The organism is Bradyrhizobium sp. LeoB3, from assembly GCF_055456055.1.
In genome coordinates, this window is record NZ_JBVBEF010000009.1 from 55865 (window position 1) to 144134 (window position 88270).

Here is an 88270-nt window from a genome sequence, read left to right on the forward strand (position 1 = left end):
TGCCCTGCTTATGCAGCGCAAACAGCAGCGCGGCCTGAAAGCTGTCGCCTGCGCCGATCGTGTCCACGACGGTGATCGCGGGTGACCCGACTTCGATGGCACCGGCCGCCGAATGCCAGGCCTGGGCTCCCTTCGTTCCGCGGGTGACGACAAACAGGCTGCCGCCTCCAGCCAGGAACTCTTCCGCCTTCGCCGCGTAAGCCTCTTTCCCGTAGAGATAGTCAAAGTCAACGTCCGACATGCGAACGATGTCCGCGCTGTCGACAAACCCGTCCATGCGCGCGAGATAGGCTGTCTTGTCCTTGACCAGATTGGGCCTGCAGTTAGGGTCGAACGAAATCGTCGCCGATGATTTGGCATCGGCGACCATCGCGGCGGTTTCCGCGGCTCCCCTCTCGTTGACCAGCGTCGTTGAGCCGATGTGGACGGCCTCGATCGTCTCGAATGGAATTTTGCCGTGCGAATAGGTCCATTCCCGGGTGGCCGTCTCCGCGTCATAAAACGCATATTGCGACTCGCCCGCGACCATTCGGACGAAAGCAAGCGTGGTCTGGCGATCGCTGCGGGTGGCATAGCGAAGGTCGACGCCGGATGCGGCGGCGTGGTCGGCGATCATGCGGCCGAACAGATCGGTCGAGACGCCACCGACAAAGCCGGTCGGCGCGCCAAGCCGCGCCAGTCCGACCGCGACGTTGAGGCAAGACCCGCCGACTGCCGGTCGTACCGCTTCGTGACCGTCTGCGGTCGTAACCGGCACAAAATCGATCAGCGCATCGCCACAGCTCAGCAGCATCGTTCGCGACCTTTCGAGATGATCTCAAAACCGCGCATCGCCTCACGGCTTCCGCGATCAAGCTCGCGCAACAACCTGTAGACCTCGCGCTTTCGCCGGTGGAATTCTTCCATGCCCGGCGCGGCCGGCTCGGTCAGGCGACCGAGCGCCGACATCGCGGCCATGGTCTCGCCGAGCGAGGCATATGCGCCGGCAGCGACGGCGCCGAGCATGGCCGCGCCGAGCAGGACCGGCTCCGCCGTTTGCGGCAGTGCCACCGTGAGGCCGGTCGTATCGGCCATGATCTGCCGCACCAGCGGGCTCCTTCCTGCGCCGCCGCCCATGACGATGAGCTTGCTGTTGACCCCCTGCGCCTTGAAGGCATCGATGACGTCGGCGAGGCCATAGGCGAGCCCGCACAACCCCGCCGCGAACAGACGCTCCATCGCGCAGATATCCGTATCGAGATCGAGGCCGGCAATGACGGCGCGCGTATCGGGATCGGCATAAGGCGAGCGGTTGCCGAGGAAATCCGGCAGCACATGAAGGTCGCGCGCCAGCAGTGCGGCCCTGCTCGCCTGCCCAGCACGGGCCATGATCCGCTCCTCGAGGATCTGGATGATCTCCACGCCGTTCCGCCTTGCCGCGTCGCTTGCCTCAGTGTAGGCGGGATGGGAGCGGATCAAATAATCGATCGCAGCACCCGCCGCCGATTGTCCGCCTTCGTTGAGCCAGAAGCCGGGCACCATGCCCGAGTAATACGGTCCCCACACGCCGGGTACAAAACAGGGATCGACCGTTGTCGCCATGATGCAGGCGGAGGTCCCCATGATGTAGGCGAGGCGATCGCAGACATCGACTTCAGCACCCGATGCGTCCCGGCCGCCGATCGCGCCGAGCCCGCCGGCGTGCGCATCGATCAACGAGGCGCCGACCGGCGTCCCCGGTCTCAGCCCGAAATCTCGCGCCGCCTGTTCCGTTAGGCCCAACCCCAGCGGCGTTCCCGGAGCGACGATCTCGGTGCCGATCCTGCGATATTCGTCCTCGACGAATTCCTGCAAGCCTACCCGCTGAAAATATGTCGCGCTCCAACGCCCTTCATGCGCGAGGTAGTTCCACTTGCAGGTCACCGTGCAGGTCGAGCGCGCGAGCGACCCTGTCGCGCGCCACGAGAGGAAGTCGGCTAGGTCGAAGAAATGCCCGGCGCGATCAAAACTGTCGCGCAAGTGCCGCTTCAGCCAGAGCAGCTTCGGCATCTCCATCTCGGGCGAGATGGAGCCGCCGACATAGCGCAGCACCTCATCCTGCGTGTCGTTGATCAGCCGCGCTTCCTCGATCGCGCGATGATCCATCCAGACGATGACATTGCGCTGCTTGTCGCCGGATGTACTCACCGTCAGCGGTCCGCCATGCCGATCGAGCACGACCAGCGAGCAGGTCGCGTCGAAGCCAACGCCCTTCACGAGCTCCGGCGATATCGCGGCTTCTGCCATCGCGCTGCGGACGGCCGAGACGCTGGCCGCCCAGATGTCTGACGACGACTGCTCGACAATGTCGCCTGCCTCGTGCCAGACCGCGATCGGGTGTTTTGCAGTTGCGAGCAGGACTCCGTTTTCGTCGAAGATGCCCGCGCGCGTGCTGGAGGTTCCGACGTCGATGCCGATGAAGGCTTGCCGCATGTTCGCTCCCGTCAGTTTTGACGCAAGCTTACCAGCAAGTATAGCCACCATCGACAAGAACGATGCTTCCCGTCATGAGGCTGGCCGCTTCCGATGACAGGAACAGGACCACCGAGGCGATCTCCTCCACCTGCCCCATCCGCGCCATCGGGGTGCCGCCGATCCAGGCGTCGTACATGCGGGGGTTGTCCTTCACGAATGCGTTCAGGGGCGTCTCGATGTAGGTCGGCGCCACCGCGTTGACGCGCACGCCGCGCGCGCCCCATTCGGCTGCGAGCGATTTGGTCAGATGGTGCACCGCAGCCTTGGAGGCGTTGTAGTAGCACTGCTCCTGCGGCTTATTGACGATGAAACCGGACATCGAGCCGATATTGACGATATTGCCCGTCCGCGCCTGAAGCATGTGCTTGCCGAAGGCGCGGCAGCACCAGAAGGTGCCGTTGAGATTGACGTCGATGACATTCAGCCAGTGCTCGTCGGTCACGGTTTCGGCCGGAGTCTCGCTGCGCGCGATGCCGGCATTGTTGACGAGGACATCGACCCGGCCGTAGCGAGCGACGAGTTCGTCGGCAATCTCGGTAACGCGCCGTGAATCCGTCACGTCCACGACCGCGACCTCGGCCTGATAGCTCTTCCCGCTCAAATAGGCACCCGCTTCGCCGGCTACCGCCGCATCGCGATCGGCAATCACAACCCTCGCGCCGGCCTCGGCCAGCGCCTCGGCACAGGCGAGGCCGATCCCCTGCCCGCCCCCGGTTACGACTGCGGTCTTGCCGGGTAGTTTGAATTTTTCCAGATACATCTTGGTCTTCCTGTTAAGCCCGCAGCGATTTTCCGCTTTCATCGAACCGATGCAGGCGGCCGGGATCCGGCGACAGCAGGACGCGGTCGCCGGCGCTCAAATTGAGCTCGCCGACGTGGCGCGCGGTGAGTGTTCCGATTGCGCCAGCGTCGACATAAAGAAAGGTGTCGCTGCCGAGATGTTCGGCGACCATGATGTTTCCCGGCCATCCCTCGCCGTCGCGCGCGATTTTCAGGTGCTCGGGGCGAACGCCAATGGTGGCCGCGTCATGGCGGCCTGCGACCTCGCCGGAGATGAAGTTCATTTTCGGCGAGCCGATGAAGCCGGCGACGAACAGATTGGCCGGCTTTTCGTAGAGTTCGAGCGGCGTCCCGTATTGCTCGATCTTGCCGCCATTGAGCACCACAATCTTGTCCGCCATTGTCATCGCCTCCACCTGGTCGTGCGTGACATAGATGGCCGTCGTGCCAAGCTGCTTCTGCAGCCGCGTGACCTCCAGGCGCATCTGCACGCGCAGCGCGGCGTCGAGGTTGGACAGCGGTTCGTCGAACAGAAACGCCTTCGGCTCACGGACGATGGCGCGCCCGATCGCGACGCGCTGGCGCTGGCCGCCCGACAATTCGCGCGGCTTTCTATCGAGGTACGGCGTCAGATTAAGGGTTGCTGCCGCGGCCTCCACCTTCCGGTTGATCTCGGCTTTCGGCAGACCCGCCATCTTCAGGCCGAAGGCGATGTTGCCGCGCACGCTCATATGCGGATAGAGCGCATAGGATTGGAAGACCATCGACAAGCCGCGCTTAGCGGGTGGAACGTCGACGACGTTCTTGCCGTCGATCAGGATATTGCCGCCGCTGACGTCCTCGAGCCCGGCGATCAGGCGGAGAAGAGTGGTCTTGCCGCAGCCGGAGGGGCCGACGAAAACGACAAAGGAACCATCCGAGATATCCAGATCGGCGCCCTTGATGATGTGAACGGGCCCGAACGATTTCTGGACATTCTGAAGCGTGATCTGACCCATGGCTCCAGCCTTTCCGTTTTACTTGACCGCGCCAAAAGTCAGGCCGCGGACGAGCTGGCGCTGGCTGAACCAGCCGAGCACCAGGATCGGCGCGATCGCGAGCGTGGAAGCGGCCGAGAGCTTGGCCCAGAACAGCCCCTCGGGACTCGAATAGGACGCGATGAACACGGTCAGCGGCGCGGCCTGCAGCGTCGAGAGGTTCAACGTCCAGAACGCCTCGTTCCAGGCGAGGATCAAATTCAAGAGCAACGTTGATGCAAGCCCCGGTACGGCCATCGGCGTCAGCACATAGACGAGTTCGCGGCTGATCGTTGCTCCGTCCATGCGTGCGGCTTCGAGGATGTCCTTCGGGATTTCCTTGAAATAGGTAAACAGCATCCAGATCACGATCGGCAGATTGCCGAGGCAGAGGATGAAGACGAGACCAGTCAAAGTATCGAGCAAGCCGAAATCGCGGTAGATCAGGTAGATCGGCACCAGCACGCCGACCGGCGGCATCATCTTTGTCGATAGCATCCAGAGCAGCACATCCTTGGTGCGTTTGGTCGGCGAGAACGCCATCGACCACGCGGCGGGAATCGCAATCAGCAGCGCAATCAGCGTCGAGCCGCCTGCCACAATGATGGAGTTGAGCGCATGATGGACATAGTCGCTGCGCTCCTGCACGGCGGCATAATTTTCCGTGGTCCAGTGAAAGAACAGGAATTTTGGCGGTATGGCGAAGGCATCGAGTTCGGTCTTGAAGCTCGCCAGCACCATCCACAGGATCGGGAAGAAGATCAGGAAGCCGACCAGCCACGCCGCAATGGTCGAGACCGCCACATGCCTGCTTGTTGCCATCCGCGCCATGCGTCAGGCCTCCAAATTCCGGCCGACGATCCTGACCAGGAAGAAAGCCACGATGTTGGCGATTACCACTGCCACCAACCCGCCCGCGGAGGCACCGCCGACATCATACTGGATCAGCGCCTGCGAATAGATCAGGAAGGCGATGTTGGTGGTCTGCAATCCCGGTCCTCCGCCGGTGGTGACGAAGATCTCGGCGAACACGGTCAGAAGGAAAATCGTCTCGATCAGGATCACGACAGTGATCGGTCGGGCCAGATGCGGCAGCGTGATGTGGATGAAGGTCGACAGCGCGCCGGCGCCGTCCATCTCAGCCGCCTCCTTCTGCTCCTCATCGAGAGATTGCAGCGCCGTCAGAAGGATCAGCGTTGCAAACGGCAGCCATTGCCAGGAGACGATCAGGATGATTGCGAATAGCGGCACGTCGTTGAACCAGTCGATCGGTGGCGCGCCGAACAGCTTTGCGATCCAGGCGAACAGGCCAGACACCGGATGCATCAGAAGGTTCTTCCAGATCAGGGCGCTGACCGTCGGCATCACGAAGAATGGCGCGATCACCATCAGCCGCACGATGTTGCGGCCGATGACCGGCTGGTCGAGCAACAGCGCGAGCGGAATTCCAAGCAGGATGGTCAGTCCAAGCACGGACCCGACCAGAACCAGTGTGTTCTGCAGCGAAGCGAGGAAAGCCGGATCGGTCAGGAAATAGCGAAAATTCTCAAAGCCGACGAACTGAGCGGATTCGGAGTCGAGCAGATTGTAATGCAGCAGCGAGAAATAGATCGTCAACGCCAAGGGGACGATCATCCAGATGAACAGCAGCGCGACCGCTGGCGTCAGCAGCATCCGTGCGAGCAGTTGCGTTTGTCGGGTCCCGGTTCCCGTTTCCGTCGACTGCAAAGCCGGTGCAGCCATCCGGTGCAAGCTGCCGGATGGCTGCGAGGGGCTTAGCTCGGGAGTCTGAGCCAAGGGAGCCACCTATTTGATGTAGCCGGCGCGCTTCATTTCCCGCTCCGTCGACGCCTGCGCCGCCGACAACGCCGCGTCCACGCTGGTCGAGCCCGACAGCGCCGCGGAGAACTGCTGGCCGACCGAGGTGCCGATACCCTGGAATTCCGGGATCGCCGCATACTGCACGCCAACGTAAGGCGCCGGTTGCACCGTCGGCTTGTTCGGATCGGCGGCATCGATCGACGCCAGCGTCAATCTGGCGAACGGCGCGACTTTCAGGTAGTCAGGGTTCTGGTACAGCGACGTTCGCGTACCCGGTGGCACGTTGGCCCAGCCCTCCTTCGACGCAACCAGTTTTGCGTAGTCCTTGCCGGTCGCCCAGGCGATGAACTTTTCTGCGGCCTCGACCTTCTTGGAGCCGGCGGGAATCGCGAGGTTCCAGGCCCACAGCCAGTTCGCGTTCTTGCCAAGCCCGGCGTTCGGCGCGAGCGCAAAGCCGACCTTGTCGGCGACCGTGGAGTCCTTTGGATTGGTCACAAACGACGCCGCAACCGTTGCATCGATCCACATCGCGCATTTGCCGGCATTGAACAGCGCCAGGTTTTCGTTGAAGCCGTTCGAACTGGCGCCGGGAGGCCCCGCCTCCTTCATCAGATCGACATAGGTCGCCAGTGTCTTCTTCCATTCGGGCTTGTCGAACTGCGGCACCCACTTCTCGTCGAACCAGCGTGCACCGTAGGAATTGGCCATGGCGGTGAGAAACGCCATGTTCTCACCCCAGCCGGCCTTGCCACGCAGGCAGATGCCGTAAACGCCGGCCTCCTTATCGGTCAGCTTCTTGGCCGCACTGATCACGAAATCCCAGCTCGGATTTTCGGGCATGGTAAGCCCGGCCTTCTGGAACAGGTCGGTGCGATACATGGTCATCGAGCTTTCGCCATAGAACGGCGCCGCATAAAGCTTGCCGGAGACGGACACCGCGTCCTTGATCCTCGGCAAGAGATCGGCGACGTCGTAGTCGGCGCCGAGCTTGTCGAGCGGCACCAGCCAGTTCTTCTTGGCCCAGATCGGCACCTCATAGGTGCCGATGGTCAGGACGTCGAACTGGCCGCCCTTGGTCGCGATATCGGTGGTGACGCGCTGGCGCAGCACGTTCTCCTCGAGCGTCACCCATTTGACCGTGATGTCCGGATTTTTGCTGGTGAAGTCGCTCGTCAATCCCTGCATGCGGATCATGTCGCCGTTGTTGACGGTGGCAATCGTCAGGGCGGTCTGGGCGAGTGAGGGAGTTGAGAGCAAGAGCGCAGCCGCGCCCAGAAGGGCGCCATGGACGTTTTTCACGGTAACCTCCCATCATCGCGTTTGAGCATATGCCCACGCGTTGGGCGTATGTTCACATCAACGTTTCAGCTTGTCAAGCTGACGCACGCGATCCGGCTGCCCGCAGCGCCAGAGAGAAAATCCGTTTTGTTCAGGAAGGCACGACGATCGTGCCGCCGCTATCGATCGAGGATAGCCCGGGCCGTTGCTTCGTCGGTGATGAGACCGTTGACGAGGCGTCCAATCAGCGCGGCGCTAATCGCCGGAACCTTGGCCTGCCCGATCGCCGCGGCGATCGTAGTGGTCCGCGCCGGCACTTGCGGGGGGATACTGGTCAACCGCTTGTTCGTGCCCCCCTTGATGAGCCGGCCCTTGGCGTCATAGGCCCAACCCGTGACTTCGCCGATGGCGCCAAGCCGCATCATCTCGAACAGCTCTTCGCGGCTGACGAAGCCGTCAACATGCACCTGGGCCTTCTGGTCCATCTGACCGATGCCGATGAGACGCAGGTCGGCTCTCGCGGCAATCGCCTGGATCTTGGCGATTGGCTCGATCCGGTTCATGCGGTTGCGCTCGTCTTCCGTCGACATCAGGAATGGCAGAGGCATCGGATAGTGGCGGGCACCGGTGCGATCGGCAAGGCGTCCCACCGTATCGAAGAAACTCGCCGAGCCGTCCGCCGAGATGTTTCCGACCAGCGAGACGATCTGGTGATTCGGCCGCTCGATCGGCGTGACTCGCTCCACTGCAGCGCGCACCGCGCGCCCGGTGCCCAATGCGACAATGACCGGGGTTTCCAGGCGCAGGGTTGAGTCCAGCAGGTTGGCGCAACGTTCCGCGATGCCGGCAGTGGAATGCGGCGATGCCGGGTCCGACGGCACCACCTCGCAGTGAACGAGATCGAAGCGATCCTTGAGCTTCGACGCCAGTTCCATGCATGCGGCAATAGGATGTTCGAGGCGGAAGGTGATCAGGCGTTCTGCGAGGCAAAGCGATACCAGACGCTGCGCGGACGCGCGCGAGACCTGCAGCATCTTCGCGATCTCATCCTGCGTATGGCCGGCGATGAAATAGAGCCAGCCGGCGCGCGCGGCGTCGTCAAGACGGGATTTCTCGTTCTCCAGTGCTGCCATGAAAGCCCGCTATCTTTCGTCCCAGAAGTCCGCCATCCGGTCAAAGACACGATCTGCGCCGGCATCGCGCAGCTTGCTATGCCGATCACTAGACTGGTAGTGACTGCCACCGATAAAGCCCCATACGGTCATGCCGGCGGCCTTTGCTGCGGTCACGCCGCTGACACTGTCTTCGATGACAAGCGTGCGCTGCGGCGCGGCGCGCATCTGCCCAGCCGCATAGAGAAAAAGGTCGGGGGCCGGCTTGCCGCGCGCCACCATCTGCGCCGTGTACACCCTGTCGCCGAAATGCGGCGCCAGACCGGTCAATGCCAGCGAAAGCGATACCCGGTCGAGATCGCTGGACGATGCAACACAAAACGGCATTTGCAGGCCGGAGATCAATGACCCCACTCCAAGGACAGGCCGCAGCGAACGCCTGAACCGTTGCAGCACCCGCGCCTTCAACGCGACCAGAAAGTTCTCGGGAACGAGGCGTTGGTCCGCCTGGTAGTGTTGCAGGATGGCCGTCGTGCTGCGGCCAAGAAACAGTTCGAGGGCATCATCCCTGCTGAGCTCGATGCCGAACTCGCCAAGGACCTCTGACAGGCACTGACAGCTCAATATCTCGCTATCCACGAGGACGCCATCGCAGTCGAAGATGACCAGATCAGGCTGCAGGAGGCTGGGTTCCATCCCACAATAGGATCATATGCTCATCAGTTGAGCAATAGCCCAACGATCCATCTGAGGCGGCACAGCAATGTGTCCGCTCCGGGATAGAGTTCAAGCAGCCGGATCCTTTTCGCAAACCCTGCTCGACTTGCCCTGTTACCCCAAAGCGCACGTGACTCGCTTATCGCGCCGTTGACTGGGAAGCACAACGCCAGGAGCGCGGCGACCGCCAGATCGGCGGGCGCAACCACGCGTGGCAGATCGTAAGCAGGATGCCCCGAGGCCGAGCTCTAGAATCCGAATAGTTTTGCCGGATTGTGAACAAGGATCTTTTCCAAGGTCGTCTCGTCAGGCGCATACTTGTACATGAGTTCGAGAAGATCGGCGTCGTTGGGCGGCTGCACGACCGAAACCGGATGCGGCCAGTCGGTGGCCCAGATGCAGCGGTCCGGCGCGGCCTCGATATAGGTGCGCGCGATGGGGATGACATCTTCCCAGGGCGGACCGGCCTTCGAGGTCTTTTCCCCGAGCGACAGCATGACCCAGAAATTGCCCTTCGACAGCAGCTCAAGCATCTTCTGTAGATTCGGATCGTTCTTGCCGCGGGTCGGGTCGGGACGCGCCATGTGATCGATCAGCACCGGCACGTCGAGGGATTGGTACTTCTCGACGCTGGAGATGATGCCGTCCTTCTCCGGCTGGATCTTGACGTACCAGCCGAGCTCGCGGATGCGCGCGATCGCCCGCGCAAAATCCTTGTCCGACAGCACAGCCCCAAGTTCCTGACGGAAACTGAAGCGCGCGCCGCGGACCCCTGCCTCATGCAGCTTGGCGAGGTAGGCATCATCGGCCTCGGCAAACACCAGCGCGTTGGCACAGCCGCGATAGTTCGGGCCCATTGCCGCGAGACCATCGAGCACGACCGTGTGGTCCGCGCCATAGGTCGTGGTCTGCACGATCACGCCGCGCTCGATCCCGAGCGCCTTATGCATCCGCAGCGCCGCCTCCCAGGTTGCGGTCGGCATCTGATAGGCAGCGCCCGGACGTACCGGATATTTCTCCAGCGGCCCAAGCACGTGAAACTGGCTGTCGACAGTCTTTGGCGGCGGCAGCTTCGAAGGCCGGCGCGGATTCGGATCGAAGGGCAAGTAGGTCGGCACGGCAAACTCCTTAGTCAATCACGGCGGTGAAATCGCACTGCACCAGCGCACCGCCTTCCATGTCCATCGGCAGCGCATGACGCGCGGGGCGTGAGTGCTCGTCGGGAAACATCTTCAGCCATTCGGCGTTGACAGGCCCGCGCTGCGAACGGTCCTTGAGCCAGACCGTCATCTTGATGATGTCGTCGGTGCTGCCACCGGCGGCCTCGACGGTCGCCTTCATATGCGCGAACATGTTGGCGCATTGCGCCTCCAGGCTCTCCGGCATCGCTCCGGTCGCGGGATCGCGGCCGAGGATAACGCCGGACATCACGAGATTGCCGATGCGAGAGGCGTTCGGGATCGGATTGGCGTGCTTAAAGCCGCCGATGTGGACGCTTCTGCGCCGTGCTTGACCGGTCATCGCTTTCCCTCTGCTGGTCTGGTTCAGACAAATTGGCAGGACACCGAGCCGAATGGTCCGTAATCGGCGTGGAAGGTATCTCCGCGGCGGATATCGACCGGTCGCGTGAACGATCCGGCGAGCACGACTTCGCCGGCCCCCAATTGCTCGTCATGCGGTGCCAGGCGATTGGCGAGCCAGGCGATGCCGTTGGCCGGATGGTTGAGCACGCCGGCGGCAAGTCCGGTCTCCTCGACCTGTCCATTTCTGAACAGCAGCGCGCCGATCCAGCGTAGATCCGCCTCGAGCGGCCGGAACGGACGGCCGCCGAGCACGAGAGCGGCATTGGCGGCATTGTCCGAAATCGTGTCCATGACCTTACGGGTCTGGCCGGTCTCGGGATCGACGCGATGTATGCGGGTCTCGAGGATTTCGAGCGCGGGCGTCACGTAATCGGTGGCGTTGAGTACGTCGAAGATGGAGCAGTCCGGGCCACGCAGCGGCGCCTTCAGCACGAAGGCAAGCTCGACCTCGATCCGCGGCGCATGGAAGCGATCGAACGGGATCGCGCTCGCATCCGGATAGAACATGTCGGCGAACAGAACGCCATAATCGGGCTCGGCGATGCCGACCGCGTTCTGCATCGCTTTCGAGGTCAGGCCGATCTTGTGGCCCTTGATGACGCGGCCACGATCGAGCTGCAGACGCGTCCAGGCGCGCTGGATCGCATAGGCATCCTCGATCGTGAGATCGGGATGCTCGCGCGTGAACATGGTGATGAGTGTCTTGGCCCGTTCGGCCTCGTCAAGCCGCTCTGCGAGGTGCCGGATGATGGAGGGATCGAGCATGGCGCTATTGCTCCGCAACCACCGCGTTGCGCAGCACGCCGATCCGCGACGACTCCACCTCGACCACATCACCGGGTTTGAGCCAACGCGGCGGATCGAACCGGGCGCCGGCGCCGGTCGGCGTACCGGTCGCGATCATGTCGCCGGGCTTCAGGGTCGCAAATGTGGAGAGATAGGCGATGAGGAAATCGAACGGGAACATCAGCCGCTCGGTACTGTCCTGCTGCCTGACCTCGCCATTGACGCGGGTGATAATGTCGTGCGGTCCTCGCGGATCGCATTCATCCGACGTCACAATCCAGGGGCCGATGCTGCCGGAGCGATCGAAATTCTTGCCCTGCGTGACGTTGAACTTGCCATGATGCAGCCAGTCTCGCACACTGCCCTCGTTGCACAGCGTCATGCCGAAGATATGCGAGAAGGCGTCTTCACGCGCGATGTGCCGACCCTGCTTGCCGATCACGATGACCAGTTCGCCCTCATAGTCGAGTTGGTCGGAGACTTTCGGCTTCTCGATCCCCTGCCCCGATCCGACCATCGACGAGGAATTGCGTACGAACAGGCTCGGATATTTCGGCAGGTCCGAGTTGTCCTTGTATTCGGCGTTGCGGTCCTTGTAGTTCACGCCAATGCACCAGAACTTTTCCGGCGCCAATACTGGCGGCAGCAGCGTCAATTCGTCCAGCGCATGATCGGGACGCTGGCCGGCCGAAGCCTGCCGGGCCGACGAAAGGCCATCGCGTGCGATCAGCGTCTTCAGATCGGGAAATTCTGCGCCGATCCGTACCGTCAGATCGACGACCCCATCGTCATCAGCCACACCATAATGTGGCTGGCCATTCACGAGATAGCTCAATAGTCGCATCGCATGCTTTCCTTCGGCGAGAGTTTCACGCGGTCTGGCCGCTACGCTGGGCACCGGCGGCCGCCAGTTCGCGCCCGCGCGTCTCGGGCAAGGACAGGGTCATCGCCAGGAAGATGACGATGGCGGGCACGGCGATCATCATGCCGAGCGCAAGCTGGCCACCGAACCAACCGGCCGCCAGCGGAACGACGATCGGCGCAAAGCTGCCGATGCCGCGGCCCGCCATGTAGATGAAGGATACCGCGGTCGAGCGCACTTCGATCGGATAGATTTCCGACAGCCAGGTGCCGACCACGCCGAGCGCCGAGTTGCCGATCACGAAGGCGATGTAAACCCAGAACATCGGGAAGCCAAACAGACTGCCGGCGAACCTGTCATGCGCAAAGACATAGAGGCCGCAGGCCATCGCGCCCCACGCAAGACCCGGCAACAGCGCGCCGAACCGCCGGCCGAAGGCGTCGTTGAGCAGGCCCATGCTGATATACGAGCAGCCGCCGACGACGGAGGCGATCACGGAGATGTTGCGCACGACTTCAGGCGGCGCACCGAGCGACTTCTGCATCAGTGTCGGCATGAAGACGACGATCCCGTAATAGCAGAACATGTAGGCCATCATCCACGCCAGGCACATCAGCGAGATCGGCAGCAACCGGCCCTGGAACATCAGCAGCATCGTATTGGTGGTCTTGACCTTTCGCTCGACCAAGCCGCTCTTGCGCGCGCGATCGAACTGCAGCCACGCCTTGGATTCCGGCATGAAGAAGCGGATGAAGATCATCAGCAGGATCGGCGAGCCACCGGTCAGGAGCGCAATACGCCATCCCCATTCCACGCTGAACGACGTGGTGGCCCAGACCCCGATGATCGAGGCGCCGGCGCTCGCGACGACCGCGCTGCGCTGGATGAAGGCGCTGCCGATACCGCGCCGATCCTTGTTCCAGGCCTCATTGAACAGCACCATGCCGGCGCCCCATTCGCCGCCGAGCCCGATGCCGGTGATGAAGCGGAGCAATGCCAGGCTCCAATAGTCCCAGGCGAACGCCGATGCGATCGACCCGGCGGCGAACACGCCGAGCGTGAGCTGCAGTGCCTGCTTGCGACCAATGCGGTCGCCGAGCCAGCCGAATAGCGCGCCGCCGATCACCGACCCGATCAAGGTCAGGCTCGTCACGCTCGCGACCTGGGTCAGCGAAATGCCTAGCGACGACTGTATCGAGCTCATCAGGAACGGCATGATGAGCACGTCGTAGAGATCGAGCGCAAAGCCCAGCATGCAGGAGAAGATGATCGCGGCGCGCTCGCCGGTCGTGTAGCTGCCGATTGCGGAAAGCGAGGATTGTTCGGTCATATCTGTCTTACTGGTATACGATCTCAATCGGTCGACTTCGGTGCCTGGAACACAGCGCGCAGGGTGACGATCTCTCCGAGCCGGGCATAACGTGGCCCTGCAATACGCGCGATCGGATCAAGCGCCTCGGTTTCCACCTTGCCGTCGTTCACGAGCCCATCCCGGAGATGAAACATCAGGACCTCGCCGACAATCAGCCGGCTGCGAGCCTCGCCGAATTCGAGACATTGGTGAAACCGGCATTCCATGGCGACCGGCGGCGCGGCGGGCCGCGGCACCTTGATGCGTTCGCTCGGCACGGTCTCGAGCTTGAGCAATTCGACTTCGCTCACCTCGGGCGGATGCTCGACCGAACTCTCATGCAATGCCGTCATCAGCGGCGTGTCGGCGATGTGAATGACGTATTCTTCGGTATCGAGAATATTATGCGCGGTGTCCTTGTAGACGCCGGCCTTGCGGCCGATGCTGATGGCGAGCATCGGCGGCTTCTGCGAGACAAAGGTGAAGGCGCTGAAGGGGGCGAGATTGAGCACACCTTTGCGCGACATGCTGGTCACCCAGGCGATCGGCCGCGGCACGACGATGCCGGTCATCAGCCGGTAGATGCGTTCCGCGCCGAGTTCTGAGGGGTCAATCTGCATGCTGCCTCGAAGCTTGACTGGCGTATGCGCGCCGGCCTCAATCGGCCCGGATGTTCGCCTTGCGGACGATGGGAATCCACTTGGCGTCTTCGCGTGTCAAATAGGCCGTGAACTCCACAGGTGACATCGCGACGGCCTCGGCGCCGAGCTTGTCGAATTTCTCGACGACCGCGGGATCCTTCAGGATCTCCGCCATGGTGTCGTGCAGCTTCGTTACGATCGCATCAGGCGTACCGGCCGGCGCGAACAGGCCGGTGAAGGTCTGCGCATCGAAATCCTTGTAGCCGAGTTCGGCGAAGGTCTGCACGTCGGGCATCGAGGCGAGGCGATGCGCGCTGGTGACTGCAAGCACACGGACCGCGCCGCTCTTGACGAAGGGCAGCGCGACGGAAACCTGGTCGAACGCAAACTGCACCTGCCCGCCGATCAAGTCATTGGTCGCCGGCGCGTTGCCACGGTAATGCACTGTGACCCATTGCAGGCCGAGTTCCGATTGCGCCAGTTCGCTGAGCAAATGATTGGTCGTCCCCGCTCCCGGGGACGCCATCGTGAGCTTGCCCGGCTCGCGGCGCGCCAGGTCCAGAAACTCCTTCAACGTCTTTGCCTGAACGGAGGGATGAACCTCGAGCACCAAGGGCGTCATCGAGATGGTCGTGATCGGGAGGAAATCCCGTTTCCAGACATAGGCCTCGCGCTTGTTGATCTCGGGGGCGAACAGCACCGGGCCGTTGGCACCAATGAACAGCGTGTAGCCATCCTTCGCCGATTTCGCGAACGTCTCGCCCGCGATCAGGCCACCGGCGCCGGACTTGTTCTCGACGATGAAAGCCTGCCCGAGCCGTTGCTGCAGCTTGTCAGCCACGATGCGGGCAGCGCTGTCGACATTGCCGCCGGCGGGATATGGCACGATCAAGCGGACATTGCGATCCGGCCATGTCTGGGCTGCGACGGGTCCAGCTGCTATCGCCGCGATGGCAGCGACCGCAACAGCGAGAAACCTCATGTGACATCCTCCCAAAGCCGCGGCGGATGAGGTCTCCACCCTGTTCTCGTTGAGTGTCCGATCGGGATCGTCTAGCCGACGCCTCGATGCGATGCGAGATCATTCGGCGAGCGGGCTTTACTTGTCGACGGCTTTGCGCCAATTCTGTCCACATTATGGACAGCAAGCCATGACCACGGAACCGAGGCAAGGTGCCCAGGCGATCCGGCGAGCGCTGATGGTGCTGCGCATCCTCGCCGCTGGCAGGGAGAGCGGAGTACCGCTTACCGAAGTGGTGCAGGCGACCGGGCTGACGCGGCCGACGGTGCACCGGATCGTTCACGTGCTGATCGAGGAAGGCATCGTCGAACGGCACGAGAAGACCGGCCGCTATGCGATCGGCGGACAGGTGCCGGAATTGGCGCTGGCGCGCCCCTCGCGTTCACCCCTGCTTGCCGCAGCGGACGATATCCTGGCGCGAACCTCGCAGCGGGTCGGCGACACATTGTTCCTGACGGTACGTACCGGCAATGATACGCTATGCGTCGATCGCAGGATCGGCTTCTATCCGATCCAGGTGCTGTCGATCGAAGTCGGCGCCAGACGTCCGCTCGGCGTCAGCAGTGCAGGTGTTGCGATTCTTGCCGCGATGCCGACGCCCGACGCACGCAAGATCGTGACTGCCAATGAAGTGCGGTTTGCCGGGTATCGCACCAGCGTGGCGACGGTGCTTTCACAAATCGCCTTGGCCAAGCGCAGAGGCTACAATCTGCGCGAGGCCGGTCTGGTGCAGGGAACGAAATCGCTGTCCACCTGGATCAAGACCCCCGATCGCCAGCCGGCCGCGGCGATCACCGTATCAGCCGTTCGCACGAGACTCGGACCGCGCCGAGAGCAAGAGGTCGCCGAGATTTTGCTGGAGGCGGCACTCGCGATCGAGAAGAAGATTGAGTCTCTCCCTTAGAGGAACTTGACCAGACTCATCTGGTAAAGCATCGATGTCGTTTGATAAGACGCCTGCAGTGCAGTCTGCAGTGCCAGGATTTTGGTCGCGACTTCGTCGTCATTGATGCCTTCGATCGAATCCAGCATCGTTTGGGCCATCGCCTTGGTCTGAACCTGCCGATCGGTAGCCGCTTTGATCGAGCCCTGCGCGCCGGCGAAGTCGGCCTGGATATTTTCAATCGTCTGGGTCCCCGGCACCGTCGCCAAACTGTTTGCGACGCGCTGGTTGAGCGCAGTAACCTGGGCATTCGCATAGGGATCCGTTGCCGACGTGGTTACGGCCGCAAACACTGCCACTGTCTGCAGTTGCGACCGCAATGCCGGTTCGTCGGCTCTGGCGCCATACTGCACCGTGATGGATGTATCGATCTGGGCTACCGCCGATCCGCGCGCCGGTCCGTTCGCCGCAGTATTCTGTTCGCCGTTGTACCAGATCACGGTGTTATCGGGAGTGCCGGCCACAAGCGTGGTGGCCGACGCAAGCGGCGTCGTCCCGACGCGCAGCGGAGGTTGATCGAAAAAGTTCTCACCGGCTTCCATCGCCGACGCCGCCACCATCGGACCGTTCGCCAGATTCTTCATCGAGGTCCCGAGCGCCGTGTTCAGATTGGCCGCGGTCGCGGTGGTATCGGCACCAATCAGGAAGCTGTTGGCGGCAAGCGGCGTGGTGTTCGATGCCGTCATGACGATATCTTCCTTGGTGCCATCAGGCATGGTGAAGGTGAACTTGACCTGGTCACCCGGCTTCGGATTGGTCGCGCCAAGATCGACCGACATGGACTTCTGCACCGGTGTCGCCGGTGGCGCCGGCGGAACAGTCGCGGGCAGGTCGACGGGCTGGGTGACAGTAGCGCCCGTTATATTTGTGGATACGCCGGTGAGCTTGATCCCGAACGGCTGCGCCTGCTGCGGAGGCGCCGGTGTTGCATCCTCCTCGGTGAGAACAACTGAAGTTGCCGGCGTACCGACGGCACTGCCGACGCGACCGTTCTGATTGACACCGAGATCAGCGATCTTTCGCTCGGCGATGACCTGCTTCAGTCCGGCGACCTGCGCGCCATGACCGTTCATGATCTCATCGGCCGATGCCACAGGGGCGGTATCCGTAGCACGGCCGGAAAACAGATAGCGATCGCCTGACTTCGCGTTGAGCATGTCGACTGAATCGGTGAAGTCGAGCAATGCGGTCTTCTGCCCCGAGGTATGACCCGCATCGTCGAGATCCGAGCTTGCGCTGACGGCGGCGCCCTTTACTTCCGACCCGATCTTCACCAACTGCTGCAGTGAAAGGTTAGTGACACCAATGCGCGTGTTCAGATTGGTCGCAGTATCGGAATAGGCTCCTATCCCTGTGATCTGCGCGCGTAGCGCGATCGCAAGACTGCGACCACTACCCTGCCCCGCGTAAGTATTGGAGATCTTGCCGGACGCGAGTTGCTGCGTCAGCGTATCAAGCTGACTGCGCAAATCGAGAATGCCCGAGCCGATGTAGGATGTGCGTTGACTAACCCCGGATATCGTCATGGCTGCCTCACAATACCTGCATCAGGGTTTTGTACATGTCGTTGACCGCCGACATCACGCGCGCGTTTGCCGAATAAGCATTCTGTAACGACAAGAGATGCGCCATCTCTTCATCCATGTTCACGCCCGAGGACGTCGACATCTTCTGCTGGAGCGTGCTGAGCACGACGTTCTGACCATCGGCAAGCTGCTTCGCCGCGTCGGCATCCGCCCCCTGCTGACTGGTGAATTGCCGCATGAAACTGAGCAGCGTGCCCTTGAACGGTGCGCTCGCACTACCAACCCCACTCTGCGCACCGAACGTGTAACTCGCGTTGCTTAGCTGATTGAGGATGAACGAGGGCCGTGTGGTGTCTCCTGCGGGCGTCGAACTCCCGTACGTCACGAGCTTGGCAGGATCATTGATCAGCGCGCTGTTGACGGTCAGGCGTCCCGCAAGACCCGTTATCTGAGATCCGGACGCGCTGATCGCACCGCTGTAAGGTGCCCCGCTGTCAATGAAGAGGGCGATCTGCGGACTGCCATCGTTCAACGCATTCGGGTTCTTGGTGACCGTAACCGAAGCGCTATCGATCCGGGCGAAAGCGGGATTGCTCAGAACGCTCAGCGATGTGCTTGTTCCGCTGAATGTGACGCTGCCGCCCAGTGCAGCATTGAGCTGATCGAGCACCGACGAGAACGATCCGGAGAAATCGATCCCGATCACCTGATCATTCGGATTCGCGGTCGTATCGTTCGACAACGGCAGCACGCGGGGGTCATCGACGCGCACGAAGGAGATTTCGCGCTGCTGATTGGTCGCCGCATCAGTGTAAGTGAGATGGATGACGTTGCCGGATTTCATGCCCGAGATATCGAGCGCAAACCCCGAAGGCGTTCCGGCCGGGACTGGCGAGCCCGTTATCGGCGTGCCCGCTGTTGTCTGATCGGACAACGCGCTCGACAGCGACGCAGCAAACTGGTCGAGCTGGTTCTGTGCCGTGACTAACGTCTTGTCTCGTAGTTCGGTATAAGCCGCGATCTTGCCCGATTTGATCGCACCGGTAGCCGTGAGATCGATCGATGCGCCGCTACCCGGAAACTCAAGTACGACGGAGCCAAGCTGGCTCTGATTGGGATCGCTGCTCCACGTCGTATTTGCACCAACGGTGGCCTGAGCATTGAACGACAGGGTCGCGGCTTCGTTACCCACGAGCTGGATGCCGGAGCCGGTAAAAACCGTGACCTGGTTGACGCTATTGGTCGTGACACGGATGTCCATCAGCTCTGAAAGCTGATTCACATATTGATCGCGTTGATCGAGCAATGCGGCGGTCGACGCATCGGTAGACGTGCCGCCGGATGGATTAGCCATCAATTTGTTGTTGATTGACGCTATCTGCTTGAGCAGATTGTTCGCCGTCGTGACCGAGTCCTTGATGCCGGTCTCTGCGGTCCCGCGCAAGGTTTGAATACCTTGCGTCATCGAGTTCAGTTGTTGCGTCAGCGTCGACGCCGCGTTGAGAACGCCTATTCGGGCCGACTGGCTGTCAGCGCTGGTATTGAGCGCCTGCAGCGCCGTCGTGAGATTGTTAAACGCGCTCTCCAGCGTTCCGATTGAACCCGGATCTCCATAGAGGCTTTGCAGTTGCTGCAGAACGTTCGAGCGAAGCGAGGCGTACGACGCGCCCGACGTTTCCGTGCGCAACTGCGCCTGGATATATTGATCGAGTTCACGATTGATCCCGGCGACGACAACGTTGCTGCCATGCGCACCGGCATAGGACGTGACCTGGTCAACCGTCTTGCGAACGTAGCCGGGCGTTTCCGCATTGGCGACGTTCGACGAGACCAGCGAAATCGCCGCCTGATTGGCGCGAAGGCCGGACATGGCGATGGCGAGGGCGTCGTTCAGACTCATGACAAGACTACTCTCAAGCGGTTACGTGCGCGCCCGGTGTCAATTACCGCATCACGTTGAGGAGATCCTGGACCATCGTGTTCGTTGTCGTGATCACCTTGGTGTTTGCGGAATAGGCCTGCTGCGTCACGATCAATTTCGTGAATTCGTCGGCGATATCCGTGTTCGAAGATTCAAGCGACGAGCCCGAAATGCTCCCGCCTTTTCCATAGAGCGCGTCTCCGGATTCGTTGGTCACTTCAAAGGCGCCGCCGTCGACGCGCTTCAGGAAGTTGGCGCCGTTGAAGGTGGCTATGGAGACCTCCGCAAGATCGATGGTGCGGCCGTTCGAGTAGGTGCCGACGACACGTCCCTCGTCGCTGACCGACACGCTTTGCAGTTGACCAGCGGCGTAACCGTCCTGCTGCAGTTGGTTCACCTGCACGTTGCCATTGGTATCCGCAAACGACGTTAGTCCGCCGGTGCCAAATGCCATTGTGACGTTACCGAGGCTGGTCCCATCCACGGTAAGCCCGGCCAGCGTGATCTGACTGACCACCGGCTGCATCTGCCCGTTCGGACCAAACTTGAAGTCCGTTCCGACGTTCTGCCAGGCAACGGTGTTTCCGGTCGCGTTGGAATTGACCTGGTAGAATAGATTCCAGGTGTCCGTCCCACCCATCGTGGACGATTCGACTTTGGCCCATCGGAACTGCAGGTTCACCGGAGCGCCGTTGCCGTCATACACGGTCCTCGCGCCCCCGCTTATCGACTCATCCAGAAAGGCTTGCTTGTCGCTGCCAATGACGACGCCGGTGCCGGCTGTCCCGCCGCCGGCGCGCATCCCTACAACGGTGCCCGAGAAGCCCAGCGCTTGAAACGCTGCGACAGCCGATGCGGATGAACCTGCGGCCAGGCTGAAGTCATTTGCCGTACCCGTATTCAAGGTGATTGCGCCGGTGCTCGACACGCTGGACGCCGGTGACGGCGAAACATTGCCTGTAAGACCATCAATGGTGGTTAAAAGGCTTCCAACCGTCGCGGTGGAGAGATCGACAAAGGTAGTGCCGGCGACAGGCGCGGGCGCGGCTCCAGTATAAAATGAGATGGTGTTGGTTGTCGTGACACCGCCCGTGGTGGTCTTCAGCACCAGAGTGTCACCGCTGGCAAAGCCCGCCGTGAGCGAATCCGTGCCCGCCGCACTCACGAGGGACGTTGCTGCGGAAATGGGTTTCGCGATCGTCTCGAGGTTGTTCCGCGCATTACCGGTCACGGGTGTATTGGCAAACGGCGTCGCGGCCGTTCCAAGGGTTCGTGGATTGGATATGAAATCGGCAGGCCTCAGCAATTCCGAGCCTGGCACTGAGGCTTGGCGCTTGGCTGTCAGCGGGGTGCTGGCGAGATTGGCGCGATAGTCGATCTTGGTGGTTGCTTGCGACGGCAGGAAATCGTTCTGGAACCTCAGGACTTCCGGCGTACTTCCGGCGGGATTTCCGGTCGTCGGATCAATCTTCACGCCCTCGAGATAATAGCCGGCACCGTTAACGAGGTATCCGTTTTGGTCCAGCGTAAAGTCGCCGCGTCTTGTGTACCGGTTGACGCCGTCGAATATCGGCTGGTTGTCGGACATGCTGCCCGGCTTCTGTACGGCAAAGAAGCCGTCGCCGTTGATCGCCATGTAGGTGGAGACCGAAGCCGACTGAACGGAGCCGGCAATCGTGTTGGTGCTGCGCGAGTTCGCAACCACGCTTCCGGCGAGCTGTGCGTTCGTGCCAGTGTCTGGAATGAGATCAAGGAAGCTGGTGTCAATCCGCTTGAAGCCGGTCGTCTGCGAGTTCGCGATGTTACCGGAAATGTTTTCCAGCGCGTACGAGTTTGCCCGCAGTCCGGCGACGGACGTGGTCAGGGCGCCGAAGATACCCATTACATCATCTCCAATTGGATCCGGGCGGCCGCCGGGATGTTTTGGGTGTCATGGCCGCAACCGCTGCGATCGTTGCAAGCCGCCTGCCAACGAAAAAGCACAATGAAGTCAAATAGATAAATCTCCGAGATACCGGCGAAGCCGGATCAAAATTGCCGGACCGAGCAACTTTTGCCGACCTGTTCGCGTGTCGTGAATGCGACGTCCCTTGCCGGGATGTCGTATTCCCGAGGTCAATTGACTGTAGCGAAGCCGAGCGAGTCGCGGACGGCCGGCTCAATGCGTTCTGGCGTCCACGGCGGATCGAACGTCATCTCGACATCGGCCGAGCCGACGCCCGGCACCTCCGCGACACAGCTCGTCACGCCTTCTTGCAGGAAACCGGTCGCGGGGCATCCCGGGGTGGTCGCCGTCATTGTGATGCGGACGGCGTCTCCGACGACCGAGATGTCATAGACGAAGCCGAGATCGACGATGTTGTGACCGAGCTCGGGATCGATCACGACACGCAGCGCGTCCCGAATCCGGCTGGCGAGTTCGCTTGTCATGACGGAGCCCTCACCGTCAGTTCGTAGGTCGCGCCGTCAGGCGTGAACCCGCCGAGCCAGCGATATCCACGCTTCTCGAGCTGCGGGAACAGAAAGACGGGCTCGCGGCGCAGCAGCGCGGAAAGAGTCTCGCCGGGACCCAGTTTCTCGGCGGCCGCAAGGATCCGGACCATAGGCTCAGGAGGATCGAGATCGCGATTGTCGAGCTTCACGGCGGGCTCCGGCCAATTGTCGAAGCTCGGCGTTCCACTCGGGGCGGCCGTGTTCTCCGCCGCCTCCGCCGGCGTGAACAGAACTTCACATTCGCCGCCGTCGAGCGCGCGCTCGGAATGCATGAACCCTCTGTCTGCCATGACGGCAAATAGCGGGATCGGCTTGAACATGGCGTAGAGGCGGAGCCCCTGCCCTGGCTCCAGGCGTTCGAGTGCGGCCATGATGACCGAGAACGGCTCGCCGCCGGCGCGCAGGATCGGACGGACATCTACGTCGATGTATTCGGTCATGCTTCTTCCCTCCGTTTCGTTTTAGTTCCTTGCAAACAGCAGATGGGGCGCGCGGGCGCCGCCCGGAAAGCGCAGCGGGTTCGCGACATCAGCGAGCTGCCGTGTCCGGATCACTTCGCGAACGATGCCGATAACTCCGGCCGTCATCGCCATCGCAGCCGCTTGGAATCCCGACGGTTGGCCGACCAGCAGCATCAGCGTTCCGGTCCAGACGGCCGCGTAGTAGATCACGAACCACTTCGATGCCCTTCGCTCTGCGACGAGGTCCTGAACGCGGGGAGTCGGAGTTCGTCCCATCACCGGACCATAGGTCTCGAGCCAGGTCAGGAAAGCTACGATCTTATAGAGTTTGGCGAGGACCAAGCCAGACAACCAGCCGAAGACAGCGAGGAAGACGAACGCTCCGACATGCGCGGTAAAGTCGCCGGTCACGACAAGCGCTGCACCCAGAAGCGCAGTCCCCGCCAGGCTCGCGAAGGACAGCGTCGCCATCCGCGTATTGAGCTCGAGCTGGCGCCGCTTGCGAGCGCGGAAGATTGCGAACACGTCGCGCCCGTATAGGGCGGCAGTCGCGAGGCCAAGGACGGCAGCTATCGATAGCGCAACATTCAGTCCGGCAAAGACCTCGATCGCGAGCACACCACCGACCACTGTGACGGCGATCGCGAGCCCACCGGCCATCAGCGTCGTTCCGCTTTTCCGGTCGTCGACGTCAGGCGAAAGCATGAACATGGACAACAGCCGGTAGCTGACGCCCATTGCCGTCAACGTCAGCCAGCCGCCAAGACCGGCGATCGCGTGCAGCGGCACGCCACCAGCCAGAATCGATTGCCCGGCCGATCCCGCCCACCCCGCCAGCGCGAACGCGAACATCGCGCCGAAGGCGACGGTGACACAGAGCGAGGCCAAGCCAACGAGGACAAAGCGAGCCGGCCCCACCGGCCGCAGCCATGCGGTCAGCCCGAGATCGACGATGATCAGCCCGAATCCAGCGATCAGCAGGACTGCGCCGAACGGAAGCAGCCACAGCCAGGCCGGCAGCCGACCACCCAATGCCAGGAAGCCCGCGAGCAGCGAGGCGAGACCGGCGGTCAGAAGACCCAGAGCAGGCAAAGCCCACTTCTCCGAGAACAGCGGCTTCGCCACGAGCACAGGCACGAACTGGAACAGCGCGCCACACATTGCGAGGCTCAGCCATCCGATGCAGACCACGTGCACGAGGACGAGCGTGTCCGGCGATGCCAGATCGGCCGCGGGAAAACCGACGCCCGCAACCGTCAGCGCCAGCGCGACGAACAGCCAGGCGATCGCCATCGCGAAGTAGCTCATCGTCCATCGTGATATGCTGGCGCCGATCATCGTGATCTCAGAACTTTCTCTGCATCGTCGCTTGATGGCGGTAACCGTAGGTCGCCGCGATCACAGGCTCTTTGTCGGAGCACAAATTGCAGTGTCCTTCACGTAGGTGTTTGATCCCCGACAAAGATCGCAACGCCCCTGATCTGCAATATTGGAAGCGTCATCAACGGAGGACACGATGCGGATTTTCGAAAGATTGCGACGACGCAGCCGAAGAGATCGCGTGATCGAACGCAAACTTTTCGAGGCCATCACCGACGATATTCTACGGAAGCTCGAGGACCGAACGTCGATCCTGATTTTTCCCGAGAGCAAGGCTGCCTGCTGTCCGGTCGAAGAGAAGGTGCGTCAGTAGGTCCGGCTTTGCGCTATATCAATGCGCCTGTCGCCTTTCGCAATGAGGATTGCGATCTTGAACCCGACCGTGCACGCACGGACGGGTTTCTGGCGCTGCGCTTCTCGTGCCGGCGAGTCCGGCGTCTGTTACGACGTTTGGATGGACGAGGCGGTACTCGTCCATCCGGCTCAGAAGCGAAGCTGGGGCCGGTCAACCGTCACTTGGACGCGGTCTTGCCGGCTTCGAGTTTGTCGAAGAGCGTCGCAAACACCTGCTTTGCCTTGCCGCTCTGTGGGACCGCCTTGGCCTGATCGACGTTGCCGGGCGTTCCGACCACGATCATGGCGACCATGCCCATGCCGTAGTGAGGCAGACATTTCACGCCGTAGACACCCTCCTTGTCGAACTTGACGGCGATATCTTCGCTGTTCTTGCCGACGAAGGGCGTTGCGCCGTCGGGAAGCATGCCCTTGATGGACTCGGCGTTGTGACCCTTGTCGGTGGACAGGAACTTCACGGTGTCGCCGGGTGCGATCTTCACGAAGGACGGCTCGAATACCATCACACCTTCGGCCCCCCTGTTCAGGAGCTTGACTTCCACGTCCGCCGCCTGGGCGCTTCCGGCCAGGATTAGAACCGCCGCAGCGCCCGCCAATATCGCAATTTGTCTCATGCTTTCCATTTCCTGAAACTTGCGCCCGAACTCCACCGGGCTCCCGCGTGTCAGATATCCCCGCCTCGCCCGGCCCAGGTTGCGCCAGCTCAACTTCGTCGTAGAATCTCGGGCTAAGAACCTGACGAGCCGTTGAGGCTTGCATCGGCCGCGGACAGTCCCCGCGGCATATTGGAACGAGGATATCCATGGCCGCAGTCGACCGCTCGCTGGTCGCGAACCTGTCGATGTTCGCCGGGCTTACGCCGACCGAACAGGACGAACTGCTGCGCGAGGCGCGCTCGATTCGATACCCGAAGGGAGCCGCGGTGTTCGACCAGGGCGCGGAAGCGGATCGCTTCTTCGTTTTACTTCATGGACATCTTCGCGTCGAGAAGACCACATCGCAGGGGCAGCAGTCCGTGGCCCGCTACGTCTCGGCCGGCGAGCTCTTCGGCGTCGCGCAGGCCATGAACCTGACGCACTATCCGGCAACGGCCGTCGCCGCCGTGGACAGCATCGCGCTCGCCTGGCCCTCATCGTCCTGGCACCGGCTGATCGTCAAATATCCAAGCCTCGCGAGCACCGTGCTTCAGACCGTGGGGAGCCGTCTTCAAGATACGCAGGCACGCGTCATGGAGATGTCGAGCGAGCAGGTCGAGCAGCGCGTCGCCCATGCGCTGCTGCGCCTCGCCAAACAGGCCGGCAAGAAAGTCGATGCCGGTGTCGAGATCGACTTCCCGATCAGCCGGCAGGACGTCGCCGAGATGACCGGAACGACGCTGCATACCGTTAGCCGGATTCTCAGCGCGTGGGAGCAGCAGGGCCTGGTCGAGGGTGGCAGGCAGCGCATCGTTCTGCGCGACACACATCGGCTGCATAGTCTCGCCGAAGGCGAAGAAGCCGTTCGGGCAAACAAGCGCGCGCCTTAAGCCGCTCTCGCCGTAAGCTTCGACACGAAGACGTCGGTGTCTACGCCGTGTTCGCCGCATGCTTCTTCGATCGAGTGGAAAGCGCCGATCGGACAGCCGACACAGAGCATCCTGAAGTCGAGAAAGACACCTATCGCGAGCGGCCATCGACGCATCACGTCGTCGACCATCATATCCGCGGTAGGCACTGCGTTCGATTTCATGTCGCTACCTTAACGTGTCAGCCCTCAGTTCTCTTTGATCATCCGCAAATTCTCAAGCAGATCGCTTCGTCGAACAAATCGACATCTCCTTGTTCCAGCGCAACGTGCTTGGCGACCAGATCGCACATGATGCACGCATCGAATTAGGACGAATGAAGCGATGGAGTGCATCATGCTGACGAGAAGGACCGCCCTGATGGGAGCCGCGATCGCGGCGCTGATGATAAGCGCGCCGGCGCTCGCCGCCGACGATATCAAGCTGCCGCGCGAACGAGTCGAGCTGGTCGCGCCGCCCTTCGTGCATCCGCACGAACAGGCGACCAAGGCCGGACCGAAGATCGTGGAGTTCAAGCTTACGGTCCAGGAGAAGGAAGTCGTGGTCGACGACGCCGGCACCAAGTTTCATGCGATGACCTTCAATGGCTCGATGCCGGGCCCGATGATGGTGGTGCACGAAGGCGACTACATGGAGCTGACGCTGGTCAATCCCGCAACCAATTCCATGCCGCACAACATCGACCTTCACTCGTCGACCGGAGCGTTGGGCGGCGGCGCGCTGACCAAGGTCAATCCGGGCGAACAGGCGGTACTGCGCTGGAAGGCGACCCGTCCGGGCGTCTTCGTCTACCACTGCGCGCCCGAGGGCATGGTCCCATGGCACGTGGTCTCCGGCATGCATGGCACAGTGATGGTGCTGCCGCGTGATGGATTGAAGGACCGTGACGGCAAGCCGCTGCACTACGACAAGATCTTCTACATCGGCGAAAACGACCTCTACATACCGAAGGACGCAAACGGCAAGTACAAGACCTACGACACGGTCGGCGAGTCCTATGCTGATACCACGGAGGTGATGCGCAAGCTGATCCCGACGCACGTGGTCTTCAACGGGCGGGTCGGTGCGCTGACCGGCAAGAATGCATTGACCGCGAAGGTCGGCGAAACCGTGATGATCGTGCATTCGCAGGCCAACCGCGACACTCGTCCGCACCTGATCGGCGGGCACGGCGACTATGTCTGGGAGACCGGCAAGTTCAACAACCCGCCGGAGAAGGATCTCGAGACCTGGCTGGTGCGCGGCGGTTCGGCAGCAGCCGCGCTGTATACCTTCCGTCAGCCCGGCGTGTACGCCTATCTCAACCACAACTTGATCGAGGCCTTCGAACTCGGAGCCGCGGCGCACATCAAGGTGGAAGGCAAATGGAGCGATGACCTCATGAAGCAGGTCTCTCCTCCCGGCCCGATTCCGGCCGACAAGCTCGGCGCCGCCGACCCGGTAACCCTAAGCCGGTAGGTGGAGCTGAAGGAACGGCCCGCGGTCCCTACCCGCGGGCCGTTTCACCAATCGGAGGCGACATCATGCTCATCCTGATGAAAATGAAGACGGCCATGCTCGCCGGCGCGCTGACCGCGCCGATCCTGGCGACCGCGTTCTCGCCCGCGCCTCCGCATGATGACAACGGTGCTGTACGCCTCTCTCCCGCTTCCTTCAGCTATCGGGCTGCCGGCGATTTCTCGCGGGATGACAGACCGGTCGAAGGACCCCTGCGCAAACTCCGCCTGTCTGCTGATCTCATCGTCATGAAGCGGCAGGTCACGGTCGCCGAGTACGTGCGCTGCGTCGACGACGGAGCCTGTCCAAAGGTGTCGGTCCCCAACGGCTCCCTGGACGTGCCCGTCGTCGGCGTCAGTTGGCATGACGCCTCGGCCTATGCCGCATGGCTGTCGCGCAGGACCGGTGTTACCCATCGTCTGCCGACCGACGAGGAGTGGACATTCGCGGCCGCCGAGAAGGCGCGCGACGAAGCGTTGCCGCTGGTCGACCCCGCGGATCCGGCGCAGGCCTGGATCGCCCGATATGAAGCCGAATCCGCCCGCTCCAAGCCCGCCGAAAAGGCCGCGCAGCCCGGGGGCACGTTCGGCACGAACAGCAACGGACTGGACGACCTAGCCGGCAATGTTTGGGAGTGGACGGATAGCTGCTTCGTCCGCGCCTCGCTCGACGACAGAGGCGAGCGGATCACCAACACGAATTGTGGGGTCCGCGTCGTGGAGGGAGCCCACCGCGCCTACATGACCGACTTCATCCGTGATCCCAAGTCCGGCGGATGCGCCGTCGGCATTCCGCCGACTAATCTCGGCTTCAGGCTGGTCGTCGAGCCTTCCAGCTCGGTCACTGCTGCGATCTCCCGGAATGTGGCGAAGCTGCTGCCGCGAACCTGAGCGGCCGAATCTTCGCCTCTCCCGCTGGCGGGAGAGGGAGCGCAGCCTCACCGGGGCTACCTCTCAACCTGATATGCGATTGAGCTAGAACAAAGTCATTCCCCCACGGGTCCGATAGATCATGCGGAGACGAAGGAGGAAGGCAGATGCGATCCGACTTGGCGCAATCCTACGGGCAGGACCGGCTGCCACGCTACACCAGCTATCCGACGGCCCCGCATTTTTCACCTGCGATCGGCGAAGTCGATTATCGGCAGTGGCTCAAATCGATACCCATTCGCCAGCCGGCGTCACTCTATCTCCACGTCCCGTTCTGCCGAGCCATGTGCTGGTACTGCGGATGTCATACATCCGTAAGCAAGCGTGACGAGCCGATTGCGATCTACGCGTCGGGCCTGCGCACGGAGGCACTCCTTGTCGCCGAGACGATTGGACAAAGGCTGCCGCTCTCCCATATCCACTTCGGCGGCGGCACTCCGACAATCATGTCGCCGGAGACCTTCGCGGACCTCATCGGTGCCTTGCGCTATTCGTTCTTCGTGCTGCCGGAAGCCGAGATCGCCGTCGAGATCGATCCGCGCACGCTGACCGAGCCGATGGCGGAGGCGCTGAGCTATTGCGGCGTCAACCGCGCGAGCCTTGGCGTCCAAAGCTTCGATCCAGCCGTGCAGCGCGCCATCAATCGGCACCAGAGTTTCGAACAGACGGCAGCATCCGTCGAGCGGCTGCGCCGGGCCGGCGTCCGCGGGCTCAATTTCGACCTGCTCTATGGCCTGCCCCTGCAGACCGTGGATTCGTGCCTGGACACGGTTGCAAAATGCGTCGAGCTGCGTCCGGATCGCTTCTCGGTGTTCGGCTACGCGCACATTCCCTCCTTCAAGAAGCACCAGCGCAAGATTGCCGAGGAGTCCTTGCCTGACAGCATCGAGCGGCATCTTCAGTCGGAGACGATCGCGCACGCGTTGCTCGATGCGGGCTACATGCGCATCGGCCTCGATCACTTCGCCCTTCCCACCGACAATCTTGCCGTGGCGAGACAAGAAGGCAGGTTGCGGCGGAATTTCCAGGGCTACACCGACGATTCGGCCGACACCCTCATTGGCCTCGGCGCGAGCGCCATCGGCCGCATGCCGCAAGGTTTCGTGCAGAACGCCGTGCCGACGCGTGACTACCTTGCGCGCATCGTCGAGGACCGGGTCGCCACAGTCAAGGGCTACGCCTTCACCGAGGAAGACCGCTTCCGCGCCGACATCATCGAGCGGATCATGTGCGATCTTGCGGTTGACCTCCCCAAGGTATCGCGGCTGCACGGCCGTGATCCACAGTCAGCTATCGTCGATCGGTCGCGGATCGAGAGCCTCATCGCCGATGGCGCTGTGACGATGTTCGGTGACCGCCTCGCGGTCAATGATGGCGCCGAATTCCTGGTCCGCAGCGTCGCCTCGGCATTCGATGCGCATCTTCCACGCTTCGTGGCCACACACAGTCGCGCGGTTTAGAATTGCCAAGGCAAGAGCGTGTTGAGATCAGGTCGCGTTGGCGCCACGTCGGAAGTGCTTCACCTCTCCCATAGGGAGAGGTCGGCGCGCAGCGCCGGGTGAGGGGTTACGGTTCCTCGATGGAGTTCATCCCCCTCACCCGGATCGCATCTCACGATGACCTCTCCCCGATGGGGAGAGGTAAGCACTGGGTCACGCCGATTCGAACAAATCATCACGCTCCGGTTATTGCGTCAGCTGCCGGTAGAGCGCCGGCAAGGCGGCTGGCAGGCGTCGGATGTTGCCGACGATCGCATAGCCGCTGCGCCCGAACAGCGTCGGAAAATAGCTCTGGGCGGTCGCATCGATCGTGACGCCGAAGACTGCGGCGCCGAGCTGGCGCGCCTCCTGGACGGCCTTGCGGGTGTCTTCGATGGCGAAACGCCCCTCATAATGGTCGACGTCGTTCGGCTTGCCGTCGGTGAGAACGATCAGCAATTTCTTTCGCTGCGGCTGCGCCGCAAGTTCCAACGCGGCGTGGCGCACCGCCGCGCCGATGCGAGTGTAGTATCCGGGCTTGAGTGCCCCGATGCGCCGCTCGACCTGCGCACTCATCGGCTCTCCGAACGCTTTGGCGGTCTCGAGCCGCACCCAGGAGCGACGGCGCGAGGTGAAGGTCAGGATGCTGTGGTGATCGCCGCAGGCCGACAGTCCGTGAGCCAGGACAAGCAACGCTTCCTTCTCCACGTCCAGGACGCGGTACCCATCGACCCAGGCGTCGGTCGAGAGCGACACGTCGACGAGCAGCGTCACCGCCAGATCGTGACCTTGCGGCCGCATCGCGAGGTGAACGCGATCGAGCGTGCCGCTGCCGGCGCGGAGATCGCAACGCGCACGGACCAGCGCGTCGATGTCGAGATCGTGCCCGTCGGGCTGTGCCCGCGCGAGCTCGTGGCGAGGCCGCAGCGCCTCGAACTGGCGCCGCACCTGGCGGATGCGGCGGCGCGTGGCCTGGTCTGCCGCCCAGCTTTCGCCGGTCTGGCTCGCATGCGCCGTCAACACGCGGCAGTGGTCCTGCAGATAGATGCGGCCGCGATAATTCCATTCCGGGTACAGCCGCTCGCCGTCGAGCCGCGAGGGGTCGACCGCTTCCGGCGGCAGGTCGAGATCGAACTTCAGCTTCGTCGCAGGTTTTCCGCTGCGCCGCCCGATCGACAGTTCTTCCAGATCGTCGGCCGCCTTGCGCGCGTTCTCGTCCTCGGTGTTGTCGGAGGGACGATCAACGTTCACCATCTCCGCCATCGCCAGGATCTTCTCGAACCGGTTGAGGATGAACGGATCTCTCCTGTCAGCTCCGTTCTCCCGCTCGCGTGTCGCAAAGCGCTTTCGCGAGTCCGGCGCGTCCGCCTGGGCGTCGTGCGAGACATCATCCTGATCCTGAGATATCTGGGCGAGGTCGCGGGTCCAGCAATCGCCCCACAACGGGCATGGCAGCACCGGACGATATCCGGGCGGCGCCCGTTCCGGCAGCGCGTTCTCGCCGATCAGCGAAAACCACAGATCCCCTCGTGGCGGCGCCGCGGCGCCCAGCAGCGCGAGCACGATCTGTTCGACCTCGCGCTCCACGCGAGGCAATGGCCGCTGCGGCCGACCGGATGCCACCGCCGCCGCAAGTCTTGTGTAGGAGCCGGCCAGTCCCGGAAAACGGGCGGCGATCATGGCGGCCGTGGCACGGGCGCGACGTAGGATGAGGAGATCGCGCCGCAGCGGATCGGTCTCGTCTATCGGCGCCAGCGGCACGGTGGCAAACCAGGCAGCGAGCCAACGATACAGTGCCGCGTTCAGGTCGCGATCCGGAAACAGAGCGATGCGCTCGGGCAGAAACACGGTCGCCGCGTCCCGTCCGGGATGGATTCGTCACCGAGGCCAATTCGCTGCCTCCAGGCGAGCCGGTGCCCGGATTTGCGGGCGCCCGCGCCGGCGAGCGCGACGCCCGCCTCGCCGCCGAGCGCGCGGAACATGACGGCGATCTGTCCCTGCATCTCGGAGAGTGCGACCGCGTGATCGGCGTGAACCGGATAGGACGCGGTCGCGCCGACCAGGCGATGCCACGCACGGCCGACGGTCTCCTCCAGCTCGAGAAAATCCAGCATCGACGCTCACCTATCCAATGACGGCCCGTGCGACCTCCACCAGCGCGGCCTTGACGTCGCTATCATCAGTCAACGGCTCAATCATGCCGGCGAGGACGGCCTCGGTGACGGAAAGACCGGCCGCGACGAGGGCGGCGGAGTAGACGATGAGGCGCGTCGAGACACCCTCCTCCAGGTCATGTCCCTTGAGCGCGCGCAGACGTCCGGCGAGCTGCACCAGCGGCCGCACGCGATCCGGCGGAAGCCCGCTTTCCGCCGATACGACGGCGATTTCCTGCTCCGGCGGCAGAAAGTCGAACTCGATGGCAACGAAGCGTTGCCGTGTCGACGGCTTCAATGCCTTCAGCAGACTCTGGTAGCCGGGATTGTAGGAGACGACCAGCATGAAGCCTGGCGGCGCGACAAGCTCCTCGCCGGTGCGCTCCAGCGGAAGGATCCGGCGGTCGTCCGTCAATGGATGCAGCACCACCGTCACGTCCTTGCGGGCTTCCACCACTTCGTCGAGATAACAGATGCCGCCTTCGCGCACCGCCCGGGTCAGGGGACCGTCCGTCCAGACCGTGTCGCCGCCCTTGAGCAGGTAGCGGCCGGTGAGATCGGCCGCGGTGAGGTCATCGTGGCAGGCGACGGTATGCAAGGGGATGCCGAGGCGTGCGGCCATGTGGGCCACGAAGCGGGTCTTGCCGCAGCCGGTCGGGCCTTTCAGCAGCACCGGCAGGCGGTGACGCCACGCGTGCTCGAACAGAGCGCACTCGTTTCCGCTTGGCACATAAGCCGGAATCTCCGAAGCGGGGCCTGCCACAGCCTGAAAGACGGATTTCATGATGGTTCTCCGGGACATCGAGGGAATGGCGGCCGCGACGCGCGCGGCCGCCGCGTTGCTCTACTCGGCCAGCTGCAGCGCTCCGCCGGCGAAGGACCGCTTCTCACGTCCGGGCACCAGCACGGCCCAGACGAACATCAGCGTGGAGATCGCGACGAACACACCGGAGCCGAGACGGACCCAGTAGAACATTGCGAGCTGGTCCTGCACTTCCATGTAGCCTTGGCCGAGGACGCGCTGCAGATGGACCTGGACGATGCCGGCGAAGGTCAGCGCGAAGGTCATCGTCAGCATCGCCGTGCACATGATCCAGAAGCTTGCCATGCTGAGCCACTGGTTGTAGGGCGCGCGGCCGCGGATCTCCGGGATCGCGTAGGCCATCACCGCGAGGTTCAGCATCACATAGGCGCCGAAGAACGCGAGATGCCCGTGTGCGGCGGTCACCTGGGTGCCGTGCGTGTAATAGTTCACCGAGGACAGGGTGTGCAGGAATCCCCACACGCCTGCGCCGAGGAACGCCATCACGGAGCAACCGACGGACCACAACAGCGCGGCACGGTTCGGATGCTTGCGTCCGGCCTTCCAGGTCATCTGCACGGTGAAGATCACCATGGTGAAGAAGGGCGCGACCTCCAGCGTCGAGAACAGCGAGCCGATCCACTGCCAGTATCCCGGCGCGCCGATCCAGTAGAAGTGGTGGCCGGTGCCGAGGATGCCCGAGAACAGCGCCAGGCCGATGATGACGTAGAGCCACTTCTCGACCACCTCGCGGTCGATGCCGTTGAGCTTGATCATCAGGAAGGCGAGCACGGAGGCCATGATCAGCTCCCAGACGCCCTCGACCCACAGGTGCACGATGTACCACCAGTACATCTTGTCGACCGCGAGATTCGCCGGATTGTAGAACGCGAACAGGAAGAAGATCGCAACGCCCCACAGGCCGAACAACAGGATGTTCGTCACCGTGGTCTTGCGCCCCTTCAACGCCGTCATCGTCACGTTGAACAGGAACATCAGGCAGACGACGACGATGCCGACCTTGATGATGAAGGGCTGCTCGAGGAATTCACGCCCCTCATGGTAGTGGAAGAGATAGCCGACGACCGCGGCGCCCGCGGCGCCGAAGAACATCCAGAACTGGATCTTGGCGAGCAGCGGACTGAAGAGCTCGGTCTCGGTCTCCTCCGGCAGCAGGTAGTAGGTCGCGCCCATGAACCCGATCAGCGACCACACCGATCAAGGCGTTGGTGTGTATCATCCTGACGATATTGAAGGGCAGGAGGACCGAAAGCGTGTTCGGCAGGACGTAGATCGTGCCTGCAAGCAGGCCGAAGATGACCTGGGCAAGGAAAAGCGTCAGCGCGCCGTAGAAATACAGCATCGCGACTTTCTGGGTCTGGTACTTCATCGAAAAGCTCTCTTGTTGAAGGGCTGTCGGGACGCGGTGCTCATCCGGCCTTGTTGGGCGGCCAGTCCTGGCGCTTGATGGTGCTGGTCCATTGCAGGAAGTCGGCGAGATCGTTGAGTTCCTGGTCGGTCAGGTTGAATTGCGGCATCTGCCGCCGGCCGGGCGCGCCTGATGGCTGCGACTGCATCCACGACTTCAGGATGTCCCTTGCCGCGGCCGGATCTTCCTTGCCGCCCCAGCGATCCCACACGTTGCCGACCTCAGGCGCGAAATAGGCGCCCTCGCCGAGCAGCGTGTGGCAGTTGATGCAAGAGTTCTTCTCCCAGACATGTTTGCCGCGCGCGACCGAATCCGTCAGCGTCGAGGCGTTGGTCGAGGTGTTCACCATGTAGTAGTGGCTGTGGGCCGTCAGGCCGAGAAAGATCGCAAAGAAGAAGGCGGATCCCCCGTAGAAGACGTTCCGGGCAGCCGTTTTCGTGAGGCGTTCAGCCATCACCTATCCTTTCCCGTTCTTGTTGATGGTGCGAGCGCCCGGCCAATCTACGCAGCAGTCCCGTCGGTTCTTTGTGCTGGAGCAACCAGCGCCACATTCGACGCCTCAGATCAGCAATCTGGCGACGGAGGCCGCCCAGGCGAACGATGCGACGGCGAGCACCCAAGCGGTGATCAGTCCGCGCCAGATCGCGGGCACGGAGCGAAGTCCGAGGAAGTCGAGCAGGATCCATCGCCCCTTCAGGGCCGTGAGCCCGAGCACGACGATATTGCCGAGCCATGCAATCGGCACGCTTCGGGAAGCGATCAGCGTCGCGATCGCGAGGCCAATCAGGAGGATCAGGGTCGTTTCGAGCGGATGACGGGCCATCATTTCAGCGCACCAGATAGATGATCGGAAACATCAGGATCCAGACCAGGTCGACCATGTGCCAGAACGACGTTCCGGTCTCGACCGCGCCCCCTTCCGCACCGCGCTGAACCACTGCCAGGATCACCATGCCGAGCACGACGTGCAGCAGGTGGAAACCGGTCAGCAGGAAGTACAGCGTGAAAAACGTGCTGGTCTCCAGGCCCGCACCGGTCGCGATCTCGCCTGCATATTCGAGCAGCTTGATCGCAACGAATGCGCCTCCGAGCACGATCGCAAGCCCCAGCCAGCGACGGCACTCCGCCGCTGCACATGCGCGAGCAGCTGCCGCTCCACGTGCGGCGGCCCACCCGCTGGTCACCAGAACCAAGGTGTTGAGCGCCGCGAGGCCCGGATCAAGGACGGCCTGGCCGGAGGCGAAGATGGCAGGATTGACGGCGCGGGCGACGGCGAATGCGCCGAGCAGCAGGCCGAAGACCGCAAGCTCGCTGAAGATCAGCACCCAGATCATGGGGTCGCCGGGGAGTTCAGCCAGCAGGCCGCTTTCCTGCACTTCGCAATCTTGAGCCGACATGGATCCTCCAGGCGGGTCGTGCATCGGATCGCTATCGGGGATGACAGCCCCGATCTTTGTTGCCGGACAAAGACGGGTGCAGCCCGCCGCATAGGGTCCGGTCAGCACGGTCGCACAAGGCGGGCGGCATCGAGTTGCTAGAGCACGATGCGGAAAAGTGGAAACCGGTTTTCCGAAAAGATCATGCCCAAACAAAGAGACGAGATCGGAGTTGGAACCATGAGCGACGCGCAGGTCGGCCTTATCACCGCGACGCCTCTGATCATGATCTTCGCCGGCGCGCTGCGAGCCATGGGCGTCCTGTCGACCACCGCAACGGTCTCAGCGATTGCACTGTCGGCCGCAATCGCCGCGTTGCTTTTCTTGACCCAGTAGCCGGTCTCCGAACGGTCATCCAATCGGCGGCCGCAGGGTATGCCAGTCAGTCGTCGACTGGAACGCATGGGCTGCGCGAGCAAGCACATCCTCAGAAAGATGCGGGCCGACCAGTTGCATGCTGAGCGGCATCCGATCCGACGCCATACCCATGGGGAGCGTGATCGTCGGACTCCCGCTGAAGTCGAACACCGCGGTGAAGCGCAGGATGCTCAAGAGCACGTTCGGATCGGCGCCGTATTCACTCATCTTCGCAAGGCTCGGAATCGGCACCGGCATCGTCGGGATGAGCAAAAGATCGATATCCCCGAGCAATGCTGCCAGGCTGCCGCAGAACTTGAGGCGCTCATGATGAATGGCGGCGATTTCGACACCGCTGACCGACCTGCCCTGCTCGATCAACTGCGCAAGGTCCGGACCGTATTCCGATCTGCGTGATGGATAGGTCTCCAGGTGCGCTTCCGCCGTCTCGACCGAGCACATCGGGATCCACAGGCTGACGAGTTTCTCGTAGGAGGGAAATCGAACCTCACGGATTTCGGCACCGAGCTCCACCAGCGTGCGCTCGGCCTCCAGCAAGGCCGCCACGACCTGCGGGTCGATTCCATCCTGCGTGTATTTGCGATCCACACCAATCCTGAGGCCGCGTACGCCATCGCCGATTCGGGCCAGATAATTCGGAACGGGAGCCTGCAGAGCCGTCGGGTCGTTGACATCAGCGCCTGCGATGACGCCCAGCATCGCTGCGGCGTCCGCAGCACTTCGGCACATCGGTCCGATATGATCGAGCGAGTCCGCCAATGGGAAAATCCCGTATCGGCTCACCCGGCCCCATGTCGGCTTGATCCCCGTTAATCCGCAGGTCGCCGAAGGAAATCTGATCGAACCGCCGGTGTCGCTTCCGATCGATCCGTAGCAGAGACCGGCGGAGGTGGCGACGCCCGATCCGGTCGATGAGGAGCCGACCCAATAGTCCGCATTCCAGGGATTGAGCGGGGCCTGATCATCAGGATGATGGCTCGTATAGGCGCCTTCCGTCATCTTGAGCTTTCCGAGCGTGACCGCGCCGGCGCGCTCGAGCCGATCAACGATCGTCGCATTGAAGGACGGCACGAACGTCGCATGAACCTTGGTGCCTCCCGCCGTCGGCGCAAATGTCGTGTAGCACAGGTCCTTCAGACCGATCGGAACGCCATGAAGCGGGCCGCGCCAAATGCCCTTGGCGATCTCGCTGTCATGCTTCCTTGCCTGCGCCATGGCTCGCTCCGCGAGGACGACGGCATATCCGTGCAAGCCTCCATCGAGCTTGTCGATACGGTTCAACGTTGCTTCAGTAACCTCTGAAGGCAACAGCTCCTTGCGGCGAAACAGTTCGGACAGTTCAGATATGGACTTGTAGTGCAGTTGATCCGCAGACATGTCGAGTTCCTGTTGTCATCGGGAATGCGCTCGCGCCGGCGCTATATGCTTCGTCATCGAGCGCAAGGATGTCGCGTTCAAACTCCGCCTAGAACTGGACACCTCGTGTCAAGGCACCGTCCACGACAAGGTTCGTTCCCGTGATGAAGCTGGCGGCCCGACTCGCAAGGAACACGGCGGCATTCGCCATCTCCTGCGGCGTGCCCATCCGTCCTGTCGGATTGAGCGCCAGCGCACTCTTGTACAGTTCGGGATTGCTGTCCTTGATCATGTTCCAGACACCGCCCTCGAAATAGGTGTTGCCCGGAGACACAGAATTGGCCCGTATGCCCTTCCCGGCAAGTTGGTAGGCCAAGCCCTGCGTATAGTGGATGATCGCCGCCTTGAAAGTGCCGTAGGGGCCGCTCGCAAAATCGACCTCGCGTCCCGACACGCTGGAGATCGTCACGATCGCAGGAGCGCCGCTCTTTTCCAGATATGGCATCGCGGCATTCACCAGGCGGACCGTTCCCATCATGTCGGTGGAGAATTCCTTCTCCCAGCTTTCCTCGTCCTGCCCTATGGACAGGGCGCTGACATTGGCGACGACGACATCAATGCCGCCGAGCTTCGATGCCATGTTGCTCACCCAGGCCTTGAGTGCCGCACCATTGGATACATCGACCGAACCGCCAAACGCCGCAACGCCCTTTGCCTTGAGCGCGGCGACCGTGCTGTCCACGTCCGCCTGATTGCGCGCGCAAATTCCGACATTGGCGCCCTCAGCGGCGAAGGTCTCGGCGATCGCCCTGCCGATGCCCTTGGTGCTGCCCGTGACGAGAACGTTGGCTCCTTTAAGACCTAAATCCATGTTCGTCTCCCTCCTGATCATTTTGATTTCAAACGACCCGTTCATGAACAACAAGGCGTGTTGCTGGAAGAAAGCGGCCAGCCTCATAACAGCAGTTGCGCGCGGACATTGTCTGCGTTGACGTCCTCGCCGGCCAGCGATCGCGTGATCTTGCCTTTTTCCATGATGTAGCAGCGCTCGGCGATCTCCAGGATCGTATCCAGGTTCTGCTCGACGAAAACGATCGTCGTTCCCAGCTCAGCCCGGAACGATTTCAGCGCGTCGCAAATGTGCTGCACGATCGACGGCTGGATACCCTCGGACGGCTCGTCGAGGATCATCAAGGTCGGATTTCCGATCAGAGCCCGGCCGATCGCAAGTTGCTGTTGCTCGCCACCCGACATGGTCCCCGCAACCTGCCGTCGCCGCTCCTTCAATCGTGGAAAATACTCGTAGACGAGCTCCGGCAGCTTCTTGCCCTCTGGTCCGCCGATCAGTTCGCCGACCTGCAGGTTTTCCTCGACGCTCATCTGCGGAAACACATCCCGTCCCTGCGGGATGTAACCGAAGCCGGCGCGCGCCCGGGCGTCGGCCTGCAACTGGGTCACATCCTCACCTAAGAAGGTGATCGTGCCGCGCCACGTCTCCAGAAGCCCGATCAGGCACCGCATCAGCGTCGACTTGCCGACGCCGTTCCGGCCGATCACGCCGACGATGTCGCCGCGGGACACCGACATGCTCACGCCCTGCAGGATCGGCGTGGCGCCGTAGCCCGCCCAGAGTTCCCATACGTCCAGAATCCGATCAGTGGGCATGCGTCTTACCAAGGTAGATTTCAGCGACCTTCTCGTCCTGAATGATCGTCTCGAGACCGCCTCGCGCGAAGATCTTGCCGAGATGCAGCACGGTCACACGTTGTGCAATCTGGCGCACAAATGCCATGTCGTGCTCGACGACGAGAATCGTCATGCCTTCGGCATTGAACGACTTGATGAGCTCCCCGGTCTTGAACGTCTCCTCCGGCGACATGCCGGCGGTCGGCTCGTCCAGCAATAATAGCTGCGGCTGCAGCGCCAGCGCCATGCCGATTTCGAGCCACTGCTGCTGGCCGTGCGAAAGAGCACCGGCCAATTTGCCGCTGTCCGACGCAAGATCAAGAAGCGTGAGCAGCCGCTCCTCCTCAACGTCGCGCTCCGCGCCCGAGAGGCGCCCCTGCAGTGCGATCTGGATATTCTGCCGGACCGGCAGCTCCTTGAACACGCTCGGCGCCTGCATCTTGATGCTCATGCCCCGCTGCACACGCGCAAAGGGGCGTTCCTCGGTGATATCGATGGAGTCGAAGAAGATGCTGCCTTCGGTCGGCGGATAGAGGCCGACGATCAGCTTGAACAGCGTGCTCTTGCCGGCGCCGTTGGGGCCGATCAGGCAATGAACCTCCCCGGCATTGATAGTCAGATCGACGTCGGAGACGGCCGTCAATCCGCCAAAGCGTTTGGTCACGCCCTTCACATCGACAAGCGCCATGTCAGGCCTCATCCGATTGCAGGCGACCGGTGTCCGCCAGAGTGGAATTCGCGTCACGCCGCCGGCGCCCGGTCCAGCGATCGACCACGAGCTTGCCGACACCGAGCACGAAGCCCTGCGGCGCCAGCATCACGGTGGCGAGCAGAAGCGTACCCATCAGCACGAGCGCAGCCTGCTGGCTATAGACGGTGATGGTCTGGAAGCCGAACAGCAGCAGGAACGAGCCAACCAGCGTCGCCGTCAGATCGCTTCGTCCGGAGAATGCGACCCACACGATCGGCATGGCGGCGGCCGGCAACCCGATGCTCGACGGGGTGATGAACTGCCCCCAGGACGTATAAAGGGCGCCGCTGAGGCCGGCGAGCCCGCTCCCGATGACGAATGTAAGCAATTGATACTTGCGGACGTCGTAGCCGAGCATCTCGGCGCGCTGCGGGTTCTCGCGCGTCGCAACGATCACGTTGCCGATGCGCGAGTTCACCAGCATGCGCAGCGCGATGTAGACGATCACGATCAGCGCAACCATGACGTAGTACAGCGCTGACCCCTCAATGTAGAAATCGCCGATTGTGAGCGGGTCCATGCCCTTCATGCCGTTGAAGCCGTTCAGCCGCGCAGTGCCGATGTGCCATTCCGGCCCGGCCGTCTGTCCAAGGAAGAACGCCAGCACCAGCGTCGCCGAGAGCGTCACGATGCCGAAGAAGATGCCGCTGATGCCGCCCCAGATCATGAAGTAACCGAGGATTCCTGCCGCGATCATCGCGATGATCACCGACAGCATCAGCGCTGCGATCGTCGTCGAACCTCCGCCCATGTTGATGGCCAATACGCCATAGGCATAACCGGAGATGCCGAAGAAGAATGTCTGGCCGAACGACAGCATGCCGCCATAGCCCCACATCAGGCAGAGGCCGAGCGCCATGAAAACCCAGATCAGGAAATAGGAGAAGTTGCCGACATCGTAGGAGTCCGCGAAGACCGGATAGATCAACGCGGCTGCCAGCACGGCGAGAAAGCAGGACCAGAACGTCCATCCACGTCCCAAGGTCTGCGGACCATCAAGCAGTTTGAACATCACACCCCCGCTTAGCGTCCGCGACGGACCAGCACGCTGGAAAGGCCCTCGGGCAAGACACGGATGATCAGGATCACTGCAAACAACATGCCGATCTGGCCGATGATCTGCCCATAGCTTGCATTCAGGGCCATTCGAATCATCGCCAGGAACACGGCGGCCGGCGCGGTACCAAGCAGGACATTTGCTCCGCCGACCACGACGGTGACGAAACTCTCCACCACGAACGTAGCACCCATCGTCGGAATCAGCGTCATCGTCGGCGCGTAAAGCGCACCGCAAAGGCCGGCGAGCCCGGCGCCGATGCCGAAACTGATTGCGTAGATCCGCCCGGTGCGCGCACCCAACGCCTTTGCCATCGCGGCATTCTGCATCGTCGCGCGCGCCATCACGCCGAATCGTGTCTTCATGAAGATCACATAGAGACCGATCAGCACAGCGACCGCACACGCGAACAGCACGAGTCGATAGGTCGAGAATGTGTAGCCGCCGATCGCAAAGCTGCCCTCCGGCGTGCCGATCCCCGTGACCGACGATCCCACGATCAGCAGCATCGATTGCGTGACGATCAGGCTGAGTCCCCAGGTGGCGAGCAAGGAATCCAGCGGTCTCTTATATAGCCGACGAACAATAAGGTATTCGACGGCAACCCCGATCAATCCAGCCGTCACCGCGGCAAGCCCCTGCGCAATGGCAAGCGGCACGCCGAGCTTCACAAGTCCGACCGTCACATAGGCCCCGCACATGATGAACTCGCCATGCGCCATATTGATGACGCCCATCATGCCGAACACGATCGCAAGTCCTGCCGCCGAGAGGATCAGAAACGCGAAGACGTCGGCGAATTGGTAGAATACCGAGAATAGTTCAGCCGACATCGTCGGTCTCCCGCTCCTTCGTCATGGACGCCGCAGCGATGCGGCGTCCGCGCAATCCAAAGTCATGATCCGATGAGTGGCGTCACGACTTGTTGGGCAAATGACTCGGCGTGTACTGGTCCTTGTCATTCTTCTTGGTGAGGTCGCATCCGATGTCGCCAAGCCAGTACGGCTTGATCGTTCCGTAGTCCTTCACGACGGCACCTCATGTTGAGGACCGACGGAGATCAGACGCATGCGGTGAGAAGTGTGCTGGCTCTTCGGGTCGATGCAGACCTTGCCTTCGGGTGCATCGATGCAGGCCTCACCGGTTGCGATCACCTTGCGCATGTCCTCGAGCTTGGTCGATTTCCCCTTTTCGACCAGCGCCTTGTACATGTAGAGCGCGTTATAGGCGTTGTAGCCCATGTCGTTGATATAGAGTTCATCGGGGAACTTCGCGTGCCAGCGCTTCTTAAAGTCGTTGGCTTCGGGCGTATCGATCTCCTCGAACCAGTTCGCGGTCGCATGCATGTTGTTGAGCGCCGGCGGCTTGAACCGCTTGTGCTCGAAGCCGAGCATGACCTTGATCGACGAGCCCATCGGCAAATTGAGCTTTGCCGCGGCGGCCTGCTCGAAGAACGAGTCCTGGGCGGCGCCGACATTGATCGTCAGAAGCCAATCCGGCTTCGCCTTCTGGATATTCTGGATCGTCTGCGCGAACTGTGAAACGCCGAGCGGGATGAATTCCTCGCCGACCACCTCGCCGCCGAGGTCCTTCATGATCTTGCGGTTCCACTCCGCCGAGATCTGTCCGAAATTGTAGTCGGCGGCGATGACGTAGACCTTCTTGCCGAACTTCTCGACCATCCAGGGGATCAGCGTCGAGAACTGCTGCTCGGGGACCGCCCCCATGCTGATCATGCTCGCGTCGCAGACGCCGCCTTCGTACTGGTTGGTGTAGAAATACGGCGTGGTCGTTCGGTCGATGATCGGCCGGACGGCCTCGCGCGAAGCGGACGTAATGCCTCCGATCAGCACGTCGACCTTGTCGCGGCTGAGCAGACGCCGGGCAAATTCCTGATAGCGGGCATTGTCGCCCTGCGGATCGAGATGGATCAGTTCGATCTGCCGCCCGAGGATGCCGCCGCTCTTGTTGATCTCCTCGACCGCAAGCTGCGAGCCATGGAGTTTGGGCATGCCCATGAACGCGAGATCGCCGGAGACGTCTTCGAGCAGACCGACCTTCAGCGGCGGCTCGGCTGCCTGCGCGGCGCCGAACGCCGCCGTCCCCAGCACGACGCCAAGAAGAGCGGTCCGGAGCAGATGTCCTGATTTCATTGAAATGTCCCCTTGTTGAAAAGCGGCTGAAATTCACGCCTTGAGGTAGGTTTTCAGGATCGATGCACCCATCGTGTATTTCGGGTCGACCATGTTGCCGAGCCGCATGCGCCCTGCCTGGCTGAGCAGCATGTATGCGTCGATCTCGTCGAAGCCGTAGTCCGCGCTCATCCATCGCGTGAGTTCGCGATAGGCGATGCGGGCCGCATCCTCGAGCGGGCGTGCGCTGCCGATGGTCATGATGAAGTCGCGCGTCTCCAGACGCGGCCAGGCAAAGCTCCAGTTCTTGATCAGATCGATCTGGAGCGTCACCGTCGCACGCTGTTCGAGCGCAACGCCGGAGAGTTCGCCATCGCCCTGTGTTGCATGGCAGTCGCCGACGTAAAGAAGCCCGCCCTCGGCATGCACGGGCAAATAAAGAACGGCCCCGGGTGCGACATCGGGCAGGTCCATGTTGCCGCCATGATAGTCCGGCTGCAACGAGGAGATTGCCTCGATCTCGGGCGAGACACCAATCGTGCCGATGAACGGCTCATAGGGCAGCGTGATCTTGTCGTTCCAGCGCACGCCGCTCCTGTCGACATGCAGCTTGCGGACGCGCTCAGGCAGCGGTGGATTGAGCATCGCTGTCGAGCTCGTCCCAACAAGCCCGCCGAACTCAGGGATGATGCAGGTCGTTCCGGCCGGCTGCTCGCCGCGAGTCTCAACGTCGTGGATATAGACGGCAAGGCAATCGCCCTTCTTGGCGCCCTTCACCGCGATCGGCCCGCATTGCGGGTTGAGGTAGGGAAAGTTCAGTTTCGCCGTCGGACTGTCGCTCTCGCTCGTAAGCACGCCGCCGAACGCGTCCTCGGTCTCGACGACAACGACCTCTCCCGGATCGATCGACAGCGTCGGCTTCGCATAGGGTCCGTAGACGTAGTGAAAGCCCCCCTGCTGCTCGATCGTCAAACTACGTTTCGTGCCGGGCACCCCCTTGGCGAGGCCGCGCTTCGACATGATGGAACTCTGCAACCAATCTTCTGCTGTCATGCGAACGGCTCCTTGGATCAGAGAGCGGGATGAGGCTTGTGCCAATCGGTGACGCGCTGGAACGCGTCACCCGCATGGACAAGACCCGCTTCATCGAAGTGGCGGCCGACAAACTGAAAGGCGACCGGGCCGCCGTTCGGGGCGAAACCGCCCGGAAGCGTAATGGTCGGGCTTCCGGTTATGTCGAACGGACAGGTGAAGCGCAGCAATCCGGCGATCAGGGAAGCGTCTTCGCCGAGCGTTGCCATCGTCGCGAGCGTGGGTGCGGCAAAGGCTTGGGCCGGCACAGCGATGAGATCGACCGTCTCAAACAACCGTCGCACCGCGCCGCGAAACGCTTCGCGCCGCAGCACGATCTTCTGATAGTCGGTGCCGGACTGCTGCAGGCCGAGATCGAGCAGCCCCGCAAGCGCGGGACCGTATTCGCCCTTGCGCGACGGGTAGGTCGCCTCGTGCGCAACCGCTGCCTCGATGCCGCAAAGCGGAAACCAGTCGTCGACAATGGCCTTGGTATCCGGAAAGGCGATCTCGCTGATTTCTGCGCCGAGGTCCACCGCGACCCGCAAAGCTTCACTGAGGACCTTGCTTGCGGCCTCATCGGTGCCTTCGCTGGTCCAGCGCCGATCGACACCGATCGCAACGCCCCGCAGACTGCCGGACAGGCCGGCAATATAGTCCGGCACGGCCAGCGGCACGGCGGTGGTGTCCTTGGCGTCCTCGCCCGCGATCGCGCCGAGCATGGCACCGCAATCGACCGCGCTACGCGTCATCGGCCCGATATGATCCAGCGTCGCCGCGAGTTCGAACGCGCCATAGCGACTGACCCGCCCCCAGGTCGGCTTCAGCCCGGTGATGCCATTGGCCGCGGATGGAAAGCGGATCGAGCCGCCGGTGTCGGTGCCGAGCGAGCCGAAGCAGAGGCCGGCTGCGGTGGCGGAACCCGAACCGCTCGACGACGCTCCCGACCACAAATCGGCATTCCACGGATTTTTCGGCGGATCGATCTTCGGATGATGATCGGCGTAGGCACCTTCGGTCTGCTGCAGCTTGCCGAGGATGATCGCGCCCGCCTCTTTCAGGCGCGCAACGACCGTGGCATCCTCGCTCGGACGGAAGTCGCGATGGATGGTCATTCCATGCGCGGCCGGCGCACCCTTGACCCAGCAAAGATCCTTGATCGCAACCGGCACGCCGTGCAGCGGCCCCTTGACCTTGCCGGAGGAGATTTCCCTTTCTGCTGCCGTCGCTTCCGCAAGCGCGGAATCAGCCATGACATAGGCGTAACTCTTGAGCTTGGGATCGAGCCGCTCGATCCGTTCAAGCGTCGCCTTCGTCACTTCGACGGGCGACAGCTTCTTTGCCTGTATCTGCTGCCCAACCTCGACCAACCCGAGATAGCAAATATCTGTCGTCGGCATCGCGTTTCGTTCCTCGCTCGTCGCTTCGCAGGCGCGTCACGGCCGATCGTCGCATGCGCCATCGGCCTGGCGACACGCATGTTTCGCCAGTTTCTTGTACGGCAAAAGAAAAAAGCCACCCGCCCCTCCGGAATGAGGTGACGAATGGCTCAAATGCCGCTGCTATGGTCTATCGCATGGGCTCAAGATCGAACGGAGCAGTCGCCGCTGGGATCAGGACGTCATCGGCCTGACCGAAGCAAATTAAGGTTCGACAGTAAGCCCGGCAGTCAAAAATTCTAGGTTCGTGACTAGCGCATTGTCAACGAGGGAGGTTGCACAAATTTCGCGAGCGTCATGCGCAGTAAATCGGCAAGACCTCTTGCACCGATATCGGCGATGATGATTTCCTCAGGGCTCCGTCTCGTCGAAAGCCATCAATGACAAAGCCGTCGGTTCCAGTTGGCATCATATGTTCACAGTCCGGGCCCTATCAGGCCATGGGGCGCGAGATATTGAAGAGCGCCCTGATGGCGGTCGACGAGATCAACAATCACCCTGACTTTGATTTCTCGCTCACCGCGCATGTCCGCGATCCCCGCGGGGTCATTTCGGAATACCACACGGTTTGCGATGACCTCATTCGCAATGCCGGCGTCGAGCATATCATCGGCTGCTACACCTCGGCCTCGCGCAAGCAAGTGCTGCCGATCGTCGAGCGAACCGATCGCCTGCTCTGGTACCCTGCCCGTTACGAAGGGTTCGAATGCTCCGACAACGTCATCTATGTCGGCGCGTCGCCCAACCATAATGTGCTGCCGCTCGTGCGCTACGTGCTCGACAATTTATCACGACACATCTTCTGCGTCGGATCCAACTATGTCTGGACCTGGGAGACCAATCGCGTCACCCGCGAACTGGTAACAGCGGCGCAGGGAAGCATCCTTGCCGAACGGCTGCTCGAGCTGGGCGAAAGCGCAGTCGGGCACATCGTCGACGAAATCGTCCGCCGCAAGCCGCCCGTCGTCTTCAATACGCTCGTCGGCAGTTCGAGCTACGATTTCATCCGCGCCTTTCATGCCGCTACCACGGCGGCCGGTCTCGACATTCCGATGCTGAGTTGCAGCCTCTGCGAGCCGGAGCTCAAGATAGTCGGACCCGCATCCGCCGGATGCATCACGTCGTCAGCCTATTTCGAGAGCATCCGCCTGCCCGAGAACCTCGCCTTCGTGCAGCGCTGGAAGGCGCGTCATGGCGAAGCCAGCAGCCCCTCCGTCGATGGACAATCCGCCTATGTCGCGGTGTATCTCTTGGCGCGCGCGCTGCATCGGGCCGGGACGTCTAACATTGGTGAGGTGCGGCGCGCGGCCGCCGGCTATCGCTACAATTCGCCGCAGGGACCGGTCTGGATCGATGGTGCCAATAACCATTGCGTCCTTACACCACGCCTGGCCGTCTCGAATGCGCAGGGACAGTTCGACATCTTCTGGGAGTCCGACGCACCGGTTAAGCCGGATCCCTATTTGACGCAGCTCGACATCGCCGCCGGACCCGTGCGTGAGAAGTCAAGGGACGGAACGTCGCCGAGTGCGCTTCATTTGCGGGTTGTGAAATGAGCAAACCGTCTTCGTTTTCCCTCCGCGGCCGCAAGGCCCTCGTCGCCATCAAGGACGAGCGCGACCTGTCGATCGTCAGGCGCCAGTTCGAACGTCTGGGAATCGACGTCCTGACATGGGAGCAAGGAAGCGCTCTCGCGTGTCGGTCGGATGTGACGCTGATCGACGATGAATTCCTGCCGCTGACCTCGCCGACGCAACGGGCCTTGCTTGGACAATGTCCTGTCATCGCCCTGCTCGGCACGGAGACTCCAAGCCGGCTGAAGCTGGTGCTGGAACTCGACCCGGCATCGTTTCTGGTCAAGCCGCTGCGCTCAGCCGGCATCTACGCCGCACTGGTGATGGCGTTCGAGCGGGCCGAGCGCACCAACGAATTGAAGCAACAAGTCCTCAAGCTGGAAGAACGCCTGCGCTCGCGCCGCGTCGTATTGGCTGCCGTCCTTCAGGTGATGCACACGCACTCCGTTGCCGAACCTGCCGCTTTTGCGCTGATCCGGCGAGCTGCCATGGAGCAGCGCAAAACCATCGAGCAGATGTCGGCTGAGATCGCCGCGAACGGGAGCCTACCCCGCGCGACCGGATAGAAACCCGCCTAACCATTCAAGCCGGCGCGTCGCTCCTGTGCATAGCGCACCAGCGCGGCGAAGCGGTAGATGCCGTGGACGAACTTGCCATAGGGCATGGTGATGAACAGCGCGAACACGGCGCCGAGATGCAATGCGAGCAGCGGCCCCATCGCCGGCGTCGCGCGCAACAAGAGGAGCGCCATGCCGGTGATACCCGTCAGGAACAGCATGGCAATGAATCCGACATCCATGCCATAGCTGGTATCATCAAGCAGCGCGGGATCACGCTGAGCTTTCGCGAGCAGCAGCCCGATCGGCCCGACGATCAGGCCGATGCCGCCGAGCGAGCCAAGCACGACCGGCACGTCCCACCACGGATAGGGCGCCTCGCGTCCCAGGAGATAGTGATAGAGCGTGGCAACCGACGTCGCCGCAAAGCACAGCAGGAAGCCGTAGAAGGTGAGATGGTGATAGAGCTTACGCCGATCGGTGGGCCGATCGTCCTCATTGTAGCAGCCGACCCCGCCGCCATGGAGATAGCGCAGCTCACCGGCATCACGAATCGCCTGGAAGATCGAGCCGCCATCGGCGCGCGCACCGATCGGCTCGCCAATATCGCGCCAGAATGCGCGCACGCTCATGACGAGGGCCAGGATCGCATAGAGAAAAGCCGCGCTGAACAGCGCCGCCATCGTGTTATGAGGCATCAGTTTATAGAAGGCGCCAGGGCCGGTATGGATGCCGAAAAGCACATTCGGCTCGTTGAAGGCGGCAAAGCCGAAGATGAAAGCGGCCATGCTGAAGGCGGCAATCAGGCTGATGACGAGCCCATTGCGTGCGAACACGCCGGACAGCGCGCGCGGCCAGGCGTAGGCAGCATAGGATTCGGCGCGCGCCACCGCCAGCGTCTTCGGCACATTGACGTTGAACTCATGCGGCGGCGAGAACTGGCAGTCGACATAGCAGGCGCCGCAGGCGTGACAGAGATTGGCGAGATAGTTGAGGTCGCCGTCGGAGAACGACCGGCGCATCTCCATCGCGGGGAAGACCGCGCACAGCCCCTCGCAATAGCGACACGAATTGCAGACCGTCATCAGACGATCGACTTCCTGCAATATCCTAGTTCCGTGCATTCTTTGCCGCTTCCCGTCCTGCGATCCGGCCGAACACGCTGCCGATGGTCATGCCGATGCCGGCGGCATAGCCGCATCCCAGCACATTGCCGGCCATGATCTCGCCGGCGGCGAACATGTTGGCGGAAGGTTTGCCATCCTTCATCAGCATCCGCGCCTGCTTGTTCACGCGCGTGCCGAGATAGGTGAAGGTGATGCCGGGCCGCACCGGATAGGCGAGATAAGGCGGCGTCTCGATCCGGCGCGCCCAATGCGTCTTCGGCGGCACGATACCTTCGGTGCGGCAGTCATCGAGGATGGTGTGATCGAAGGTGCCGGGCCGCACCGCGGCGTTGAACTCGGTGATGGTCTTTTCCAGCGCCGCCGGATCAAGCTCGAGCTTGCCGGCAAGCTCGGCAATCGTACCGCCCGCGATCGGCGGGAACAGCGTCGGCATGAAGCTGGTCACGACGGTCGAATCGAAAATGATATGGGCGATCTGGTCGGGCTGTGCGGCGACCAGCCGGCCCCAGATCGCATAGCGCTTCGGCCAGATGTCCTCGCCTTCGTCGTAGAAGCGCTCGGCGTATTTGTTGACGACGATGCCGAACACGACGGAGTCATGGCGTGTGATGATGCCGCCGTCGAATTTCGGCGCGCGGGCGTCGATCGCCACCGCGTGGCACTGCGTGGGATCGCCGACCTGGTGCACGCCCTTGGCCAGCAGCATCTTCAGGATCGAGCCGCGATTATAGGGCGTGCCGCGGATCAGGAAGTTGTCGGCGGCCTCGCCCCAATATTCCCTGAGCCATTCGATGTTGGCTTCGAAACCGCCGGCGGCGGCCACCAGCGTTGAGGCGCTTACCTCCCTTGTGCCGTCGATCGGCCGCCTCAACTCGGCCGAGAGGAACATGCCGTCCTCGACCTTGATATCGACGACTTCGGCATCATAGCGGATGTCGACGCCAAGCCGTTCTGCCGTGAGATAGAGCGCGTTCAGCATCGCACGTCCGCCGCCGAGAAAGAACGAATTGGTGCGGCCAAGGCTGAGCGTGCCGCCGAGCGAGGGCTGCCAGCGCACCCCCTGTTCCACGATCCAGTTCAGGATATCCTTGGACTCGTGGATCATGAACCTGGCGAGTTCCTCGTCGGTCTCCCCGCCGGTCACCCGCAACAGATCGTCCCAGAATTCCTCCTCGGTGTAGGGACCGGTGAGGATCTCGGTCGCGGCGTCGTGGGCGCAGCGCATGTTGCGCGTATGGCGCGTATTGCCGCCGCGGTAGAACTTTGGCGCCCCCTCCAGCACCAGCACGGAAGCGCCCGCACGCCGCGCGCTGATCGCCGCGCACAGCGCCGCGTTGCCGCCACCGATCACCAGCACGTCGTATTTGCTGCTCATTCCCTCTGCCCAACCGAAATGCCATTTTCGGCGCTTTCCGGGATGCCTGCACCATTGTCCATTCTGTATACAAAGATATACATAAGCACCGCAAGCGCCGTCTTTGCATGGGATTGATGCGCTTTGCGACCGGAGACAGGATGGCAAAGCGGCCAAACAAGGCGATCGGATCGATTTCGCGCGGTTCCGGCGTTCAGCTTGGGGAAGCCGTGTTCCGCTCATTGTGCGAGGCGCTGAAGGCGGGAGCCTATCGGGCCGGAGACCGGCTGCGGGAAGAAGAGGTGGCACAGCGGCTGAAGGTCAGCCGCACGCCGGTACGCGAAGCGCTGGGTCGGCTTGCGGCGCGCGGTTTCGTGGCGCCGGCGGGCGGACGGGGGCTGATCGTCCGCAGCCTCGATATCGGCGAGGTGCTCGAGCTTTATACCATGCGCGAGATCCTGGAAGGCTCGGCCGCCCGGCTCGCCGCCGAACACGCCTCGCAGCCCGAGATCGATGCCCTGACCGACATCGAGCAGGCCTTTGCGGAACACCCGGACGATCCAGTCGAGATGGCAGAGCTCAACCGCGCCTTCCATGAAGCGATCTGCCGCGCTGCCCGCAATCGCTATCTCGATAATGCTTCCAGGGAGCTGCAGGATTGGATTGCGCTGCTCGGCCCCACCACGTTCTCCGTGGCCGGCCGCCCGTCGACCAGCCGCAGGGAACATCGCGCCATCATCAGCGCTATCGCGGCCCGCGACGGCGACAAGGCGGAGAAGCTGGCGCGCACCCATATCCGGGAAGCGCTGCGCTGCCGCCTGAAACTTCTGCAGAAGCAATAGCGCACGCTGCGCGCTATTTCCTTGCCCGCCGCTGCGTACGCGCCGTCCCCTCGAGCGGTGGGATAGCGCGGTCCAGGAGCTCGGTCGGGCCGCCGAGCGAGTGCGTCAGCCGCGCCGCCGCTTGCGACAGCAGCGATGACATCGTCTTGATACTGTCCTTGGTGAAGCGCGGCTTGGGGCCGGACAGCGACAGCGCGCCGACGAGCTTGCCGTTCGGCCCGAACACGGGACAGGCAATGCCGGCACAGTCCGGGTCGCGCTCGCCGAACGAAACCGCAATGCCGCCCTTCCTGATGGGATCGTAGGCCTCGCCGCTCTCGCCATCGAACGCCAGGATGACTCGTCCTGCGGCGCCGCGGTCGAGCGGCAGCAGCATGCCGGCCTCGACGCGGTCGAGCGTCGAGTGCTGGGAATCGATGCGAAACACGCACAAGCGGCGCCTGCCGTCATGTCGGACGTGGAACGACGGACTTTCCGTGCCCGCGGCCACCAGTTGCCGCAGGACCGGCATCACCTGATCATGCAGATTATTGGCGCGCTGATAGATCGCGCCCAATCGGAACGGCGTCGGCCCGAGATGGTAGCGGCCGTCGGTGAGCTGCACGAGATAGCCGAATTCCTGCAGCGAGGTCATCAGCCGCAGCAGCGTGCTCTTGTACATTCCGGTGTGCCGCGACAGCTCGGCGAGACTCATCGGCTCCGGCTTTTCCTCGAACGCCCCCAGGATGGTGAGCGCACGGTCAACGGCGGCAACGCCGGGCGAACGCATGGTACTTCCTATTTGGAGAAGCCGGCGGGATCGATCAGCTTTGCGATGACTGGAAAATACGCATCCCCCATCCCCTTGTCGATCGTCTCCTCGAAAATGCTGCGCAGGAGCGCTGCGCCCCGCAGGTTCAGGCCGGCCTGGCCACCCAGCTCAAGCGCATAGGTCAGATCCTTCAGTGCATATTCGGTCGAGAACGCCCGCAGCGGGAATTCCTTCGCCACGATCGCCTTCATGCCGTGATTGCGGAGCGCAAAACTGTCCGCCGACCCCTTGGACAGGGTTTCCAGCAGCAGTTTCGGTTCGACGCCGCTGTGGCTTGCAACAGCAACAGCTTCCGCCAGCGCATTGACCGTCTCGAACAGCACCATGTTGTTCAGGATCTTCGTCACCTGGCCGGCGCCGGTGCCGCCGCAGAGCGTGACGTCGGTGGCGAAATGCCGGATCACCGGCTCGACCTTGGCAAACGCATCGGCCGTCGCGCCGACCATCACGCTGAGCGTGCCATCCTGCGCCGCCTGGCGGGTGCGCGCGATCGGCGCGTCGATCCACAGCGCGCGCTTTTCCGCCAGGCGCCGCGCAAACTCGCGGGTCATGCCGACTTCGGAGGTACCGAGGTCGATCACGGTCTGACCGCTTCGGATCGATTGCGCGATGCCGCCCTCGAAGGCCGATGACACATGCTTCGCGCTCGGCAGGCAGATGAAGGTGATCTCGCTGCCGCTGACAACATCGGCAATCGACCCGGCGCCCACACCGCCATCGGCGACGATCCGGGCCAGCGGCTCCGCCGAAAGGTCGAACGCCAGCACCTTCTGTCCGCTCTTGCGCACCAGATTACGGCAGATCGGCTCGCCCATGACGCCAAGACCGATGAACCCGATTGTCCCTGTCATGCAGGCATTCTCCTCACACTTTGGGGCGGCGCCCCGCCCGTCTCGATAACTTCACTTGACCAGCGGACAGCCGCCTTCGCTCATGGGCCGGAACACCTCTTCGCCAGGCCTCAAGCTGACGATTCGGTAGTAATCGTACTTGTACTTCGATTCTTCCGGCTTCTTCACCTGCACGAGATACATGGTGTGCAGCACCCGTCCATCAGGACGAATTGCGACATCCTTGTTGTACATGTCGTTGACCTTCATCTCGTGCATCTTGGCGGCAACGGCGGTCGCATCCGTCGTTCCGGCCGCCTTCACCGCGGCGAGATAGTGGTGGACGCCGCTATAGACGCCGGCCTGGACCATGCTGGCGACCTTGCCATCCATCAACGCCGCATAGCGCTTCGACCAGGCACGGGTGTCCTCGTTGAGGTCCCAGTAGAAGGAGGTCGTCACTTGCAGGCCTTGCGTCGCCTTCAGCCCGAGCGAGTTGACGTCGGTAATGAAGACAAGGAGACCCGCCAGCTGCTGCCCGCCTTCGACAATGCCGAACTCGCCGGCCTGCTTGATCGCGGTCTGCACGTCCGCGCCCGAGGTCGCAAGCCCGACGACATCGGCCTTCGAGCCTTGCGCCTGCAGCAGGAACGAGGCGAAGTCCGCCGTGCCGAGCGGGTGCGCGGCCGAACCGATCACCTTGCCGCCGGCGGCCTCGATGAACCTGGTGGCGTCGCGCTGCACTGCAAAGCATGGCCGAACGCATAGTCTGCCGTGACAAAATACCAGGTCTTGCCGCCGGCGCGCGTGATCGCATCGCTGGTCAGCTTCGACAGCGCATAGGTGTCGTAGTTGAAGTGAAAGCTGATCGGCGAGCAGGACTTTCCGGTGAAGTCGGACGAGCCTGGGCCGCTGATCACGAAAATCTTGTTCTTCTGCCGCGCGATTTCGAGGATGGCAAAACCCGCGGAGGATGCCGCGCCATCGGCGATCATGTCGACGCCTTCATTGTCGAACCATTTGCGCGCGGTGGCGGAGGCAATGTCCGGCTTGTTCTGGTGATCGGCCGTGATGATCTCGATCTTCTTGCCGAGGATTTCGTTGCCGAAATCCTCCGCCGCGAGCTTCGCCGCGGCCACCGAGCCGCGACCGCCATTGTCGGCGAACACACCGGACTGGTCGTTGAGCACGCCGATTCGAATGACGTTATCGGCTGCCGACGCGACACTCACCTGCGCGGCCAGCACGGCCGCGATCATCAAACGCAACTTCATCAATACGCCTCCCTGCCTAACTCAAGTATTCTGCCTGCCCACGATGTCCTGCAGCACTGGAGCGATATAGGCCCGGAACTGCGCCGGATTCTCGCTCATCGGGAAATGGCCAAGCCGCTCCATGATCGTGGCCTTGGCGCCGGGAATGCTCGCGGCGGTACGCAGCGTGTCCTCCGGCGTGCAGGAAAAATCGTATTCGCCGGTCAAGAGATAGAGCGGGCACTGGCGCACATCGATCTGGCCGACGCGGCCGCGCAAATCGCCGTCGACCCGGTAGAAATAGAGATCGCCCTTGAAGATGCCGGGACCGCCCTGCTTGTAGCCCCAAAGGGTCTCGTCGCGCGCGACCACTGGACCGTTCGGCGCGATCAGGCCCGAGACCAGCGCCGCGCAAACTTCGCCGCCATGGACATCGGACCGGTTCAGCCATGCCGTGTCGTACCAGGGCTGCTGGAAATCGGCGGCCTCAAGGCCGATCAACGCGCGAAACTCGCTGGCGTGCGAGATCGCAAGATTGAGGACGATACGCCCGCCGATCGAGCAGCCCATCACCACCGGCCGATCGAGCCTCAGCGCGTTGCAGAAGGCGCGGATGGTGGCGGTGTAGGTCGCCGTCGTCAGCCTGTACTCGTCGCCATACTGGCTGTCCGGCGGGTTCGACTTGCCGTGCCAGGGCATATCAAACGCGATGATGCGGAATCGCTTCGTGAACTCTTCGTCGACCAGCAAATGGCGCCATTGCCGCGCATCGGAGCCGGCGGTGTGCAGGCAGACCAGGGGAATACCGGTGCCATTCTCCTCGAAATAGATGCGGTTGATCTCGCCATCGATCTCGACATGGACGTAGCGTCCGACGATCGGTTCGACAAAGCCGCTCATGGCGCGCTCACCAATCCGCTGCGACGTGGCAGCGCCAGGAGATCCTTGAAGTACTGCAGGTGCGACATGAAGGGATGCAGATCGCCTTCCAGTGTCGCCTCCCCGCGCTTGGTAAGCGCGAGCAGATCGTGCCAGCCCGGCGTCGGCACCGCCTGCCAATAGGCGCGATACGCGGCCGGCGTCGCGCGATAGGCGAAGCGCCAGGACCGCATCAGCACCGGCGCGGGAGTCATATCGAGGATGCGCCCGCCGCAAATGGTCACATGAAAGGGCTGCACCGTGGGTCCGAGCAGACACTCCACGTCAAGCAGCCGGCCGCGGCCGATCAGCTTCTCGTCGCGCGACAGCAACTCTGGAATGGTCTTGAACGCATCGACCACCTGATTGTCGAACGCAACAGATGGCCGGTCGGTCGATGCCGCATCAGGGTTCACGCTCGATTCCTCCGGGCCGTTTGTTCTGCAGAGCAGAACGGTGCTCTATTTTTCTGTAACCCGTTTACACGCACTTCCTGGCTGAACTCAAGGGGGTTCGGCCGCGGTTGGCAGTCGAGCCAGCGGTAAAGGTATTTCTCCGCGCGATCCGAGGGGGCGCGGGCATCACCACAGTGGCGGCGGGATGAACCATGCCCGGCTAACGCGCCGGGGAGATTCTCTGTAATAAGGTGGGGATGTCAGCGCGGTTGATCGCGGGAAGACGTCGAATGCAAGCGCGTCGACCGCCGCCGCTGGCGCCAATGATATATTTCGATCGAGGCCGGAGCGCTCAATGCGCGCCAAGGCAGCCGTCTAACGGTAAAATCACCGGCGTTGCGGCGTTTCGTCGTCCTGCTGTGAGCTGGCTTCATCCGCCGCTGGGAATATGGCGTCGTAGATCGCACGCGCTTCCCGGATAAGCCGGGCCCGCTCGAGCTCAGACTTTGGAACAAATCGAACGACTTCACCCATATGCGGCTCCAAGCCAGATTGGGGCAGTTCCCCGTTGGATGACAACTATCATTTCAAATAGATCGTAAATCCTGTGTGGATCCGCATCCCATCTGTCCCGATGCGGGCATAAAATGATCGTGAAATCGCGTGAGAGAAGGAACCGAAGAGTCCCGACCATTTCCTCGAAACGGTGACGACCGCCGAACTGATCGCTGCTTTGTCGACGACTTCTGATTCAAAGGAGACAGTTCAATGACCGCTCGCATCGAGACACCCGTCGCAGTCGCGGCGGAGCAAACGAATCCCGAGATCGTCAACCAGGACAGGCGCAAGGTGCTGACTGCCACCGCGATGGGAATCGCTGTCGCAAGCGCGGCCAACTTGTTTCCTGCCTATCCGGCGCCGGCCGACACAAGCGATGCGATCCGGCCCTTCCGCGTCAACATCCCCGAGCAAGACCTCGTCGAGCTTCGCCGGCGGATCGTAGCGACGCGCTGGCCCGACCGCGAGACGGTCAATGACCAGTCGCAGGGCATCCAGCTCGGCAAGCTCAAGCCGCTCGTCGAATATTGGGGCAAAGGCTACGACTGGCGAAAGGCGGAAGCGAAGCTGAACTCTCTGCCCCAGTTCATGACCGGGATCGACGGCCTCGATATTTATTTTATTCACGTCCGCTCCAGGCATCCCAATGCGCTACCGGTCATCATCACCCATGGCTGGCCGGGCTCGGTGTTCGAGAACCTAAAGGTCATCGGTCCGCTCACGGATCCGACTGCCCACGGCGGACGCGCGCAGGACGCCTTCGACGTGATCATCCCTTCGATGCCGGGCTTCGGCTTCTCCGGCAAGCCGACCGACACCGGGTGGGGTCCCGACCGCATCGCGCGAAGCTGGGCGGAACTGATGCAGCGCCTTGGCTATACGAAATACGTCGCGCAGGGCGGCGACTGGGGCTCGCCCGTGTCGAGCGCGATGGCGCGCCTGGCGCCGGCAGGCCTGCTCGGCATCCACATCAACCTGCCGGCGGTCGTGCCATCAGAGATTGCCGCTGTGATCGCCGCCGGTGGGCCGGCGCCGGAGGGACTGTCCGAGAAGGAACGCGCGGCGTTCGACGCGCTCAGCGCGGCAGCCAAAAAAGGCAACAGGTCGTACGCCGTGATCATGGGCGCGCGGCCCCAGACCATCGGCTACGCCTCGGCGGACTCTCCCACAGGTCTCGCAGCATGGATGCTCGGCCATCCCGGCTTCACGAATTGGACCTACGACAACAGCGATCCAGAAAAGTCGCCTGACGAGGTGCTCGACGACATCACGCTTTACTGGCTGACGAAGAGCGCAACGTCGGCGGCGCGGATCTATTGGGAATACGGCGGTGGGCGCAGCCCTGTGCTGGCGGCCGGAGAAAAGACTTCCGAGATCTCGCTGCCGGTTGCCATCACGGTATTTCCGGGGGAAAGCTATCAAGCCCCGGAGACCTGGGCCCGACGCGCCTATCGCAACCTCATCTATTTCCACGAGGTCGAGAAGGGCGGCCACTTCGCGGCCTGGGAGCAGCCGGAGCTCTTCAGCGCGGAGATCCGAGCCGCGTTCAGGCCGCTGCGGCAATCGATGTGAGATGAACAGGCACGCCAACCGATGACCAGGGAGATATCCATGACGGGTGCAACCGAAGGCGCGAGAGTGCGGGTCGACATGAAGCTGGAGATCGTCGTCATTCCCGTTTCGGATGTCGACCGCGCGAAGCAGTTCTACGCGAACCTTGGCTGGAGGCTCGATGCCGACTTCGCCGCTGGTGACTGGCGCGTGATCCAGTTCACGCCGCCTGGCTCGCCCTGTTCAGTCATCTTCGGCAAGAACGTCACCGCGGCGGCGCCCGGCTCCGCGCAAGGCCTCTATCTGGTCGTCTCCGACATCGAGGCCGCCCGCAACGATCTGCTCAGTCGCGGCGTCAAGGTCAGCGAGGCCTTCCACGGCGGCGGCGACGTGCACACTGGCACTGACGAACCCTATCTATTTGGCCGGCTGCGGGTCAGCGGCCCCGATCCCGAGCGTGGCAGCTACCAGTCGTTTGTCTCCTTCAGCGATCCTGATGGCAACGGCTGGCTGGTCCAGGAAATCACCGCGCGTTTGCCGGGACGGGTGGACACGGACGGCACGACATTCGCCTCGCGTACCGATCTCGCGAGCGCGCTCCGGCGTGCGGCGGCCGCGCATGGCGAGCACGAGAAGCGGAATGGCGGCCAGCGCGATGAGAACTGGCCCGACTGGTACGCCGAGTACATCGTCAATGAACAGGCCGGCAAACCGCTGCCGTCATAGTGGCGGCTTACCCGAGGCAGCGCGTCGGCCAGTCGCCGCTACATGAAGCAGAGCGGCGACTGGACGCGGAGTGGCTGCGCTGCCCTCAGGCCCGCTGCGGCATCGCCACGGGCAAGTCGTGCTGCACCACCGGCTCGTCGGCGGCGATATCCTCCCGATAGGTCTCGGGCCCGATCCACACCGCGATCACCGTACACAGCGACAGGAACATCGCGTAGCAGGCGACCGGCCACCAACTGCCATAGGCCGCGACCAGCGCCGTTGCGACGAACGGGGCCGGACCGCCGGCAAGCAGCGAGCCAAGCTCGCGCGCAAACGCGAATCCGGCAAAGCGCCGCTGCGGCGGGAACAGCTCGGCGAAGTAAGCCGCTTGCGGTCCGAACATCGCGGCCGTCACCACGGCCCGTGCCAGGATGAAGGCCACCGCGATCCAGATCCACTCCTTGGTGCCGACCATCCAGAAGAACGGGAACGCCAGCGCCACGCCGGCGAGCGCGCCAAACATGTAGACCGGCCGCCGTCCGATGCGATCGGACAGCGCCGCAAAGCCGAGGATCGCGAACAGTTCGACGGTGAATGCGAGCATCAGCGCGCTCAGCGCCTCCGATTTCGGGACGCCCACGGTGGTGATGACGTAGCTGAGGCCGAACACCGGGAAGAAATAGCCGAGCCCGTTCTCGGCCATCCGCGCGCCGAGCACGACCAGGAAGTTGCGCGGATGCTGGCGCAGCGCCTCCATGGCCGGGTTGCGCTCGACCTTGCCGCGCGCGACGACGGCCTCGGTATAGACAGGCGTTTCCGTCACGCGCAGGCGCACGAAGATGCCGACCAGGATCAACAGGAAGCTCGCCAGGAACGGCAGGCGCCAGCCCCAGCTCAACATCGCCTCGCGCGGCAGCATGGTCACCAGCGCAAAGGCGCCTGCGGCAAGCAGATTGCCGACGGATACGCCAAGCGGCGCGAAGCCGCCCCAGAAGCCGCGATGCCTCGCCGGCGCGTTCTCCACCAGATAGATCACCGCCCCGCCATATTCAGCGCCGGCGCCAAGGCCCTGCACCACGCGCATTGCGACCAGCAGCAATGGCGCCCAGATCCCGATCTGATTGTAGGTCGGCAGCAGCCCGATCGCGGTAGTGCCGACGCCGATCATCAGCAGCGTCGCGACCAGCACCGGCTTGCGGCCATAGCGATCACCCATGATGCCGAAAATGATGCCGCCCAACGGGCGCACCACGAAGCCGACACCGAAGGTCAGGAATGCCAGCAGCGTTCCGACGACGGGATCGCTCTTGGGAAAGAACAGCTCGCCGAACACCAGCGCAGCCGCCGTGCCATAGAGGAAGAAGTCATACCATTCGAGCGCGGAGCCGACGCTCGCAGCAAGGATCACACGTAAACGCGATTGGCCGGCGCCGCCGGCCTTGAGCTCGGTCATTGGTTTCCATCCCTGTTGATTTGTTTTTTGGTCGTCGCAAGCGCGAAGCCCACGGGAGTTGCTCCCCGCGGGCTTCGTCAGATTTCTTTCAGGCAGCGCGCGTGAAGTAGCTCTTTTTCGACGCGGACTGCGTTTCGTAGATCGAGCCTTGGCGCTTCGGCGGCGGCAGCGGCATGCGCACGGGAACGCTGGTCATGCGCGGCGCGACCACCGAGCCGCCGGCGAGCAGACGGCTGTCGAACTCGGCAAAGTCCTTCACGCCGGCCAGAGGCCAGGCATCGCTTGCCGCGACCTCATAGAGCAGCAGGTTGCGCGGGCGGTTCGAGGTGTTGGTCGCCGAGCCGTGCAGCGCGCGCACGTGATGGAACGACATGCTGCCGGCCTTGCCGATGCATGGCACCGCACGCTTGATCTCGTCCTGAATCAGGTCCGGATCGATCAGGCCGGCGAAGCAGCCATCCTCGCCGTGGTGATCCCACATGGTGTCGCCGACATGCGACCCGGGCGTCACCAGCATGGGACCGTTCTCCAGATCGCAGTCGTCGAGCAGCACACCGATCGCAAGGATGTCGTCATTGGTGTGGGGATAGAACGCCCAGTCCTGATGCCACTCGACCGGCGAGCCGTACTGCGCGGATTTCATGTTGAGCTTGGAGCCATGCAGGCGCAGGCCAGGGCCGATCAGCTTGGTAAGGATGGAGATGACCGGCTCGCTGCGCACGATCTGATCGAAGATCGGGTGCACCTTGTGCGGCGCCTTGATGCGGCGGACTCTCGGGTTCTCCTGGGTGTGGCCGGGTTCGAGGTCATAGACGTCGGTGTGCTCGGTGACATCAGCGGCACCGGCGACCAGTTCAGCCAGCACGGTGCGGACCCGCGCCAGAGTATCCTTATCGAGCACCTCGGGGACGACGATCACCCCGTCGCGCCGGTAGGCCTGGACCACTTCGTCTGAAATCATACGGCGGTTCCTCCTTTTGTTATGCTAGCGCTACCATGGCTGAATGTTAGCGCTATCATATGCGATGCTAGCGCTGTCACTATGGATGCGCAATCCGGAATCGTGCAGATTCACCGCCGCCATGGGTTCCAACCTGACCGAGACCGAAATCATTTCCGACGAGGCGGCCCCGACGCTGTCGGCGGTGGCGAAACGCGCCGGCGTCTCATCGATCACCGTGAGCCGCGTGGTCCGATTGCCGGATCTGGTCGCGCCGGAAACCCGCGCCCGGGTCGAGAAGGCGATGCGGGAACTCGGCTACGTGCCCAACCTGGTCGCCGGAGCGCTTGCGAGTGCGAAGACCAATTCGGTCGGCGTGCTGGTGCCGACGATCGCCAACTCGATCTTTGCCGACACCGTGCAGGGCCTCTCCGACAAGCTCGAACCGCTCGGCTATTCCGTGATCCTCGCGCAGTCGCGCTACGACGCCGCGCGCGAGGACCGCATGCTCGCGGCGCTGCTGTCGCGGCGGCCGGAAGCGATCATCATGGTCGGCTCGCCCGCAACCGAGGACGGCAAGCGCCTGCTGCGTCACGCGCGGATTCCGATCGTCGAAACCTGGGAGCTGCCGATCGATCCGATCGATGCCGTTGCCGGTTTCGACAATTACGAGGCCGGCGTCGCGGTCGCGCGGCACTTCATCGCGCAGGGCCGTCAGCATCTCGCCTTCATCGGCGGCGACGACCCGCGCGGCACGCGGCGATGGCTCGGCTTTGAGGACCACGCACTGGCGCACGGGTTACAACCGCCGCGCCGGCTGATCCTCGAACGCAACGCGTCCGGCAGTGTCGCCGCGCATGCGAACTTGCCTGGTGTCGATGCCGTGTTCGCGGCCAACGACGCCCATGCCATCGGCTTCATGGCCGGCCTGCGCAAGGCAAGGCTGCTGCGCGACGGCCCGGCCGCGGCGCAGCCGGTCGCCGTCATCGGCCTCGGCGATCTCGAGATGGGACGGCTGATCTCGCCGAGCCTGAGCACCATCAGCGTCCATGGCGATGCGATCGGCCGCACCGCCGCGACACTGACGCTCGAACGCGGCGGTGAACGCCGGATCGATCTCGGCTTCGAACTGGTGCTGCGCGACAGCGGCTAGCGCGCGATCCGGGATCGCAATCGCGATGATGGCTTTGGAGCGCGCTGCTCGCGCAACGCATCGGCTGACAGACAAACCACTTCGGAAATCTGCATGAGCTGTCTGGCGAGAGGACTGGTCTTGCGCCAGACCATGCCAATGGTTCGTGAGGGCTGCGGGTCCTTGAAGCGGGCGACCGATACCGATGCCGAGCGCGTCTCCACCCCCACGGCCATTTCCGGAATCAAAGTAACGCCGATGCCGGCGCCGACCATCTGAACGAGCGTGGACAGCGAGCTTGCTTCCAGCACCTCGCGTGGCGGCGATGATTTCATGTTGCAGAACGACAGCGCCTGTTCGCGAAAGCAATGTCCTTCTTCCAGTAGGAGAAGCTTCATTTCGCGCAGCGCTTCGCTGCTCGGCACCGGCGTTCCCTCATCCTCGCCCGGCCGCACCAGCAGGAAATTTTCCGTGAACAGCGCGACCTCGGTCAACGAAGGTTCCGACACCGGCAGGGCGACAATGGCCGTGTCGAGCCGGCCTTCCGCCAGCTCCTTGATCAGCTTCGGCGTCACCGTTTCGCGAACGTGAATGTCGAGCTCGGGATGCATCTGCGTGAGATTGGCGATCACCTTGGGCAGCAGATAGGGCGCAATCGTCGGGATCATGCCGATGCGCAAGCGCCCGACGAGCTGGTCCCGCGACGCCCGCGCGAAGTCCCCGAGTTCATCGACCGAACGCAGGATTTCGCGGACGCGCTGGGCGAGTTCTTCGCCGAACTTCGTCAGCACGACCTGCCGGGCGCTGCGCTCGAGCAGCACGCCGCCGAGCGCCTCTTCCAATTCCTTGATCTGCATCGAGAGCGCCGGCTGCGTGATGGCGCATGCCTCCGCCGCACGCCCGAAATGGCCGTGACGCGCCAGCGCGTCAAAATAACGAAGCTGTCGCAGGGTAAACTGGATCATCAGGATATCTTATCGGTACAATCACGAAAGTCAATTTCACCTGATGATAACGGTCGTTTAGAGTCGTTCGAGACCGACCAGAAACTGCCAACCAGACCCGACCAGAAACTGCCGAAGGAGGCGATGATGGATGACAAGACAAAATGCCCGGTCGCGGGCGGAAAACACGGATTTACCAACCGTGACTGGTGGCCAGGCCACTTGGACGTCCAGGTTCTGCACCGGAATTCCGACCTGTCCGATCCGATGGACGCGGAGTTCGACTATGCCAAGGAATTCAAGACGCTCGACCTGAACGCGGTCATCAAGGACCTGACCGCCCTGATGACGGACTCCCAGGAATGGTGGCCCGCCGACTTCGGCCACTACGGCGGCCTGATGATCCGCATGGCCTGGCACAGCGCGGGCACTTACCGCATTACAGACGGCCGCGGCGGCGCCGGCGCCGGTCAGCAGCGTTTCGCCCCGCTCAACAGCTGGCCGGATAACGCCAACCTCGACAAGGCCCGCCGCCTGCTCTGGCCGATCAAGCAGAAATACGGCCGCAAGATCTCCTGGGCTGACCTGATGGTTCTTGCCGGCAACGTCGCGCTGGAATCGATGGGCTTCAAGACGTTTGGTTTCGCGGGTGGCCGCGTCGATGTCTGGGAGCCGGAAGAACTGTACTGGGGTCCGGAAGGCACCTGGCTCGGCGACGAACGCTACAGCGGCGAGCGCCAGCTGGCCGAGCCGCTCGGCGCGGTGCAGATGGGCCTCATCTACGTCAATCCGGAAGGCCCGAACGGCAAGCCGGACCCGGTCGCCGCGGCGCACGACATCCGCGAGACCTTCTTCCGGATGGCGATGAACGACGAGGAAACCGTTGCGCTGATCGCCGGTGGCCACACCTTCGGAAAGACCCACGGCGCCGGCGATCCGTCGCTCGTCGGTTCGGAGCCGGAAGCTGGTGCGCTGGAGGATCAAGGCCTCGGCTGGAAGAGCAAATTCGGCACCGGTATCGGCGCTGATGCGATCACCGGCGGCCCCGAGGTGATCTGGAGCCAGACCCCGGTGCAGTGGAGCAACTACTTCTTCGAGAACCTGTTCAAGTACGAATGGGAGTTGGTGAAAAGCCCGGCCGGTGCCTGGCAGTGGCAGGCCAAGGGAGCCGAAGCTATCATTCCAGATCCCTTCGACAAGTCGAAGAAGCGTCTGCCGACTATGCTGACCACCGACCTGTCGCTGCGCATGGATCCGGCCTACGAGAAGATCTCGCGCCGCTTCTATGAGAACCCGGACCAGTTCGCGGACGCCTTCGCCCGCGCCTGGTTCAAGCTCACCCACCGCGACATGGGTCCGATCGTGCGCTATCTCGGCCCGCTGGTGCCGAAGGAAACGCTGATCTGGCAGGACCCGATCCCGGCCGTGGATCATCCGCTGATCGACGACAAGGATGTCGAAGCGCTGAAGGCGAAGATCCTCGCCTCCGGCCTGTCGGTGCAGCAGCTGGTCTCGACCGCATGGGCCTCGGCGTCCACTTTCCGCGGCTCGGACAAGCGCGGCGGCGCCAACGGCGCGCGCATCCGCTTGAGCCCGCAGAAGGACTGGGAGGCGAACGAGCCGACGCAGCTCAAGAGCGTGCTGCAGAAGCTCGAAGCCATCCAGAGCGAGTTCAACGGATCGCAGAAGGGCGGCAAGAAGGTCTCGCTCGCCGACCTGATCGTGCTCGCCGGCAGCGCCGCGGTGGAGAAGGCCGCCAAGGACGGCGGCACCGACGTGAAGGTCCCCTTCGCGCCCGGACGCATGGACGCCTCGCAGGAGCAGACCGATGTCGCCTCCTTCGCCCCGCTCGAGCCGCGGGCCGATGGCTTCCGCAACTACATCGGCAAAAAGCATCAGTTCATGCAGCCCGAGGAAGCCCTGGTGGACCGCGCGCAACTGCTGCGGCTCACCGCGCCGGAGATGACGGTCCTGCTAGGTGGACTGCGCGTCCTCGGCGCCAATGTCGGCCAGTCGAAGCATGGTGTCCTCACCACCAAGCCCGGCACGCTGACCAACGACTTCTTCCTCAACCTGCTCGACATGCGCACGCAGTGGAGTGACGTCGGGAATGGCGTCTACGAGGGCCGCGACCGCAAGAGCAACGAGCTGAAGTGGACCGGCACCCGCGTCGACCTGATCTTCGGTTCGCACTCGCAGCTCCGTGCGATCGGCGAAGTCTATGCCTGCACCGACTCGAAGGAGAAGTTCGTGAAGGACTTCGTGGCGGCCTGGACCAAGGTGATGAACCTCGATCGCTACGACCTCAGAGCGGCCGCTTGAAGCCTTAAAGGCTGTCTCAAGCGATAAATTAGAAATCAGAGAGGGCGGCGTTTCAAAGCGATTGAAACGCCGCCCTCTTTGCTTTCACCGTCCGCACAGCAATCCCACACCAGAGCTCGCTGCGGCGCAGCATGCAAAATGAGACTGCCCGTCAAGCCGCGCGGCACGAAGACGTCCGCGCTGCGTCCGCCATCGGTTAGCCTTCACCCAACAACCAGACGTCGCGGCCGTCGCAAACACGCGGGCCGCATGCAAGACGCTGCAAAATGGGAGGAGGAGAGCGATGTTGAAAGGCAGTGTGGGACTGATCGCGCTAGGCAGCCTGTTGCTTTCAGGCGCCGCAGTCGCGCAGGAGAGGATCAAGGTCGGCGTCACCGCAACGCTCGAAGGCACCTACACCGTGCTCGGCGAGGACGGCATCCGCGGTTTCCAGACCGCGCTCAACACGCTCGGCAAGAAGGTCGGCGACAAGGAGCTCGAATTCGTCATCGCCTCGACGGATGCGACGCCCGATTCCGCGGTGCGCGCGGTGCGCAAGCTGATCGAGCAGGACAAGGTGCAGATCCTGCTGTCGCCGCTGTCCGGCGACGAAGGCATCGCGGTCAAGAATTTTGCCAAGTCACGTCCCGAGCTGACCTTCGTCAACGCCGCGTCCGGTGCGCAGGAGACGACCTATGTCGACCCGGCCCCGAACTTCTTCCGCTACAACATGGACGGCGCGCAGTGGCAGGTCGGTCTCGGCAAATACGCCTATGACACCAAGGGCTATCGCAAGATCGCGACCGTCGGCGAAGATTACTCCTTCATCTACACCCAGGTGTTCGGCCTCGTGCTTGAATTCTGCGGCGCCGGTGGACAGGTCACGAACCGGCAATGGGTGCCGCTCGGCACCAAGGACTTCGCCTCCGTGATCGCCGCTCTGCCCGACGATGTCGATGCGATCTATCTCGGCCTCGGCGGTGCCGATGCCGTCAACTTCCTCAATCAGTATCAGCAGGCCGGCGGCAAGGCGCATCTGATGGGCGGCTCGATCATGATCGACCAGACCATCCTGTCCTCCAAGGGCAACGCCAAGAACGCGCTGATCGGCACCATCGCGGCAAGCGGCCAGGCCGACACCTGGGAGGATCCCGGCTGGCAGAAATTCGTGAAAGCCTATCAGGACTCCTTCCCGCCGAACAAGCGCTTCCCGAGCCCCTCGCTGCTCGCCACCAATTATTACGGCTCGACCATGGCGCTGATCCTGGCGCTGCGTGAGGTCAATGGCGACCTCAGCAATAACCAGGCAAAGCTCAAGGAGGCGCTGGCCAAAATTGAGCTCGACGCGCCCAACGGCAAGATCAAGCTCGATTCCAACCGGCAGGCAATCGGCACCAATTTCGTGACCGAGGTGGTGGATGACGGCAAGGGCGCCCTGTTCAGCAAGGTCGTGAAGGTGATCCCGAACGTGAACCAGACGCTCGGCTACGATCCTGCCGTGTTTGCCAAGATCGGCCTGCCAAGCCGCACCATCCCGGAATGCAAGAAGTACTGACCTAATTTTTGCAGGTGCGAACCGACTGTTGGCTGACGGCCGCGCGGCGTTCTCACGCTTGCGTTCTTCCTTCGGATGTTGAACGCTGGTTGAAAAGATCAAAAACATCCCGCGGGAGGGAGGGCATGAGCAAAGCGCTTGCCGTCTTCCACGGCCGGTTCGGTCGCGCGACGGTCTATCAGTTGAACCGTCCCTTCAACGTGCATGCGCACCGCGAAGGACATCTGATCTTCCATGTCGGCGGCACACCGGCGCAGATCGACGTCTGCGATCAGCGCCGGCTCCTCACCGAGGATTCCGTCGTCGCAGTCAACCCGTGGGAGCCGCACAACTTCCTGCCGGCGGACATGGACAGGGGCGCGATCTTCTTCGTGCTTTATGTCAACGCGGAATGGTTTGCGCCCGACACGCCGTGCACGCAGGGCCTGCGCTTCGGCCGCACTCATTTCAAGCGCAGCGACACGCTCGACCGGCTGATCCGCCACACCGCGGCGCTTGTGTGCGGTGCCCCCTCGCTCAAGAGCCTCGATGGCGAATTGCGGCGCCTGATCGATCTCAGCTACGAGGAAAGCTGGCGGCAAACCGAAGCCCGGCAGGAAATCCGCACGACTGCGGCGATCACCGATTTTCGCATCCGCAGATCCGTCAAACTATTGTCCGAAAGCCCCGGCGCCGAGATCGAATTGGATTCGATCGCCCGCGCCTCCGGCCTGTCGCGGCCGCACTTCTATCGCTTGTTCCGCACCCAGACCGGCGTCACGCCGCACCTCTATCGCAATACGGTGATGATGGAGCAGGCGCTGGACGCGCTGGTCGCCACCGAAGCGCCGATCGCCGATATCGGCTACGATCTCGGCTTCTCCTCGCAAAGCGGCTTCACCCGCTTCTTCGCCGCCAATGTCGGCATGGCCCCGACCGACTACCGCCGCGCCGCCAAGGTGCTGCGCCCCTGATAAAAGATACTCCCGGTCAAATCCGCCCGCTCGGCCCGCACTAAGATGCGGACAACGCGATCCGAAAAAGACGATCGCGAGCCTTGAGGGAACGCACGTCGATGGCACGGTTCATCGAACGCCATCCGGCATGGGCGCTGATCGCGATCATCGCGGTCGCGCTCCTGCTGTGGCTGGTCTTCGCGGTGTGGCCGCCGGGCCTGGAGCAGGCGATCGGCCGCAAGCGCGTCTTCCTCAACGCCATCTTCAACGGCATCACGCTCGGCGGCCTCTATTTCCTCGTCGCGAGCGGCTTCACGCTGATCTTCGGCTTGATGCGCAACGTCAACCTGGCGCACGGCTCGCTCTATCTGTTCGGCGGCTATGTCGGATACGCCATCAGCAGCTGGACCGGCTCCTGGATATTGAGCTTCGCGGTTGCTTTCCTCGCGGTCGGCCTCGTCGGCGTGCTCCTGCAGATCCTGGTGTTCCGCCGCATGGAGGGGCAGGACCTGCGGCAAACCATGGTGACGATCGGGCTTGCGATCGTGTTCGCGGATTTGATGCTGTGTGTGTTCGGCGGCGATTTCTACCAGATCCCGACGCCGAGCTGGCTGATCGGCCCGGTGCAGCTTCCGTTCATCACCGCGGTCAAATCCTCCGGCGAGCCGGTCTATCTGCAATATCCGATGGTGCGGCTCGCGATCTTCGCCGCTTCCGTCGTGATCGGCATCGCGATGTGGCTGGCGCTGAACCGCACGCGGATCGGCATGATCGTGCGGGCGGGAGTCGATGATCGCGACATATTGGCCGCGACAGGCGTCCAGATCCAGGCCGTGTTCGTGCTGGTGTTCGCGCTCGGCGCTGGACTTGCCGGCATTGCCGGCGTGGTCGGCGGCACCTTCCAGTCGATCTCGCCGGGCGAGGATACGCGCTTCCTGCTCGCCTCGCTCGTGGTCGTGATCGTCGGCGGCATGGGATCGATCCCGGGCGCAGCGCTCGGCGCTGTCATCATCGGCCTCGCCGAGCAGCTCGGCTCCGTCTACATCCCGACCTACGCCATCGTCGTGACCTTCCTGATCATGGTCCTGGTCCTGGCGCTGCGGCCGCAGGGCCTGCTGGCGAGGCGATGACATGTCGTTGACGCAGCTTCATGCACCAGCGAATGCGGTGGAACGTCCGAAGTTCCGCGCCTGGCCCGAACTCAACAACCCCGCTGCCTGGCTGGTTGCGCTGATCCTCGTGATCATGCCGCTGATCGCGAGCGGCTTCTTCCTGATCGAGATCTTCGGCACCTCGCTGATCCTCGGCATCATCGCGCTCAGCCTGATGTTCCTCGCCGGCTATGGCGGCATGGTCAGCCTGATGCAGCTCACCATTGCGGGCTTCGCCGGCTACATGGTCGCGGTGTTCGGCGTCAGCGGCAACGCCAATATCAGCCTCGGCTGGCCGTGGTGGCTGGCGACGCCGATGGCGCTCGTGCTCGCGACGATCTTCGGCACGCTCGGCGGCGCGCTCGCGGTCCGCACCGAGGGCATCTACACCATCATGATCACGCTCGCGATCGGCGCTGCGTTCTACTATTTCACCAACCAGAACTGGGCCATCTTCAACGGCCATACCGGCATCAACACGGTCGCCACGCCGCAGTTCTGGGGCGTTGACTGGCGCTCCGATATCCCCTTCTACTATCTAATCCTCGGCGTCGCCGCGCTCTGCTATTTCGCGGTCCAATATGTCGCGCGCGCCCCATTCGGGCTGGCGCTGCAGGGCGTGCGCGACAATTCTCGCCGGATGGCGGCGCTCGGCTTCAACGTCAATGCCCACCGCGTGGCGGCCTATGCGTTCGCATCCTTCATTGCCGGGCTCGGCGGCGTATTGCAGGTCTGGAACTACCGGCAGATCTCGCCCGGCTCAGTCGGCGTCGAGCGCTGCATCGACATCCTGATCATCGCCGTGGTCGGCGGCATCACCCGACCGGTCGGCCCCTTCATCGGCGCGCTCATCTTCGTGATCCTGCGCACCTTCGCGCTCGATGTCCTGATCAAGTTCGGACTCGACGGCAATCGCTTCCGCCTTCTGATCGGGCTCGGCTTCCTCGCCATCGTGTTCTGGTCGTCGGATGGCGTGATCGGCCTTTGGGAGCGCTGGCGCCGCCGCCAGACACGAACCTCAAGCAGCACCGCTGGACGCCGCCATGGATAGCGTCGCCCATCGCCTCTCCGCGGTCGGCGCCGGCGCCGCGCTGGAATTGCGCGGCGTGACGCGATTGTTCGGTGCGCTGGCCGCACTCACCGACGTGACGATGACGGTGCGCCCCGGCGAGCGGCGCGCGGTGCTCGGATCCAACGGCGCCGGCAAGACCACGCTGTTCAACTGCATCACTGGCGATTTCCCGCCCTCGTCCGGCACCATCCGCTTCTTCGGCGAGGACGTCACCCGCTTTCCGCCCTATGAGCGGATCCGCCGCGGCCTGCGCCGTACCTACCAGATATCGGCGCTGTTCCCGGGCCTCACCGTGCAGGACAATGTCTACCTCGCCTGCCGCGGCGTCTCGCGCGGACGCTTCTCCTTCCTGCGTCCGGGAGCGAACGATGCGCTGATGCATGCGACGGAGACGCTGGTGCAGGCGGTCCACCTCACCGCCGTGAAAGACCAGCGCGTCGCCGAGCTCGCCCATGGCCAGCAGCGCCAGCTCGAAATCGCGCTCGCACTCGCCGGCGCGCCGCGCTTCATCCTGTTCGACGAGCCGGCGGCGGGCCTGTCGCCGGCGGAACGGCTCGAGCTGATCGAGATCCTGACCTCGTTGCCTGCGCATATCGGCTACATCATCATCGAGCACGACATGGATGTCGCGCTGCGCGTCGTCGAAAGCGTCACGATGATGCACAACGGCCGCGTCTTCAAGGAGGGCCTGCCGCGCGAGATCGAGTCCGATCCCGAAGTGCAGGAGCTCTATCTCGGAGGCGGCCATGAATAATGCCCGCCGCGCCGGGCCCGCCTTGGAGGTCAGAGGCCTCGACGTCTATTACGGCCATTCGCATGCGCTGCAGGGCGTCGACCTCACGCTGGATTCCGGCGTGTTCTCGGTGGTCGGCCGCAACGGCATGGGCAAGACCACGCTGTGCAAGACCATCATGGGCCTGGTGCGAGCCAGCGGCGGCTCGGTGCGCGTTCGCGGCGAGGACGTCACGCACATGAGCCCGGCCCGGATCGCGCGGCTCGGCGTCGGCTATGTGCCGCAGGGCCGGCGCCTGTGGCGCTCGCTCAGCGTCGACGAGCATTTGCAGCTCGCGGGCGGGATGCGCCGCGGCCCGTGGACGATCGAGCGGATCTACGACACCTTCCCCCGCCTAGCCGAGCGCAAGGATCATGGCGGCAGCCAGCTCTCCGGCGGCGAGCAGCAGATGCTCGCGATCTCGCGCGCGCTGCTGACCAATCCGCATCTGTTGATCATGGACGAGCCAACCGAGGGCTTGGCGCCGGTGATCGTCGCACAGGTCGAGGAGATGCTGGTCCGCCTCGGCGAAGACGGCGACATGTCGGTGCTGGTGATCGAGCAGAACATCGGCGTGGCGACGGCGGTCTCCAAGAACGTCGCCATCATGGTCAACGGCCGCATCAACCGCATCATCGATTCCGTGCGGCTGGCCGCCGACCGCGAGTTGCAGCAGCGCCTGCTCGGCGTCGGGCTCCATGGCGATGTTGCAGCCGATATCGACGCCGGCCCCGCAAAGCCCGAGGCGGACGCCGCGCCGCGGCCTGCACGTGCCAAGGGCCCGGTCCGCATCTACATCTCCAACCCCACGCCGCCGACGCGCTGGTCGCAGCCGGTGCCGATCGCCCGCATCGAGGCCGCCGCGCGAACGCATTCGGTCGGCGTCACACGGCTCGAAGAAAGCACCCGGCAGCGACGCGAACCGGCCACTGTGCAGACCGCGGGCCCGCCGGCCGTGCTGGTCGTCGGCACGCTCGACACCAAGGGACCGGAGCTCCGCTTCATCCGCGACATCATCGCGGCAAGCGGGCTGCGCACCCGCCTGGTCGACGTCTCCACCAGCGGCAAGCAGACGACCTGCGACGTCTCCGCCCAGGAGATCGCGCTGAACCATGGCCGCGGCGGATCGGGCGTGTTCGGCGCCGATCGCGGCGCCTCGGTCAACGCGATGGCGGACGCTTTCGCGAAATGGCTGCGCCGGCAGGGCAACGTCGCCGGCATCATCTCGGCCGGCGGCTCCGGCGGCGCCTCGCTGGTCGCCCCCGCGATGCGCACCCTGCCCGTCGGCGTGCCCAAGATCATCATCTCCTCCGTCGCCTCGGGCGACGTCGGCCCCTATGTCGGCCCGGCCGATATCATGATGATGTATTCGGTCACCGACGTCCAAGGCCTCAATTCGATCTCGCGCGCGGTGCTGTTCAACGGCGCCAATGCGCTGGCCGGCATGGTCAAAGCGCGTCTCGACGAGCGCAGCGCCCGCCAGCGCGAGACCGGCAGCGGCCTTCCCGCCGTCGGCATCACCATGTTCGGCGTGACCACGCCTGCGGTGCAGAAGATCGCGGCCGCGTTGAAGGACGATTTCGAGTGTCTGGTGTTCCACGCCACAGGCGTCGGCGGCCGCTCGATGGAGAAGCTCGTCGATTCCGGACAGCTCGCCGCCGTCATCGATCTGACAACCACAGAGATTTGCGATCTCCTGATGGGCGGCGTCTTCCCAGCCACCGACGATCGCTTCGGGGCGATCATCCGCAGCCGCGTGCCCTATGTCGGTTCGGTCGGCGCGCTCGACATGGTCAATTTCGGCGCGCCCGACACCATTCCGGAGCGCTACCGCCAGCGCAAATTCCACGTCCACAACCCGCAGGTCACGTTGATGCGGACGACAGTGGAAGAGAACGAGCGCATGGGCCGCTGGATCGGCGAACGGCTGAACCAGATGGATGGGCCCGTGCGCTTCTTCCTGCCCGAGGGCGGCGTCTCCGCGCTCGATGCGTCGGGCCAGCCGTTCTGGGATCCTGACGCCGACGCGGCGCTGTTCCGCGCACTGGAGCGGACGGTGCGCCAGACCGGCAACCGCCAGCTCATTCGCATCAGGCGCAACATCAACGATCCCGAATTTGCGGCTGCAATCGTAGCCGCGTTCCGTCCTCTGCTCGGACGCGCCGGTGGACGGCGGAGAGTGGCGAGGTGACCCATGGCCAGGTTTGAACGCGCGGCGCTGTTGAAGAGGTTTCGCGACATGGCGGCCAGGGGCGAGCCGATCGTCGGCGGCGGCGCCGGCACTGGCCTTTCCGCCAAATGCGAGGAAGCCGGCGGGGTCGACCTGATCGTGATCTACAATTCCGGGCGCTACCGCATGGCCGGCCGCGGCTCGCTCGCCGGGCTAATGCCTTACGGCGACGCCAACGCAATAGTGCTGGAGATGGCGGGCGAAGTGCTGCCAGTCGTGACCAACACGCCGGTGCTCGCCGGCGTCAACGGCACCGACCCGTTCCGCGACATGGACCTGTTCCTGGACCAGCTCAAAGCGCTTGGATTCTCCGGCGTGCAGAACTTTCCGACCGTCGGCCTGATCGATGGGATATTCCGCGCCAATCTCGAGGAAACCGGCATGTCCTATGCGCTGGAGATCGAGATGATTGCCAAGGCGCATGACAAGGACATGCTGACGACGCCTTACGTCTTCAGCGAGACCGAAGCGGCGGCGATGGCGATTGCCGGCGCCGATATCATCGTCTGCCATCTCGGCCTGACCACCGGCGGCTCGATCGGGGCGCAGACCGCGCTCAAGCTCGAGGACTGCCCGGCCCGCATCGATGCCTGGGCCGAGGCCGCCCTCAGCGTCAATCCGCACATCCTGGTGCTCGCGCATGGCGGTCCGATCGCGGACCCCGCCGACGCCGATTTCATCATGAAGAAGACCCGCAAATGCCACGGCTTCTATGGCGCCTCCTCGATGGAGCGCCTGCCGGTCGAGCGGGCGCTCACGGATCAGGTACGCAAGTTCAAGGCGATCGGCGCCCGGTAGCGCCGAGCAAGGGAGGTTAGGATGTCAGGGATTCTCATCGGCGAATTGATCCTCTGGCTCATCGTGGCGATCATCGCGATCGTCGTCATCGTCTACATCGTCAACTGGCTCTATCACCGCTCGTCGAAGGAAGTGTCCTTTGTCCGCACCGGCTTCCTCGGCGAACGCGTCGTGATCAATGGTGGCGCCTTCGTGCTGCCCTTCATCCACGACTACACGCCCGTCAACATGAACGTGCTGCCGATGGGGATCGTACGCTCCAGACAGGACGCCGTTATCACCCGCGACCGCATGCGCGTCGATATCGAGGCGGACTTTTACGTCCGCGTGCAGCCGACCCGCGAAGCTGTCTCGATCGCGGCCGCCACGCTCGGCCGCCGCACCATGGAGCCGGAACAGCTCCATACGCTGCTCTCCGGCAAGTTCGTCTCCGCCATCCGCTCGGTCGCCTCCGAAATGACCATGGAGCAGATGCACGAGCAGCGCGGCGACTATGTCGCCCGCGTCAAGGCTGCCGCTGCCGAAGCGCTCGCCCAGAACGGCCTCGAGCTCGAATCCGTCGCGATCACCGATCTCGACCAGACCGACCTCGAGTTCTTCAATCCCTCCAACCGTTTCGATGCCGAAGGTCTCACCCGCCTGATGGAGGACATCGAGGCCAAGCGCAAACTGCGTAACGACATCGAGCAGGACTCGATGATCAAGATCCGCTCCCGCAATCTGGAGGCCGAGAGGCAGGCTCTCGAGATCGAGCGCGAGAGCGAGACCGCGCGGCTGGAACAGGAGCGCGACATCGAGATGCGCCGCGCCCTGCAGCGCACCGAAGTGGCGCGCGAACGCGCGCTGCGCGAGACCGAGGCCGAGCAGGCCCAGATCACCGCGCGCGAGGCGATCGAAAAGGCCCGGATCGCCAACGAGCAGGCGATCACGGAGGCCCGCATCGCCTCCGAACGCGAGACCCGGCAGAAGGAGATCGAACGTACGCGCGCGGTCGAGGAACGGGAGCTTTTGGCCCGCGAGGAGATCGAGAAAGCCCGGATCGCCAATCAGCGCTCGGTCGACACCGCGCGGATCGCCTCCGAGCGCGAGGTGCGCCAGCGTGAGATCGAGCGCATGCGCACCGTGGAGGAGGCCGAGATCGCGGCGCGCGAAGCGATCGAGAAGGCCCGCATCCAGCAGGATCGCGTCGTCACCGATGCCCGTATCGCCAATGAGGAAGAGACCCGGCGCCGCGAAATCGAGCGCACGCGCACGGTCGAGGAAGCCGAGATCGCTGCGAAGGAGGCGACCGAGAAGGCGCGCATCACCCAGACCATGACCGTCAATGTCGAGCGCATCGCCTCCGACGAACGTACCCGCGCGCTGGAGATCCAGCAGGTCCGCACCATCCAGGAAGCCGAGATCGAAGCGCAGCGCGCCGTGGAAGCCGCGCGCATTGCCCGCGAGCGCACGCTCGCGGCCGAAAGAATCGCCGCCGAGCAGAATACGCGGCAATTGGAGATCGAACGCAACCAGGCGCTTGATGTCGCCGGCATCGCCGCGCGCGAAACCACCGAGGCCTCCCGTATCGCCCAGGAAGAACGCATCCGTTCGCTGGAGATTGCGCGCAACCGCGCCGTGGAAGAAGCCGACATCGCCTCGCGCGAGGCCATCGAGGCCGCGCGCATCGCGCAGGAGAAGGCCGTTGCCGCCGAGCGCATTCAGGCCGAGCGAGAGACGCGCGCGCTCGAGATTGCGCGCACCGAAGCGATCGAGGCAGCCGACCTCAAGCGGCGCGACGCAATCGAGCGCCAGCGGATTGGGGTGGAGCTTGCGCTGGAATCCGAGCGGATCGCCTCCTCCAGGACCCGCGACGTGCTCAATATCGACCAGAAGAAGACGATCGAGATCGCCGACGAGGAGCGCGTGATCGCGCTGTCCGCCAAGCGGTCCGAGCGCATCGATGCCGACCGCCAGGTCAGGCAGGCGGAAATCGTGGCGCGCAAGGAAGTCGAGACCACCGATGTCTCGCGCGAGCAGGCGCTGGAGGCGGCACGGATCGAACGCCGCCGCGCCATCGAGCAGCTCGAGGTCGCGCGCGTCCAGTCGCTGCAGGAGGCCGAGATCGCCTCCCGCGAGGAGGTTGAGCGCGCCCGCATCGCCTCCGACCGCGGCCTCGACGAGGCCCGCATCGGCCGCGAGCGCGACCTGCGCCGGCTCGAAGTCAATCGCGAGAAGGACGTCGAGACCGCTTTGATGGAGAAGGCGATCGTCCTCTATCAGAAATCGCTGGAGGAATCCGCGGCGAAGGTGGCGGCGGAAGATGCGCGGGTGCGCGCCACCGAAGCCGCCGAGCGCGTCGTCACCGCGCGCGAGAGCGAAATCGCAAGACGGCGCAAGACCGTGGAAGTGCTGCTCGCCGAGAAGCAGGCCGAGGAGACGCGCATCGCGGCCGAGGCCGAACGGGTGCGCGCCGCCGTCGAAGCAGAAGCGCAGCGGCTACTCAACGAGGCCGAGAACGTGCTCACCGATCAGGCGCGCTACTCGCTATTCCGCCGAAAACTGCTTGACCGCATCGAGGGCATCGTGCGCGAGAGCGTCAAGCCGATGGAGAAGATCGAGGGCATCCGCATCCTCCAGGTCGACGGCCTCAATGGCAACGGCAATGGCAATGGCTCGTCGCGCAGCGCTACCGACGAGGTGATCGACTCCGCGCTGCGCTACCGGGTGCAGGCGCCGCTGATCGATTCGATCCTGTCCGATATCGGCGTCGAGGGCGGTAGCCTTGCCAAGATGCCCGGCCTGATCCGCGAGGCGCGCGACATGCAAGGCATCAAGGACTCCACGACACGCAAGAGCGGTGAAGCCAAGCCGCCCGCAAGTCCCGCCACGGGCGAGCCACGCCCGCCGCGCAAGAAGGAGTGAGCAAGCGCCATGGCCAGGGTCTATGTCTCCACCGTCGTCAACGCCCGCAACGATCGCGTCTGGGCCCGCGTGCGCGACTTCAACGGCCTGCCGAACTGGCATCCGGCAATCGCCGAGAGCCGCATCGAAGGCGGCGAGCCCGCCGACAAGATCGGATGTGTGCGTGATTTCCGCCTGCGCAACGGCGACCGCATCCGAGAGAAGCTGTTGGGGCTGTCCGACTACGACATGTTCTGTACCTACTCCATCCTGGAATCGCCGATGGGGGTGGAGAACTATGTCGCGACGCTGCGGCTGACGCCGGTCACCGATGGCGACCAGACCTTCCTCGAATGGACCGCAGAGTTCGACTGCACGCCCGAGCGCGAGGCCGAACTCGTGGGCAATATCGGCGGCGGCGTCTTTCAGGGCGGCTTCGACGCCCTGAAACGCGCCTTTGGAGGCTAGCGCGATGCGATTGGGTCCATCCGCTGTCGCGACGATCACCCACTTCTCCCCATCGGGGAGAGGTCGGATCGCATCGCAAGATGCGATCCGGGTGAGGGGGAGCGCTCTCTCGAGGGACCTGAGCCCCCTCACCCGGCGCTTCGCGCCGACCTCTCCCCTGTGGGGAGAGGTGATATGGATCGGAGGCTAGCGTGCCGCATATCGTCAAGAGCACGATCATCGATGCGCCGACCGAGGCGGTGTGGGGCGTGCTCCGCGATTTCAACGGCCACGACCGCTGGCATCCGGCAGTCGCGACCAGTACGATCGAGCGCGCGCATGGCGCCGACAAGATCGGCTGCATCAGGCGCTTCAAGCTCAAGGACGGCTCGGAGCTGCGCGAGCAGTTGCTGGCGCTGTCCGACCTCGAGCAGTCCTTCAGCTATTGCCTGCTCGATACGCCGATCCCGATGTTCAACTATGTGGCGCATGTCCGCCTGCTGCCCGTCACCGACGGCGACCGCACCTTCTGGCACTGGGAATCGCGGTTCACGACGCGGCCGGAGGACAGCGCCAGCATCACGCAGATGGTTTCCGAAGAGATCTATCAGGCCGGCTTCGACGCCATTCGCCAGCACCTGAAGGAGGCTGCATGAGCGCGGAGGAATGCCCATGACCGTCACGGTAAGGACCTTTGCCTCAACCGGCGAGGCAGCCGCGGTGCTCTCATCAGATCGCGGCGCGCGCTATCTCGGCGGCGGCACGCTGGTGATGCGCGCGCTGAACGAAGGCGACATCTCGATCTCCACCATCGTGCGCGCCAGCGACCATGCGCTGACGCGGATCGATGCGACCGGCTCCCGCGTCACCATCGGCGCCGGTGTCACCTTCGCCCACATCCTCGCCGAGCGCGATCTCAGCTTCCTGCACGCTGCCGCCCGCTCGATTGGCGGCCCGGCGGTCCGCAACATGGGCACGGTCGGCGGCAATCTGTTCGCCGCGACCCCATATGGCGACTTCACCGTCGCGCTGCTCGCGCTCGACGCTATGGTTTCCGTGCAGGGCGGCCTCGGCAGCCGCGACGTGCCGATCGAGGAATTTTTGCAGACACGCGAGCGGCAGACCGGCACGCTCGTGCTCGCGGTCTCCTTTCAGAAGCCTGCGAGCGCGGATGCCTTCCGCTACCGCAAGATCGCCCGCATCAAGCCGAAGGGCGGCGCCGTGATAACGCTCGCCGCGCATCTGCCTGTCAGCAGCGGCCGCATCGTCGGCGCACGCATCGCGCTCGGCTCGATGGCGCCGACACAGATTCGCGCCCGTGCCGCCGAGCGGGCGCTGGAGGGGCGCACGCTCGATGGGGCAACGATCAGCGCCGCCGCCGCGGCCGCCATTGAGGGCACTTCGCCCGCCGACAATGCGCTCGCCTCCGGCTGGTACCGGCGCGAGATCGTCGGCGTTCATCTCAGACGTTTGCTGTCCGGTCAGGAATAGGATCATCATGGCCAAGACCGCCCTGCAATTCCGACACAACGGCCGCGACGTCGCGATCTTCGTCGACGGCGGCACCAACCTCCTGGTCGCGCTGCGCGAGTTGATCGGCGACATGACGCCGAAATTCGGCTGCGGCCAGGGCGGCTGCGGCGCCTGCAGCGTCCTCATCGATGGTGAGCTGCATCTCTCCTGCCTGACGCTGGCCGAGGCGGTCGCCGGCCGTTCGGTCGAAACGCTCGATGGCATCAAGGACGGCCCGAACCTGCATCCGCTGCAGCGCGCCTTCGCCGACAATTTTGCCGCCCAATGCGGCTATTGCACGCCGGGCATGCTGATGGCCGCCAAGGCGTTGCTCGACCGCAACCCGCAGCCGAGCCGCGCCGAGGTCGTCGAAGCGATCTCGGGCAATATCTGCCGCTGCACCGGTTACGAACCCATCATCAATGCCGTGCTCGCCGCCGCCTCCACCGGTCGCGCCCGCGCCTGAAGGACTTGAGCCATGCTGGAATTGCGCAAGGACATCTTCGCCGACGAACGCGACGACAACTTAAAGGAAATCGGCAAGGGCACGCAGCGGCAGGATATGCTCGGGCACGTCACGGGCACCTCGACCTATTTCGACGATCACAAGCTGCAGGGCATGCTGCATTTGAAGGTGGTTCGCAGCACCCATGCCCATGCGCGGCTGCGCCGCATCGACACCAGCGAGGCCGAGCGCGCGGCGGGCGTGCGCCGGATCATCCGCGGCAGCGATGTGCCGCGCAATCTCAACACCCTGCTCAGCCTGATCAATTTCGGTAAGGACGACGAGCCGTCGCTCGCGGTCGACAAGGTGCGCTACAAGGGCGAGCCGATCGTCGCCATCGTCGCCGACAGCCCGCGCGAGGCCTATGAGGCAATGGCCAAGGTCCGCATCGACTACGAGCCGCTATCGGCCGTGTTCGACGTCGAGGACGCGCTGAAGCCGGGCGCGCCCGTTGTCAACGAGACCTATCCGAAGAACGCGTTCATCTATCACGATATCTACGATCACCAGAAGCTGCGCTTCGGCGACGTCGAGCGCGGCCTCGCCGCGGCCGACCATGTGCTGGAGCAGCGCTACCAGATGTCGCCGATCGAGCACGCGCCGACCGAGACCAACGGCTCGATCGCCGCACCCGACACCAACGGGCGCTACATCGTCTACACCTCCACCCAGGCGCTGTTCTTCTCGCTCGACACCTGCGCCAAGATCCTCGACGTGCCCTCGAACACCTTTCACTTCATCGGCGGCACCGTGGGCGGCGGGTTCGGCGGCAAGGTCGATACGCTCACCGAGCCGCTCTCCATCCTCGGCGCCATGCTGACCGGGCGTCCGGTGCGCTACGTATTCGGGCGCGAGGAAGAGATGCAATATGGCCCGCCGCGCGGCGCCGAGCGCATCTACATCAAGGATGGCATGATGCGCGACGGGCGGATCGTGGCGCGCAAGATCCGCGCCTACTTCGACAGCGGCGCCTATACGCGCCTCTCCAGCTACGCGGCCGTCAAATGCGCCGCGCATCTGCCTGGCCCTTACACGATCCCCAACGTTTACGGCGACGTTTATTGCGTCTTCACCAATCGCACGCCAGCGACCGCGATGCGCGGCTTCGGCGTCACCGCGATGGATTTGGCGATCGAATGCCAGATGGACAAGCTCGCGCATCTCGTCGGTATGGACCCGATGGAGTTCCGCATCCTCAACGCCTATCGCGACGGCGACATGAAGGCGCATCGCCGCGAGGCCAAGAACTGCGCGCTGATCGAATGCGTCCAGGTCGCCGCCGAGAAGGCCAAATGGCCGATCCGCGAGGACTTCAAGCGCGCCTCCTCGCGCAAGGATGGCGGCGGCAGCCGCGCCACGATCCCGCCGACGCCACGCGATTTCCACGCGCCGGTCGCGACGCCGTCGCAACAACGGACCACCTATGACCGCGCGCCGGCCGCCTCGCGCGAGCCGCCTCCGCCGTCGCCACCGCCCCCTCCCCCGCGGCCGCAGGCGCCATCGCATGGCGCCGCGCGCTTCTCCTCCGTCTTCGGCACCAGGAGGCGCTGACCATGACAAGACATCGCGGACGCGGCATCGCGTCGATCAACTACCCGATCGGGATGAATCTCGGCGGCGACCCCAGCCAGGCGCTGGTGCACTCCAATCCCAGCGGCAAGTTCACGGTGGCGCTGTCCTCGATCGATCTCGGTCAGGGCATGAAGTCGGTGACGCGGCAGATCTGCGCGGAGACGCTCGGCGTGCCGGTCGAGGACGTCTATGTCGACACCGCCGATTCCGATACCGGGCCGCACTGCATGGGCTCGTTTGCCTCGCGCGGCACGCATCGCGTCGGCAATGCGGTAATGATGGCCGCACGCGAGGCTCGTGGCGTGATGATGGAAGCGGCCGCCGAAGAGCTGGAAGTCAACGCCGCCGATCTCGAGACCGACGGCCGCGGTAACATCCACGTCAAGGGCGCGCCGCATCGATCCATCTCGACCAAGGACGTGGCGATCGCTGCGCAGTTCAAGCAGGGCAAGACGATCTCCGGCCGCGGCATCTTCCTGGTGCCGCTGTCCGACGTCGATCCTGAAACCGGCGAGATGTCGCCTGCCACATGCTACGCGCATGCCTGCCTAGTCGCCGAGGTCGAGGTCGATGACGAGACCGGCGAAGTCGCGATGGTCCGCATGGACAGCGCCTATGAGCTCGGGCGTGCGCTCAATCCGCGGCTGGTCGAGCAGCAACTGGTCGGCGGCGCCTGGATGGGCATCAGCCACGCGCTCTACGAGACACCCGAGCCCTATTATCCCGACCCGAGCCACGGGCCGCGCGACTTCGTCGAATATCTGATGCCGGGACCCGGCGACATCTGCCCGCATGACATCGCAGTACTGGAACGCCCCGCCGCCGACGGGCCGTTCGGCGCCAAGGGCCCGGGCGAGATGTGCGCCAACCCCGTGCTCCCTGCCGTGGCGAACGCGATCTTCAACGCGGTCGGCGTGCGCATCGATGAATTGCCGATCACGCCGGAAAAGGTTCTGCGTGCGATCAAGGCGCAGGGCGGCGCGCGGCCGCAGCCGCGGCGCTAGAGGCCGCACACATGCCGGTTCGCAGCAACATCGTCGGCATCGATTCACCGGAAGCGCTGGAGAAGGCGCTGCGCGCAGCCTACTACCTTGCCGACGACGGCATCGCGACATCAGCCTATCTCTCGCTCGCGCTCGGCAAGCCGCTGCTGCTCGAGGGTGCGCCCGGTGTCGGCAAGACCGAGGCGGCCAAGGCGATCGCCGCCGTGCTGGGGCGCAGATTGATCCGCCTGCAATGCTATGAGGGCATCGATGCCGCGGCCGCGCTCTATGAGTGGAACTATCCGCGCCAGATGCTGGCGATCCGGCAGGCCGGCGACGAGACCATCGACATCTATGGCGAGAGCTTCCTGATCGAGCGACCGATGCTCGCCGCGCTGCGCGCACCCGATGCGACCGTGCTCCTGATCGACGAGATCGATCGCGCCGATCAGGAGTTCGAGGCTTTCCTGCTCGAATTCCTCTCCGATTTCCAGATCTCGATTCCCGAACGCGGCACGGTGCGCGCGGCAGAACATCCAGTCGTGGTGCTGACATCGAACCGGACGCGCGACCTGCACGAGGCGCTGCGCCGCCGCTGCGTCTATCACTGGATCGACTACCCGACCGCCGAGCGCGAGGCGCGCATCGTCATGATGCGCGCCTCCAGCGTCGCCGAAGCCACCGCCCGTGCGGTCGTTGCCGCGGTCGAAAAACTCCGGCGCGAACCGCTGAGCAAGGCGCCCGGCATCGCCGAGGCGGTCGACTGGGCGGAAGCTGCAACGCTGCTGCACAGGGGCGGCGCGCGTTGGCCGGACGCATTCAAGCGCTCGATCGGCGTCGCGCTAAAGGACGAGGAGGACCTGCATTTCATCTCGCCCCGGCTCGATGCGCTGATAGCGGAGGCTGCAGCGTGACCGACGAATTGCTACTGCCGCGCGCCGCACAAGTGTTCATCTCCTTCGTCGCGCTGCTGCGCCACAACGGCTTCGCCGTCGCGCCGGAACAAACCACCGCCTTCCTCGCCGCGATCGAATTGCTCGGGCCGCGCAGCCTCGAGCACATCCGCCGCGCGGGTCTCGCGACACTCGCGCCGCCGCCGGAACGGCGCGCGACCTATGACCGGCTGTTCGATATCCATTTCCGCGGTGCTGAGGCCATCGAGCGGGCCGAGGGCGAAGACGAAGACATCGTCCGCCTGCAGGAGGAAAGCCGCGGCGAGGACGAACCGCCGCTCGCCGACGAGGCCAACGAATCCGGCCTCGCCGCCGCCCGCACCGAGGCGCTGGTCGAGCGCCGCTTCGTGCACGGCACCACCAGCGACCCATTGCGCCGGCTCGCGCGCGAAGCGTCGCGGCGGCTGCCGCGCCGCCGTGGCCACCGGCGGATGCGGGCGCGCCGCGGCCCCTTCGCCGATATTCGCCGCACCTTGCGCGACAGCGTGCGCAATGACGGCGAGGTGCTGCGTCTCGGACATCTGAAACGCCGCCTGCGCCCGCGCAAGATTCTGCTCCTGATCGACGTCTCGGGCTCGATGAAGGCGCGCACCGAGGAGAACATGAAGCTCGCGCATGGGCTGATGCAGGCCGCCCGCAATGTCGAGGTGTTCACCTTTGGCACCCGGTTGACGCGCGTCACCCGCGCGCTGCGCCTGAAGCGTCGCGAGCAGGCGCTGAACGCAGCCGCACATCTCGTCAGCGACTGGGACGGCGGCACCCGCATCGGCGACGCCTTGCAGGCATTTCTCGCCGTGCCGCGGTTCGGCGGCTACGCGCGCGGCGCCGCCGTGGTCGTGGTCTCCGACGGATTGGAGCGCGGCGACATCTCAGCCTTGCGCGACGCGGTCGCCAAATTGTCGCGACGCGCCTGGTCCTTGAGCTGGCTGACGCCGCTGGCGAGCGGGCCCGGCTTCCGGCCGCAAACCGAAGCGCTGATCGCGATCGAGCGTTTCGTCGATGATCTCTCCGACGGCGGGTCGAGCGCCGCCGTCGTATCGCATCTGTTGTCGCTCGGAGGAAGGAGAGCCGCATGACCGACATTGTCGACGCCCACCACCACATCTGGCGGCAGGCGGATCTCGCCTGGCTGTCCGGCCCGATGCAGCCGCGCATCTTCGGCCCCTATGAGCCGATCCGCCGCGACTATCCGATCCGCGAATATCTCGACGACCTCGCCAGCACCGGCGTGATCCGCTCGGTCTATGTCCAGACCAACTGGCCCACTGATCGCTTCGAGGATGAGGCGGCCTGGGTGCAGCAGACAGCGGGCGAGCATGGCTGGCCGCATGCCATCGTTGCCTATGCCGACTTCTCCGCCAGCGACGTGCGCCCGCAACTCGACCGCCTCGCGCGCTATCCGCTGGTGCGTGGCGTGCGCATGCAACTGCACTGGCATGAAAATCCGCTCTACCGTTTCGCCGCGCGGCCCGATCTCTGCGCCGATCCCGTGATCCGCCGCAACGTCGGCCACCTTGCTGATTATGGCTGGAGTTTTGACCTGCAGGTGTTCGCACCGCAGATGGCGGATGCCGCCGGCCTCGCCGAATCCTGCCCCGACGTGACCTTCATCCTGCAGCACGCCGGCATGCTGGAAGACCTGTCGCCGGAAGGCCGCGCCGCCTGGCGCGCCGGCATGGCAAGGCTCGCACGCTGCCCGAACGTGGTCTCGAAACTTTCGGGGCTCGGCACCTTCATCCATCGCAACGACCTCGCACATATCCGTGGGATCATTGAAGACACCGTCAATGTCTTCGGCGCCGAGCGCTGCCTGTTCGGCTCAAACTTTCAGATCGAGAAACTCTGGACCAGCTACCGCGAACTGATCGCCACCTATCGCGCGGCCACCGTGCAGCTTCGAGGTGAGCAGCGCGACGCCATCTTCAGGGCCACCGCGATGCGCGTCTATCGTATCGGATGACGGCGCACGAAGTCGCACAAAGCAAGATCAATCGGGAGGGAATGGATGCCGTTGGAAATCAAGATCCTGGACTATGGCGATATCGAACTGGAGTCGAGCTTCCTCGTGCTCGGGCGCGACTGCGGCCGCACCCGGCGCGTGCTGACGCTCGGTTTCCTGATCCTCGGCGGCCCCTATCCTGTCGTGGTCGACACCGGCTATCGCTCCAACCAGATCATGGAGACGCTGGGCATGCGCGGCCTGCAATTCCACGAGAACATGATCGAGAACCAGCTTGCGCGTCACGGCGTACGCATGGGCGACGTGCGCTTCGTCTGCCACACTCATCTGCACATCGACCACGCCGGCAAGGACGATCTGTTTCCGATGAACACGACCGTCGTTCTCAACCGCCGCGAGCTGGAATATTCCGTGTCCGGCCTGATGCATCCGCAATACCCGGCGCCCGACATCAAGCACCTGGTCGACCGCTTGCACGCCAAAGGCGCGCTGCGCTTCCTCGATCTCGAGATCACCGGCCCGATCGAACTGATGCCCGGCGTCTATTGCGACGCCGCCAATGCTCACACCGAGGGCTCGATGAATATCCACGTCCACACCGCTGATGGCATCGCCACGATCTGCGGCGACGTGATCTATGATTTCAACGACCAGATCGTGACGCCCTTCAACGAGATCCATGACTGGGAGCCGCGCACGACAGGCAATCACGGCACCAGCAAGCGCGCGGAGAAAGCCGCGATCAAGAAGCTGCTCAGCAGCTCGCGCTATCTGCTGCCGGTCCACGACCGGCCCGCCAAGATCGAAGGCGGTGCAGTGGTCGGCCGATTGCACGACCAGGTGCCGGGCCCGATCGTGCAGAGCCTGCCGGAGCGCCACTGGTTCCCGGCGTGAGCTCAAGAGGAAGACACACCGATGACGCACGTCACGCTGCGGCCGGAATTCGAGAACCTGATCGATCCCTATGCGCCGGTCGGCCAGGTGGGCACCGGCTTCGAGTTCACGGAGGGCCCGATCTGGCATCCGACCGATCATTATCTGTTGTTCTCGGACATGCCGGCCGACGTGCGCCGGCGCTGGGATGCGCGGCGCGGCGTTGTCGAGGTCAGGCGCCCCTCGAACAAATGCAACGGCATGACCTATGACGCGGAGCTGAACCTGATCGTCTGCGAGCATGCCACCTCCTCGCTGATCCGCGAGCGGCCGGATGGACGGCGCGACGTGCTCGCTTCGCATTTCGAGAACCAGGAGCTCAACAGCCCGAACGACGTCTGTGTCCATTCGAGCGGCGCGATCTATTTCTCCGACCCATGGTATGGCCGCATGCCGGTCTATGGCGTCGAGCGGCCGCGCCAGCTCGGCTTCCAGGGCGTCTATCGCGTGCCGCCTGGTGGCGGCGCACCCCGCCTGCTCGTCGATCGCGATCTGTTCGAGCAGCCGAACGGACTCTGTTTCTCGCCGGACGAGCGTGTGCTTTACGTCAACGACACCGTGCAGGCGCTGATCCGCGCCTTCGACGTCGAGGCCGACGGCGCGCTCGCCAATCCGCGCGTCTTTGCCAGCAACATCCGTTCCGAGTTCGAGCCCGGCCTGCCCGACGGCATGAAGTGCGACCAGCACGGCAATGTCTGGGTCACCGCGCCCGGCGGCATCTGGGTTTATTCGCGTGACGGCGAATTGCTCGGCAAGGTGCGCCTGCCCGAGCTTGTCGCCAATCTCGCCTGGGGCGGCGCAGACTTCCGCACGCTTTATCTGACCGCGACCCATTCGGTCTACGCGATCCCGACCAAGGTCGGCCCGCGCCACGAGCCCTATATGAGCGGCCGGCGCGGTAGCGCTGCTGCGGCTTCTTCGGCGCCCGCCCCTCACCTGACCGATGGCGAGATGCGGCTTGATCCGCAGCGCTGCGCGATGATCATCCAGGATCTGCAGAACGATGTCATCATGGACGGCGGCGCGTTCGCGGAATCAGGCGCGCCGGCGCATGCGCGGCAACAGCGCGTCGTCGACAATGTCCGTCGCCTTGCGGAAGTCGCGCGCTCGCGCGGCGTCGTCATCATCCATGTCTGGTTCATCGTCGAGCCGGGCGCGCCGGGCGTCACGCTGAATGCGCCGCTGTTCGAAGGCCTCGTCGACAGCAAGGCCATGGTGCGCGGCAGTTGGGGCGCCGCGCCGGTGTCGGGGCTCGAGCCGCGCGCGGGCGATTTCGTCGTCGAGAAGATGCGCATGAGCGCCTGGGAGGGCACGCGGCTGGAAACCATCTTGAAGGCCACAGGCCGCGACATGATCATCAATACGGGTGCCTGGACCAACATGTCGGTCGAGCACACCGCCCGCACCGGCGCCGACAAGGGCTATTTCATCATCGTGCCGGAGGATTGCTGCTCGACCATGAATGCGGATTGGCACAATGCCTCGATCAACTTCGCGCTGCAGAACGTTTCCGTCGTGACCAACGCCGACACCGTTATCAAGGCCCTGGAGTGAGAGGCGCAAGTACGTGCCAAAGCTCCTTCATCTCGCCTGCTCGCCGCGCGCCGATTCGGAATCGGCAGCCGGCGCGCGCATCTTCCTCGACCATTTTCGGAAAGCGCGGCCGGACTGGGACATCGACCTGATGGACCTCTGGCGCGATCATCTGCCCGAATTCTCCGGCGCGATCGTCAATGCCAAATACGCCCGCCTGAAGGGCCAGGCCTTCACTGATGCCGAGCGTGACGGCTTCGCCGCCGCCGAGCGCATCGCCTTGCGTCTCGCTCTCGCCGACCGCGTGCTGATCTCGACACCGATGTGGAACTTTGGCATTCCTTACAAGCTCAAGCATTGGCTCGACGTCATCATCCAGCCCGGGCTGACCTTCCGTTTCGATCCGTCGCAAGGTTATCTGCCGCTGCTCAAAGACCGGCCGACGCTCGTCATCCTCGCCAGCGGCAGCGACTTCATCACCGGCATGAATCGCGGACGCATCGATATGGCGACGCCCTATTTGCGCGAGGCGCTCCGCTTCATCGGCATCAGCAGCGTGCGTTTCGTGGCGATCGGGCCCACCACCGGCCCGGCCGAACCAATCCGAATCGCGCGCGAGCATGCCCATCGCCGCCTCGCCGAGATGGCCGCGAGCTTTTGATCAGGCGATCCCGAGGGAATGGATGCCGATCATTCCCGCCAACACGGCGAGCGCAACTGCGCTCAACCTGTAGCCGATCGCAGGCCCGATCCTGTCGCCAAGCCCATGGCGCAGCGAACTGCCGAGCAGAATCCATCCGGCGCCGACCATGACAATCTGGGCCGCCAATGCTGCGAGCCAGGGCAGCAGTTCGAGAGGACCGATCGCCGATGGAAGGATCGTGAAGGCAAAGATGATCGCCTTGGGGTTCAACAGCGTCGTGACGAAGACCCGGCCAAAGGTCACCGGAGCGGCGCTGCCCACCTGACGGGCTCCATGACGCCAGAGCATCGCAGCGAGATAGATGAGATAGATCACGACGGCGATCCGAAGGCCGATCCCGAACTCGGGTACCGTCGCGATGACCGGGCCCAGGATGGACCGCAGCAAAACGATGGCGAGCAGGTAACCGCTCAGCTCCGCCGCCAGCAGATGGGCCGAGCGATATGGTCCGACGCCGGCTCCCGATGTAGCAAGCAACGTATTGGTTGGGCCTGGCGTTGCCAGCAGCGACAGCGTGGCCGCGACGAAAGTAACCTTGTCCATTGGCCCATTTATCGGAACGTCGAGCGATGCCGCCTTGATCTCGATCATGAATTGGTCGATCGAGTGTTGACTGGTCGACGGATACCGATGCGGCTATCCGCGATTTTTCCTAACGATTTCAACGTGATTTGCCGCGTCCAGACCTTCGCACAAAAATAAATCGCTTAACCCGTCGGGCAAATCAGTGATTTAACTCCGCGCGTCTCAGCGCGAATGAGGGGCGGGTCGCGATCGTCACGAACGTTGCGGTGAGATGCGGTGGACGCGATGCGTGCGACTGACGAG

General features: G+C 63.5%; 81 protein-coding genes and 4 pseudogenes (1 of these 85 only partly in view). 34 read left to right on the plus strand and 51 right to left on the minus strand.

Annotated features, from left to right (window positions below; translation table 11 throughout):
• The 16 genes from ACZXDY_RS09730 to ACZXDY_RS09805 form a co-directional block, all read right to left on the minus strand.
• On the minus strand, positions 1–793 hold the 5' portion of the coding sequence (locus ACZXDY_RS09730) for a carbohydrate kinase family protein (RefSeq protein ID WP_464345332.1). The gene continues 143 nt to the left of window position 1, outside the view; the window shows 793 of its 936 coding nt (coding positions 1–793); the start codon lies at positions 791–793; the stop codon falls past the left edge of the window.
• Complete coding sequence (locus ACZXDY_RS09735) at positions 784–2451, minus strand: FGGY-family carbohydrate kinase (RefSeq protein WP_464345333.1); 1668 nt, start codon at positions 2449–2451, stop codon at positions 784–786. Before ACZXDY_RS09735 ends, ACZXDY_RS09730 begins: the two co-directional genes overlap by 10 nt.
• Before the next feature lie 28 nt (positions 2452–2479).
• Entirely contained in the window at positions 2480–3253 is a 774-nt protein-coding gene (locus ACZXDY_RS09740) for an SDR family NAD(P)-dependent oxidoreductase (protein WP_464345334.1), read from the minus strand.
• Positions 3254–3266: 13 nt separating this feature from the next.
• Entirely contained in the window at positions 3267–4271 is a 1005-nt protein-coding gene (locus ACZXDY_RS09745) for an ABC transporter ATP-binding protein (RefSeq protein WP_464345335.1), read from the minus strand.
• Between the two features lie 18 nt (positions 4272–4289).
• Positions 4290–5120 carry a carbohydrate ABC transporter permease gene (locus ACZXDY_RS09750; RefSeq protein WP_028162257.1) on the minus strand — a complete coding sequence of 277 codons (831 nt, stop codon included), beginning with the start codon at positions 5118–5120 and terminating at the stop codon, positions 4290–4292.
• A gap of 3 nt (positions 5121–5123) precedes the next feature.
• On the minus strand, positions 5124–6032 hold the full coding sequence (locus tag ACZXDY_RS09755) for a carbohydrate ABC transporter permease (RefSeq protein WP_464345336.1): 909 nt from the start codon (positions 6030–6032) through the stop codon (positions 5124–5126).
• A gap of 63 nt (positions 6033–6095) precedes the next feature.
• Positions 6096–7409, minus strand: a complete 1314-nt coding sequence (locus tag ACZXDY_RS09760) for an ABC transporter substrate-binding protein (protein WP_464345337.1) — start codon at positions 7407–7409, stop codon at positions 6096–6098.
• Between the two features lie 158 nt (positions 7410–7567).
• The gene (locus tag ACZXDY_RS09765; protein ID WP_028162254.1) at positions 7568–8521 is read right to left on the minus strand and encodes a sugar-binding transcriptional regulator; all 954 of its coding nucleotides are present in this window, start codon (positions 8519–8521) and stop codon (positions 7568–7570) included.
• Positions 8522–8530: 9 nt separating this feature from the next.
• Complete coding sequence (locus tag ACZXDY_RS09770; protein WP_464345338.1) at positions 8531–9196, minus strand: HAD family hydrolase; 666 nt, start codon at positions 9194–9196, stop codon at positions 8531–8533.
• A 269-nt stretch (positions 9197–9465) separates the two neighbouring features.
• Complete coding sequence (locus ACZXDY_RS09775) at positions 9466–10335, minus strand: amidohydrolase family protein (protein WP_130224032.1); 870 nt, start codon at positions 10333–10335, stop codon at positions 9466–9468.
• Between the two features lie 10 nt (positions 10336–10345).
• On the minus strand, positions 10346–10738 hold the full coding sequence (locus ACZXDY_RS09780) for a RidA family protein (RefSeq protein WP_028162251.1): 393 nt from the start codon (positions 10736–10738) through the stop codon (positions 10346–10348).
• 23 nt (positions 10739–10761) lie between these two features.
• Positions 10762–11565 (minus strand): 2-oxo-hept-4-ene-1,7-dioate hydratase, encoded by an 804-nt coding sequence (gene hpaH / locus ACZXDY_RS09785; protein WP_464345339.1) that lies wholly within the window; start codon positions 11563–11565, stop codon positions 10762–10764.
• A 4-nt stretch (positions 11566–11569) separates the two neighbouring features.
• Complete coding sequence (locus ACZXDY_RS09790) at positions 11570–12430, minus strand: fumarylacetoacetate hydrolase family protein (protein ID WP_464345340.1); 861 nt, start codon at positions 12428–12430, stop codon at positions 11570–11572.
• Positions 12431–12455: 25 nt separating this feature from the next.
• Entirely contained in the window at positions 12456–13778 is a 1323-nt protein-coding gene (locus ACZXDY_RS09795) for an MFS transporter (protein ID WP_464345341.1), read from the minus strand.
• A 23-nt stretch (positions 13779–13801) separates the two neighbouring features.
• Entirely contained in the window at positions 13802–14419 is a 618-nt protein-coding gene (locus ACZXDY_RS09800; RefSeq protein ID WP_464345342.1) for a flavin reductase family protein, read from the minus strand.
• A gap of 37 nt (positions 14420–14456) precedes the next feature.
• On the minus strand, positions 14457–15422 hold the full coding sequence (locus ACZXDY_RS09805) for a Bug family tripartite tricarboxylate transporter substrate binding protein (RefSeq protein WP_464345343.1): 966 nt from the start codon (positions 15420–15422) through the stop codon (positions 14457–14459).
• Positions 15423–15591: 169 nt separating this feature from the next.
• Here ACZXDY_RS09805 and ACZXDY_RS09810 point away from each other — a divergent pair, with 169 nt between their 5' ends.
• Positions 15592–16365, plus strand: coding sequence for an IclR family transcriptional regulator (locus tag ACZXDY_RS09810; protein WP_208825945.1), 774 nt, complete (start codon positions 15592–15594; stop codon positions 16363–16365).
• Here the strand turns inward: ACZXDY_RS09810 and ACZXDY_RS09815 are convergent.
• From ACZXDY_RS09815 to ACZXDY_RS09840, 6 genes are all read right to left on the minus strand, one after another.
• Entirely contained in the window at positions 16362–17930 is a 1569-nt protein-coding gene (locus ACZXDY_RS09815; RefSeq protein ID WP_464345344.1) for a flagellar biosynthesis protein FlgL, read from the minus strand. The two genes, ACZXDY_RS09810 and ACZXDY_RS09815, sit on opposite strands and share 4 nt — an antisense overlap.
• A 7-nt stretch (positions 17931–17937) precedes the next feature.
• Positions 17938–19830: a flagellar hook-associated protein FlgK gene (flgK, locus tag ACZXDY_RS09820; protein WP_464345345.1), complete on the minus strand. Its 1893-nt coding sequence runs from the start codon at positions 19828–19830 to the stop codon at positions 17938–17940.
• Positions 19831–19873: 43 nt separating this feature from the next.
• On the minus strand, positions 19874–21733 hold the full coding sequence (locus ACZXDY_RS09825; RefSeq protein WP_464345346.1) for a flagellar hook-basal body complex protein: 1860 nt from the start codon (positions 21731–21733) through the stop codon (positions 19874–19876).
• Between the two features lie 233 nt (positions 21734–21966).
• On the minus strand, positions 21967–22281 hold the full coding sequence (locus ACZXDY_RS09830) for a metal-sulfur cluster assembly factor (RefSeq protein WP_464345347.1): 315 nt from the start codon (positions 22279–22281) through the stop codon (positions 21967–21969).
• Entirely contained in the window at positions 22278–22784 is a 507-nt protein-coding gene (locus tag ACZXDY_RS09835; protein WP_464345348.1) for a DUF2249 domain-containing protein, read from the minus strand. The genes ACZXDY_RS09830 and ACZXDY_RS09835 overlap by 4 nt, the downstream gene beginning before the upstream one ends.
• Positions 22785–22805: 21 nt before the next feature.
• On the minus strand, positions 22806–24143 hold the full coding sequence (locus ACZXDY_RS09840) for a hypothetical protein (RefSeq protein ID WP_464345349.1): 1338 nt from the start codon (positions 24141–24143) through the stop codon (positions 22806–22808).
• A 223-nt stretch (positions 24144–24366) separates the two neighbouring features.
• Here ACZXDY_RS09840 and ACZXDY_RS09845 point away from each other — a divergent pair, with 223 nt between their 5' ends.
• On the plus strand, positions 24367–24498 hold the full coding sequence (locus ACZXDY_RS09845; protein WP_283806988.1) for a hypothetical protein: 132 nt from the start codon (positions 24367–24369) through the stop codon (positions 24496–24498).
• Positions 24499–24697: 199 nt separating this feature from the next.
• On the opposite strand, the gene ACZXDY_RS09850 is transcribed toward ACZXDY_RS09845, so the two are convergent.
• Positions 24698–25153 carry a pseudoazurin gene (locus tag ACZXDY_RS09850; RefSeq protein ID WP_464345396.1) on the minus strand — a complete coding sequence of 152 codons (456 nt, stop codon included), beginning with the start codon at positions 25151–25153 and terminating at the stop codon, positions 24698–24700.
• A 188-nt stretch (positions 25154–25341) separates the two neighbouring features.
• Here ACZXDY_RS09850 and ACZXDY_RS09855 point away from each other — a divergent pair, with 188 nt between their 5' ends.
• Entirely contained in the window at positions 25342–26064 is a 723-nt protein-coding gene (locus ACZXDY_RS09855; RefSeq protein ID WP_464345350.1) for a Crp/Fnr family transcriptional regulator, read from the plus strand.
• Here the strand turns inward: ACZXDY_RS09855 and ACZXDY_RS09860 are convergent.
• Entirely contained in the window at positions 26061–26267 is a 207-nt protein-coding gene (locus ACZXDY_RS09860) for a DUF1858 domain-containing protein (RefSeq protein ID WP_196237221.1), read from the minus strand. The genes ACZXDY_RS09855 and ACZXDY_RS09860 overlap by 4 nt on opposite strands.
• 172 nt (positions 26268–26439) lie before the next feature.
• On the opposite strand from ACZXDY_RS09860, the gene nirK reads away from it, so the two are divergent.
• The 3 genes from nirK to hemN all read left to right on the plus strand — a co-directional run bounded on the left by nirK (position 26440) and on the right by hemN (position 29989).
• Positions 26440–27561 (plus strand): copper-containing nitrite reductase, encoded by a 1122-nt coding sequence (gene nirK, locus ACZXDY_RS09865; RefSeq protein WP_464345351.1) that lies wholly within the window; start codon positions 26440–26442, stop codon positions 27559–27561.
• 65 nt (positions 27562–27626) lie between these two features.
• Positions 27627–28490, plus strand: a complete 864-nt coding sequence (locus ACZXDY_RS09870; protein ID WP_464345352.1) for an SUMF1/EgtB/PvdO family nonheme iron enzyme — start codon at positions 27627–27629, stop codon at positions 28488–28490.
• A 146-nt stretch (positions 28491–28636) separates the two neighbouring features.
• Positions 28637–29989 carry an oxygen-independent coproporphyrinogen III oxidase gene (hemN, locus tag ACZXDY_RS09875; RefSeq protein ID WP_464345353.1) on the plus strand — a complete coding sequence of 451 codons (1353 nt, stop codon included), beginning with the start codon at positions 28637–28639 and terminating at the stop codon, positions 29987–29989.
• 225 nt (positions 29990–30214) lie between these two features.
• Here hemN and ACZXDY_RS09880 read toward each other — a convergent pair.
• The 6 genes and pseudogenes from ACZXDY_RS09880 to ACZXDY_RS09905 all read right to left on the minus strand — a co-directional run bounded on the left by ACZXDY_RS09880 (position 30215) and on the right by ACZXDY_RS09905 (position 35788).
• Positions 30215–32121: pseudogene (locus tag ACZXDY_RS09880) on the minus strand (nitric oxide reductase activation protein NorD).
• A 10-nt stretch (positions 32122–32131) separates the two neighbouring features.
• Entirely contained in the window at positions 32132–32944 is an 813-nt protein-coding gene (locus tag ACZXDY_RS09885; protein WP_464345354.1) for an AAA family ATPase, read from the minus strand.
• Between the two features lie 60 nt (positions 32945–33004).
• A pseudogene (locus ACZXDY_RS09890) lies at positions 33005–34352 on the minus strand (cbb3-type cytochrome c oxidase subunit I).
• Positions 34353–34392: 40 nt separating this feature from the next.
• On the minus strand, positions 34393–34845 hold the full coding sequence (locus tag ACZXDY_RS09895; protein WP_028162230.1) for a c-type cytochrome: 453 nt from the start codon (positions 34843–34845) through the stop codon (positions 34393–34395).
• Between the two features lie 105 nt (positions 34846–34950).
• On the minus strand, positions 34951–35217 hold the full coding sequence (locus tag ACZXDY_RS09900; protein ID WP_464345355.1) for a cytochrome C oxidase subunit IV family protein: 267 nt from the start codon (positions 35215–35217) through the stop codon (positions 34951–34953).
• Position 35218: 1 nt separating this feature from the next.
• Entirely contained in the window at positions 35219–35788 is a 570-nt protein-coding gene (locus ACZXDY_RS09905) for a cytochrome c oxidase subunit 3 family protein (RefSeq protein ID WP_464345397.1), read from the minus strand.
• Positions 35789–36007: 219 nt separating this feature from the next.
• Here ACZXDY_RS09905 and ACZXDY_RS09910 point away from each other — a divergent pair, with 219 nt between their 5' ends.
• On the plus strand, positions 36008–36163 hold the full coding sequence (locus ACZXDY_RS09910) for a hypothetical protein (RefSeq protein ID WP_464345356.1): 156 nt from the start codon (positions 36008–36010) through the stop codon (positions 36161–36163).
• Between the two features lie 15 nt (positions 36164–36178).
• On the opposite strand, the gene ACZXDY_RS09915 is transcribed toward ACZXDY_RS09910, so the two are convergent.
• From ACZXDY_RS09915 to ACZXDY_RS09955, 9 genes and pseudogenes are all read right to left on the minus strand, one after another.
• On the minus strand, positions 36179–37582 hold the full coding sequence (locus ACZXDY_RS09915; RefSeq protein ID WP_464345357.1) for an amidase: 1404 nt from the start codon (positions 37580–37582) through the stop codon (positions 36179–36181).
• A gap of 88 nt (positions 37583–37670) precedes the next feature.
• Positions 37671–38432 (minus strand): SDR family NAD(P)-dependent oxidoreductase, encoded by a 762-nt coding sequence (locus tag ACZXDY_RS09920; RefSeq protein ID WP_028162226.1) that lies wholly within the window; start codon positions 38430–38432, stop codon positions 37671–37673.
• A gap of 83 nt (positions 38433–38515) precedes the next feature.
• A complete protein-coding gene (locus ACZXDY_RS09925) occupies positions 38516–39226 on the minus strand; it encodes an ABC transporter ATP-binding protein (protein WP_464345358.1) in 711 nt (236 codons plus the stop codon).
• Positions 39216–39935 carry an ATP-binding cassette domain-containing protein gene (locus ACZXDY_RS09930; protein WP_464345359.1) on the minus strand — a complete coding sequence of 240 codons (720 nt, stop codon included), beginning with the start codon at positions 39933–39935 and terminating at the stop codon, positions 39216–39218. The genes ACZXDY_RS09925 and ACZXDY_RS09930 overlap by 11 nt, the downstream gene beginning before the upstream one ends.
• 1 nt (position 39936) lies before the next feature.
• Positions 39937–41010, minus strand: a complete 1074-nt coding sequence (locus ACZXDY_RS09935; RefSeq protein ID WP_035689263.1) for a branched-chain amino acid ABC transporter permease — start codon at positions 41008–41010, stop codon at positions 39937–39939.
• 11 nt (positions 41011–41021) lie between these two features.
• Positions 41022–41888 (minus strand): ABC transporter permease subunit, encoded by an 867-nt coding sequence (locus ACZXDY_RS09940; RefSeq protein ID WP_028162223.1) that lies wholly within the window; start codon positions 41886–41888, stop codon positions 41022–41024.
• Between the two features lie 82 nt (positions 41889–41970).
• Positions 41971–43208: pseudogene (locus ACZXDY_RS09945) on the minus strand (urea ABC transporter substrate-binding protein).
• Positions 43209–43241: 33 nt separating this feature from the next.
• The gene (locus ACZXDY_RS09950; protein WP_464345360.1) at positions 43242–44240 is read right to left on the minus strand and encodes an acetamidase/formamidase family protein; all 999 of its coding nucleotides are present in this window, start codon (positions 44238–44240) and stop codon (positions 43242–43244) included.
• A gap of 17 nt (positions 44241–44257) precedes the next feature.
• Complete coding sequence (locus tag ACZXDY_RS09955) at positions 44258–45658, minus strand: amidase (protein WP_464345361.1); 1401 nt, start codon at positions 45656–45658, stop codon at positions 44258–44260.
• 419 nt (positions 45659–46077) lie between these two features.
• On the opposite strand from ACZXDY_RS09955, the gene ACZXDY_RS09960 reads away from it, so the two are divergent.
• Positions 46078–47253, plus strand: coding sequence for a transporter substrate-binding domain-containing protein (locus ACZXDY_RS09960; RefSeq protein ID WP_464345362.1), 1176 nt, complete (start codon positions 46078–46080; stop codon positions 47251–47253).
• The gene (locus ACZXDY_RS09965; RefSeq protein WP_464345363.1) at positions 47250–47837 is read left to right on the plus strand and encodes an ANTAR domain-containing response regulator; all 588 of its coding nucleotides are present in this window, start codon (positions 47250–47252) and stop codon (positions 47835–47837) included. Before ACZXDY_RS09960 ends, ACZXDY_RS09965 begins: the two co-directional genes overlap by 4 nt.
• A gap of 8 nt (positions 47838–47845) precedes the next feature.
• On the opposite strand, the gene tcuB is transcribed toward ACZXDY_RS09965, so the two are convergent.
• Together tcuB and tcuA are read right to left on the minus strand one after the other, a co-directional pair.
• Positions 47846–48952, minus strand: coding sequence for a tricarballylate utilization 4Fe-4S protein TcuB (gene tcuB, locus ACZXDY_RS09970; RefSeq protein WP_464345364.1), 1107 nt, complete (start codon positions 48950–48952; stop codon positions 47846–47848).
• Complete coding sequence (gene tcuA / locus ACZXDY_RS09975) at positions 48939–50330, minus strand: FAD-dependent tricarballylate dehydrogenase TcuA (RefSeq protein WP_464345365.1); 1392 nt, start codon at positions 50328–50330, stop codon at positions 48939–48941. Before tcuA ends, tcuB begins: the two co-directional genes overlap by 14 nt.
• A 140-nt stretch (positions 50331–50470) precedes the next feature.
• Between tcuA and ACZXDY_RS09980 the strand changes: the two genes are divergently transcribed.
• Positions 50471–51151, plus strand: a complete 681-nt coding sequence (locus tag ACZXDY_RS09980; protein ID WP_165435077.1) for a GntR family transcriptional regulator — start codon at positions 50471–50473, stop codon at positions 51149–51151.
• Between the two features lie 13 nt (positions 51152–51164).
• Here the strand turns inward: ACZXDY_RS09980 and ACZXDY_RS09985 are convergent, their stop codons facing one another.
• From ACZXDY_RS09985 to ACZXDY_RS10010, 6 genes and pseudogenes are all read right to left on the minus strand, one after another.
• Entirely contained in the window at positions 51165–51920 is a 756-nt protein-coding gene (locus ACZXDY_RS09985) for an IclR family transcriptional regulator (protein WP_464345366.1), read from the minus strand.
• Positions 51921–51928: 8 nt separating this feature from the next.
• Positions 51929–52813 (minus strand): NAD(P)-dependent oxidoreductase, encoded by an 885-nt coding sequence (locus ACZXDY_RS09990; protein WP_464345367.1) that lies wholly within the window; start codon positions 52811–52813, stop codon positions 51929–51931.
• 51 nt (positions 52814–52864) lie between these two features.
• Positions 52865–54066: pseudogene (locus tag ACZXDY_RS09995) on the minus strand (ABC transporter substrate-binding protein).
• A gap of 21 nt (positions 54067–54087) precedes the next feature.
• Complete coding sequence (locus ACZXDY_RS10000; protein WP_464345368.1) at positions 54088–54945, minus strand: alpha/beta fold hydrolase; 858 nt, start codon at positions 54943–54945, stop codon at positions 54088–54090.
• On the minus strand, positions 54942–55379 hold the full coding sequence (locus ACZXDY_RS10005; RefSeq protein WP_464345369.1) for a hypothetical protein: 438 nt from the start codon (positions 55377–55379) through the stop codon (positions 54942–54944). Before ACZXDY_RS10005 ends, ACZXDY_RS10000 begins: the two co-directional genes overlap by 4 nt.
• A 366-nt stretch (positions 55380–55745) precedes the next feature.
• On the minus strand, positions 55746–55892 hold the full coding sequence (locus ACZXDY_RS10010; RefSeq protein WP_165435076.1) for a hypothetical protein: 147 nt from the start codon (positions 55890–55892) through the stop codon (positions 55746–55748).
• 234 nt (positions 55893–56126) lie between these two features.
• On the opposite strand from ACZXDY_RS10010, the gene ACZXDY_RS10015 reads away from it, so the two are divergent.
• Positions 56127–57488 (plus strand): epoxide hydrolase family protein, encoded by a 1362-nt coding sequence (locus ACZXDY_RS10015; RefSeq protein WP_464345370.1) that lies wholly within the window; start codon positions 56127–56129, stop codon positions 57486–57488.
• A gap of 39 nt (positions 57489–57527) precedes the next feature.
• On the plus strand, positions 57528–58193 hold the full coding sequence (locus ACZXDY_RS10020) for a VOC family protein (protein WP_464345371.1): 666 nt from the start codon (positions 57528–57530) through the stop codon (positions 58191–58193).
• Positions 58194–58278: 85 nt separating this feature from the next.
• On the opposite strand, the gene ACZXDY_RS10025 is transcribed toward ACZXDY_RS10020, so the two are convergent.
• The gene (locus ACZXDY_RS10025; protein ID WP_028162208.1) at positions 58279–59628 is read right to left on the minus strand and encodes an MFS transporter; all 1350 of its coding nucleotides are present in this window, start codon (positions 59626–59628) and stop codon (positions 58279–58281) included.
• 88 nt (positions 59629–59716) lie between these two features.
• Positions 59717–60589 carry a phytanoyl-CoA dioxygenase family protein gene (locus ACZXDY_RS10030; RefSeq protein WP_464345372.1) on the minus strand — a complete coding sequence of 291 codons (873 nt, stop codon included), beginning with the start codon at positions 60587–60589 and terminating at the stop codon, positions 59717–59719.
• A 121-nt stretch (positions 60590–60710) separates the two neighbouring features.
• On the opposite strand from ACZXDY_RS10030, the gene ACZXDY_RS10035 reads away from it, so the two are divergent.
• Positions 60711–61721 carry a LacI family DNA-binding transcriptional regulator gene (locus ACZXDY_RS10035; RefSeq protein WP_464345373.1) on the plus strand — a complete coding sequence of 337 codons (1011 nt, stop codon included), beginning with the start codon at positions 60711–60713 and terminating at the stop codon, positions 61719–61721.
• On the opposite strand, the gene ACZXDY_RS10040 is transcribed toward ACZXDY_RS10035, so the two are convergent.
• A complete protein-coding gene (locus ACZXDY_RS10040) occupies positions 61718–62665 on the minus strand; it encodes a LysR substrate-binding domain-containing protein (RefSeq protein WP_464345374.1) in 948 nt (315 codons plus the stop codon). The two genes, ACZXDY_RS10035 and ACZXDY_RS10040, sit on opposite strands and share 4 nt — an antisense overlap.
• Before the next feature lie 126 nt (positions 62666–62791).
• Between ACZXDY_RS10040 and katG the strand changes: the two genes are divergently transcribed.
• From katG to ACZXDY_RS10145, 21 genes are all read left to right on the plus strand, one after another.
• Complete coding sequence (gene katG, locus ACZXDY_RS10045) at positions 62792–64966, plus strand: catalase/peroxidase HPI (protein ID WP_464345375.1); 2175 nt, start codon at positions 62792–62794, stop codon at positions 64964–64966.
• A gap of 283 nt (positions 64967–65249) precedes the next feature.
• Positions 65250–66500 (plus strand): ABC transporter substrate-binding protein, encoded by a 1251-nt coding sequence (locus tag ACZXDY_RS10050; protein ID WP_464345376.1) that lies wholly within the window; start codon positions 65250–65252, stop codon positions 66498–66500.
• Positions 66501–66625: 125 nt separating this feature from the next.
• Positions 66626–67453, plus strand: coding sequence for a helix-turn-helix transcriptional regulator (locus ACZXDY_RS10055; protein ID WP_464345377.1), 828 nt, complete (start codon positions 66626–66628; stop codon positions 67451–67453).
• A gap of 101 nt (positions 67454–67554) precedes the next feature.
• On the plus strand, positions 67555–68565 hold the full coding sequence (locus ACZXDY_RS10060; RefSeq protein ID WP_464345378.1) for a branched-chain amino acid ABC transporter permease: 1011 nt from the start codon (positions 67555–67557) through the stop codon (positions 68563–68565).
• A gap of 1 nt (position 68566) precedes the next feature.
• The gene (locus ACZXDY_RS10065) at positions 68567–69637 is read left to right on the plus strand and encodes a branched-chain amino acid ABC transporter permease (protein ID WP_464345379.1); all 1071 of its coding nucleotides are present in this window, start codon (positions 68567–68569) and stop codon (positions 69635–69637) included.
• A complete protein-coding gene (locus ACZXDY_RS10070; protein WP_208826079.1) occupies positions 69630–70412 on the plus strand; it encodes an ABC transporter ATP-binding protein in 783 nt (260 codons plus the stop codon). Before ACZXDY_RS10065 ends, ACZXDY_RS10070 begins: the two co-directional genes overlap by 8 nt.
• Positions 70405–72621 (plus strand): Tm-1-like ATP-binding domain-containing protein, encoded by a 2217-nt coding sequence (locus tag ACZXDY_RS10075; protein WP_464345380.1) that lies wholly within the window; start codon positions 70405–70407, stop codon positions 72619–72621. The genes ACZXDY_RS10070 and ACZXDY_RS10075 overlap by 8 nt, the downstream gene beginning before the upstream one ends.
• A gap of 3 nt (positions 72622–72624) precedes the next feature.
• Positions 72625–73458: a phosphoenolpyruvate hydrolase family protein gene (locus ACZXDY_RS10080; RefSeq protein WP_208826083.1), complete on the plus strand. Its 834-nt coding sequence runs from the start codon at positions 72625–72627 to the stop codon at positions 73456–73458.
• 21 nt (positions 73459–73479) lie between these two features.
• The gene (locus ACZXDY_RS10085; RefSeq protein ID WP_464345381.1) at positions 73480–76362 is read left to right on the plus strand and encodes a flotillin family protein; all 2883 of its coding nucleotides are present in this window, start codon (positions 73480–73482) and stop codon (positions 76360–76362) included.
• A 9-nt stretch (positions 76363–76371) separates the two neighbouring features.
• On the plus strand, positions 76372–76809 hold the full coding sequence (locus ACZXDY_RS10090) for an SRPBCC family protein (RefSeq protein WP_130223921.1): 438 nt from the start codon (positions 76372–76374) through the stop codon (positions 76807–76809).
• A 191-nt stretch (positions 76810–77000) separates the two neighbouring features.
• Positions 77001–77444 carry an SRPBCC family protein gene (locus ACZXDY_RS10095; protein ID WP_464345382.1) on the plus strand — a complete coding sequence of 148 codons (444 nt, stop codon included), beginning with the start codon at positions 77001–77003 and terminating at the stop codon, positions 77442–77444.
• Between the two features lie 16 nt (positions 77445–77460).
• Entirely contained in the window at positions 77461–78279 is an 819-nt protein-coding gene (locus ACZXDY_RS10100; RefSeq protein ID WP_464345383.1) for an FAD binding domain-containing protein, read from the plus strand.
• Between the two features lie 7 nt (positions 78280–78286).
• The gene (locus ACZXDY_RS10105) at positions 78287–78766 is read left to right on the plus strand and encodes a (2Fe-2S)-binding protein (protein WP_464345384.1); all 480 of its coding nucleotides are present in this window, start codon (positions 78287–78289) and stop codon (positions 78764–78766) included.
• A gap of 12 nt (positions 78767–78778) precedes the next feature.
• Positions 78779–80356 (plus strand): xanthine dehydrogenase family protein molybdopterin-binding subunit, encoded by a 1578-nt coding sequence (locus tag ACZXDY_RS10110; protein WP_464345385.1) that lies wholly within the window; start codon positions 78779–78781, stop codon positions 80354–80356.
• A gap of 2 nt (positions 80357–80358) precedes the next feature.
• Complete coding sequence (locus ACZXDY_RS10115; RefSeq protein ID WP_464345386.1) at positions 80359–81381, plus strand: xanthine dehydrogenase family protein molybdopterin-binding subunit; 1023 nt, start codon at positions 80359–80361, stop codon at positions 81379–81381.
• 11 nt (positions 81382–81392) lie between these two features.
• Positions 81393–82274, plus strand: coding sequence for an AAA family ATPase (locus ACZXDY_RS10120; protein ID WP_464345387.1), 882 nt, complete (start codon positions 81393–81395; stop codon positions 82272–82274).
• Complete coding sequence (locus ACZXDY_RS10125) at positions 82271–83389, plus strand: vWA domain-containing protein (protein ID WP_464345388.1); 1119 nt, start codon at positions 82271–82273, stop codon at positions 83387–83389. Before ACZXDY_RS10120 ends, ACZXDY_RS10125 begins: the two co-directional genes overlap by 4 nt.
• Entirely contained in the window at positions 83386–84273 is an 888-nt protein-coding gene (locus ACZXDY_RS10130; protein WP_464345389.1) for an amidohydrolase family protein, read from the plus strand. The genes ACZXDY_RS10125 and ACZXDY_RS10130 overlap by 4 nt, the downstream gene beginning before the upstream one ends.
• Positions 84274–84318: 45 nt before the next feature.
• On the plus strand, positions 84319–85167 hold the full coding sequence (locus ACZXDY_RS10135) for an MBL fold metallo-hydrolase (protein WP_464345390.1): 849 nt from the start codon (positions 84319–84321) through the stop codon (positions 85165–85167).
• A gap of 21 nt (positions 85168–85188) precedes the next feature.
• Positions 85189–86760 carry an isochorismatase family protein gene (locus ACZXDY_RS10140; RefSeq protein ID WP_464345391.1) on the plus strand — a complete coding sequence of 524 codons (1572 nt, stop codon included), beginning with the start codon at positions 85189–85191 and terminating at the stop codon, positions 86758–86760.
• 13 nt (positions 86761–86773) lie between these two features.
• On the plus strand, positions 86774–87400 hold the full coding sequence (locus tag ACZXDY_RS10145; protein WP_464345392.1) for an FMN-dependent NADH-azoreductase: 627 nt from the start codon (positions 86774–86776) through the stop codon (positions 87398–87400).
• On the opposite strand, the gene ACZXDY_RS10150 is transcribed toward ACZXDY_RS10145, so the two are convergent.
• Entirely contained in the window at positions 87401–88033 is a 633-nt protein-coding gene (locus ACZXDY_RS10150) for a LysE family translocator (RefSeq protein WP_464345393.1), read from the minus strand.
• Positions 88034–88270 lie beyond the last annotated feature (237 nt).

Coding starts and splice junctions, on each gene's coding strand:
- ACZXDY_RS09735 (WP_464345333.1), bottom strand. CDS start 2,451: ATGCGGCAAGCCTTCATCGGCATCGACGTCGGAACCTCCAGCACGCGC.
- ACZXDY_RS09740 (WP_464345334.1), bottom strand. CDS start 3,253: ATGTATCTGGAAAAATTCAAACTACCCGGCAAGACCGCAGTCGTAACC.
- ACZXDY_RS09745 (WP_464345335.1), bottom strand. CDS start 4,271: ATGGGTCAGATCACGCTTCAGAATGTCCAGAAATCGTTCGGGCCCGTT.
- ACZXDY_RS09750 (WP_028162257.1), bottom strand. CDS start 5,120: ATGGCGCGGATGGCAACAAGCAGGCATGTGGCGGTCTCGACCATTGCG.
- ACZXDY_RS09755 (WP_464345336.1), bottom strand. CDS start 6,032: ATGGCTGCACCGGCTTTGCAGTCGACGGAAACGGGAACCGGGACCCGA.
- ACZXDY_RS09765 (WP_028162254.1), bottom strand. CDS start 8,521: ATGGCAGCACTGGAGAACGAGAAATCCCGTCTTGACGACGCCGCGCGC.
- ACZXDY_RS09770 (WP_464345338.1), bottom strand. CDS start 9,196: ATGGAACCCAGCCTCCTGCAGCCTGATCTGGTCATCTTCGACTGCGAT.
- ACZXDY_RS09780 (WP_028162251.1), bottom strand. CDS start 10,738: ATGACCGGTCAAGCACGGCGCAGAAGCGTCCACATCGGCGGCTTTAAG.
- hpaH (WP_464345339.1), bottom strand. CDS start 11,565: ATGCTCGATCCCTCCATCATCCGGCACCTCGCAGAGCGGCTTGACGAG.
- ACZXDY_RS09790 (WP_464345340.1), bottom strand. CDS start 12,430: ATGCGACTATTGAGCTATCTCGTGAATGGCCAGCCACATTATGGTGTG.
- ACZXDY_RS09795 (WP_464345341.1), bottom strand. CDS start 13,778: ATGACCGAACAATCCTCGCTTTCCGCAATCGGCAGCTACACGACCGGC.
- ACZXDY_RS09800 (WP_464345342.1), bottom strand. CDS start 14,419: ATGCAGATTGACCCCTCAGAACTCGGCGCGGAACGCATCTACCGGCTG.
- ACZXDY_RS09805 (WP_464345343.1), bottom strand. CDS start 15,422: ATGAGGTTTCTCGCTGTTGCGGTCGCTGCCATCGCGGCGATAGCAGCT.
- ACZXDY_RS09810 (WP_208825945.1), top strand. CDS start 15,592: ATGACCACGGAACCGAGGCAAGGTGCCCAGGCGATCCGGCGAGCGCTG.
- ACZXDY_RS09815 (WP_464345344.1), bottom strand. CDS start 17,930: ATGACGATATCCGGGGTTAGTCAACGCACATCCTACATCGGCTCGGGC.
- flgK (WP_464345345.1), bottom strand. CDS start 19,830: ATGAGTCTGAACGACGCCCTCGCCATCGCCATGTCCGGCCTTCGCGCC.
- ACZXDY_RS09825 (WP_464345346.1), bottom strand. CDS start 21,733: ATGGGTATCTTCGGCGCCCTGACCACGTCCGTCGCCGGACTGCGGGCA.
- ACZXDY_RS09830 (WP_464345347.1), bottom strand. CDS start 22,281: ATGACAAGCGAACTCGCCAGCCGGATTCGGGACGCGCTGCGTGTCGTG.
- ACZXDY_RS09835 (WP_464345348.1), bottom strand. CDS start 22,784: ATGACCGAATACATCGACGTAGATGTCCGTCCGATCCTGCGCGCCGGC.
- ACZXDY_RS09840 (WP_464345349.1), bottom strand. CDS start 24,143: ATGATCGGCGCCAGCATATCACGATGGACGATGAGCTACTTCGCGATG.
- ACZXDY_RS09850 (WP_464345396.1), bottom strand. CDS start 25,153: ATGAGACAAATTGCGATATTGGCGGGCGCTGCGGCGGTTCTAATCCTG.
- ACZXDY_RS09855 (WP_464345350.1), top strand. CDS start 25,342: ATGGCCGCAGTCGACCGCTCGCTGGTCGCGAACCTGTCGATGTTCGCC.
- ACZXDY_RS09860 (WP_196237221.1), bottom strand. CDS start 26,267: ATGAAATCGAACGCAGTGCCTACCGCGGATATGATGGTCGACGACGTG.
- nirK (WP_464345351.1), top strand. CDS start 26,440: ATGCTGACGAGAAGGACCGCCCTGATGGGAGCCGCGATCGCGGCGCTG.
- ACZXDY_RS09870 (WP_464345352.1), top strand. CDS start 27,627: ATGCTCATCCTGATGAAAATGAAGACGGCCATGCTCGCCGGCGCGCTG.
- hemN (WP_464345353.1), top strand. CDS start 28,637: ATGCGATCCGACTTGGCGCAATCCTACGGGCAGGACCGGCTGCCACGC.
- ACZXDY_RS09885 (WP_464345354.1), bottom strand. CDS start 32,944: ATGAAATCCGTCTTTCAGGCTGTGGCAGGCCCCGCTTCGGAGATTCCG.
- ACZXDY_RS09895 (WP_028162230.1), bottom strand. CDS start 34,845: ATGGCTGAACGCCTCACGAAAACGGCTGCCCGGAACGTCTTCTACGGG.
- ACZXDY_RS09900 (WP_464345355.1), bottom strand. CDS start 35,217: ATGATGGCCCGTCATCCGCTCGAAACGACCCTGATCCTCCTGATTGGC.
- ACZXDY_RS09905 (WP_464345397.1), bottom strand. CDS start 35,788: ATGTCGGCTCAAGATTGCGAAGTGCAGGAAAGCGGCCTGCTGGCTGAA.
- ACZXDY_RS09910 (WP_464345356.1), top strand. CDS start 36,008: ATGAGCGACGCGCAGGTCGGCCTTATCACCGCGACGCCTCTGATCATG.
- ACZXDY_RS09915 (WP_464345357.1), bottom strand. CDS start 37,582: ATGTCTGCGGATCAACTGCACTACAAGTCCATATCTGAACTGTCCGAA.
- ACZXDY_RS09920 (WP_028162226.1), bottom strand. CDS start 38,432: ATGGATTTAGGTCTTAAAGGAGCCAACGTTCTCGTCACGGGCAGCACC.
- ACZXDY_RS09925 (WP_464345358.1), bottom strand. CDS start 39,226: ATGCCCACTGATCGGATTCTGGACGTATGGGAACTCTGGGCGGGCTAC.
- ACZXDY_RS09930 (WP_464345359.1), bottom strand. CDS start 39,935: ATGGCGCTTGTCGATGTGAAGGGCGTGACCAAACGCTTTGGCGGATTG.
- ACZXDY_RS09935 (WP_035689263.1), bottom strand. CDS start 41,010: ATGTTCAAACTGCTTGATGGTCCGCAGACCTTGGGACGTGGATGGACG.
- ACZXDY_RS09940 (WP_028162223.1), bottom strand. CDS start 41,888: ATGTCGGCTGAACTATTCTCGGTATTCTACCAATTCGCCGACGTCTTC.
- ACZXDY_RS09950 (WP_464345360.1), bottom strand. CDS start 44,240: ATGACAGCAGAAGATTGGTTGCAGAGTTCCATCATGTCGAAGCGCGGC.
- ACZXDY_RS09955 (WP_464345361.1), bottom strand. CDS start 45,658: ATGCCGACGACAGATATTTGCTATCTCGGGTTGGTCGAGGTTGGGCAG.
- ACZXDY_RS09960 (WP_464345362.1), top strand. CDS start 46,078: ATGACAAAGCCGTCGGTTCCAGTTGGCATCATATGTTCACAGTCCGGG.
- ACZXDY_RS09965 (WP_464345363.1), top strand. CDS start 47,250: ATGAGCAAACCGTCTTCGTTTTCCCTCCGCGGCCGCAAGGCCCTCGTC.
- tcuB (WP_464345364.1), bottom strand. CDS start 48,952: ATGCACGGAACTAGGATATTGCAGGAAGTCGATCGTCTGATGACGGTC.
- tcuA (WP_464345365.1), bottom strand. CDS start 50,330: ATGAGCAGCAAATACGACGTGCTGGTGATCGGTGGCGGCAACGCGGCG.
- ACZXDY_RS09980 (WP_165435077.1), top strand. CDS start 50,471: ATGGCAAAGCGGCCAAACAAGGCGATCGGATCGATTTCGCGCGGTTCC.
- ACZXDY_RS09985 (WP_464345366.1), bottom strand. CDS start 51,920: ATGCGTTCGCCCGGCGTTGCCGCCGTTGACCGTGCGCTCACCATCCTG.
- ACZXDY_RS09990 (WP_464345367.1), bottom strand. CDS start 52,813: ATGACAGGGACAATCGGGTTCATCGGTCTTGGCGTCATGGGCGAGCCG.
- ACZXDY_RS10000 (WP_464345368.1), bottom strand. CDS start 54,945: ATGAGCGGCTTTGTCGAACCGATCGTCGGACGCTACGTCCATGTCGAG.
- ACZXDY_RS10010 (WP_165435076.1), bottom strand. CDS start 55,892: ATGGGTGAAGTCGTTCGATTTGTTCCAAAGTCTGAGCTCGAGCGGGCC.
- ACZXDY_RS10015 (WP_464345370.1), top strand. CDS start 56,127: ATGACCGCTCGCATCGAGACACCCGTCGCAGTCGCGGCGGAGCAAACG.
- ACZXDY_RS10020 (WP_464345371.1), top strand. CDS start 57,528: ATGACGGGTGCAACCGAAGGCGCGAGAGTGCGGGTCGACATGAAGCTG.
- ACZXDY_RS10025 (WP_028162208.1), bottom strand. CDS start 59,628: ATGACCGAGCTCAAGGCCGGCGGCGCCGGCCAATCGCGTTTACGTGTG.
- ACZXDY_RS10030 (WP_464345372.1), bottom strand. CDS start 60,589: ATGATTTCAGACGAAGTGGTCCAGGCCTACCGGCGCGACGGGGTGATC.
- ACZXDY_RS10035 (WP_464345373.1), top strand. CDS start 60,711: ATGGGTTCCAACCTGACCGAGACCGAAATCATTTCCGACGAGGCGGCC.
- ACZXDY_RS10040 (WP_464345374.1), bottom strand. CDS start 62,665: ATGATCCAGTTTACCCTGCGACAGCTTCGTTATTTTGACGCGCTGGCG.
- katG (WP_464345375.1), top strand. CDS start 62,792: ATGGATGACAAGACAAAATGCCCGGTCGCGGGCGGAAAACACGGATTT.
- ACZXDY_RS10050 (WP_464345376.1), top strand. CDS start 65,250: ATGTTGAAAGGCAGTGTGGGACTGATCGCGCTAGGCAGCCTGTTGCTT.
- ACZXDY_RS10055 (WP_464345377.1), top strand. CDS start 66,626: ATGAGCAAAGCGCTTGCCGTCTTCCACGGCCGGTTCGGTCGCGCGACG.
- ACZXDY_RS10060 (WP_464345378.1), top strand. CDS start 67,555: ATGGCACGGTTCATCGAACGCCATCCGGCATGGGCGCTGATCGCGATC.
- ACZXDY_RS10065 (WP_464345379.1), top strand. CDS start 68,567: ATGTCGTTGACGCAGCTTCATGCACCAGCGAATGCGGTGGAACGTCCG.
- ACZXDY_RS10070 (WP_208826079.1), top strand. CDS start 69,630: ATGGATAGCGTCGCCCATCGCCTCTCCGCGGTCGGCGCCGGCGCCGCG.
- ACZXDY_RS10075 (WP_464345380.1), top strand. CDS start 70,405: ATGAATAATGCCCGCCGCGCCGGGCCCGCCTTGGAGGTCAGAGGCCTC.
- ACZXDY_RS10080 (WP_208826083.1), top strand. CDS start 72,625: ATGGCCAGGTTTGAACGCGCGGCGCTGTTGAAGAGGTTTCGCGACATG.
- ACZXDY_RS10085 (WP_464345381.1), top strand. CDS start 73,480: ATGTCAGGGATTCTCATCGGCGAATTGATCCTCTGGCTCATCGTGGCG.
- ACZXDY_RS10090 (WP_130223921.1), top strand. CDS start 76,372: ATGGCCAGGGTCTATGTCTCCACCGTCGTCAACGCCCGCAACGATCGC.
- ACZXDY_RS10100 (WP_464345383.1), top strand. CDS start 77,461: ATGACCGTCACGGTAAGGACCTTTGCCTCAACCGGCGAGGCAGCCGCG.
- ACZXDY_RS10105 (WP_464345384.1), top strand. CDS start 78,287: ATGGCCAAGACCGCCCTGCAATTCCGACACAACGGCCGCGACGTCGCG.
- ACZXDY_RS10110 (WP_464345385.1), top strand. CDS start 78,779: ATGCTGGAATTGCGCAAGGACATCTTCGCCGACGAACGCGACGACAAC.
- ACZXDY_RS10115 (WP_464345386.1), top strand. CDS start 80,359: ATGACAAGACATCGCGGACGCGGCATCGCGTCGATCAACTACCCGATC.
- ACZXDY_RS10120 (WP_464345387.1), top strand. CDS start 81,393: ATGCCGGTTCGCAGCAACATCGTCGGCATCGATTCACCGGAAGCGCTG.
- ACZXDY_RS10130 (WP_464345389.1), top strand. CDS start 83,386: ATGACCGACATTGTCGACGCCCACCACCACATCTGGCGGCAGGCGGAT.
- ACZXDY_RS10135 (WP_464345390.1), top strand. CDS start 84,319: ATGCCGTTGGAAATCAAGATCCTGGACTATGGCGATATCGAACTGGAG.
- ACZXDY_RS10140 (WP_464345391.1), top strand. CDS start 85,189: ATGACGCACGTCACGCTGCGGCCGGAATTCGAGAACCTGATCGATCCC.
- ACZXDY_RS10150 (WP_464345393.1), bottom strand. CDS start 88,033: ATGATCGAGATCAAGGCGGCATCGCTCGACGTTCCGATAAATGGGCCA.